The organism is Enterobacter sp. CC120223-11, from assembly GCF_900215375.1.
Taxonomy (GTDB): Bacteria; Pseudomonadota; Gammaproteobacteria; order Enterobacterales; family Enterobacteriaceae; genus Scandinavium.
The window spans coordinates 56,601-168,924 of the sequence record NZ_OBEF01000006.1; the positions used below are offsets into that span (position 1 = coordinate 56,601).

Annotated in this window: 112 protein-coding genes, 1 tRNA gene and 2 pseudogenes; 46 read left to right on the forward strand and 69 right to left on the reverse strand. The window is 56.5% G+C overall.

What is annotated here, in order from left to right; genetic code table 11:
• Positions 1–7: 7 nt before the first annotated feature.
• Entirely contained in the window at positions 8–496 is a 489-nt protein-coding gene (locus tag CRO87_RS08865) for a DoxX family protein (protein WP_097162572.1), read from the reverse strand.
• A gap of 657 nt (positions 497–1,153) precedes the next feature.
• Here CRO87_RS08865 and CRO87_RS08870 point away from each other — a divergent pair.
• Together CRO87_RS08870 and CRO87_RS08875 are read left to right on the forward strand one after the other, a co-directional pair.
• On the forward strand, positions 1,154–2,005 hold the full coding sequence (locus tag CRO87_RS08870) for a winged helix-turn-helix domain-containing protein (protein WP_097162573.1): 852 nt from the start codon (positions 1,154–1,156) through the stop codon (positions 2,003–2,005).
• The gene (locus CRO87_RS08875; RefSeq protein ID WP_097162574.1) at positions 1,971–2,495 is read left to right on the forward strand and encodes a hypothetical protein; all 525 of its coding nucleotides are present in this window, start codon (positions 1,971–1,973) and stop codon (positions 2,493–2,495) included. Before CRO87_RS08870 ends, CRO87_RS08875 begins: the two co-directional genes overlap by 35 nt.
• 18 nt (positions 2,496–2,513) lie before the next feature.
• Here the strand turns inward: CRO87_RS08875 and CRO87_RS08880 are convergent, their stop codons facing one another.
• From CRO87_RS08880 to fliF (CRO87_RS08945), 14 genes are all read right to left on the reverse strand, one after another.
• On the reverse strand, positions 2,514–5,339 hold the full coding sequence (locus CRO87_RS08880; RefSeq protein ID WP_097162575.1) for an autotransporter outer membrane beta-barrel domain-containing protein: 2,826 nt from the start codon (positions 5,337–5,339) through the stop codon (positions 2,514–2,516).
• Positions 5,340–5,422: 83 nt separating this feature from the next.
• Positions 5,423–6,202: a flagellar biosynthetic protein FliR gene (gene fliR / locus CRO87_RS08885; RefSeq protein ID WP_097162576.1), complete on the reverse strand. Its 780-nt coding sequence runs from the start codon at positions 6,200–6,202 to the stop codon at positions 5,423–5,425.
• Entirely contained in the window at positions 6,202–6,471 is a 270-nt protein-coding gene (fliQ, locus tag CRO87_RS08890) for a flagellar biosynthesis protein FliQ (protein WP_097162577.1), read from the reverse strand. The genes fliR (CRO87_RS08885) and fliQ (CRO87_RS08890) overlap by 1 nt, the downstream gene beginning before the upstream one ends.
• Before the next feature lie 10 nt (positions 6,472–6,481).
• Positions 6,482–7,228 (reverse strand): flagellar type III secretion system pore protein FliP, encoded by a 747-nt coding sequence (fliP, locus tag CRO87_RS08895; protein ID WP_097162578.1) that lies wholly within the window; start codon positions 7,226–7,228, stop codon positions 6,482–6,484.
• Positions 7,229–7,230: 2 nt separating this feature from the next.
• Positions 7,231–7,608 carry a flagellar biosynthetic protein FliO gene (fliO, locus tag CRO87_RS08900; RefSeq protein ID WP_097162579.1) on the reverse strand — a complete coding sequence of 126 codons (378 nt, stop codon included), beginning with the start codon at positions 7,606–7,608 and terminating at the stop codon, positions 7,231–7,233.
• Positions 7,608–7,991 (reverse strand): flagellar motor switch protein FliN, encoded by a 384-nt coding sequence (gene fliN, locus CRO87_RS08905; protein ID WP_097162580.1) that lies wholly within the window; start codon positions 7,989–7,991, stop codon positions 7,608–7,610. Before fliN (CRO87_RS08905) ends, fliO begins: the two co-directional genes overlap by 1 nt.
• 7 nt (positions 7,992–7,998) lie before the next feature.
• Complete coding sequence (fliM, locus tag CRO87_RS08910; protein WP_097162581.1) at positions 7,999–8,985, reverse strand: flagellar motor switch protein FliM; 987 nt, start codon at positions 8,983–8,985, stop codon at positions 7,999–8,001.
• Positions 8,986–8,991: 6 nt separating this feature from the next.
• Positions 8,992–9,507 (reverse strand): flagellar basal body-associated FliL family protein, encoded by a 516-nt coding sequence (locus CRO87_RS08915; protein WP_097162582.1) that lies wholly within the window; start codon positions 9,505–9,507, stop codon positions 8,992–8,994.
• A gap of 131 nt (positions 9,508–9,638) precedes the next feature.
• Positions 9,639–10,706: a flagellar hook-length control protein FliK gene (locus CRO87_RS08920; RefSeq protein ID WP_097162583.1), complete on the reverse strand. Its 1,068-nt coding sequence runs from the start codon at positions 10,704–10,706 to the stop codon at positions 9,639–9,641.
• Positions 10,703–11,134: a flagellar export protein FliJ gene (gene fliJ, locus CRO87_RS08925; RefSeq protein ID WP_097162746.1), complete on the reverse strand. Its 432-nt coding sequence runs from the start codon at positions 11,132–11,134 to the stop codon at positions 10,703–10,705. The genes CRO87_RS08920 and fliJ (CRO87_RS08925) overlap by 4 nt, the downstream gene beginning before the upstream one ends.
• A 28-nt stretch (positions 11,135–11,162) precedes the next feature.
• Positions 11,163–12,530 carry a flagellar protein export ATPase FliI gene (fliI, locus tag CRO87_RS08930; protein ID WP_097162584.1) on the reverse strand — a complete coding sequence of 456 codons (1,368 nt, stop codon included), beginning with the start codon at positions 12,528–12,530 and terminating at the stop codon, positions 11,163–11,165.
• Positions 12,527–13,231, reverse strand: a complete 705-nt coding sequence (locus CRO87_RS08935) for a flagellar assembly protein FliH (RefSeq protein ID WP_097162585.1) — start codon at positions 13,229–13,231, stop codon at positions 12,527–12,529. The genes fliI (CRO87_RS08930) and CRO87_RS08935 overlap by 4 nt, the downstream gene beginning before the upstream one ends.
• Positions 13,218–14,204 (reverse strand): flagellar motor switch protein FliG, encoded by a 987-nt coding sequence (gene fliG / locus CRO87_RS08940; protein WP_097162586.1) that lies wholly within the window; start codon positions 14,202–14,204, stop codon positions 13,218–13,220. Before fliG ends, CRO87_RS08935 begins: the two co-directional genes overlap by 14 nt.
• Positions 14,201–15,883 (reverse strand): flagellar basal-body MS-ring/collar protein FliF, encoded by a 1,683-nt coding sequence (fliF, locus tag CRO87_RS08945; protein ID WP_097162587.1) that lies wholly within the window; start codon positions 15,881–15,883, stop codon positions 14,201–14,203. Before fliF (CRO87_RS08945) ends, fliG begins: the two co-directional genes overlap by 4 nt.
• 262 nt (positions 15,884–16,145) lie before the next feature.
• On the opposite strand from fliF (CRO87_RS08945), the gene fliE (CRO87_RS08955) reads away from it, so the two are divergent.
• The 9 genes from fliE (CRO87_RS08955) (at position 16,146) to CRO87_RS08995 (ending at position 23,621) form a co-directional block, all read left to right on the forward strand.
• Positions 16,146–16,469, forward strand: a complete 324-nt coding sequence (gene fliE, locus CRO87_RS08955) for a flagellar hook-basal body complex protein FliE (protein WP_097162589.1) — start codon at positions 16,146–16,148, stop codon at positions 16,467–16,469.
• A 16-nt stretch (positions 16,470–16,485) separates the two neighbouring features.
• Positions 16,486–17,340 (forward strand): CheR family methyltransferase, encoded by an 855-nt coding sequence (locus CRO87_RS08960; RefSeq protein WP_097162590.1) that lies wholly within the window; start codon positions 16,486–16,488, stop codon positions 17,338–17,340.
• Positions 17,337–18,380, forward strand: coding sequence for a chemotaxis response regulator protein-glutamate methylesterase (locus tag CRO87_RS08965; protein WP_097162591.1), 1,044 nt, complete (start codon positions 17,337–17,339; stop codon positions 18,378–18,380). Before CRO87_RS08960 ends, CRO87_RS08965 begins: the two co-directional genes overlap by 4 nt.
• 26 nt (positions 18,381–18,406) lie before the next feature.
• Positions 18,407–18,796 carry a chemotaxis response regulator CheY gene (cheY, locus tag CRO87_RS08970; RefSeq protein WP_097162592.1) on the forward strand — a complete coding sequence of 130 codons (390 nt, stop codon included), beginning with the start codon at positions 18,407–18,409 and terminating at the stop codon, positions 18,794–18,796.
• A 20-nt stretch (positions 18,797–18,816) separates the two neighbouring features.
• A complete protein-coding gene (gene cheZ, locus CRO87_RS08975) occupies positions 18,817–19,440 on the forward strand; it encodes a protein phosphatase CheZ (protein WP_097162747.1) in 624 nt (207 codons plus the stop codon).
• Positions 19,441–19,458: 18 nt separating this feature from the next.
• On the forward strand, positions 19,459–20,604 hold the full coding sequence (gene flhB / locus CRO87_RS08980; RefSeq protein WP_097162593.1) for a flagellar biosynthesis protein FlhB: 1,146 nt from the start codon (positions 19,459–19,461) through the stop codon (positions 20,602–20,604).
• Positions 20,604–22,706: a flagellar biosynthesis protein FlhA gene (gene flhA / locus CRO87_RS08985; protein WP_097162594.1), complete on the forward strand. Its 2,103-nt coding sequence runs from the start codon at positions 20,604–20,606 to the stop codon at positions 22,704–22,706. The genes flhB (CRO87_RS08980) and flhA overlap by 1 nt, the downstream gene beginning before the upstream one ends.
• Entirely contained in the window at positions 22,703–23,131 is a 429-nt protein-coding gene (locus CRO87_RS08990) for a flagellar protein FlhE (protein WP_255252498.1), read from the forward strand. Before flhA ends, CRO87_RS08990 begins: the two co-directional genes overlap by 4 nt.
• A gap of 232 nt (positions 23,132–23,363) precedes the next feature.
• Positions 23,364–23,621 carry a YjhX family toxin gene (locus CRO87_RS08995; protein WP_097162749.1) on the forward strand — a complete coding sequence of 86 codons (258 nt, stop codon included), beginning with the start codon at positions 23,364–23,366 and terminating at the stop codon, positions 23,619–23,621.
• A gap of 41 nt (positions 23,622–23,662) precedes the next feature.
• Here CRO87_RS08995 and CRO87_RS09000 read toward each other — a convergent pair whose 3' ends face one another.
• From CRO87_RS09000 to CRO87_RS09055, 12 genes are all read right to left on the reverse strand, one after another.
• The gene (locus tag CRO87_RS09000; protein ID WP_097162595.1) at positions 23,663–24,298 is read right to left on the reverse strand and encodes a hypothetical protein; all 636 of its coding nucleotides are present in this window, start codon (positions 24,296–24,298) and stop codon (positions 23,663–23,665) included.
• Positions 24,291–25,340 carry a plasmid segregation protein ParM domain-containing protein gene (gene parM, locus CRO87_RS09005; protein WP_097162596.1) on the reverse strand — a complete coding sequence of 350 codons (1,050 nt, stop codon included), beginning with the start codon at positions 25,338–25,340 and terminating at the stop codon, positions 24,291–24,293. The genes CRO87_RS09000 and parM overlap by 8 nt, the downstream gene beginning before the upstream one ends.
• A gap of 26 nt (positions 25,341–25,366) precedes the next feature.
• Positions 25,367–26,170: a C40 family peptidase gene (locus CRO87_RS09010; RefSeq protein ID WP_097162750.1), complete on the reverse strand. Its 804-nt coding sequence runs from the start codon at positions 26,168–26,170 to the stop codon at positions 25,367–25,369.
• Positions 26,171–26,178: 8 nt separating this feature from the next.
• Positions 26,179–27,126 (reverse strand): putative lateral flagellar export/assembly protein LafU, encoded by a 948-nt coding sequence (lafU, locus tag CRO87_RS09015; RefSeq protein WP_097162597.1) that lies wholly within the window; start codon positions 27,124–27,126, stop codon positions 26,179–26,181.
• Positions 27,126–27,989 (reverse strand): flagellar motor stator protein MotA, encoded by an 864-nt coding sequence (gene motA, locus CRO87_RS09020; protein ID WP_097162598.1) that lies wholly within the window; start codon positions 27,987–27,989, stop codon positions 27,126–27,128. The genes lafU and motA overlap by 1 nt, the downstream gene beginning before the upstream one ends.
• Positions 27,990–27,996: 7 nt before the next feature.
• On the reverse strand, positions 27,997–28,692 hold the full coding sequence (locus CRO87_RS09025) for a FliA/WhiG family RNA polymerase sigma factor (RefSeq protein ID WP_097162751.1): 696 nt from the start codon (positions 28,690–28,692) through the stop codon (positions 27,997–27,999).
• Between the two features lie 19 nt (positions 28,693–28,711).
• Positions 28,712–29,182, reverse strand: a complete 471-nt coding sequence (gene fliL / locus CRO87_RS09030; RefSeq protein ID WP_097162599.1) for a flagellar basal body-associated protein FliL — start codon at positions 29,180–29,182, stop codon at positions 28,712–28,714.
• Between the two features lie 13 nt (positions 29,183–29,195).
• Positions 29,196–30,248: a flagellar hook-length control protein FliK gene (locus CRO87_RS09035; protein WP_176504285.1), complete on the reverse strand. Its 1,053-nt coding sequence runs from the start codon at positions 30,246–30,248 to the stop codon at positions 29,196–29,198.
• Positions 30,248–30,553: a hypothetical protein gene (locus CRO87_RS09040; RefSeq protein ID WP_097162600.1), complete on the reverse strand. Its 306-nt coding sequence runs from the start codon at positions 30,551–30,553 to the stop codon at positions 30,248–30,250. The genes CRO87_RS09035 and CRO87_RS09040 overlap by 1 nt, the downstream gene beginning before the upstream one ends.
• On the reverse strand, positions 30,550–30,942 hold the full coding sequence (fliS, locus tag CRO87_RS09045; RefSeq protein WP_097162601.1) for a flagellar export chaperone FliS: 393 nt from the start codon (positions 30,940–30,942) through the stop codon (positions 30,550–30,552). Before fliS ends, CRO87_RS09040 begins: the two co-directional genes overlap by 4 nt.
• Before the next feature lie 15 nt (positions 30,943–30,957).
• On the reverse strand, positions 30,958–32,286 hold the full coding sequence (gene fliD / locus CRO87_RS09050; protein WP_097162602.1) for a flagellar filament capping protein FliD: 1,329 nt from the start codon (positions 32,284–32,286) through the stop codon (positions 30,958–30,960).
• Between the two features lie 220 nt (positions 32,287–32,506).
• Entirely contained in the window at positions 32,507–33,367 is an 861-nt protein-coding gene (locus CRO87_RS09055) for a flagellin (RefSeq protein ID WP_176504286.1), read from the reverse strand.
• A 699-nt stretch (positions 33,368–34,066) separates the two neighbouring features.
• On the opposite strand from CRO87_RS09055, the gene CRO87_RS09060 reads away from it, so the two are divergent.
• Positions 34,067–35,014 (forward strand): transcriptional regulator, encoded by a 948-nt coding sequence (locus CRO87_RS09060; RefSeq protein WP_097162603.1) that lies wholly within the window; start codon positions 34,067–34,069, stop codon positions 35,012–35,014.
• A gap of 4 nt (positions 35,015–35,018) precedes the next feature.
• Positions 35,019–35,459 carry a hypothetical protein gene (locus tag CRO87_RS09065; protein ID WP_255252499.1) on the forward strand — a complete coding sequence of 147 codons (441 nt, stop codon included), beginning with the start codon at positions 35,019–35,021 and terminating at the stop codon, positions 35,457–35,459.
• Between the two features lie 94 nt (positions 35,460–35,553).
• On the opposite strand, the gene CRO87_RS09070 is transcribed toward CRO87_RS09065, so the two are convergent.
• From CRO87_RS09070 to CRO87_RS09125, 12 genes are read right to left on the reverse strand one after another with little or no spacing between them, the layout of a single operon-like run.
• The gene (locus CRO87_RS09070; RefSeq protein WP_097162605.1) at positions 35,554–36,555 is read right to left on the reverse strand and encodes a hypothetical protein; all 1,002 of its coding nucleotides are present in this window, start codon (positions 36,553–36,555) and stop codon (positions 35,554–35,556) included.
• A 5-nt stretch (positions 36,556–36,560) separates the two neighbouring features.
• Positions 36,561–37,475 (reverse strand): flagellar hook-associated protein FlgL, encoded by a 915-nt coding sequence (flgL, locus tag CRO87_RS09075; protein ID WP_097162606.1) that lies wholly within the window; start codon positions 37,473–37,475, stop codon positions 36,561–36,563.
• Between the two features lie 20 nt (positions 37,476–37,495).
• Positions 37,496–38,866, reverse strand: coding sequence for a flagellar hook-associated protein FlgK (flgK, locus tag CRO87_RS09080; protein WP_097162607.1), 1,371 nt, complete (start codon positions 38,864–38,866; stop codon positions 37,496–37,498).
• A gap of 3 nt (positions 38,867–38,869) precedes the next feature.
• Positions 38,870–39,265, reverse strand: coding sequence for a rod-binding protein (locus CRO87_RS09085; RefSeq protein WP_097162608.1), 396 nt, complete (start codon positions 39,263–39,265; stop codon positions 38,870–38,872).
• A gap of 9 nt (positions 39,266–39,274) precedes the next feature.
• Positions 39,275–40,369, reverse strand: a complete 1,095-nt coding sequence (locus CRO87_RS09090) for a flagellar basal body P-ring protein FlgI (protein WP_303622078.1) — start codon at positions 40,367–40,369, stop codon at positions 39,275–39,277.
• 8 nt (positions 40,370–40,377) lie between these two features.
• The gene (gene flgH, locus CRO87_RS09095) at positions 40,378–41,043 is read right to left on the reverse strand and encodes a flagellar basal body L-ring protein FlgH (protein ID WP_097162610.1); all 666 of its coding nucleotides are present in this window, start codon (positions 41,041–41,043) and stop codon (positions 40,378–40,380) included.
• Between the two features lie 27 nt (positions 41,044–41,070).
• Positions 41,071–41,856 (reverse strand): flagellar basal-body rod protein FlgG, encoded by a 786-nt coding sequence (flgG, locus tag CRO87_RS09100; RefSeq protein WP_097162611.1) that lies wholly within the window; start codon positions 41,854–41,856, stop codon positions 41,071–41,073.
• A 17-nt stretch (positions 41,857–41,873) separates the two neighbouring features.
• Positions 41,874–42,605, reverse strand: coding sequence for a flagellar basal body rod protein FlgF (locus CRO87_RS09105; protein WP_097162612.1), 732 nt, complete (start codon positions 42,603–42,605; stop codon positions 41,874–41,876).
• Positions 42,605–43,795 carry a flagellar hook protein FlgE gene (gene flgE, locus CRO87_RS09110; RefSeq protein WP_097162613.1) on the reverse strand — a complete coding sequence of 397 codons (1,191 nt, stop codon included), beginning with the start codon at positions 43,793–43,795 and terminating at the stop codon, positions 42,605–42,607. Before flgE ends, CRO87_RS09105 begins: the two co-directional genes overlap by 1 nt.
• Positions 43,796–43,827: 32 nt before the next feature.
• On the reverse strand, positions 43,828–44,505 hold the full coding sequence (gene flgD, locus CRO87_RS09115; RefSeq protein ID WP_097162614.1) for a flagellar hook assembly protein FlgD: 678 nt from the start codon (positions 44,503–44,505) through the stop codon (positions 43,828–43,830).
• A gap of 2 nt (positions 44,506–44,507) precedes the next feature.
• Positions 44,508–44,933 (reverse strand): flagellar basal body rod protein FlgC, encoded by a 426-nt coding sequence (gene flgC / locus CRO87_RS09120; protein ID WP_097162615.1) that lies wholly within the window; start codon positions 44,931–44,933, stop codon positions 44,508–44,510.
• A 23-nt stretch (positions 44,934–44,956) separates the two neighbouring features.
• The gene (locus CRO87_RS09125) at positions 44,957–45,307 is read right to left on the reverse strand and encodes a flagellar basal body protein (RefSeq protein WP_097162754.1); all 351 of its coding nucleotides are present in this window, start codon (positions 45,305–45,307) and stop codon (positions 44,957–44,959) included.
• A gap of 89 nt (positions 45,308–45,396) precedes the next feature.
• On the opposite strand from CRO87_RS09125, the gene flgA reads away from it, so the two are divergent.
• From flgA to CRO87_RS09150, 5 genes are all read left to right on the forward strand, one after another.
• On the forward strand, positions 45,397–46,179 hold the full coding sequence (gene flgA / locus CRO87_RS09130) for a flagellar basal body P-ring formation chaperone FlgA (RefSeq protein ID WP_097162616.1): 783 nt from the start codon (positions 45,397–45,399) through the stop codon (positions 46,177–46,179).
• 123 nt (positions 46,180–46,302) lie between these two features.
• Complete coding sequence (gene flgM / locus CRO87_RS09135) at positions 46,303–46,575, forward strand: flagellar biosynthesis anti-sigma factor FlgM (protein ID WP_097162617.1); 273 nt, start codon at positions 46,303–46,305, stop codon at positions 46,573–46,575.
• 3 nt (positions 46,576–46,578) lie between these two features.
• Positions 46,579–47,016, forward strand: a complete 438-nt coding sequence (locus CRO87_RS09140) for a flagellar protein FlgN (RefSeq protein ID WP_097162618.1) — start codon at positions 46,579–46,581, stop codon at positions 47,014–47,016.
• 6 nt (positions 47,017–47,022) lie between these two features.
• A complete protein-coding gene (locus tag CRO87_RS09145) occupies positions 47,023–47,790 on the forward strand; it encodes a hypothetical protein (protein WP_097162619.1) in 768 nt (255 codons plus the stop codon).
• A complete protein-coding gene (locus CRO87_RS09150; protein WP_097162620.1) occupies positions 47,790–48,200 on the forward strand; it encodes an adenylyltransferase/cytidyltransferase family protein in 411 nt (136 codons plus the stop codon). Before CRO87_RS09145 ends, CRO87_RS09150 begins: the two co-directional genes overlap by 1 nt.
• Before the next feature lie 30 nt (positions 48,201–48,230).
• Here the strand turns inward: CRO87_RS09150 and CRO87_RS09155 are convergent, their stop codons facing one another.
• From CRO87_RS09155 to CRO87_RS09200, 10 genes are read right to left on the reverse strand one after another with little or no spacing between them, the layout of a single operon-like run.
• Entirely contained in the window at positions 48,231–50,606 is a 2,376-nt protein-coding gene (locus tag CRO87_RS09155; protein WP_176504287.1) for a CDP-glycerol glycerophosphotransferase family protein, read from the reverse strand.
• A 30-nt stretch (positions 50,607–50,636) separates the two neighbouring features.
• A complete protein-coding gene (locus CRO87_RS09160; protein ID WP_255252500.1) occupies positions 50,637–51,578 on the reverse strand; it encodes a hypothetical protein in 942 nt (313 codons plus the stop codon).
• A 15-nt stretch (positions 51,579–51,593) separates the two neighbouring features.
• Complete coding sequence (locus CRO87_RS09165) at positions 51,594–53,030, reverse strand: glycosyltransferase family 2 protein (RefSeq protein WP_255252501.1); 1,437 nt, start codon at positions 53,028–53,030, stop codon at positions 51,594–51,596.
• A 5-nt stretch (positions 53,031–53,035) separates the two neighbouring features.
• The gene (fliJ, locus tag CRO87_RS09170; protein ID WP_097162622.1) at positions 53,036–53,476 is read right to left on the reverse strand and encodes a flagellar export protein FliJ; all 441 of its coding nucleotides are present in this window, start codon (positions 53,474–53,476) and stop codon (positions 53,036–53,038) included.
• A 5-nt stretch (positions 53,477–53,481) separates the two neighbouring features.
• Positions 53,482–54,801, reverse strand: a complete 1,320-nt coding sequence (fliI, locus tag CRO87_RS09175) for a flagellar protein export ATPase FliI (RefSeq protein ID WP_097162623.1) — start codon at positions 54,799–54,801, stop codon at positions 53,482–53,484.
• Entirely contained in the window at positions 54,788–55,546 is a 759-nt protein-coding gene (gene fliH / locus CRO87_RS09180) for a flagellar assembly protein FliH (RefSeq protein ID WP_097162624.1), read from the reverse strand. The genes fliI (CRO87_RS09175) and fliH overlap by 14 nt, the downstream gene beginning before the upstream one ends.
• A gap of 2 nt (positions 55,547–55,548) precedes the next feature.
• Positions 55,549–56,580 (reverse strand): flagellar motor switch protein FliG, encoded by a 1,032-nt coding sequence (locus CRO87_RS09185; protein WP_097162625.1) that lies wholly within the window; start codon positions 56,578–56,580, stop codon positions 55,549–55,551.
• Entirely contained in the window at positions 56,549–58,234 is a 1,686-nt protein-coding gene (gene fliF / locus CRO87_RS09190; RefSeq protein WP_097162626.1) for a flagellar basal-body MS-ring/collar protein FliF, read from the reverse strand. The genes CRO87_RS09185 and fliF (CRO87_RS09190) overlap by 32 nt, the downstream gene beginning before the upstream one ends.
• Positions 58,235–58,244: 10 nt before the next feature.
• Positions 58,245–58,604, reverse strand: a complete 360-nt coding sequence (fliE, locus tag CRO87_RS09195) for a flagellar hook-basal body complex protein FliE (RefSeq protein ID WP_097162627.1) — start codon at positions 58,602–58,604, stop codon at positions 58,245–58,247.
• Positions 58,605–58,624: 20 nt separating this feature from the next.
• A complete protein-coding gene (locus CRO87_RS09200) occupies positions 58,625–59,659 on the reverse strand; it encodes a sigma-54-dependent Fis family transcriptional regulator (RefSeq protein WP_097162628.1) in 1,035 nt (344 codons plus the stop codon).
• A 518-nt stretch (positions 59,660–60,177) separates the two neighbouring features.
• On the opposite strand from CRO87_RS09200, the gene CRO87_RS09205 reads away from it, so the two are divergent.
• From CRO87_RS09205 to CRO87_RS22710, 9 genes are all read left to right on the forward strand, one after another.
• Complete coding sequence (locus CRO87_RS09205; RefSeq protein WP_097162629.1) at positions 60,178–61,062, forward strand: FliM/FliN family flagellar motor switch protein; 885 nt, start codon at positions 60,178–60,180, stop codon at positions 61,060–61,062.
• Complete coding sequence (fliN, locus tag CRO87_RS09210) at positions 61,055–61,453, forward strand: flagellar motor switch protein FliN (protein ID WP_097162630.1); 399 nt, start codon at positions 61,055–61,057, stop codon at positions 61,451–61,453. The genes CRO87_RS09205 and fliN (CRO87_RS09210) overlap by 8 nt, the downstream gene beginning before the upstream one ends.
• On the forward strand, positions 61,450–62,205 hold the full coding sequence (gene fliP, locus CRO87_RS09215) for a flagellar type III secretion system pore protein FliP (protein ID WP_097162631.1): 756 nt from the start codon (positions 61,450–61,452) through the stop codon (positions 62,203–62,205). The genes fliN (CRO87_RS09210) and fliP (CRO87_RS09215) overlap by 4 nt, the downstream gene beginning before the upstream one ends.
• Before the next feature lie 2 nt (positions 62,206–62,207).
• Positions 62,208–62,480: a flagellar biosynthesis protein FliQ gene (gene fliQ / locus CRO87_RS09220; RefSeq protein ID WP_176504288.1), complete on the forward strand. Its 273-nt coding sequence runs from the start codon at positions 62,208–62,210 to the stop codon at positions 62,478–62,480.
• 5 nt (positions 62,481–62,485) lie between these two features.
• On the forward strand, positions 62,486–63,259 hold the full coding sequence (gene fliR / locus CRO87_RS09225) for a flagellar biosynthetic protein FliR (protein WP_097162632.1): 774 nt from the start codon (positions 62,486–62,488) through the stop codon (positions 63,257–63,259).
• On the forward strand, positions 63,259–64,395 hold the full coding sequence (flhB, locus tag CRO87_RS09230) for a flagellar biosynthesis protein FlhB (protein WP_097162633.1): 1,137 nt from the start codon (positions 63,259–63,261) through the stop codon (positions 64,393–64,395). Before fliR (CRO87_RS09225) ends, flhB (CRO87_RS09230) begins: the two co-directional genes overlap by 1 nt.
• Positions 64,382–66,478 (forward strand): flagellar biosynthesis protein FlhA, encoded by a 2,097-nt coding sequence (locus CRO87_RS09235; RefSeq protein WP_097162634.1) that lies wholly within the window; start codon positions 64,382–64,384, stop codon positions 66,476–66,478. Before flhB (CRO87_RS09230) ends, CRO87_RS09235 begins: the two co-directional genes overlap by 14 nt.
• Before the next feature lie 286 nt (positions 66,479–66,764).
• Positions 66,765–67,151, forward strand: coding sequence for a hypothetical protein (locus tag CRO87_RS09240; protein WP_097162635.1), 387 nt, complete (start codon positions 66,765–66,767; stop codon positions 67,149–67,151).
• A 375-nt stretch (positions 67,152–67,526) separates the two neighbouring features.
• The gene (locus tag CRO87_RS22710) at positions 67,527–70,016 is read left to right on the forward strand and encodes a hypothetical protein (RefSeq protein ID WP_217992668.1); all 2,490 of its coding nucleotides are present in this window, start codon (positions 67,527–67,529) and stop codon (positions 70,014–70,016) included.
• 104 nt (positions 70,017–70,120) lie between these two features.
• Here the strand turns inward: CRO87_RS22710 and CRO87_RS09250 are convergent, their stop codons facing one another.
• From CRO87_RS09250 to CRO87_RS22940, 5 genes and pseudogenes are all read right to left on the reverse strand, one after another.
• Positions 70,121–71,074, reverse strand: coding sequence for a lysozyme inhibitor LprI family protein (locus CRO87_RS09250; RefSeq protein WP_255252502.1), 954 nt, complete (start codon positions 71,072–71,074; stop codon positions 70,121–70,123).
• A gap of 352 nt (positions 71,075–71,426) precedes the next feature.
• Positions 71,427–71,762: a cupin domain-containing protein gene (locus tag CRO87_RS09255; RefSeq protein WP_097162638.1), complete on the reverse strand. Its 336-nt coding sequence runs from the start codon at positions 71,760–71,762 to the stop codon at positions 71,427–71,429.
• Positions 71,763–71,831: 69 nt separating this feature from the next.
• A complete protein-coding gene (locus CRO87_RS09260; RefSeq protein ID WP_097162639.1) occupies positions 71,832–72,317 on the reverse strand; it encodes an Hcp family type VI secretion system effector in 486 nt (161 codons plus the stop codon).
• Position 72,318: 1 nt separating this feature from the next.
• Positions 72,319–72,837, reverse strand: coding sequence for a hypothetical protein (locus CRO87_RS09265; RefSeq protein WP_097162640.1), 519 nt, complete (start codon positions 72,835–72,837; stop codon positions 72,319–72,321).
• A pseudogene (locus CRO87_RS22940) lies at positions 72,818–72,976 on the reverse strand (DUF2778 domain-containing protein); the annotation flags it as partial. The pseudogene CRO87_RS22940 and the gene CRO87_RS09265, both read right to left, overlap by 20 nt.
• 670 nt (positions 72,977–73,646) lie before the next feature.
• Here CRO87_RS22940 and CRO87_RS09275 point away from each other — a divergent pair.
• A complete protein-coding gene (locus tag CRO87_RS09275) occupies positions 73,647–74,585 on the forward strand; it encodes a glycosyltransferase (RefSeq protein ID WP_097162642.1) in 939 nt (312 codons plus the stop codon).
• Positions 74,586–74,626: 41 nt separating this feature from the next.
• Here CRO87_RS09275 and CRO87_RS09280 read toward each other — a convergent pair whose 3' ends face one another.
• A complete protein-coding gene (locus tag CRO87_RS09280) occupies positions 74,627–74,947 on the reverse strand; it encodes a helix-turn-helix domain-containing protein (protein WP_097162643.1) in 321 nt (106 codons plus the stop codon).
• Between the two features lie 78 nt (positions 74,948–75,025).
• On the opposite strand from CRO87_RS09280, the pseudogene CRO87_RS09285 reads away from it, so the two are divergent.
• Together CRO87_RS09285 and CRO87_RS09290 are read left to right on the forward strand one after the other, a co-directional pair.
• Positions 75,026–75,763 (forward strand): annotated as a pseudogene (locus CRO87_RS09285) (site-specific integrase); the annotation flags it as partial.
• A gap of 87 nt (positions 75,764–75,850) precedes the next feature.
• Positions 75,851–76,753 (forward strand): abortive phage resistance protein, encoded by a 903-nt coding sequence (locus tag CRO87_RS09290; RefSeq protein ID WP_097162644.1) that lies wholly within the window; start codon positions 75,851–75,853, stop codon positions 76,751–76,753.
• Positions 76,754–77,111: 358 nt separating this feature from the next.
• Here the strand turns inward: CRO87_RS09290 and CRO87_RS09295 are convergent, their stop codons facing one another.
• The 3 genes from CRO87_RS09295 to CRO87_RS09305 all read right to left on the reverse strand — a co-directional run bounded on the left by CRO87_RS09295 (position 77,112) and on the right by CRO87_RS09305 (position 80,071).
• Entirely contained in the window at positions 77,112–78,497 is a 1,386-nt protein-coding gene (locus CRO87_RS09295; protein ID WP_097162645.1) for an HNH endonuclease signature motif containing protein, read from the reverse strand.
• A gap of 61 nt (positions 78,498–78,558) precedes the next feature.
• On the reverse strand, positions 78,559–79,476 hold the full coding sequence (locus tag CRO87_RS09300) for a hypothetical protein (RefSeq protein WP_097162646.1): 918 nt from the start codon (positions 79,474–79,476) through the stop codon (positions 78,559–78,561).
• A gap of 510 nt (positions 79,477–79,986) precedes the next feature.
• A tRNA-Leu gene (locus CRO87_RS09305) sits at positions 79,987–80,071 on the reverse strand.
• Between the two features lie 243 nt (positions 80,072–80,314).
• On the opposite strand from CRO87_RS09305, the gene CRO87_RS09310 reads away from it, so the two are divergent.
• The 3 genes from CRO87_RS09310 to CRO87_RS09320 all read left to right on the forward strand — a co-directional run bounded on the left by CRO87_RS09310 (position 80,315) and on the right by CRO87_RS09320 (position 83,188).
• Positions 80,315–81,328, forward strand: coding sequence for an HNH endonuclease domain-containing protein (locus CRO87_RS09310; protein ID WP_097162647.1), 1,014 nt, complete (start codon positions 80,315–80,317; stop codon positions 81,326–81,328).
• Positions 81,328–81,906: a bifunctional 2-polyprenyl-6-hydroxyphenol methylase/3-demethylubiquinol 3-O-methyltransferase UbiG gene (locus CRO87_RS09315; RefSeq protein ID WP_097162648.1), complete on the forward strand. Its 579-nt coding sequence runs from the start codon at positions 81,328–81,330 to the stop codon at positions 81,904–81,906. The genes CRO87_RS09310 and CRO87_RS09315 overlap by 1 nt, the downstream gene beginning before the upstream one ends.
• Before the next feature lie 262 nt (positions 81,907–82,168).
• Positions 82,169–83,188 carry an NAD(P)-dependent alcohol dehydrogenase gene (locus CRO87_RS09320; protein WP_097162649.1) on the forward strand — a complete coding sequence of 340 codons (1,020 nt, stop codon included), beginning with the start codon at positions 82,169–82,171 and terminating at the stop codon, positions 83,186–83,188.
• 62 nt (positions 83,189–83,250) lie between these two features.
• Here the strand turns inward: CRO87_RS09320 and CRO87_RS09325 are convergent, their stop codons facing one another.
• Positions 83,251–83,703: a YhcH/YjgK/YiaL family protein gene (locus CRO87_RS09325; RefSeq protein ID WP_097162650.1), complete on the reverse strand. Its 453-nt coding sequence runs from the start codon at positions 83,701–83,703 to the stop codon at positions 83,251–83,253.
• 194 nt (positions 83,704–83,897) lie between these two features.
• On the opposite strand from CRO87_RS09325, the gene pyrL reads away from it, so the two are divergent.
• From pyrL to ridA, 4 genes are all read left to right on the forward strand, one after another.
• The gene (pyrL, locus tag CRO87_RS09330) at positions 83,898–84,035 is read left to right on the forward strand and encodes a pyr operon leader peptide (protein WP_097162651.1); all 138 of its coding nucleotides are present in this window, start codon (positions 83,898–83,900) and stop codon (positions 84,033–84,035) included.
• A gap of 2 nt (positions 84,036–84,037) precedes the next feature.
• On the forward strand, positions 84,038–84,973 hold the full coding sequence (gene pyrB, locus CRO87_RS09335) for an aspartate carbamoyltransferase (RefSeq protein ID WP_097162652.1): 936 nt from the start codon (positions 84,038–84,040) through the stop codon (positions 84,971–84,973).
• Positions 84,974–84,984: 11 nt separating this feature from the next.
• A complete protein-coding gene (gene pyrI / locus CRO87_RS09340; protein WP_097162653.1) occupies positions 84,985–85,446 on the forward strand; it encodes an aspartate carbamoyltransferase regulatory subunit in 462 nt (153 codons plus the stop codon).
• 76 nt (positions 85,447–85,522) lie between these two features.
• The gene (gene ridA, locus CRO87_RS09345) at positions 85,523–85,909 is read left to right on the forward strand and encodes a 2-iminobutanoate/2-iminopropanoate deaminase (RefSeq protein ID WP_097162654.1); all 387 of its coding nucleotides are present in this window, start codon (positions 85,523–85,525) and stop codon (positions 85,907–85,909) included.
• 52 nt (positions 85,910–85,961) lie between these two features.
• Here the strand turns inward: ridA and CRO87_RS09350 are convergent, their stop codons facing one another.
• Complete coding sequence (locus CRO87_RS09350) at positions 85,962–87,602, reverse strand: dihydroxyacetone kinase subunit DhaK (protein ID WP_097162655.1); 1,641 nt, start codon at positions 87,600–87,602, stop codon at positions 85,962–85,964.
• Positions 87,603–87,738: 136 nt separating this feature from the next.
• On the opposite strand from CRO87_RS09350, the gene CRO87_RS09355 reads away from it, so the two are divergent.
• Entirely contained in the window at positions 87,739–89,241 is a 1,503-nt protein-coding gene (locus CRO87_RS09355) for a helicase HerA-like C-terminal domain-containing protein (RefSeq protein WP_097162656.1), read from the forward strand.
• Between the two features lie 3 nt (positions 89,242–89,244).
• Here CRO87_RS09355 and CRO87_RS09360 read toward each other — a convergent pair whose 3' ends face one another.
• Entirely contained in the window at positions 89,245–90,018 is a 774-nt protein-coding gene (locus CRO87_RS09360) for a helix-turn-helix transcriptional regulator (RefSeq protein ID WP_097162657.1), read from the reverse strand.
• Between the two features lie 95 nt (positions 90,019–90,113).
• Between CRO87_RS09360 and CRO87_RS09365 the strand changes: the two genes are divergently transcribed.
• Positions 90,114–91,244, forward strand: a complete 1,131-nt coding sequence (locus CRO87_RS09365) for an MFS transporter (RefSeq protein ID WP_097162658.1) — start codon at positions 90,114–90,116, stop codon at positions 91,242–91,244.
• Between the two features lie 85 nt (positions 91,245–91,329).
• On the opposite strand, the gene lptG is transcribed toward CRO87_RS09365, so the two are convergent.
• Positions 91,330–92,412: an LPS export ABC transporter permease LptG gene (gene lptG, locus CRO87_RS09370; protein ID WP_097162659.1), complete on the reverse strand. Its 1,083-nt coding sequence runs from the start codon at positions 92,410–92,412 to the stop codon at positions 91,330–91,332.
• Entirely contained in the window at positions 92,412–93,512 is a 1,101-nt protein-coding gene (gene lptF, locus CRO87_RS09375; RefSeq protein WP_097162660.1) for an LPS export ABC transporter permease LptF, read from the reverse strand. The genes lptG and lptF overlap by 1 nt, the downstream gene beginning before the upstream one ends.
• A 267-nt stretch (positions 93,513–93,779) precedes the next feature.
• Here lptF and pepA point away from each other — a divergent pair, with 267 nt between their 5' ends.
• From pepA to CRO87_RS09400, 4 genes are all read left to right on the forward strand, one after another.
• On the forward strand, positions 93,780–95,291 hold the full coding sequence (gene pepA / locus CRO87_RS09385) for a leucyl aminopeptidase (RefSeq protein ID WP_097162661.1): 1,512 nt from the start codon (positions 93,780–93,782) through the stop codon (positions 95,289–95,291).
• Between the two features lie 190 nt (positions 95,292–95,481).
• Positions 95,482–95,925 carry a DNA polymerase III subunit chi gene (gene holC / locus CRO87_RS09390; protein WP_097162662.1) on the forward strand — a complete coding sequence of 148 codons (444 nt, stop codon included), beginning with the start codon at positions 95,482–95,484 and terminating at the stop codon, positions 95,923–95,925.
• On the forward strand, positions 95,925–98,780 hold the full coding sequence (locus tag CRO87_RS09395) for a valine--tRNA ligase (RefSeq protein ID WP_097162663.1): 2,856 nt from the start codon (positions 95,925–95,927) through the stop codon (positions 98,778–98,780). The genes holC and CRO87_RS09395 overlap by 1 nt, the downstream gene beginning before the upstream one ends.
• A gap of 120 nt (positions 98,781–98,900) precedes the next feature.
• Positions 98,901–99,404 carry a GNAT family N-acetyltransferase gene (locus tag CRO87_RS09400; protein ID WP_097162664.1) on the forward strand — a complete coding sequence of 168 codons (504 nt, stop codon included), beginning with the start codon at positions 98,901–98,903 and terminating at the stop codon, positions 99,402–99,404.
• A gap of 37 nt (positions 99,405–99,441) precedes the next feature.
• Here CRO87_RS09400 and mtgA read toward each other — a convergent pair whose 3' ends face one another.
• The 5 genes from mtgA to mgtL all read right to left on the reverse strand — a co-directional run bounded on the left by mtgA (position 99,442) and on the right by mgtL (position 106,444).
• Complete coding sequence (gene mtgA / locus CRO87_RS09405; RefSeq protein WP_097162665.1) at positions 99,442–100,167, reverse strand: monofunctional biosynthetic peptidoglycan transglycosylase; 726 nt, start codon at positions 100,165–100,167, stop codon at positions 99,442–99,444.
• Positions 100,164–100,817: an isoprenoid biosynthesis glyoxalase ElbB gene (elbB, locus tag CRO87_RS09410; RefSeq protein ID WP_097162666.1), complete on the reverse strand. Its 654-nt coding sequence runs from the start codon at positions 100,815–100,817 to the stop codon at positions 100,164–100,166. The genes mtgA and elbB overlap by 4 nt, the downstream gene beginning before the upstream one ends.
• A 237-nt stretch (positions 100,818–101,054) precedes the next feature.
• The gene (gene arcB, locus CRO87_RS09415) at positions 101,055–103,382 is read right to left on the reverse strand and encodes an aerobic respiration two-component sensor histidine kinase ArcB (protein ID WP_097162667.1); all 2,328 of its coding nucleotides are present in this window, start codon (positions 103,380–103,382) and stop codon (positions 101,055–101,057) included.
• Positions 103,383–103,527: 145 nt separating this feature from the next.
• Positions 103,528–106,236 (reverse strand): magnesium-translocating P-type ATPase, encoded by a 2,709-nt coding sequence (gene mgtA, locus CRO87_RS09420; protein ID WP_097162668.1) that lies wholly within the window; start codon positions 106,234–106,236, stop codon positions 103,528–103,530.
• Positions 106,237–106,390: 154 nt separating this feature from the next.
• A complete protein-coding gene (mgtL, locus tag CRO87_RS22945; protein ID WP_369680099.1) occupies positions 106,391–106,444 on the reverse strand; it encodes a mgtA regulatory leader peptide MgtL in 54 nt (17 codons plus the stop codon).
• A gap of 188 nt (positions 106,445–106,632) precedes the next feature.
• Between mgtL and treR the strand changes: the two genes are divergently transcribed.
• From treR to treC, 3 genes are all read left to right on the forward strand, one after another.
• Positions 106,633–107,580, forward strand: a complete 948-nt coding sequence (treR, locus tag CRO87_RS09425; RefSeq protein WP_097162669.1) for a trehalose operon repressor TreR — start codon at positions 106,633–106,635, stop codon at positions 107,578–107,580.
• 136 nt (positions 107,581–107,716) lie between these two features.
• Complete coding sequence (gene treB / locus CRO87_RS09430; protein ID WP_097162759.1) at positions 107,717–109,135, forward strand: PTS trehalose transporter subunit IIBC; 1,419 nt, start codon at positions 107,717–107,719, stop codon at positions 109,133–109,135.
• Between the two features lie 50 nt (positions 109,136–109,185).
• Entirely contained in the window at positions 109,186–110,841 is a 1,656-nt protein-coding gene (treC, locus tag CRO87_RS09435; RefSeq protein ID WP_097162670.1) for an alpha,alpha-phosphotrehalase, read from the forward strand.
• Between the two features lie 129 nt (positions 110,842–110,970).
• On the opposite strand, the gene celB is transcribed toward treC, so the two are convergent.
• A complete protein-coding gene (gene celB / locus CRO87_RS09440; protein WP_097162671.1) occupies positions 110,971–112,323 on the reverse strand; it encodes a PTS cellobiose transporter subunit IIC in 1,353 nt (450 codons plus the stop codon).
• Position 112,324: the final 1 nt, after the last annotated feature.

Genomic DNA, 112,324 nt, shown 5'->3' on the forward strand with positions numbered 1-112,324 from the left:
CGATACCTCAGTGGACAAAAACGATTTTCCGCGCATTGAGACCACGCTTTATCAGCCAGCCGTCCAGGCTAAAACGAACCCCGCCCTCGATCATGAGCATCAGGCAGATAAGCATATACAGCGGCTCCGGCAGGTAGAGCAGCCAGCTGTACCTGGTGAGCAGATTCTGCCCGCCAGGAATGGTGTGAATGCCTACCGTCAGCAGCGCCACGGTACTGATAATAAACAGCACCAGCGCGCTCAGGCGGGTCAGCAGCCCCAGCGCCATTGTCAGGCCCAGCATGCATTCGCAGGCCGACACGAACACCGCCATTATCGCCGGGAAGGGGATCCCGGCATCGGTCAGCGTTTCCAGCATCAGCATCTGGTTTTCGGGTACAAACAGCTTGTTAAATCCGGAGGCGAAGAAAAACAGCCCCAGCGCAACGCGCGCCAGCATCAGTGGAAAGGTGGTAATAGCCGTGTTGGTTTGAATCAGGCGTTTAAAAGGGAGCATGATCTGTCCTTAGGGTGCAACGTCCGTAGCGTTAAAAGCGTAGCTCTGCGTCGGAAATAACCGCGGGGCATACTTCAGAAAACGTAATTAATCGGCAGAAGTTTGCCTTAAGTATAGTTTTTCCACCCCTCGGTGCAACCTCATGACGCGCATTCCGCGAGATAATAACCATATTTAATAAATGGTTAATTTATTAATTAATATTAATATCGTGAAAGGCCCGCGAATAACCCAACAGGTCGTAACTCCGCAGACCTTCGTTCGAAAATTGCTCGTCAGGTCAGCCAGAGAATGTAAGTGAATACCAACTTTCGCTAAATCCCCGGCACAATAGCCGTTGTCTATAGTTATTACAAAACAACCCTCTACCTTTGACGTAGCTGGCTGCAAACGTGCCATCAGGTGTACAACCCCGGGTGCGGGTGTTAACTTTATTAATCAAGAGAATGTCAGAAGCGCGATGCGGGAAAACCTTTCCCGGTGAATTTAATAACCTTAATAGTACTGTGACACCCCTTTTGCGATGGTTGAAAAAAAACGATGTAAGACATAAAAAGCTGGCTCTTATCCACACCGTTAATAAGGAACGGTTATCACGATTAATAAAATCAACAACAACTCATTATAAAAATTTTTAATCAGAAGAATCAGAAAACTATGCTTAACAACATTGCGATTGGATCGTCGGCCACGCTGGATATGCAAACCCGGACGCTGACCCGACGACAGGACGGCGAGAGCGTGACCCTACCCGCCTCCGCCTGTCTGTGCCTGGAGGCGTTAATCAGGGCGAGAGGAGAAGTCCTCTCTCAGGAACAGCTGATGGACATCGGCTGGCGCAGCGCCGGCGTCGAAGTCACCGAAAATAGCGTGCGGGTGATGATCAATAAGCTGCGCCGGGCGCTCAATACCCTCGACCTTCAGGACAGCGTCACGCTGTTGGCCGTGACCCGCAGCGGTTACCGGCTGATTGTCAGAGAGAGTGAATCCAACGACACGCCACTCTCTACCGCAGCACCTGTCCCCGCGGCTACTCAGCCCGAACAGGTCAGTGTGCCCAAGCCAACTGAGCCACCCACTTCCCGTGAGCCAGAAGCGCCCGTCATCGTGGCACCGGTACAAGAGCGTCGCCGCAAATGGGCCCCACGGGTCATTGCCGCCATCGCCGGAGCCATCGCCGGGCTGGCTGTCGCCATGACCGTTCACACGCTGTATATCGTTCAGCCAGAAGACGTTGAATTCGTGCCCTGGCACGGACCGGGGATCCCGGCAGGCGCAGAGGTCAGAGTGCAAAAAGAGAATCAGAATCAGCAGGCAATGATTGAAGCCACGCTTGAGACATATAAAAAACACGTCCTCGACAAACGCCCCACGGAAAAACCGGCCAAAGTGCTTTACGTCACCATTGGTTCATCGCGCATCAATAAACATCTGGGGCTAATCGCCTGCCAACAACCGTTTCAGGGCTCAAACAATGACTGTGAATCGTTCTATTTTCGCTTTTATTAAGTCGCCGCTGACGCTGTTGTTTATCGGTGGATTTGTGGCAGCTTTTGGGGCGTATGCACTGCGTTCGATATACAGCACGCCACTGAAGTCCCAGTGCGTCGCGCCCATATCCTTTTATGCCATTCAGGATGACAACCATGCGGTACTCACGCGGGGTGTTTACCGGACGTATCGGGCGGGACTTAATGAAGGTCGCGTGACGTTTATCGGTAGCATCGAGCACTTCGGCGGGACGAAGGAGCCTGAGCCGCCGATTCCCGTACAGCGTGAAGTGACTTTTGACGGTAGCTTTAGCGGCAACCTGCTGCATATGGTGGTCACCGGGCAGCATCGTCGCATCGGGGATCAAAGTTCTGACCGGGACGTTAAGGATTTTGTGTTCCCACAGATAGGCCACGGTGATACCAGCAATACGTTCCTCTATCTGCTGGATGGCAAGGTGCTGGCGACAGGAACAGAAACCGTGCCACGCGTCGCCTGTATCAACTGATCGTCGCCGTGAGGGCTATCACCAGTTAACTCGCACCCCGAGCGTACCGGAATAGTCCTCACGGTGCTGACTGTCCATATCGTTGGTGTGACTCACGGCGATATTGAGCCAGGCGTTATGGGCAAGTTTAGCCGTCATCCCGGCTCCGACCTCCAGCGACGTGCTTTCATACTGCGCACCGACTTTATCGCTGCCAATGTTCACCCCGCCCGCGTTCTGGAAATCGTGCCACAGGTTCACTTTCAGATACGGTTCGAAACCGTCGTAATTACCCACCAGACGCGTACCTAACCGCCCGGTGTAGCGCTCGCCGTCATCCCAGCGGATTTGTGCAATCCCATCGTCGATATCGTCCATCGACACGTGCTGACCGATAAACTGCGCCTGCGGCTCCAGCGACCAGCGTTCGCTGAGGGCAAACGGATAACCGGCCTCCAGCGAACCGGTGAACATTCTGCCTTTACTGTCGCCCCCGACGTTGCGGATGGAGTTCAGTGACCCGTCAAGCCAGGTGTACATCGCCACCGCATCCAGATACGCGTTATTGGCCAGCATGTGCGTCCAGTAGCCGCCGACGCTATTGCCGTTCATTTTCAGCTTCCCGGCGCGGCTGCCGTCGAAGCCGAGGATCAGCCCGTTCACATCGCCATCGGCGTAGCTGTAGCTGTAAAACAGTCCGGCGTGGTCACGCTGGCCGTCGTCATACTTATGCGACCACAGATCCTGCCCGACCTGCACGCCGCTCAGGCTGCCGTCAAACGCGGGATGAGCGTCACCTGACCAGCTCTGCTCATGATGCAGCCCCCAGACTCTACCCCAGGTGCCAGGGAAATCGCCGTTCTCCGTCAGGGCTATCTGCGAGCCCTGACGCTCGTGGAAGGTGCTCACCGTTTGCAGTCCCATATTCAGCACCACGGGCACGACAGCGCTGTAGAGCGGCGTTTCCGGGCGATAAATAGGGACAGGAGAATCACCGGGCGAAACCTCAGGCAGCGTCGGGCTGCCCGGCGCGGGCTGCGGCACGGGAATGGTTTCCCCTGGCGTGCCCGGCTGCCCCGGTTCCCCTGGCGTGCCCGGCTGACCTGGTTCACCCGGCGTGCCAGGCTCGCCGGGCGTGCCTGGATCACCCGGCGAACCCGGTTCAGAAGGGGGTGCCGGAGGCGCGATCAGCTCGTTGCGCAGATACCAGTTGTCTTCACTCCCCTGGGTCACCCCTCCGCGGAACAGGACGTATTCATAGGCCCCCGCAGAAACAGAACCGCCGCGCAGAGAGAAGGCCGAAGAGGTCGTGGTGGCGTTGTTGATCGCCGAAACCAGCTCAATACCATTCCCGGTCGTATTCGCCCCTTGGCCGTTGATGTTAGTCAGCTGGATTTGCGTGCTGCCGCTGGCTTCGCCGCCAGAAATAATCAGGCGATCCGTCGGTGAACTGTCGTCGCCGAGTTCGGTTTGCAGTTTCAGGATCGCGTCATTGCCCACGTAATTGCCGTGAATGGTCAGGCTGTCGCTGAGGCTGTCGCCGCCGTTGGTAAGGTCGATGGTGCCGCTATTGTTGACGGTCACCGCCTGTCCGGCGGAATAGGCCGTGATTTCTGAAGCACCAAGTTCACCGCCATAAAGCGTGCTGCTCTCATCAACAGTCAGCGTCCCCGTTTCGCTGTCGCTGTCGCCCAACGTCAACGCGGTATCCAGCGTCAGCGTCGAGCCGTTCTGCAGATTCACCGTTTCCCAGTTGCTGAACCGCGAAGGATTATCCGCCTGCGCGTTATCAAACGTCAGCGTGTCAACGCCCGTGCCACCATCCAGTGACGGCACGGTGGCTATCTGACTGACATCGAGATTGCGCAGCGTGGCGGTGTCGTTGTCCGCAGCCATCTGCACCGCGCCCCGCAGCACGCCGCCGTCTTCCCACAGGAAGGTATCGTTGCCGGTGCTCATCAGAATTTGACCGTTTACCGTGCCGCCACGGATTGTCACGATATCCGTTCCGCCGCTGACGCTGATATTACCGCCAATAGTCCCATCGGTCAGGGTGATGGTGTCATTGCCAAACCCGGTAACCAGGTTCGCAACAATCCGCCCACCGGACATATCAAAAATATTGTTATCAAGCTTCATGTCCACGCGGCCGATGCTGCCGCCGCTCATGCTCGCCACGTCGCCGTCGATAAACGCGCCGGTGATGGTGCCGCCGGTCATGGTAAAGGTGTCGCGGTTATCGCCCTGCGCCAGGCCGTCGATGCGCCCGCCGGTCATCACGAAATCATCAATGCCCGCCCCTTGCGAAATCGTGCCGCTGACGACCCCGCTGTTAATGACCGTCCGATCCGCCCCGCTGCCCTGATCGATATTGCCGTTGATCTGGCCGTTGTTCATGGTGAAAGTATCGTTGCCGGAACCAAAGTTCACCGCCCCGCTCACCGTGCCGCTATTGGTGAACGCATTATTGCCGCTGCCGTTGAACTGCACGGCGGTGCCGGAAGCGTTGGCGATAATGCCGCTGTTGTTGAGCACGCTGGAACCATTGCGAAACAGAATGCCATCGGCAAGTATCCCGGCGTTAGTCACCGTGCTGCCATCGCCCAGCGAAACCGAGGGGCCGCTGGCAACATCGATCCGGCTGCCCGAATTATTGTTGACCGTCACGCCCGTTACGCCGTTGGCGCTAACCACCGCAGTCGTTTGTGGATTGGGGAGAGTATTCGTGCAGGTGACCGTCTGGCCGCTGGCGGGGCTTACATCATCGCAAGCGGCTCTGACAGGCTGAAGGCTCAGCAAGGCCAACGTGAGGCCAGCCGCAACGGGGGTCAAGATCCAGCTTGTGGAAGAGGGAGTTTTCGCCATGTCGCCACCTGCATGTCTTATTCTTTATCATTAAGATTTAGTAGCTAATAGCGAGACAGGCAACAAACGGAGCGGATTGTCCGTTACAGGAAGGCCATCACCAGCGCAGAAATCGCATCAAATCCCGTCGCCATCAGGCGTTCAAAGAACGGGGCCAGCGTTTGTGCGATCAGAAACAGCGCCACCATACCCACGCTGAGGGTCAGCGGAAAGCCCACCACGAAGATAGAGAGCTGCGGCGTCAGGCGATTCAGCAGCCCGAGCGTGAAGTTAATGCACAGCAGCAGCGCGATAATCGGCAATCCGAGCATCAGGCCCTGGCTGAAGATAAGCCCGGCATGGCTGAATACCGCAAGAAAGCCCCCGGCGTGCAGCGGCGCGGCGTTGACCGGCAGCGCCTGAAAGGTATCGGCCAGTACCGACAGCAGCCAGAGATGGCCGTTGAAGGTGAGAAACAGCAGCGTGACCAGCAGGTTCAGAAAGCGGGAGATAACCGGGCTGTTACCGCTGCCGGGATCGAAAAAGGTCGCAAACGAGAGGCCCATCTGCATGCCGATAATCTCACCGGCAAGGCGCACCGCCGCGAAGATAAACTGCAGCGTCAGCCCCATCGCCGCCCCGATAACAACCTGCTTGGCGACTACCCAAAGGCCGGTCCAGGAGTAGAGCCCAATCTGCGCGTCGGGGGTGCTGTCGCCCATCAGCAGAGCAATCATCAGCGCCAGTCCGGCACGCAGGCGGCGGCTCACTGCTTTCTCGCCAAAAATGGGTGCCACATGCAGCAGCGCTGCCACGCGGGCCAGGATGAAAAAGTAGTGGCTGATCAGCCCGTAAAGCTGATCGAGGGGAAGTCCAAATGCCATTAGCCGATGGTGTAAGGCAGAGAGAGAAACAGCGCGCGGGTGTATTCAATGAACATGTTCATCATCCATGGCCCCAGCGCCACCGCCACGCCAACAATCATCAGCACTTTGGGGATAAAGCTCATGGTCATTTCGTTAATCTGGGTCGCCGCCTGAAAAATACTGACGATAAGACCGGTAAACAGCGCCACCAGCAGCAGCGGACCGGAGACCATCAGGCCGATTTTGATGGCCTGCATACCCAGCACCATCACGCTTTCGGGAGTCATCGTCGGTTCCTCAACTGTAGAAACTTTGGGCAAGCGAGCCCATCAGCAGCTGCCAGCCGTCCACCAGCACGAACAGCATTAGTTTGAAAGGCAGCGCAATCGTCGTAGGCGGCACCATCATCATCCCGAGCGCCATCAGAATGCTGGCAACCACCAGGTCGATAATCAGGAACGGAATAAAGATGGTGAAGCCAATCTGGAAGGCGGTTTTCAGCTCGCTGGTGACGAACGCCGGCACCAGGATGCTCAGCGGGACCGCTTCCGGCCCGTCAATCGCATCGGATTTGGCGATTTTGGCAAACATCGCCAGGTCGCTCTCCCGGGTCTGATCCAGCATAAAGCTCTTGAGCGGCTTCACGCCCTCTGTCAGCGCCGTTTCCATGGTGATGGCGTTGTTTTGCAGCGGCAGCCAGGCCTTGTCGTAAATCTGATTAAACACCGGAGACATCACGTAGAAGGTCAAAAACAGCGCCAGCCCGACCACCACCTGATTCGGCGGTGCGGTCGGCGTGCCCAGCGCGTTTCGCAGCAGGCCCAGCACGATGATGATGCGGGTAAAGCCGGTCATCATCAGCAGCGCTGCGGGAATAAAGGTAAAGCCACTCAGCAGAACTAAGGTCTGTACCGGCAGTGACCACCCTTCTTCCCCCATCGGGCGACCAAGAATGATATCGCTGTTGGCCGCAAACGCGCCAACGGCAGGCAGCAGCAGGCCGACGCCCAGCAGCAGGGCTCTGAGTGTATTTCGGGAAATCATGATTAGCGGCTCTGGCGGTGTTTCTTAAGTAAGGTGTCCAGCATCGCCCCAAACGCGGCGGGCGCCGGCTGAGGTTCAGGCATTGGCGTTTCGGGTCTTGCCTGAGTGGCAAGACAGGTTACCTGCGTAGCGGTCACGCCAAGCACCAGCCGCTGTTCCCCCACGTCGACCAGCAGCAGGCGTTCGCGCCCGCCCAGCGATCTGCTGGCCACCACGTTCATGGCACCGTCCGGGTTCGTCAGACGGCGGGCAAAGCCGCTGCGCCGGGCAACCCAGGCCAGCGCCACCATCAGCAGCACGACCAGAGCCAGCGTACCACCCACCGTCATCAGCACGGACTCCTGCGACAGCGGGGCGTTCAGAGAAGCAGCGGCGTTCATTAGCGGCTCAGGCGGTGCATACGCTCAGACGGCGTAATGATATCGGTGATGCGGATGCCAAACTTGTCGGACACCACCACCACTTCACCCTGGGCAATCAGATACCCGTTGATCAGGATATCCAGCGGTTCACCGGCCAGACCGTCCAGCGAGACGACGGACCCCTGGCTCAGGCGCAGCAGCTCTTTGATGGTCATTTTGGTGCGCCCCAGCTCGACGGTCATTTTGACCGGAATGTCGAGGATCAGGCTCATTTCGTCAGACAGGGGAGACATCGCCATCTGATCGGCGGCACCCGCCGCGTGTTGTTCGCTTAGTGCATCGCCCCAGAGGTTATCGATGGACTGATCTTCAGCGCCCGACGAGGTATTCATATCGCTCATGGGGAAATTACTCCTTTGCAAAAGAGGACAGCGCCGGTTGAATCATCTGTTCAACCTTCAGCGCGTATTGATTGTTAACAGAACCGTATTTCGCCTTAAAGACCGGCACGCCGCCGACGCTGGCGTCAATAAACTCCTGCTTGTCGAGGGCGATAACATCCCCCTTCTTCATGCTCATCACGTTGGACAACCGCGTGCTCACGTCGGCAAAACGCGCCACCAGCTCCAGCTCGGTTTCGCGCATCTGGCTTGCCAGCATGCCGCGCCAGTGCGAATCCTCATGACGAGAGTTGTCCATCGGCGGGTTGCTCAGCAGCTCGCGCAGCGGCTCAATGGTGCTGAACGGGATACAGATATTGAATTCCCCGCGGTGCGAACCGATCTCCACCGAAAACGGGGTGGTGACCACCACATCGTTGGGCGACGAGGTGATATTGGTAAACTTCACCTGTATTTCAGAGCGGATGTATTCCGTTTTGATTTTGTAAATGGTGCTCCAGGCGAACTCGTACGCTTCCCGCGCCATACCCAGCATGCGGTGAATGACGCGCTGCTCGGTCGGGGTAAATTCGCGACCGTCCGCTTTGGTCGGGAAGCGACCATCGCCGCCGAACAGGTTTTCTACTGCCATAAACACCAACCCTGGCGAAAACGCCATCAGCGACGTGCCGCGCAGCGGATTCAGATGCAGCAGATTCAGGTTAGTCGGCACCGGAAGGTTACGGGCGAACTCATGGTACGGCTGAATTTTAATGTTGCCAGCGGTGATATCCGGACTGCGGCGCAGCAGGTTAAACAGCCCCATGCGAAACTGGCGGGCAAAGCGTTCGTTGATGATTTCAAGCGAGTGCAGACGCTCGCGGATCACCCGACGCTGGGTATGAGGATCGTAAGGCTTGATCCCCGAGTCAACGCGTGCGCCCTCGTCGCTGCTCTCGCTGTCGGCATTAAGCAGACGATCGATTTCGTCCTGAGATAAAAAGCTGTCAGCCATAAATAATTACCGCAGAATAAATTCGTTAATTAAAATATCCGTCGGGCGGATAGACTGTTGATGCGCCAGCGGTTTACTCAGCTCAGCTTGAATGTTGTCAATCAGCTGGCTCTTGCCGTCATCGGTCGATAAATTTTCAAAGGTTTGCTGTGTCAGCAGCATAAAAAGACGGCTTCGGTATTCCGGCAAATATTTCTCCAGCGTTAATTTTGACGCATTATCCGCAAGGCGAACGGAGAGGCCGACATAAAGCACGCGGTCCGACTCGTTACCGGTCGGCTTAAGGCTGACGGTGAAGGTGTTCATCAGCACATACAGTGGCTCAGCGAGCGGTGCTGGCGCTGCTGCAACAGCAGGAGGAGCGTTCTGAGCTGCCGCCCCCACAACAGGCTGCGCGGTTTTCATTTCCCAGAACATATATCCGGCAAAGCCGCACGCGGCGAGGGCAATAAAGAACATCAGGACGGTCAGAAGCGAGCGCGCCCCTCCGCCAGAGGCGGCTTTTTTATTTTTGTTGCTCATTGGTCTAAAACTCTGTCAATAAAAGAGAGCGACGCTGTGCGCTCTCGTTGAAATATGGCGCGTATTGTAGTCCACTTAATGAGCGAAATAATCAGGGGATGAAATTTCATTCCTGCGGCTTATTCAGCACTTCAGGCAAAAGTGTTAATTCCATAGGCAGCATTTTTTACCGGGGTTAACACCACCGGAACATTTTCTTCTTCCGCGCTGTTATCTTCGCTCTGTGAAGCGGCATGTTGTCCGCCGGAGCCGTGCTCGCCGTTCATCTGCCGATCCGCAAAGGGATTATCGGCGCTGACGTTGGCCTGCCCGAGCTGAATGCCTGAATCCGCCATCGCCGTGCGCAGCTGAGGGATCGCCTGCTCCAGTACCTGGCGCACCAGCGCGTGGTCGCTGACGATATGAATTTTCGCCTGCTCCTGCTGCAGACGCAGGGTGATGTGCAGCGAACCGAGCTCCTCCGGATGCAGGCGGATTTCCGCGTTCTGCACGCCATTACGGCTCATCATCACCACCTGCTGGCTTATGGCCTGCTTCCATTCCGGCGTGTCAAGGGAGTGGGGGATCGTGACAGCAGGCTGTGAGCCGATCGATGCAGGCGAACGCGAGGACGACGGCAGCACCGGGCTGAGATTCACCGGCAGCGTTGCCTCTGCGCCAGGACCGGCATCAGGCTGCATGGCTTCGGCAGGCATGCCCTGCATAGCGGATGCAACGCCTTCGGCGTTTGTCCTCAGCGTCTTCGGTGCCGCTTCCCCTTTCAATGGCTTCACTAAAATCTCGCCGCTTCCTTCCTGGTGGCGAATCCCCTGGGTCTGCGTCAGCGCGCCAGGAGTCAAATCACTCATGCCCGCTGGCTGCCCTTTCCCGGTGATCAGCTGCTGGAGCTGCCATTGGGGGGAAACCGCGCCCTCTTCCGTTGTCAGCGCGGGGAGAACAGCCAGCCCCCCTTTCTTCTCAGACAGGGCTGCCGAAGCGGCATCTTCTCCGACAATCGCCGCCAGGGCTTCGTCAGACGCAGGCAAGGCCGCACTGTTTTCAGGCAGTAATTCTGCCGCAAGGCCGGGGATAAGCAGTCCCATCTCCGCCAGTTTCTCTTCCAGCTCCAGGCTGAACGTTCCGTCCTCTTCGGGCAGCGACTCGCCGTCGGGCAACATTTTTGCGCCGCCCAACAGCAGCTTCGTGATATCAATAGTCATACTCTCTCTCTTCGTTGTCCCGCACGCTGGGCAAACTCATCCATCAGCTTCTGTTCATGACGGCTCTCAATCTGCGCCTGCGCCGTTTCACGACGCACAATCAGCGTTTCGAAGGCATTCAGCCGCTGCTTGTCGGCAATCCATCCGGCTTTGGCCCTGTCCACGGCCTGCTCGCAAACCTCAACGTGGTTTTCGTGCTGCTTCACCACCTGATTGAGCGACAAAATAAACGACTGATGATTGACCAGGTCCGCCACCGACATGCCTTTGCTGAGCATGCCTTCACGCAGCGACTGCTGATATTCATGCTCGTAATGCTGCAGCTGTTCATGCTGAGTCACGGCGCTTTGCAGGGACTGCTGGACGCTACCGAGCTGACGCGTGGTTTCCGTCAGCTTCTCTTCCGCCATATCCCGCAGCAGGGTCATTGGGTTCTTCACCTTCACGCGGCGCTCCTTAGCCGTTGCTCATCGTGGGGAACAGCCCGGAAAGCCCGGAGATGGCCTCTTCATAGCCGCTGCGCTCGTGGATCGCCTGATGCAGGAACGCTTCCAGCGCCGGGTAGTGTTCGATGGCCTGATCCAGTAGCGGATCGCTGCCCTTCACATACGCCCCCACGCTCACCAGGTCACGGTTGCGCTGATATGCGGAAAGCATCTGCTTGAAGCGCTGCACCTTGCGGTACTGCTCGTGTGGGATCAGTTCGGTCATCGCACGGCTGATCGAGGCTTCAATGTCGATAGCCGGATAGTGGCCCGCTTCCGCCAGGCGGCGGGAAAGCACAATGTGGCCGTCGAGGATCGCACGCGCCGAATCGGCGATCGGATCCTGCTGATCGTCGCCTTCGGTCAGTACCGTGTAAAACGCGGTGATCGACCCGCCGCCCGGTAATCCGTTCCCGGCACGCTCCACCAGCGCGGGCAGCCGTGCAAATACAGAAGGCGGATAACCTTTGGTGGCTGGCGGCTCGCCAATCGCCAGCGCGACTTCACGCTGCGCCATCGCATAGCGGGTCAGGGAGTCCATAATCAGCAGCACGTTCAGGCCGCGATCGCGAAAATCTTCCGCAATGCGCGTGGCATAGACGGCGCCCTGCATTCGCAGCACCGGGGAGACGTCTGCTGGCGCGGCAATCACCACCGCGCGCTCCCGTCCCTCCTGGCCGAGGATATTTTCAATAAAGTCTTTAACTTCGCGTCCACGCTCGCCGATAAGCCCCACCACAATCACGTCCGCCGTGGTGTAGCGCGCCATCATGCCAAGCAGCACGCTTTTGCCAACGCCCGAGCCCGCAAACAGGCCCATGCGCTGGCCGCGCCCCACGGTCAGCAGGCCGTTAATGGCCCGCACGCCAACGTCGAGGACGTTTTTAATCGGATCGCGGTGCAGCGGATTAAATGAAGCGGTGAACAGCCCGGCGACGGGTCTGCCAGGTGCCGGACGACCGTCCAGCGGGCGACCTTGCGCATCCAGCACGCGCCCGAGCAGGTGCGGGCCGACGGGAAGCTGTTTGCCCAGCGTGTCGTCGGCGTCCAGGGCGTAAACGCGCGCGCCGGGTAAAATGCCATCGACGTGTTCCAGCGGCATCAGATACAGCGTGTCGGCCTGAAAGCCGACGACTTCGGTTTCGATAGCCACCACGCCATGAGCCGTTTTGCGCTCCACGATGCACAGCGCGCCAATCGGCAGCTTCAGCCCCACGGCTTCCATCACCAGGCCAGTGGCACGGGTCAGTTTGCCGTACTGGCGGAAAGCAGGCATCTCATCCAGCTTGTCTTCCACCCTGTCGATAGCCGACAGCCAGGCCTTAAGACGCTGGCTCATTGTGACAGCTCCTCGCGGGCCAGCTGGCACAGCGCCTGCCAGCGGGTTTCCATGCTGGCGTCAAACTCAACGTCCGGGGTCACGATGCGACAGCCGCCCGCCGCCAGCTCCGCGTCACGATGTAACACCCAGCCGGAGGTTTTCAGCGTGTCGCCAAGTGCCTGTTCAATGCGCGGGAAATCCTGCGGATTGACGTGCAGTTCGATGGTGCCGTGCAGCAGCGCATCTTTCTTCATCAGCTTACGGATTTGCGTCACCAGGGCGTGGTTATCCGCAACGTTCAGCGAGCCGTAAAGCTGCTGTACCGCAGTCAGGGCAAGCTGCACCAGCCGACCGGGGATCAGGCTGTCGAGATTCTCCAGCGCCAGGCTGAACTGTCCGAGCCAGCCTTCGGCCTGCTTGAGCATCGCCTGCTGTTCGCTGCCCGCCTGCGCCAGCCCCTGGGCGAACCCGGCCTCACGACCTTCACGCAGTCCTGCTTCGTAGCCCTGCTGTCGCCCCTCTTCCTGACCGCGCGCCAGCCCCTGGCTGTGCCCTTCGCGTTCCGCCTGCTGGCGTAATCGCGCGAGCTCTGCCTTTAGTTGCGCTTCAGACTGCGCGGAGTCGAGCGTCGGCAGTGCCACCTCCGGCGTCTCATTCAGCAGATTTTCAGGCTGCCAGCTGCGCCACTGGACGGCATCAGCGTCGTTAAACGTAGGCATCTTCGCTGCCTCCAATCAGGATCTCGCCAGACTCGGCCAGACGGCGAACCACGTTGAGAATGGTTTTCTGCTCGGCTTCCACCTGAGAGAGGCGCACCGGCCCACGAGAGGCGAGATCTTCGGTCATCAGATCCGCCTGACGACGAGACATATTGCGGAAGAACTTGTGACGCAGCTCTTCGTTGGCCCCTTTGAGGGCGATGATCAGCGTCTCGCTCTCGACTTCCTGCAGCAGGCGCTGGATGGAGCGGTCTTCCACGTCCACCAGGTTTTCGAACAGGAACATTTCGTCGATGATCTTCTGCGCCAGCTCGCCGTCGAAATCGCGGACGGCTTCGATGGCGGACTCTTCCTGCTGAGATTTCATCAGGTTGAGGATCTCCGCCGCCGGACGCACGCCGCCCATCTTGCTGCGCTTGAGGTTCTGGCCGTGCAGCAGGTTGTTGAGCACTTCCGTCAGCTCCTGCAGCGCTGCTGGCTGTACGCCGCCAAAGGTGGCGATACGCAGCATGATGTCGTTGCGCTCGCGATCCTCGAATTTGCCCAGCACGTCCGCCGCCTGGCTACGCTTCAGGTGAACCAGAATGGTGGCGATGATCTGCGGGTGCTCTTCGCGGATCAGATCAAACACCGACTGCGGCTCCATAAAGTTGAGCGTCTCGATACCGTTGGTGCCCTGGTGGGTATCCAGCAGATCTTCGAGCAGCGAGGAAGCACGCTCTTCGCCGAGCGCCTTCACCAGCACGCTGCGCAGATAGTCGTTGGTATTGAGGCTCAGCGCCGCGTATTCGTTGGAATCGTTTTTAAATTCCTGCAGCACTGCCGCCATCTGGTCATGGGTGAAGCCCGCCATATTGACCATTGAACTACTGATTTGCTTCACCTCATGGGCGTTAAGATGCTTGAACACCTCGGCCGCCAGTTCATCCCCCAGCGTCAGCATGACGATGGCGCTTTTTTCTGCGGCGTTCATGATTTGTGATCCTTATTCATCCACTGGCGAATCACCAGCGCGATAACGCGCGGCTCTTGCTCTGCCAGCTCACGCAGCTGCTGACTGTTAAGTTCGGTATCCACACGCTGCTGGGCGCGTTCACTTGCTTCCTTCTCGGAGGCACGTTTCTTCTCAGCCATCGCTTCTTCGCGGACTTCTTTTTCCATCTCCATCCGACGGATAGCCGTTTCCTGATGGCGCACCCAGGCAGGCTGCACCAGCTTGCGCCACATAACCCAGGCGATAATCGCGATAACCAGATAGCGGGCAATGGACATCAGCAGGGCATAGAAGCTCTCCTGTTTCCAGAACGGCGGGACAGGCTCTTCCACCACCCCGTTAAACGGCGAATTCATGATGTTGACGCTGTCGCCGCGGTTCGCGCTGTAGCCAATCGCTTCTTTCACCAGCGCGTTAATGCGCGTCAGCTCGGCTTCGCTAATCGGCCCGACCTTCGCCTCTTTGCCCTGCGGCAGATGGTTAATCACCACCGCCACCGACAGGCGTTCGATACGCCCCATCGTGGATTTGGTATGAGTCAGCGTTCTGTCGAGCTCAAAGTTGGTGGTGTCGTCATTGCGGTTGTTATAAGGCTGCGCAGTTTCGCGTCCGCTGACGTTGCTGGTCGGACGTTTGTCCGCCGCTGCCCCGTTCGAGTTCAGCGGCTGAGTGAGCGGCGCGGTGGCAGGCGCAGGCGGCTGATTGCTCAGCGCTCCCGGTACGCCGCTTGCGCCACGGCCGTTGCCCTGCTCGCTCAGGCTGGACTGGCGGCTACGGATCGCCATTTTTTGCGGATCGGCATTCGGCTGGTACTGCTCCTGGGTTTGCTCCTGCTGCGTAAAATCGACCTGCGCGGTGACCTGCGCCCGCACATTGCTGTCGCCCACTAACGGCGCAAGAATGCGCTGAATACGCTGCTGATAGTCGCTTTCGATATCGCTGGTGTATTTCAGCTGGGAAGTCTGCAAGCCCTGTAAGCCGCTCTGGGTCAGCAGGTTACCGCGCTGATCGACAATGGTGACATTGTCCGCAGGCAGCCCGGTGACGGCGCTGGAGATCAGGTGAGTGATAGCCAGCACCTGACCTTCATTCAGGCTACGGCCCTGAACAAGGTTGACGGTGACCGAGGCGGTTGGCAGCTTTTGTTCGCGCACGAACATCGAAGGCTTAGGCACGGCAAGGTGAACACGGGCCGTCTGCACGGGGCCCAGGTTCTCGATGGTGCGGGAAAGCTCCCCTTCCAGCGCTCGCTGGTAGTTCACCTGCTCACTGAACTGACTGATGCCGAATTTTTCTTTATCCAGCAGCTCAAAGCCTACGGAGCCCCCCTTCGGCAAGCCCTGCTGGGCCAGCTTCATGCGCGCCTCATGCACCTGGCCTTCCGGTACCATGATCGCGCCGCCGGGCGCGTCGATGCGGTAAGGCACATTGAGTTGCGTCAACTGAGCGACAATCGCTCCGCCGTCTTCATCGCTGATATTGCTGAACAGAACCCGGTAGCCCGGCTCCTTTGCCCAGAACATCAGCGCAATCACTACGGACAGCGCCGCGGCGCCGCAGATAACCAACAGCAGCTTCGGGCTTTCTCGCAGCGATGACAGGGCGGATTTTAATCGCTCTGTCGGATTGTTCGTTAAACCATTTAATGTGGCACTCATGCCGTAATCCTGTAAGAAATTGCATGCGAGGCGCATGCGTGTCGGCTCATATATTGCAGCGAACGGCAATCGACGAATTGAAATTTTGGTGGAATTTTCAGGAGGGTATTATCGTCCGGAGAGCGTTTTTTTTAATCCTGAATAAGCTCAAAGTTATGACGGCTTATTGGATTTTCTGCGCTATTTATCCGCGTGGTAAGCTGTCGGCGTTTAAAAGATGTGCGAAATTCTCGCGTTTTCTTTATTTATCAGGAAGTGAATAATGTCAGCAACTTTAATGCGTGGGGTCCTCGACCAGATTCAGGCCCAGGCGCAGCAGGTCACGTCACAGCCGAACTCCCGGCTTATCGGGGCGGAGAAAGCGCCTGCGTTTTCTGACGTTTTATTTAACAGCATTAGCGAAATAAATAAAACACAGCTTGACGCAAAAAATACCACCCAGCAATGGATGTCGGGCAGCAGTGATATTGGTTTGAATGACGTAATGCTGTCGATGCAGAAATCCTCTATTTCATTTAACTTTGGTGTCCAGGCGCGCAATAAAATGCTCAGCGCTTATCAGGAAATCATGAATACCCCTGTATAAGGCCCATTGTTAATCTATGAGCGAAATTAACTGCGGTTCTGCGCGCTTATTACGGAATTCACCCACGTTAACCGACGGTGAATTACAGCGTATTGGCAAGCTTATTTATCACCGAGCGGGCATCGTGGTGAATGCCCAGAAGCGGGAGATGATTTACAACCGCCTTTCCCGGCGCCTGCGGGTGCTGGGGTTAAGCCGTTTCAGCGACTACGCCGGGATGCTGGAGTCTCATGCAGAGCATCCTGAATGGCAAAATTTTATTAATGCGTTGACGACCAACCTGACCTCCTTTTTCCGCGAGTCATACCACTTTCCGGTGCTTGCGGAACATGCACGTCAGCGGTCAAACGGCTACCGCGTCTGGTGTACTGCGGCTTCGACCGGCGAAGAGCCCTGTTCGATTGCAATGACCCTCGACGAGTGCCTGGGCGCAGCGATTGGCGGGCCGCGGGTCTGGGCTTCGGACATTGATACCGAAGTGCTGACCAAAGCGGAAACCGGAGTATATCGCCTGAGCGACCTGCAGGCGCTGACCCTGGCTCAGAAGCGCCACTACTTTTTACGCGGCACGGGCGACAACAGCGAGCAGGTAAAGGTAAAGCGTGAACTGCTGGCGGGTATCCATTACCAGCAGCTCAATCTGCTGGACGCCAGCTGGGCGGTGCCTGCGCCGTTCGACGCCATATTTTGTCGCAACGTCATGATTTACTTCGATGCGCCGACCCAGCAAAAGCTGCTGGCACGCTTTGCGCGGATGCTGAAGCCCGGTGGCCTGCTGTTTGTTGGCCATTCAGAGCACTTTACCCATCCGCATATTCCGCTGCGCCTGCGTGGACAGTCGGTGTATGAGCTCACGGAGGCCAGCAAGTGAGGCGTATCCGGGTGCTGGCGGTCGATGACTCCGCGCTGATGCGCAACCTGCTCAGCACGATAGTCAGCCAGCAGCCCGATATGGAGATGGTCGGAACCGCCCCGGATCCGATCATCGCCAGGGAGATGATCAAAAAGCTAAATCCGGACGTGCTGACGCTTGATGTCGATATGCCTCGGATGGACGGACTGGAGTTTCTCTCCCGGCTGATGCGCCTGCGCCCAATGCCGGTGGTGATGATCTCTTCGCTGACGACCCGCGGATCGAAGGCCACGCTGGCGGCGCTGGAACAAGGGGCGGTGGATTTTTTACCCAAGCCCGATCATCAGGTCGCAGGGGATCTGGATCGCTGGGCGCAGCTGGTAGTGGAAAAACTTCGCATCGCTGCGAAAGCGAAACCCGGTACCCAGCACGGCGGACAGGCAATACGCCCGCTTCTGTCGGGGAGCCGTGCCGCGCAGGAAAGTCTGATTGCCATAGGCGCGTCAACGGGCGGCACCGAAGCCCTGCGCCGGGTACTGATGCCGCTGCCGGTCGATTGTCCGGGGATTGTCATTGCTCAGCACATGCCGTCCGGCTTTACCCGCTCCTTTGCCCAGCGGATGGATTCACTGTGCCAGATAACCGTGCGCGAAGCCGAAGATGAAGAGCCCATCTCGCCGGGAAGCGCGCTAATCGCCCCTGGCGATCGCCATCTTGAGATTGTGCGTCGGGGAAAAGGCTACGTCGTGCGGCTAAGCGATGCGCCTGCGGTCAATCGCCATCGCCCTTCGGTGGATGTGCTGTTTGATGCCGTGGCACAGCAGGCCGGTCGACACGCCAGCGCAGCCCTGCTGACAGGCATGGGCAGCGATGGCGCCCGCGGCCTGCTGAACCTTCGTCAGGCCGGGGCGTATACGCTGGCGCAAAGTGAAGCCACCTGCGTGGTGTTTGGTATGCCGCGGGAAGCTATCGCGCTTGACGCGGCCTGTGAGGTTGCCGACCTCGATGATATCGGCGCACGGCTGCTGGAAAGCTTCAGCCGCAAAAAACACAAGTAACCGACCAAGCCCCCAGGAGAACCCTCATGTCGGATAAAAATTTACGCTTTCTGGTGGTGGACGACTTCGCCACCATGCGCCGTATCGTACGTAACCTGCTGCAGGACTTAGGCTATAAGCACATTGAAGAAGCAGAAGATGGTCAGGACGCGCTCAACAAGCTGCGAACCAGCGAGTTTGATTTCGTGGTCAGTGACTGGAACATGCCGAATCTCGACGGCCTTGAGCTGCTGAAAACCATCCGCCTCGACCCGGGGATGGCGAAGCTGCCGGTACTGATGGTCACCGCTGAAGCCAAGCGTGAAAACATCATTGCCGCCGCGCAGGCCGGGGCCAACGGCTATATCGTTAAGCCCTTCACCGCAGCGACGCTCGAAGAGAAGCTCGGCAAGATATTTGAAAAGCTGGGGGGTTAGAGATGCCTTCTGACGCCCCAATGCAAACGACCGAAAATACCCGAGATCTGTTTCTGCGCATCGGCCAACTGACCCGCCTGCTGCGTGACAGTATGGCCAACCTGGGCCTGGAACAGGCCATTATGGAAGTGGCCGATGCGTTCCCGAACACCCGCGACCGCCTCAACTACGTGGTCGGCAAAACCTCGCAGGCGGCCGATCGCGCGCTGACCAGCGTCGAGGTTGCCCGCCCGTTGCAGGACAGCATGAGTGAAAGCGCGACCGATCTTAGCCAACGCTGGGATGCCTGGTTTGAGGCGCCGCAGCCGCTGGAAGACGCCCGGGAGCTGGTGACCGCGACCCGTCATTTCCTGCGTGAAGTGCCGGACATGACCCAGCAGACCAACCGCCAGCTCACCGACATCATGATGGCGCAGGATTTCCAGGATTTAACCGGCCAGGTGCTGCAAAGCCTGATGCTGGTGATTGAGACTGTGGAAAAAGAGCTTATCAGCGTGCTGGTGGAAAACATGTGCGACCGCGACAGCAATTCGCAGGAGAGCGAAGCGCAGCTGAAGAACGGACCCCAAATCAATGCGTCAGTCGAAGGCATTGTCGCTTCTCAGGATCAGGTAGATGACCTGCTGGAGTCGCTCGGCTTCTGATGAAGCGGCGCACAGGCTATGTCTGAAACAAGCGACAGCGACAAAACAGAAGACCCCACACCCCACCGAAAACAGAAAGCGCGCGAAGAGGGACAGGTTCCCCGATCGCGTGAACTGACCACGCTTGCGATGCTGCTGGTCGGTTGGGGGTTAATGGTGGCAGGCGGCGGTTACCTTGCCGGAGAGCTGCAGCACCTGTTGCATAACGGCCTCTCCTTCGACCGGCTGCTGGTGCGCGACCCGCATCACATGCTGCATCAGGCTGCCTCGCTGCTGGGTATCGCGTTTATGGCGATTATGCCGTTTGTCGCCGGGTTGTTTATCACCGCGCTGACCGCGCCGTCGCTGATTGGCGGCCTGAACATCAGCGGTAAGGCAATCAAGTTCAGCGGCAAGAAGCTCAACCCCATCAGCGGCATCAAGCGGATGTTCTCCGCACAGATGGTGTCGGAGATGGTGAAGTCGATTCTTAAAGTGCTGCTCGCCGGAATCGGCGGCTCGCTTTTTTTGCTGCTTAACAAAGCGAAGTTTATCGCGCTGGTGTTCGAACCGCTGGGCATGGCGCTCAGCGACATCAGCGGGCTGCTGCTCGGCTGCATGCTGACCATCATTATGGCCCTGATCCCGATGGTGGCGTTTGACGTTATCTATCAGATCTGGAGCAACCTGAAAAAGATGCGCATGAGCCGTCAGGAAGTGAAAGACGAATTTAAGAATCAGGAAGGCGACCCTCAGCTTAAGGGACGCATCCGCCAACTGCAGCGCCAGATGACGCAGAGCCGAATGATGTCCGATGTCCCGACCGCAGACGTGGTGGTGAACAACCCGACCCACTTCTCGGTGGCGCTGAAGTATCAGGAAGGCAGCATGGGCGCACCAATGGTGGTTGCCAAAGGCACCGGGTTGATTGCCCTGCGCATTCGCGAGCTCGCCGAAGAACACCGCGTGCCGATGCTTGAAGCCCCGCCGCTGGCGCGTGCGCTGTATAAACATTGCGAACCTGGTGCCCCGGTTCCCACGGAGCTTTACAGCGCCGTCGCCGAAGTTCTGGCCTGGGTCTATGGCCTGCGCCGCTGGCGCAAAGGGTTTGGTTTACGTCCGCAGCAGCCGAAAGATCTTCCGGTGCCGGACGGGATGGATTTTGCACAAGAGAGTAGAGAGTGATGGCCAATATCGCCACCAAATTACGTTTACCCAACATGAAGGAAACTCAGTGGCAGGTGCTGGCCGGGCCGGTGCTGATCATGACCATCCTTGCGATGATGATCCTGCCGCTGCCGACCTTCGTCCTGGATCTGCTGTTCACGTTTAACATCGTGCTGTCGATCATGATTCTGCTGGTGGCGATGTTCACCCAGAACACCCTCGAGTTCTCGGCGTTTCCGACGGTGCTGCTGTTTTCCACCCTGCTGCGCCTGGCGCTCAACGTGGCTTCTACCCGTGTGATCCTGATGCACGGGCATACCGGTTCGGCGGCGGCAGGTCAGGTGGTCGAAGCGTTTGGCCATTTCCTGGTGGGCGGCAACTTCGCCATCGGGATCATCGTCTTCGTGATCCTCATCATCATCAACTTTATGGTGATTACCAAGGGTGCAGGCCGTATCGCCGAAGTGGGCGCACGCTTCACCCTCGACGGCATGCCGGGCAAGCAGATGGCGATCGACGCCGATCTCAACGCCGGGCTTATCGGCGAGGAGGAAGCCAAACGCCGTCGTAAAGAGGTCACCCAGGAAGCGGACTTCTACGGCTCGATGGACGGTGCCAGTAAGTTCGTGCGCGGCGATGCTATCGCCGGGCTGATGATCATGGCGATCAACATCATTGGTGGCCTGGTCATCGGCGTGATGCAGCATGATATGTCGGCGGGCATGGCGGGTGAAACCTATACCCTGCTGACGATCGGTGACGGCCTGGTGGCGCAGATCCCAGGGCTGGTTATCTCCACCGCCGCAGGCGTGGTAGTGACCCGCGTGGTCAACGACCAGGACGTTGGCGAGCAGATGGTCGGCCAGCTCTTTACTTCTCCGCGCGTAATTGTTCTGTCGGCAGGCGTGATTGGCCTTCTGGGGCTGATCCCCGGCATGCCTAACTTTGTCTTCCTGCTGTTCACCGTCACGCTGCTGGCGATTGCCTGGTGGCTGCGCGGAAAAGAGGCGGAGAAGAAAACGGCAGGCCCGTCTCGCGCAGGCGCAGAAGACCCGGCAATGGCGGAAGCGGAAGCCGCGCAGGTCAACGAAGCCACATGGTCTGACGTCATGATGGAAGACGTGCTGGGGCTGGAGGTGGGCTATCGGCTGATCCCGATGGTCGATCACGAACAGCAGGGCCAGCTGCTGACCCGCGTGCGAGGCATTCGTAAAAAATTCGCCCAGCAGATGGGCTTCCTGCCTCCGGCGGTGCATATCCGCGATAACCTCGATCTGCTGCCGACCCGTTACCGGATCCTGCTGAAAGGGGTAGAGATCGGCAATGGTGAGATCCAGCCGGATCGCTGGATGGCGATAAATCCAGGCTGTGCCGAAGGAGAAGTCCCTGGCACGCCTTGCGCCGAGCCAACGTTTGGCCTGCCCGCGCTGTGGATTGATGAAGTCCATCGCGAGCTCGCGCAGACGCTGGGCTATACCGTGGTGGATCCAAGTTCGGTTGTCGCGACCCATCTTAACCACCTGATCGCCACCCATACCGATGAACTGTTTGGTCGCCAGGAAGCACAGCAGCTGCTGGATCAGCTGACGAAGCAGTCGCCAAAGCTGGTGGAAGATTTAATTCCGGCGGTAATTAGCCTGACGACGTTGCATAAAGTGTTGCAGAACCTGCTCTCTGAGCGGGTGCCTATCCGCGATATGCGCACCATTATTGATACGCTTGCCGAGTTTGCCACCAGCCAGAGCGATGCCGACGAGCTGACCGCGCGCGTGCGGGCACGACTTTCCCGCGCCATCACCCAGCAGTGGTTCCCGGGTGAAGAAGATGTGCAGGTGATCGGGCTCGATCTCTCCCTTGAGCAACTGCTGGTGCAGGCCACCCAGAGCGGGAGCGCCATCGAACCGGGCATTGCCGAGAACCTGATGAAGCAGACCGAGCAGGCGCTGCTGCACCAGGAAGGGCTTGGCGCGCCGCCGGTGCTGCTGGTGAACCCGGCGCTGCGCCTGATGCTGTCGCGCTATCTGCGCCGCCTGTTCCCGCAGATGGCGGTGCTTTCAAGCCAGGAGATCAACACTCAGCGCAACGTCCGCATGACGTGGATGATTGGAGGCAAAGCGTGATCCGCCATGGATTGCTGGCCATTCTGCTCAGCTCGTCCGCTGCGATGGCGGCAGAGGGCTCATGGACCAGCCAGAGCTTTGGCGGCACCCTGAGTCTCGGCCAACAGACGTTGACCAGCCGGGCCATTAAAGTCTCTTCTTCCCTGCCTGCCGGCGCGGTGGCTCAACGCGTGGCGTGGAAAATCAGTACCGACCGCCACACGCCCGTAGGCTTTCAGGCAAAGATTTGCGGCGGCGGACGCTGCCTGCCCCTGCCGGGAATGGCCGGGGAAATCCCCTTGCCCGCGGGTTTTCCGGCGGGAGGACCGTTCCATTTTGAGTACAGGGTGGCGGTACGCGGGCCGCTGCGCCCAGTACTGACGGTGCTCAGCAACCAGCTGACGGTGCACTATGGCTCGCTGCCGTCGCGTCGGGCGAAGGGTTAACCCCTTCACATTTCAGGGGAATAACGCGGGTCTTAACATTTATCTGTGTTATGATTCCGCCGTTATTTCCACTTATCCCAACTCTGAGGCTTGATGCTGGAGAATGTAATCTAAAGATAATCAGTGTTCTGACCTCCCCGGCCAGACTGATTATCGCTGCGCTTAAACCTTACGCACGCATCTAAGGATGACGTGTTCGTTTTTGCACATGTTGATTACAGGCATTTCCAGTATGAATATTTCCAAACCAGAACAACGCACCCTGCACGTCCTCGCTAAGGGCGGCCGCATTATGCACACACGCGACACATCCGGCCGCATTACCCACGTTGAGTGCTATTCCCGCGAAGGGTTGCTCCTCAGCGACTGTACGCTCGCCGTTTTCCGCAAGCTGAGAACCAAGAAGCTGATTAAATCCGTTAACGGCCAGCCGTACCGCATCAACACCACCGGGCTGAACAACGTGCGTGCCCAACTGGATAACCGCTAAAATAAGACGCTGCCCCGCCGTGAAGCGGGGCAAACTTCATCTCAAAAAATCCCTTTCTGGCGCACCTTATTCATTTTCTGCGTCGGCGCATCAACGGCGCTGAGACTGACTTCTTCCGTCTGAGCACTGCGCGGAGATTCCTGCGCACTGGCGCTTCGGCCGCTCACCCGCAGCTGCTGAAGCAGCAAGTGCTGTTGTTCCAGCAGCGTTTTCAGTTCCGCCACTTCACGACGCAGGCTCTCCGTCTCAGGTGCGGCGGCAGACGTCTGCGCATTCTGTGGAGGCAACGCCTCGGTAAACAGCGTGCGCAGTTGTTCGAGCTGCTGCTGGCTGAAGTCCATTGCAGCAGCAGGTGTGTTTTTTGGCGCATCGCCCGGCAGCAAGGCATCGTGCTGGAGCTCGGCGCAGAGGCTTTCGAGGCTGAGCGCTTCACGCCCAAGCGATTCGGCGATGCGGCTGCACAGCTGAGGCTTCAGCAGGTGCAATTGCAGACCCGCCAGGTAGACGTTGCGGTGAAAACGGCGGATCTCCATGTTGGCTTCGGTCACGCCGCTGCCCGCCTGCTGCACTGCATCGTGCCAGGTTTTCAGCTGCATCATCGCCCGCTGATCGGCGCGGGAGGCCTCCGGCGAGAGGTGGAGCGACAGGTTAACCCGTCGCGTCTGCCCGCTACGCATCCTCACCCACCTCAATCATCTGCGGGGGAGCAACCTGCTCCACGCCGGACTCCGCGTGATAGAGGCAAATCTCACGGGAGAGCGCACTCTGCGGGTTGTCGATGGTGACCACGCGGTCGCCCAGCGTCGAGTAAGCCTGCCGCAGTGCAGACTCAATCAGGTGCGCACCGCCGCCGACCACGTACACGCGGTTCGGGTTCTTGGCGAATTTCTTCGCTTCATACGCCACCTGATCGCCCAGCTCCTGAATTTTGGTTTCGATGCGCTCAAGGATCTCATCGATCCGCGACTCATCGTTAATCACGCTTTTTACAAAATCCATGTCGTGACGGCGCTTAATCAGCTCATTCGCCACCAGGTAGCTGGAGTCGCTGTCGGCAGCGGCCAGCAGTTTGCGGGTGGCGTCGGTCACCATCGCCACGCCGATTTCGTTGTTGCCGTAAATGGCCGAAACATCGTCGAATTCGCCGACGATGACGCCCATATCCAGCGTGGTGCCACCGCAGTCAATGACCAGTGATTTAGTGAACTCATTCACGCTGGAGTTGAGCAGATGCGACAGCGCCGCAGGCAGGCTCTCCGGCATCACCTGCACGTCGACGATGCGGAACAATTCGCCTTTGTTCAGGGAGATCTCACGCATCAGGTTGCGGCGCTTGGCTTCAATGCGCTCATCGTTGCGCTGGCAGTCGTCCGGCTTGTAGAACTGGGTAATCGGCAGCGTGACCACGATTTCGACGTCGCACGGCGTAAGACCGGTCTGCAACAGCGCATGGTGTACCGCCAGCAGGTTCAGATCGTCATACTGATAGTCGATATGGGTGGTGGAGAGCGCTTTGTCTGAAGTGGCGTCGTAAGTGTATTTGGTGGTGCCGATGGTGTAGTTGTACACCGCCGTGCCACGCAGCAGCGCCGCGCTTTTCCAGTCTTTGCGAAACGAGTTCGGCGACACCACGGTTTTCAGGGTGCCGTTCTCGATCCAGCTAATTTTGACGTTGGTGGAGCCATCATCAATGGCGAATTTCATACGGGTTACGGTCATGGGAATTACTCAATCTAAGGTATGGGTTACAGCACCGCGTCGTCGGTCAGGATGCGACGGGCGCCGAGATAATGGTCTTGCCAGAAGTTATCGGTCAGCTGGCTGATGCGGATATTCAGGCCCGTGCGCGGCGCTTCAATAAACTGGCCGTCGCCGAGATAGACGCCGACGTGGTCGGCCCCCGGCCGCTCGCTGATATCAAAGAACACCAGGTCGCCGCGCCGCAGTTTTTCCTGGCGCACGGTTTTGAGGTGCTTATCCTGATACATGGCGTTGGCGGTACGCGGCAGTTTGCGGTTGAGAACGTGGTTCCAGGCGTAAAACACCAGGCCGCTACAGTCGAAGCCTTCGCCCGGCGACTGGCCGCCCCAGACGTAAGGCTTGCCGAGCTGCTGCTTCAGGCGAGCGATAACGATGCGCAGCGAGGCCTCCGCTTTCGGCGACAGCTTTTCCTGCCCCAGCTCCTCCGGCGTCGGCATCCACAGCGCGTCCGAGCCTCCGAAGCGGCCCGGCTGCCAACGGGAATGCATCGCCAGCATTTCGCGATTTTTTACACGGTCGAGGCGTTTGCGTTCTGCTGCGCTGCGCTTTTGCTCCGGGGTCAGCGGTACGGTGGCGATGCGCAGGCGCACTTTCGCCATCAGCCGGTCGCGATTTTTCTTTCGCTTCGCCGCCTCAAGACTCTTTTCCCGCGTCAGGGAGGATTTCACCTCCTGCGGGCGGGCCTCGGTGACGCCCGGGAACAGCAGCGCCAGCGTAATAAGAAGAAAAAAAGGTGCCTGAGCTCGTGAGGCGAGGCGTACAGGCACAAAACGGACTGAATTCAACATGGACATCACTACGGAATATTGTGCGTTTCAACCTTCGAGAGGTTGTCGACCAGCGGCTTAAGGACTTTTTCGCCGTGCTGACCGAAGAACTGGTAAAGGGATTCGCTGGCGGAGTGCGTCAGCACCATAATTTCAATGCGGCGATTGGCCGAGCTCAGCGGGTTTTGCGGATCGAGCAGCATCTGATCGGCCATTCCGCTGACCTGCAAAATTTGATTCGGATCGAGGCCATTGCGGGTCAGCACCGTGCGGGCCTGCATTGCACGCTCGCCAGAAAGGTTCCAATTGTTGTACAGTTCCTGGTCGCGGAAGTGGGTCCCATCGGTATGACCGGTGATAATGATTTTGTTATCAATGGTGCTCAGCGCCGGGGCAAACTCACCCAGCAGACGCTTAAAGAACGGCGTCAGGATCGCGCTACTGCGCTGGAACATTTCACGCTTCTGATCGTCGGTGATCAGGATCCGCAGCCCCTGCGGCACAATTTCCAGCTTCAGGTTGGACTGGGCGTCGTAGGCGGAGGTGATCTTCATGATGATCCGCGCCAGGTCCTCTATCTCCCGCTGCGAACGCTTGTTGACGTCTTCCAGACTCTGGGAGTGCTTCACCTGCTGCGTCATGTCCTTCAGCGGATCGGTCGGGCCCTGGCCCGTCACCTTTTTCTTCGACAGCGCATCACCGGTGGTCAGCACCGCCATTTTGCCGCCCGCCTCTTTGCGGGTCACGGGGGTAATCGAGTGACCTTCAAAAATGGATTCGCCGTTGAGCGTCGAGACTATCTCCTTGCGCTCCTCTTCGGTCACCGCCCCCATGATCCACAGCACCATAAACAGCGCCATCATCGCGAGGGTAAAGTCAGCAAACGCCACTTTCCACGCCCCGCCGTGAAAGGCCTCGTGGCCCTTACGCGCGGAGCGTTTGATTATCGTGGTGTGCTCTTTATTGCGGCTGCGCATTACATCTCACCCGTCATCTGGTTCACCCAGCCATCAAGGGTGGCAAACGTCGGTTTGGTGTCCATCGGCAGCATTTTGCGCCCGGCGTCCACCGCCAGCAGCGTCGGTTTGCCCGCCACGTGGTTTACCAGCACGGTACGCACGCACTCCAGCACCGCAATTTTCTTTTTCGTGCGCTGCTCCATGGCGTTCGCTACTGGATCCATAAAGCAATAACAGAAGAATACGCCGAGGAAGGTGCCGACCAGCGCCGCCGCGACCTTCACGCCGATGACGGCGATGGAGCCGTCAATGGACTGCATGGTGATGATGATCCCCAGCACCGCCGCACAGATACCGAAGCCCGGCATCGCCTCTGCGGTACGCTGCAAGGAGCGTGAAGGCTGTAGCAGATTCTCTTCCATCGCCACCAGCTCCTGCTCAAGAATGCCTTCGAGCTCGTGCTCGTTGATCTTGCCCATCGCCATCAGGCGGAAGTTATCGGAGATAAAAGTGATCAGCGGCTTGTCGCCCAGCAGCAGCGGGTACTTCTGGAATAGCGGGCTGTTTTCAGGCAGTTCGATATGTTCATCCAGCACCTTCAGGCCGCCGTCCTGCACCAGCTCGAGCAGTTCATACAGCAGCATCAGCAGCTGACGCTGGTATTCGCTGGTGTGCTCGTCCTTGCGCAGGATGCCGCGAAACTGACGCCCCATTTCCGCAAGGACCGGGCGAGGGTTCGCCAGCACCATGGCACCAATGCCTGCCCCAAGGATGATGACTATCTCACCCGGCTGCCAGAAGGAGGCAAGACGCCCTCCCGACATAATAAAGCCGCCGACAACGCAGGCGAGGATGATAAAAATACCGAAGAATTTCTGCATGACACTTTCACTTATCGAAAAAAGACTGAATTTTCTGCGCGATTTTTTTGTTGAGCTGACAGACGCGGGCCTCGGTTAAATCGAGGACCAACGCAATCTCTTTCAGGCTCATCTCGTGCTGGTAATAGAGCGTCAGAATGAACTGTTCACGCTCGTCAAGGCTTACCAGCGCGCTGCGTAGCGTCCGGCTGACGATCATCTCGTCTTCCAGAGGACGGCTGTCGAGCGCGCCGGTATAGATGTCGTTGCCCAGAAGGTCATCCAGACTCTCAAGGCTTCTGGCACAGTCCAGCAGCAAATACTCCTGGTACTCCTCCGCCGTAATGGAAAGGTGCAGCTTCAGATCCTCAAAGGTCGGCGGGTGCCCGAGCTTGCGGGAGAGCTCGCGAATGGCATCGTTCAGCTTGTGTGTTTTCTGCCGCAGGCGGCGCGGGCGCCAGTCGAGCTGGCGCAGCTCATCCAGCACCGCGCCCCGCACGCGCTGAACGGCAAAAGCACCAAACTGCTCGTCGGGGTGGCCGTAGCGGCGCAGGGACGTCAAAAGCCCCATCAAGGCAATCTGCTCCATGTCCTCTTTGTCCATCACGCTGCTGGCCTGGTAAGCCAGCTGGCGGACAACTTTGTTCACCAGCGGCAGATAAGCCTGCAAATAACGGGCCTCGTCTGCCGGGGTCAGCGCCTCACTGGCGATAAAATCAATCATTTCAATCACAACGCACGAATTACTGGAAAACCATCTTGCTGATGATCACGTCATCAAACGGGACGGGAATGTTCAGGCTGGCAAATTTTTCGACGTAGGCCGCTTTGAGCTTGCTGTGCAGCGTGCCAATGCTCATCTCACGCACGTCGTGGTAATCCATGTCCGACAGCAGGCTGACTGTTGCCCCACGAATGGCCGGGATCATGTCCTTTGCGCTCTGCGTTTTCTGCGGATCTGAGGTCGCAAGGTTGACCTCCAGCAGCAGATAGCGCTCGTTGCTGTCGTTTCCTTTGAGGGTGATCACCACGTTTTTGATCTCAACAAACTCCACTGTGCGGGGCTCAGTTGAGCTGAATAAACCGGACAACGGGCTTTCCCCGCTGGCGGTATCAGCGCGCAGGAAGTGCATTCCGGCGACGGTCATCGCGGCGGCACAGACCGCCGTGATCAGGGCGATCATCACCCCAAAAAGCATTGTTTTTGCGTTCATCGTGTCCTTTCTCTTAAACGGTCAGTAAGACCGGGTCGTGGTCATGGCGCAGCGCATCATGCTCTGCGAAAGACTGGTCATTACCCGCCAGGATGGCGGCTTCCTGTTCCCCGGCGAAGCCCTGGCCTCTGCCCTGCTGCTGGCCCGACTGCGAGGAAACCTGGACGTTAACCTGAATAAAGTTTTGCTCGGTCAGGCTCTGGCGCAGATCGTTACTGGTCTGCTGCAGCGCCCGATAAACCTCAGCGTGGCTGGCATTGATTTGCACCTGCATCCTGCCGTTGTCGACCTGTAGCGAGATGTCGATCTTGCCCATATCCGGCGGATCGAGGCGGATGGTTGCGTGCTGGATCTGATTTTTCACCTGGATCTGCAGGCGATCGCCCAGCGCGCTTTGCAGCTGCTGCGACCAGCGGTTGTCTTCGGTATCGACATGCACGGGCGCATGCTGCATCACGCCAGTTGCTGCGGGCGATGCGCCCACGGACGGCGCCGCAGAAACGGCAGGCATTGCGGGCGCGACGACACCCGCGGTCGTCAGGGTGTTAAACAGCTGCGGCGTGACCGGCTGCATCTCTTTCGGCAACGGCACGGCCGTTTCTCCGCCCGTAGCAGCGTGAACCGGAAGCGCTGGCACAGTGGTCAGCGTCGGCGCGAGGCCGTTCATGGCAGGCATGTTCGGCGTGAGCGACAGCGTTGGGGCCGTATTCATCGACACCGCCAGCGGCTCCGGCTGAGCCCTCACAGGCATCTGGCTGGACATCAGCAACGCTTCCAGTAGCTGCTGCGGCGCGCTCTCTTTCAGCGGCAGCGTTGTCGCCTGCGCGTCGTCCTTTTCGTCATCCTTCTCTTTTATCGCCGTCACCTCAGCGCTGACGTTCGGGCGCGGCAGCGTCTGCCCCTGCTGGGCCAGCAGCGTGGAGATCACGTTGAGGAGCGCATCACTAAACCCCGCGTTGCCAGAAGCTGCTTCGCCGTTACCCTGCGGCTGCGCGCCGATGGCCTCCGCTGACTGTGGCGTACCTGAGGCGGTATTCAGCCCGGCAGAAAGATTCAGTAAATCCATTAGCCGAAATCCTCCGCGTCCATAAAGCCCGCATAGGCGCTTGCACCCTCGCGATTACGACGGGACAGCGCCATCTTCTGCGCCAGCACATCGCTTTCAACCTGCGCGCACTCCCTCACCTGCTGATGAAGGTCGCGAACGGCGCTCAACGCCTGGCGCAGAGGCTCGTCCGGCGTCACAGCGCTCAATGAGGCCAGAAACTTCGCCAGGCGGACGTCCACGCGCTGCACTTCCGCCCAGCGTCCTTCCGCTGCCGCCTGTTTCAGCGCCTCTCCCAGTGCCCGCAGGGTCTTCACCTGACTCATGCCGTCTGACCCATTTTTTCCCAGCCCTGTTGCAGATTGCCGAGGATCGCCTCGACCTCTTCAATCTGCTCCACGGAGAGCTTGTGGCTGGCGTCGTACAGGCGATAGACGCAGTAGTCATAAAGATTGGCGAGGCTCACTGCCAGTTCGCCGCCCTTGTCGAAGTCCAGCGCGCTGGTCAGCGCATTCAGAATGTCGATGCACTTATTGATGCTTGCGGCCTTGCGCTCATAACGGTGAGCGGCGAGGTGGCTTTTGGCCCGCACCAGCTCATCCATCAGCCCGTTGAACAGCATCAGCACCAGCTGATGCGGGTTCGCCGCGGCGGCCTGAATCGCCAGATCGGACTGTTGATACTGGCCGAAGCCTTCCTGTTCATTGCCGTACATAACCGGTGGGGTTCCTTAAACTAAGCCAAACATGCTCATGGTGTTGTTCATCTGCGTCATGACCTGCTGCAGCTGCGTAAACTGCTTGAGATAGCGGTTATACGAGTTGTCATAGCGGGTCTGGATCTTGGCCGTTTTGTCGTCAATATCCTTCTGCTGACGATCGAGGGTATCCTCACGTCCTTTCAGCAGGCCCGAAGTGCTGCTGAGGTACTTATCGAGGGACTTATCCATCGTCTTCAGCAGGCCTTTGTCGCCATTGAAGAAATCCGTCACTGACTGCGGATCGTTTTTCAGCTGCTCGTTGAGCTTGTCGCTGTCGAGGGTCAGCTTGCCGTCTTTGTCGGCGGTGATGCCGAATTTGGTCATATCCTGATCGCCGAAGGTGTTGCGCAGCATGTTGCTCAGCTCACTGCTGAGTGAGGACATGCTGGCATCCCCGGCGAACGCCCCGCGATCTTTACCGTCGCTGCCGCTGGCGGTCAGGCTCTTCAGGGTATCTTTCAGGGTGTTATAGGCATCGATAAACGCCTGAACCTGCTCCTGAGTGCCGGAAGTATCGGTATCCACGGTGATGATCAGCGGCTTGTTCGCCTCGGTGGTGCCGGTCAGCTGAATGCTGACGCCGTCCACCAGGTCACTCAGGGTGTTGGAGCTGCTGGTGAGCTCATTCTGTGAATTACCGAGGGTGAATTTCGCATCCTGGGCGTCGGAAATGTTATCGGTGTTATCAAAAATCGTCTGGTCGCTGGTCAGGCCGGAGGTATCCAGCTGAATGCTGTTCTTTGCCCCGGTCTGATCGCTGCTCAGCATTAACGTCACTTTGCCGTCTGTGCGCACCAGCGAAGCGGTGACGCCCGTTTTTTCGCCGTCGCTGCCCTCCGGAAACGCTGATTTGTTCACCGCATCAGCAAAATCCGACAGGCTCTCCAGGTCGTCCATGTTGATATCAATGGACTTTCCGTCGACGGTGATGGACAGGGTCCCTTTGGCATCCTTGATGCTTTGATCCGTCAGATCGGAATAGCCGGTCTGTTCCGCCGTTGCCAGCTGGGTCACGTTCAGGCTGTAGGTGCCTTTACGCGCCGACGCGCTGGCGGTGATGTTGGCAATCCCTTCCTGGTTCATGGAGGCGATATTTTTCAACACCGTGCTGCTGGAGGAGTTCATTCCGGTGATAGCCGTACGGAAGGTGGTCAGCGCGGTGCGCAGTGACGACAGCCCCGTACGCTGCGCAGCCAGAGTGGACGATTGGCTTTTCAGCGCATTCTGCATAGCCAGAATGTCATACTGGGCCAACTGGGTGGCCATCTGCGTGGGATCAATACTGGAAAAGTCAGACATCGTTAGTTTCTCCTGGCATGCGTGCTATACGTCATATGCATTGGTTATAGCAACGATCATGCCAACTTTTTAGTTGTTTATATTCAGTTAGTTATAGCGAGAAGGGAAAGAGCGATTCCCCGTACTTCCGGCAAGAGGAAGTTTTTAAGGGCAAAAAAAAACACCGCCATACAGCGGTGTTTGTCTTGCGGGCTACATGCTCGAGAGCAACCGGCTGAGATTAGCCCAGCAGGGACATCACCATACCGGACATGCTGTTGGACTGTTTCAGCATGGACATGCTGGTTTGGGCCAGCATCTGGTTGCGGGTCATGCTGGACGCTTCGCTTGCGAAGTCAGCATCACGGATGTTGCCCAGCGCCAGCTCGGTGTTGTCCTTCATGTTCGCCAGGTTAGCCGCGGTGTGACCCAGACGGTTAATGTTGGCACCCAGGCTTGAACGCATGGAGCCGATGCTTTCCAGGCCCGCTTCCAGATCCTTCATCAGACCCTGTGCAGCAGAAGCGGTGAAGCCAGAACCGGTCAGGCCAGACAGCGTGGTCGCGATGGTGCTGATACCGGAAGCGGTGGTCGCCAACGCGCCAGAGAGATCAACGCTCATCTTCTCATCAGCGCTGGAGCCAATCTGGAAGTTCATCTCTTTGGTCAGCTTACCGCCAGAGGTGTTGAACAGTTTTTCACCGCCGTAAGAGGTGTTGCCCATGATGTTGTCCAGCTCTTTCTGCAGCTCGCCCAGCTCAGAACCGATCGCGTCACGGTCTTTTGCGGTGTTAGTGTCGTTCGCTGCCTGCGTGGCGAGGTCTTTCATGCGGTACATGATGTTGCTCACTTCGTCGAAAGCGCCTTCCGCGGTCTGCAGCATTGCAGTCGCGTCAGAGATGTTGCGCTGCGCAACAGCCATACCGTTGCTCTGACCCTGCAGGCGGCTTGCAATCTGCAGGCCCGCTGCATCATCGGCTGCGGAGTTGATACGTTTGCCGGTGCCCAGACGCTCCATTGCAGTGGATAACATGCTGTTGGATTTGTTCAGCGCGTTAATGGACGCCATGGAAGAACCGCTGGTGAAAATAGAAAGTGCCATCTTGTTAATCTCCTTTGCAACCTGTCTGTCAGGTTTCGTGTCGTGTACCAGACTAAAACGACACGCGTTCGACTGAAATTAAATGCCGATTAAAAAAATCTTCAAAATAATTTCCCTTACGATTACCGACGGCATTCAGATTAGTTGTTCTAATCGAAAATAAGATGAACTCTCATGCACCTTATAAATTTGATACGGCCAATAAATAAAAACAATAAGCGACTGTAAAAAACAGAACTTAAACCCCGCATCAACTTTATTTTCATTATCACAAAATCTATAACCACTCCTGGAGAATGGATAAAGACTGGTACAAGCTAATTACATCCACATCATTATCCTTAACATAAAGATAATTTACTTATCGTGCTTAACGTTTGACCAGGAAACCACCAGCAATGTTAATACCACAGCAGGACTTTTGTTCAGCATGGTGTTGCGCGCCGCACTTTTATCGCGTAAAAAGAGCCACGGGAAAAGTTAATTCCTGCGTAACGGTCTCATCAGGAAGATTAATGTCTCCCTGTATTGCTGATAGAAAAGGCAAGAGCCCCCTGCAAGGACCCGGTTTTCCCACCGCAGGCTGCGACAATTCTTAAAAGAATTATAAATGGAATTAACCAACAGGTAACACGTGCTGAATGGGAAATCTATTCTGGCAGTGTTGTTTTGTCTTTACTGGATGGTGATGGCCAATCAATGAATAAGCGCTATGGTTCCGTTAATAACTGGCTAATTGATATCCCTTCAGGATCAATTCTCCATTTAGTCAGTGGAGAGCGTAAGCGCCTGGGTGAATATCAGCTAAAACTTCTGCATATTTTAATGCAGGAAGCCGGGCGTATTTTGACCCGCGAGGAACTCACCAATCTGGTGTGGGAGCGTCGGGTTATTGGCAATAACAGTTTGCCGAATGCTATTCATGCATTACGAACCGCCTTAGAAGATGACGGTAAAACCCAGAAAATAATCAGAACGATTCCCCGCAAAGGGTACCTGCTGGAAGCGGAATACTGCTGCTTCGTCGAGAAAGAGGAAGCTGAAGTTAGCGACCCTGAAGCCGATGACGCAAGCCTGGCTCACGAACCGACAGAAGGCCTGACACCTGAGGCGCAGGACGAACCCGAAGGCATTGAGCCTCAGATTAAAGACGTGGCCCCTGAGCCCACGCCGTCAGATTCTGTTCGGGTGATGAGCCGGGCGCAGCGCTGGGTAACGCTTGCGCTGCTGCTGATGCTCTCCTCATTTCTCAGCATGATCCTCGCCTCAAGGCTGACAATGCATCACCCGGGCAACACGCTGACGGCCGAAGAGATTCAGGCCAACGTCTACAGTCATATCAAGCTCTATGCTATCGACAACGAAGTGAATCCCACCTGGGAAGAGGATCAGCTCTACGGCAAGCTCAAGGGCACGCTCTACACCCTGAACCAGATGATTAAGTCTCAGGGCGTGACCATGGATATCTACTTTTTTAGTGATAACCAGACGCTGAACTACACCTTTTCGCTGCGCAGCCACTGTGATGAAAAGCAGCTGGTGATGACGCTGTATCACTGGCGTATTGATGCGCAGAATCTCAACAACCTGATTTTACGTGAAACCCGGAGGAAGCTCAGTGAAATGGCTACATGCAAAGACAGCTAATCGGTTGATTGCTGTTCTAATTTTGCTGGTCCTGGCCGCAGGCTGGGGTGCGTGGAGCACCTTCAATCCCCCGACGCTGCATGTCAAAACCGACGTGGAAGGCAATTTTCAGCTGGGCTTTTATGACCTGATGTCGCAGCGCAAAGAGATCTACGACTCCAGCATGAAGACGACCAACGGCACGGTGCTGTCGACCATCACCAGCCCGGAAGATAACCGCTTTGTGTTTAAAGGGAAATTCACCCAGACGCTGGCCCAGAACGGCAAGCTCTATTTCTACCTGACGCCGATTTACTACAGCACGCCGCAGAAGGGACTGATGATTGACGGCCTGGTCGATTTGCTGATGCATACCCGTTTCTGGATGGCGCCGATTGAAATCGACTCTAAACCGCTGGTTGTCGGGCAGAGCGGGTCGATTTTTTGTTATCCATTGAAGAAGTAGGCTCTCGCCGCCCTTTACATTATTCGGCTCCCCCTGGACCTCCTTCCTTTGAGGCCAGGGGATTGCAAAGGGGAATCAGGTTATTCCCTGCCCCCTACCCCAGTAAATTTTTCACCGTCCCCGCACGCACATTCGCCTGCGCGCCCAGCGCAGTCGATAACGTTGAAAACTGTTTTCCACTGTTCGCCAGACTCTGCGCCAGCGCCTTCGAGGTCTCCTGCGCCTGTTTCGGGCTGTAAACCGTCGCCATATCATCAATCCTCGACGATACGCTGGCCTGCTGCTGGCGAAGCTGGCTCCGCTGCGCCGTGATATGGTTCAGCGTGTTCTGCATTTTCGGCAGGCTGTCCCACTCGCGGCGCTGCGTGATTTGCAGCATCTCATCGCTGCTGGCGATTTCGGCCTGAGGCGCTAACAGGGTAAAAGCATCCGCCGGGAAGTGTCGCCCTTCGCCACGCACGCTGAACTGCTGGCTGACGCGATCCCAGTTTGATTCAGCCACCTGGAAAGTGAGCTGCCCGTTTGCGGCCTGGCGGGCGTGAATGCCGAGCCGTCCCAGGCCGATATTCAACTGCGTTACCGTCTGTTTCGGCGTGGCTTCATCGGGCAGCGCAATAGCGGCAAGCTGACGCTCTCTGCCCCCGAGAGCAAAGACCAGCGTTTCGCCCCCCGGATTAAGCAGCAGCTTTTCGCTGCCCGGCAGGGTGAAGTTGACGCTGTTACTCTGCTGTACCGAAGAGGTCAGGTGCCGATCCACAGTACCGCCGGAGAGCTGCTGGCGGCGTTCGAGGTGCGTTTTTAACGCAGCGGACTGGCGGCTGGTGTCGCCCTGGCTGAACGCCTGGCGCAGCTGCAGCAGACGGTTTTCGGTCTGTGCCAGATAGTCATCGGCCTGCTGTACGGCGGTAAGCTGCTGGTTAAGCTGCACGTTATAACGCAGCGGACGGCGGGAAAGCAGCGCGGCTTCCGGAAAAGCATTACGCGCCGACGGCGTGGAAACCGCAGCCGGACGCTGAATGGTTTGTGAGGCATCCACCCCACCACGCGCGAACGTAGCGGGAGTGTGAGCCGTGGTAGTTTTTAAACCGACTTGCATAATGATTACAACAGGCTGAACAGGTTGAGCTGGCTAACCATACTGTAAGCCTTGTTGGTTATCTGGATGGACTGGGTATACATCTGCAGGTTGCTGCTGGCTGTTGCCCAGTCGGTATCGGAGAGATCGCGCACCACCTGATCGTTGGCCATGCTGACGCCCTCATGGGCATTTTTCAGCAGTTCAAGGCGATTCTGACGTCCGCCCAGATCGGTATAAAGTGACGCCACGCTGTCGCTACTCTTCTGGACCTGTGCGATCGCATCACTGATTTCATCCTGATAATCAGCGAAGTTCGCGTTCGGATCCTGCATTTTCTCGCTCAGCGCCTTCAGCTTATTCAGCGTCTCCAGATCGTTGCCGGAGCCGGAGAACGATCCAGAAATCTGCGTGGTTTCGCTGATGCTGACGCCGTTCGCCACGTCGGTTTCACGGGTCTTATTGTTGCCGTTGAAGACGTAGTTGCCGTTCTCATCCAGCGTCACAGGACGGGTGTCGGTTTTGGTGCCGGAGAAGAGGTAGCCACCGCTCTCGTTCTTCGCATTCATGATCTCCACCATCGAGTCGATCATCGAAGAAATTTCCGCCCCGTAGCCCGACATATCCTGCTGGCTGTGGGTGCTGTTGTTGGCTGACAGAAGCTTGCTGCTCAGCGCATCAAGCTGATCGTTAAGCGCCGTCACCTGGCTTTCCTGAATGGCCAGCGATCCGCTCAGGCTGGAGATGTTGCTCTGATATTGCTTAATCGCTGACTGCTCGCGGTTGAGCTGCACCATGCGGCTGGCGGCCACCGGATCGTCCGACGGTACGTTCACTCGCTTTAAGGTGGAAAGCTGTTCCATTAGTTTACTGACGCGCGTGCCGTTGATACCCAGTTGGGAGATCATCGCGTTGGAATTATAAAGGCTGCTGATACGCATTGATTCGTTTCTCCGTGGGCTTAGATCATGTTCAGCAGATCGCTGAAGATCTGGTTGCCGGTGGCAATCACTTTCATGTTCGACTGATAGGCCTGCATGTAGGTTTGCAGGTTGATCGCCTCTTCGTCCTGGTTGACGGCACTCAGGTTATCGCGCTGGTTTTGCGCCTGCTCGTACACGGCAGTTGCCGCGTCGGTTTCGGTCTGGCTTTTGCGGCTGGCGATACCGATGGTGGAAACAATCGACGCTGCGCCGTCGTTGAGGCTCATGTTGCCGAGGCCCGGAATGTCGATGGGCTTATCTTTCAGCTCGATAAGGGCCTTCAGATTGCCACCGTTGCCCACCTCAGTCGGATCGTCTGAGAGCGCAATCTCTTCGGGTGTGAGATCGGACACGGTCAGCATGCCTGCCGGGTTGGTCGGATCGAAGACAAACAGCGGCCTGCCCGGATTACCGTTCAGATCGTAGCCCTGACCCAGCTGGTCGTTGAACAGCGTGGCGACGGATTCGGCCATGCCCTGCACCGCATCCTTCATCTGCTTCAGAGTGGTGGTTTCATAGTCGTACAGCGCGCCAAGCTGGCCGCCCGTCGACGGGTTAATCGAATATTCGCTATTGGAAAACTTCAGCGTCAGGGTCGCGTTGCCATTGGCGTCCTGGGCGGTGCTCAGCTGCCCGGCCGTTTTGCCACTCACCAGCGGCTGACCGTTGGTCATTGCCACCGTGAAGTTGCCCGCGCTGTCTTCCGAAACCTTCACGTCCACCATGCCGCTCATCTGCTTCACCAGCTCGTCACGCTGATCGCGAAGCACGCTGGTATTACCGCCAGTGGCCTCCATCTCGGTGATCTGTTTGTTGTAGTCGGCGATACCCGCACTCAGGGTATTTACCTGATCGACAATGGCGTTGCGCTGGGTGCCGACCGACGTCTTCTGGCTGTTGATGAAGTCATTCATGCTGTTGAAGCGCTGGGCAAGCGATCCTGCCTGGCTCAGCAGCTGCTGACGCTGAGCACGGTTACTCGGATCCTTAGTCAGGGCGCTCAGCGCGCCCACAAAATCATCCAGACCGCTGCCAAGGCTGGTTGAATCGGTTCCAATCACCTTCTCCAGGGCGCTGACATACTGGTTGCCCGTCGCGAAGTAGTTGGCTTTGGTGTTGGTCTGCCAGACCTGGCTGGTCAGATACTGATCGGAAATGCGGCGAATCGAATCCACCTGCACGCCGTTGCCGCTGTTCAGGCCCGCCTGCCCCATTGGCCCGATGGCGCTCTGGATTATGCCCTGGCGGCTATAGCCTGGCGTCAGCCAGTTGGCGACGTTCATCGAGGTCACGTTCATGCCGAGCTGCGCGGCCTGCACGCCGCTCCAGGCGATATTGATCATACTCATCGTTTATTTCTCCTTCCCGTGGCGCAGCACTGGCACCACTGGAGTATTCAGGTCCTGAGGATGCTGTTGTAAAGCGACCATTCCGCGGTCTTCCTTAAGCGGGGCTGCGGCCTGCGGCGAAAGCTGGCTGACGATCATCTGCGCGATGCCGGTGCTGCGCTGGGAGGCCAGCTGGCCGGCGAGTTTGTCATCATAAAAATCACGCATCATGCGCTGCTGCTTGCTGTTAAACGGGTTGTCTTCCCCGATAACGTCCGACGCCTTACGCATCTCTTTGAGCATCGAACGCAGGAACAGCGCCTCAAACTGCTCGGAGGCCTGTTCAAGATTCTGCGGCTTCACCTGCCCGGTCACGTCGCCGGGCAGCACCTGGGTCTGGCGGTTAATGGCATCAATCATGGTCACTCCTTAAATCACCACCAGTTCTGCATCCAGCGCACCCGCTTCGTGCAGGGCCTGCAAAATCGCCATGGTGTCGTCGGGTGCAGCGCCAAGGCTGTTGATGGTATTCACGATGCTGCGCAGGCTGGTGCCCGCCGGAATGGTGACCATCTGCCCGCCGCCGCGATTGACGTCGACGTTGCTGTTCGGCGTGACCACAGTGCGGCCCTGGCTGAACGCACCTGGCTGGCTGACGTTCGACGATTCGCTGATGGTCACGGTCAGGTTGCCGTGGGACACCGCAGCCGCACGCACCACCACGCCGTCGCCGATCACCACGGTGCCGGTTCGGGCGTTGAACACCACGCGAGGCGGCTGTTTACCCGCATTGATCTGCACGTCTTCCAGCGTCGACATAAACGCCACGCGCTCGCCTGCGCTCATCGGCGCACGCACTGCCACGTTGGTCGCGCTCTGGGCCGTCGCCGTGCCGATGCCGAAAGCATTGTTCAGCGCCACCGCCACGCTGTTGGCGGTTTTAAAGCTTGGGCGCTTGAGGTTCAGCATCACGACCGGCTCCTGCTGGAAGTCGGTGACCACCTCGCGCTCCACCGAGCCGCCGTTCGGCACCCGGCCAACCGTCGGGGTATTGATGGTGACGCTGGAGCCGCTGTTGCCTTCAGCTCTCACGCCGCCCACCACAACGTTGCCCTGCGCCAGGGCGTAGACTTCGCCATCGGCCCCGCGCAGCTGGGTCATCAGCAAAGTACCGCCGCGCAGGCTTTTGGCATCGCCGATGGAAGAAACCGTAACGTCAATGGACTGCCCGCGTGCGTAGCCCGGCGGTAAGGTCGCGCTGATGGCGACCGCCGCCACGTTCTTCACCTTCGGGTCGATTTTGGTCGGCAGCTGCACGCCGAACTGGCGCAGCATGTTGGTCACCGACTGGCTGGTGAATTTGACCTGGTTTTTATCGCCGGTGCCGTCGAGGCCCACCACCAGGCTGTAGCCAACCAGTTGGTTGCCGCGCACGCCCTGAATATCCACCACGTCGCCGAGGCGCTGCGCCCCGGCACCAAAGCTGCACACCAGCAGCATCAGGAGGAATAATTTACGCATCATGGCCTCCATTAAATTGGGAACAGCGGGTGGTTAAAGAAGCGGGTCAGCCAGCCTGCCGAGTTGGCATCGCTCAGCGCGCCGCGTCCCGCGTAGGAGATACGGGCGTTGGCGATGCGCTGCGAAGAGATGGAGTTATCACGCTCAACGTCTTCGGCACGCACCAGCCCCGTCACCCGCATGTACTCATCACCCTGATTCAGGGTGAGCCACTTCTCGCCGCGGATAGCCAGCACGCCGTTAGGCAGCACTTTGAATACTGCGACGGTGATGGAGCCACGCAGGCTGTTTTGCTGCTGTGAGGTGGCGTTGCCGTTGAAGTTACGGTTGCCGTCTATCGAGCCGGAGAGCTGATCGACTGACGTGCCGAAGGCTTCCGGGATACCGATGGAGACATTGTTCTTCTTGCCGAAGTTGGTTCGCGCCTGCTTGCTGGCCTGGGTGGACTCGTCGAGCTTCACGGTCAGGATATCGCCGACGCGATACGCCCGACGGTCCTGAATCAACGACCAGTTGTAGCCGGGGTTGTATAACCCGCCGCCGCTCACCTGAGTGGGCGGCATCACGATATCGTTCGGTGGCGCATAGGCCGCATCGTCCTTTTTCACCAGCAAGGCCGGGCTTTCACACCCCGCCAGACACAGCGCCAGTAAGCTGATAACTACCTGCTTTTTCATCTCTCTTTCACTTTATTTCACTCGTCGCTACATCGACTGCGTGACAAACTTCAACATGTCGTCGGCGGCGGAAACCATTTTGGCGTTCATTTCGTACGCACGCTGGACGGTGATCATGTCCACCATCTCTTCCACCACCTGGACGTTTGATCCTTCGAGCGACCCCTGCTCAAGCTGACCGAATGCTTCTTCTCCCGGCACCCCTTCCACCGCTTCGCCGCTGGCGGCGGTTTCGCGATAGAGGTTGCCGCCCATCGCTTCCAGTCCGGCCGGATTGACGAAGTTCACCAGCGTCAGCTGACCGAGCTCCACCGGATCGGCTTCGCCCGCCACCGTCGCGGTGATGGTGCCGTCTTTGGCAATCTGCAAATCCTTGGTGTTGGCGGGCAGCTCAATTTGCGGCACCAGCGGCAGGCCCTGAGCGTTGGTCAGCACGCCGTCCGGGTTTTTCTGGAAGTTGCCCGCGCGGGTGTAGGCGATGTCGCCGTCCGGGGTCTCCACCTGGAAGAAGCCCTGGCCGGTGATAGCGACGTCAAGGTTCTGCCCGGTGTTCTGAATGTTGCCGACGGAGAACTCTTTCTGCGTGCCGACAATCTTCACCCCGGTGCCGTACTGAATACCGGTTGGCGCGACGTTGTTCTGATCGAGCTGGCCGCCCGGCGTGCGCTGGTTCTGATAGAACAGATCGGCAAACATCGCCCGATCGCGCTTGAAGCCGGTGGTATTGACGTTGGCCAGGTTGTTGGAGATCGCGGTCATTTTGGCGTCCTGCGCCGCCAGACCGGTTTTACTGATCCATAATGCTGGATTCATGCTCTGCTCTCTCTAAGTCAGGTGCCGCGAATCAGGCGGTTGCCGGCATTTGCCAGGTCTTCCGCCGCCTTCATCATTTTGATTTGCGCTTCAAACTGGCGGTTAAGGGCGATGCTGGAAACCATTTCATCGATCGCCGACACGTTCGCCATTTCGAGGTGCCCCGCAGACAGAGTGACGTCCTCATCACGTGGATTAACCGCCGCGTTAGTCACTAACAAGCCGTCGACGTTTTTACTGAGCTGCGCGGCCGGGATGTTCACCAGCTTGATGCGATCCACGTCCACCGGCGCGGCGATGTTGCCGTCTTCAGGCACGATGGTGACGATACCGTCATCGCCGATGCTGACGGACGAAAACGGCGGCAGCACGATTGGCCCGTTGTCCCCTTCGACGGGCAGCCCGCCAATGGACAGGTCGCCTTCCGGGCTGACGTCAATCTGCCCGTTGCGGGTGTAGACCTCACGGTTACCGCTGGCGAGCGCAATCAGGCCGTTGCCCTTGATGGCGACGTCCAGACTGCGCCCGGTTTCGCGCACCGCACCCGGCGTCATATCAACGCCGCCCGGCACCGCTTCCACCAGGTAGCGCGAGTCGTAGCCTTCGCCACCTACCTGCTGTGAAATAGCGTTGTCCAGATCGCTGCGAAAGCCCTGGGTGTTAACGTTCGCCAGGTTGTTCGAGTGGATCTGCTGCTGCGACAGGCTGCGCGATGCGCCGCTGACGGCAGTAAAAATCAAACGATCCATTACACCGCCTGGAAGAGTGCGTTCATCATGTTGTCGTTGGTGCTGATGACCTTGGTGTTGGCCTGATAGTTACGCTGCGCACTCATCAGCCCGACCAGCTCAGAGGTCATATCCACGTTGGACTGCTCCAGCGCCCCGGCTTTGATGCTGCCGAGCAGGCCCGAGCCCGGAGCCCCGGTCAGCGGCGCCCCGGAGTTGGCGGTCTGTGCCCAGGTGGTGCCGTCTTTGGAGGCCAGACCGTTCGGGTTGGCGAAGTTGGCGAGGATCAGCTGGCCCTGCAGCAGGCGTTCACCGTTGGAGAAGGTGGCGTAGACGCTGCCGTCTTCATCAATGGCCTGGCCGGTACGTTCGCCGGAGGCATAGCCGCTGCCTTTGTTTTTGCTCACGGAGAAATCGGAGCCGTACTGAGTGGTGCCGGTGTAGCTCAGGTCGATGGAGAGATCTTCGGCGCCCGGCACGGAAGCGGTCAGCGTCGTGATGCCGGTCGGGCTTTTCAGTACGCCCTGCTCGGTGAACTCCATCGCCTGGCTGCTGCCCGGAATTTCGGTGTCATCCATGTAGTAGTGAACTTCCCAGCTGTTCTCGCCGGTTTTGACGAAGTACTGGTTCACCGTGTGCTCGCGACCGAGTGAGTCATACACCTGAGTGGTATAGGTGTCATTGAAGCTGGTGCTGTCTTTCGGGTCGAACGGCGTGGTGGCCGGGACCTCCGCGTTGGCGTTGAGGTTGGCGGTGAAGTCGAGGGAGTCGGTCGCCTTCGCCGGGATGGAGCCGCTGGTGATGGTCAGGTTGCCCACGGTGCCCACCTGCAGCTTGCCGCTCGCATCCACCGGGTAACCCTGAAGATACATGCCGAGGTTGTTGATCAGGTTACCGCCCGGATCGGTGCCGAAGTAGCCCGCGCGGGTGTAAGAAGTGGTGCCATCGCCGTCGCGAACCACAAAGAAGCCATTGCCGTTGATGGCGAGATCGAGAGCGTTACCGGTAGCGGTAATGCTGCCGCCTTTCGTGATACTTTCGGTCACACCGGTCATGCCCACGCCCAGCGCCTGAGTGCCCGCATACAGAGAAGCAAACTCCGCGCGGCCAGACTTGAAGCCTACTGTGCCGGAGTTGGCGATGTTGTTCGAAATAGCGTTCAGCTGTTCGGTGATGGCGTTGAGGCCGGAGGTTGCGATACTAAAGCTCATAAAAAAGTCCTGTTAACAATTCCGTGTATGGCTCAGCTGCGCGTCTGCGCCGAGTCACCAAACTGAGTAATTTTGTTGTAAGCCACTTCGCCGATGCCGACGATGTTGAGCTGCGTTGGGCTGCCGTCCAGCGGAATGCGCACATTAGACACGGTGCCACCAATTTCCACAGGCACGGCCTCTTCACCGGTGTCCGTCACCACGCTGAGGGTGTACTTCCCTTCTGGCAGGCCCATCTCTTTCGGATCAATGGTGAAGTCCACCTGGCCAGCTTCCTGGTTCGCCAGCTCAATTTTGTGCTCGGTTCCGCTGGAATCCTTGACGATCACCGTTACCTTGCTGGCCGGATGCTCGAGGGTCAGACGCCCTTCGATTGAGGTTTCACCGTCGCTGTTGATGCTGTCGGTCTGCACCATCACGTGCTGGCCAACCAGGTTGCCGGTGGTCAGAGTTTGCAGGTTGTCCATCAGCACGGAGTTGTTGGCCATCAGCTGTGACATGGTTTCCATTGACTGCACCTGAGTCAGCTGCGCCAGCTGGCTTACGTACTCAGTGCCGTCGGTCGGGTTGAGCGGATCCTGGTTCTGGATCTGCGCCACCAGCAGCTGCATAAACAGGTTGTTCATCCCGGCGGCAGAGCCGTTGCTGGCGATGTTGTTGCTGGATGACGGGTCTTGCTGGCTGCTGCCTGTGGTTCCATCGACGTTCATGCTTACACTTCTCCAAGTCGCAGCAGGCTTTGCTGCATGCTTTTCACACTGTTAAGAACATCCACGTTGGTTTCGAAGCTGCGCGACGCGGACATCATGTCGGCCATCTCTTCCACCACGTTGACGTCCGGGTAATAGACATAACCATCAGTGTTCGCCATCGGGTTATGCGGCTCATAGCGCTGCACTGCATTGCCGCTCTCCACCACGTCCATCACCTGCACGCGGGCGCCGGTCAGGGCGCGGTTGTTCATCAGCTCGTCGTTGCCATACACTGCAGCAAACACCGGACGACGTGCTTTGTAGACGCCGTCTTCGCTGGCCGCAGCGGTTTCTGCATTCGCCATGTTGCTGGCGATGGTGTTAAGCCTGACGGTTTGTGCCGTCATCGCCGACCCGGAAACGCGGTAAATATCGGTAAAAGCCATATTCTGTTGCTACCTGAATGGGGTTACTTACCTTCAATGGCCTGCTTGAGGCCAGTGAACTTCATGTTCAAAAACGCGAGGCTCATCTGGTAGTCCTGCGTGTTTTTGGAAAATTCAGCCTGCTCTACGTTCAGGGCAACGGTGTTGCCGTCTGAAGAGGGCTGATACGGCACGCGATACATCATTTGCGGCGCTGATGAGGTTGAAAAACTCGACTGTGAGCGTTGCATCTCAGCGGCAAAATCAATATCTTTAGCCTGGAAATTGGGGGTATCGACGTTAGCCAGGTTGGCTGAAAGCATCTCTGCTCGGGAAAGTCGAAGTGCTACAGCCTGCGGATGTACTCCTAAAGCCTTGTCAAAAGTGATACTCACAATCTGCTTCCTCTGATGCCAGAAACTGGCGGTCAATATGCTATGCCAACGCTCACTCATAGCAATTATCGTGCCAGGTTTTTAACATCATGATTTATAGAACTTTTATCCAATATCCAACCACCGGAATGAAGGGTTACTTCCGCCTTTCCGACCTCGTTTTCCTCTTGCTGACGCTCGGCGCTTTCTCCGCCTCTGCGCAGGCGCAAAATGCCCGCAAGCAGATCTACGTTGCCGTGCAACTGCACGCCTCAGACATCATCCGCAACGAAGCCAAACGCCGCAGCTGGCCTGACTATCAGGCAAAAATGAACCTGTTTATTCCGGCCGAAGCGGCACAGCTGCCCGCCTGCGGCAAAAGCCTTTCCGTCTCCTTTCCGGGCGGCGACAAAGTGGAGCTCTCCCGCATGCGCCTCGACGTGCGCTGCGACGAAGGCCAGGGCTGGGATATGGCGGTCACCGTCAAACCGGACATCTACCTGCCCGTCGTGGTCGCAAAACAGGGGCTCGAGCGCGGACATGTGATCGCCCCCGACGACATCGCCATCAAAAAGCTCAACATCAGCAACGCTCGCGGCAATTACGTCACCCAGCCTGACGACGTGATGGGACTGACCGTGAAGCGCCGCGTGCGCGAACTCCAGCCAATAGCCCTGAATCAGCTTGATTCGCCTGTCCTGGTGGAACGCGGCCAGCGGGTGATGATGATTGCCGAGCAGGGCGGCGTGCAGGCCCAGACCGTTGGTGAGGCGATGAAAAAGGGGCGCAAAGGCGAAATGATCAAGGTGAAAAATGAGAGCAGCGAGCGTGTCGTCAGCGCCATCGTGGCCGACAGCGGCGTGGTGCGGATGGTGTATGCCTCCGGTCAATAAAAATCCACAAACCGGTTTAAGTCTTCTGCCCTCGCGGTCGCTTTACAGGGATATGGGAGAACGGAAGCCCTTTTTCCGCAGGGACGTCTTCCCGCGCATCCAGAACGAATAAGAGAGAAAGTGATGAAAGTGAGTGCTACACAATACAACCTGAACGCCGCCATCAATAAAGCCAGCAGCACGGAGCAGACCCGCACCGTGGCGCAGGAAGGGCAAACCGTCACACGCAGTGCCGCCATCGATCCGGTCCTGGGCAATGCGCAATCACAGCTTGCTGCCCTGCCGGACGTCGACATGGCCCGCGTGGCCGAAATGAAAGACGCCATCAGCAGCGGCAAAATCGCCATTCATCTCGATTCGCTGACCGATGCGATGCAGAAGTATTTTCAGAGGTAATTCATGAGTAACCCGGCTCAACAGGTCAAAGCCGTCATTCAGGGCCTGGCGGAAGACCGCCAGCGCTATCAGGCGCTGAACATTCTGCTCGGCGAGCAACGCCTGCACATCATCGCCCGTAGCGCAGCCGCGCTCGATGAAGTAAACACGAAAATTATGGCGCTATATCAGCAGCTCACCCACAACAGCCAGCAGCGCTATCGGCTGCTCGACGGGCTCGGCATTCAGGCCAGCAGCTTTGGCATGCAGTCGCTGATTGCCCGCCTGCCCGGCGAAAACAAGCCGAAGGTCGGCGCCCTTTGGCGCGATCTCCAGCAGCAGGCCGCTACCTGCCAGGCCAGCAACGACGCCAACGGCGCGTTAATGCACATGCAGCAGGACATTCTGGTCAATCTGCTGAACATCGGCGAGCCTGAAAACTGGCTATATCAGCAGGCGTAAAGCACGATGGAGCAGCGCGTTTTTCAGTTTCGCCCGCATCTTGCCATTCAGTATCAGATGCAGGCCCCCAAATACGATTGCCGGCATTTGCTGATAGTCATGTCCGGTTTCAACCTTCCCGACCCGACCATTTACGACTTCTCAATGCTGGCCCACTGCCGCTCGGCGATCCTCTGGATCAAAGACGATGTTGACGGCCTGCCCGCCTATTATCTCTGCCGCGATATGTCTTTTGAGTTTGAAGAAGGTGTCAGTACGCTTATCGAGGCCGTCAGGAATAGCGTTAAACCCACCCATGTCTCAATATTAGGCGCATCCAAAGGCGGCACCGCGTCTTTATACTTCGGCATTAAGCACAAGATTAAAAACATCATCACCGCCGTGCCGCAGTTCAGCATTGGCCGCTATGTCGCCACGGGGTACTGGCAGGATGTCGGCAAGGCGATGATGGGGAATGTGAACGAAGAGAATCAGTATTTTTTAGATAATTACCTGCCCTACGCGCTGGACCAGGACCGCTGCCTGGAGCGCAATATCTATCTTTTCACCTCGCCGCAGGATAAGCAGTTTAAAACTGAAGTGGAGCCGAACCTTCATCTGCTGGAGAAGTACAGCGGCTTTAATCTGATTGAAACCTTCTCCCCGTACGTGACCGAGCATACCCGGGTCACGGCCTATAACCTGAACTTAATTCTGGCGCTGATTTATCAGTTTGAAGACGGGATAGCGCCCGCCTGGGGGCATATTCGTAACGGCAGCCAGTGGAGCCAGTAATGCAAAACCGTCAACACCCCCTCACCGTGATAACCTTCGGCACCTTTGATGTCTTCCACATTGGTCATCTCAACGTTCTGGAACGCGCTCGTAAACTGGGTAACAGGCTCATCGTTGGCGTCTCTTCTGATGAACTCAACCAACGGAAAAAAGCCCGCCTGCCGGTTTACCGGGAAAGTGAAAGACTCAAGATAATCGACAGCCTGAAGTGCGTTGATGCGGTTTTTCTGGAAGAGTCACTGGAAAGAAAAGCGGAATATATCCGCCACTTCCAGGCCGATATCCTGGTGATGGGTGACGACTGGAAAGGGAAGTTTGATGAGTTCTCTTCGCTTTGTGAGGTGATTTACCTGCCAAGAACGCCTTCCGTTTCAACCACCACAATCATCGAAGTCGTTAAGGCGATGTAGCCCTTTTCAGGGCCACATCAGCGAGTCACATCAGGCTCTGCGGAACAGCGCGCTCCGCAGGCTGTGCAGAAAAGCATTCTCCTCGGCGGGCTGCGGGTTTTCGATAGCATCGATGATAACGCGGGCGGCGCGCTCCGCAGCCTGACCATCCTGCCAGGCATCGCAGTAGTGATGACGAACGCGCTCCAGCTCGCTCATTTTCGTTTGCCACTCGGCCTCTTTCTCTTCGGATAACCACTGACGAAGCCCGACGATGTCTTCCACCACCGGCAGCAGCGTCCTGATTTTTTGATCCGGGCTGCTGGCGCTGGAGAAGGTTCTCTCCCCTTCCAGCAGCGCTTCCATGTTTTCCCAACTCAGCAGAACTGTTTTTTTGCCCGCATGAATAGCATCGAAAATAAAGCCGCTGTTGTCGGTTAGCACGTAATCAGCGGCATGCAGCAACGCCAGGGTCGAGTCGTGGGAAGTCATACGATGGCGCAGATGGCGGCGGGCCAGCGCCAGAGAATCTTTTTCCTCCGGTCGGCAGAGCGTGCCGTGGTGCAGCTTGGTCACCACGTTGAAATCCTGCTCCAGACGCCCGATGATTTTCGCCCAGTGCCCCAGCGAGCTCAGCTCGCCAAAGGTCGGGGCGTAGAGCAGCGTTTTCTTTGCCGGATCGAGCTTCAGCTTATCGACCGCCTGCGATGAAAAGTCACCGGTATGCCAGGCATCAAAGCGGGGATTCCCCACCGCAATAGCGCTGCCATTAACGTCCAGCGCACGCTGCGTATAGTGGCTGTAGCAGAGAATACGGTGGTAATAGGCGTTCCACCAGGCGTGATTCCACTGTTCTTTCGCGAGGCCATACAGCGTGCGGATATTTATCTCGCTGAGGCCCTGAATCAGCGGCGTGAAGTAGGGGCTGAGCAGGCAGGCATAGCGGACGTTTTGCTTTCTCACCTGCGAAAGCGGTCGCCAGCGCAGCGCCGGGTCGCTCAGCTGCTGCAGCAGCGTCAGCATCTCTTTTACCAGCTCGGCTGAAATTTCATCGCTGATAACCAGTTCGCAGACGACACCCTGCCTGCGCAGGGCGGCGATGATCGGCTTATAAACCTGATAGTGGAAGGCCGTCTCCATATAGAAACCGACCGCGCTGTCTGACGAACCCGGAGCCGTAAAACAGTCTGCAACGCCGTTATCAAACAGCGAAGGCGTGCAGCCCAGCCATTGCCCCTGAGCCGCCAGGAGGGAGAAGACCTGCGCCACGCTGGCATCCTCTCGTGCGAGGAGCGCGCCAGTGAGAACCGAATAATAGCTCGCCCGAACCAGCATCGCGCCAGTTTGCCCGGCCTGCTGAACCTGTACTACGCCGGGCAGCGCTTTGATCTCCCGGCCTTCGGTAATCTGCCCTGACAGCAGCCAGAGGGGAATCTCACACCCCTTAAACACCGAAAAAACCTTCTCCAACTGGGCGCTGTATTTGGCCTGTCCGATGGGCCGCGTGCCCTGGGGAAGGAAGAGAAATTCAGGCCATCCCTCCTCAGTCGCCCGCCGCAGGGCCAGCAGCCACTGCTCCGTCAGAGGTATCTGCGTGGGGATCACGCTTAGCCGCTCCAGACTCAGCCCGAGGTCGTCACAAAAAGCCTGAGCTTCGTCGTCTGCTACCACAGCGGCAACTTTCGCAACCGACGACCAGCCAGCCTCCCGACGCTTCGCACCCCGATGAAGGCTTTGATACCACTGCAAAGAGATCGCGTCCGGCACCCGTTGTTCCAGTGACTCGTCGATAAACTGGCTCCCGGGAGCCATCAAATCGGCGTCCAGCCGCTGCGGATCCCAGATGATGCTCGTCAGCTGTGGATGGGCTGGCAGGCACTGGCACGCGCTGGTCACCGGCAGCGGTGAGCCGGGCTGCCATGAGTCCGGGAAGACCGGCCCGCTGACGGCGCTGTGCTTAAGGCTAAACGCCGACGCAGAGATCTGCCCCGGCAGGCAAGCCAGACGATTCAGGCTTGCGTACCACTGCGGCACGCCGGAGATCACCGCCGAGGTTGCAGCGGCGGAAAACGTCTGCGTCATCCAGAGCTGCACGAAGTCGGCCGGGAAGCTGAGATTATCGCTGAGAAACAGCAGCACATCCCCCTGTGCTTCGGCGGCGAGCAGGTTACGCTTCCCCGCCTCGCTCAGTGCCTGAGGTCTGTGAAGGTAGCGCACGCTTACGGCTGACGCTTCTCCCTGAAGCAACGCGCTGACCATCGCGGCACGATCCTCTGCGCCGCCATCAAGCACGATCAGCTCACGTTTCGCCACGGGCCAGCTCTGGCGGCAGTACTGCCAGATAACCCAGGGCAAAAATTCTGCACGTGACGTCAGCGGGACCAGCACGCTGACAGCGGGAAACTCAGAAGCGTCACAGAGGGTCATGCAAGGGCACTCATTCATGTCAAAGTTCAGTCACAGCAGCGACAGCCCGCACAGCAGGCTGTAATCGGACGTCGTGTTCTGCTCCGCCGTTACCGGATGCTGGAGCTCCCAGGCGCTGAGAGCGCTAATCAGCACCAGCGCGGTTTGCGTCGGCAGAACGCCTTCATCATTCGCGCCCAGCGCGCAGAGCATGCGGATGCGGAAGAATGTGGTCACCAGTTGCAGGTAGGCCTCACCATAGTTGGCGCATGCCACGCCCGGGAACACGTCGTGATAGAGCTTGTAGATCAGGAAATTACGCATGATCTGCAGCTGCTCCGTAAACAGCAGGACCTGAGTGTCGGCAAGCTCCAGCTCCTTCAGGCGCTCCTCAAGACGTGATGTAGGCATAATCGCCAGTTCGCTGAGCTTCAGCATCACGCCCATTTTCTCGGCCATCGGCAGGTTCAGCGCAAGGCGCAGCTGGCCCATCTCCTTCAGCGCCGCGAGGCTGTTCTGCGGAATCGGCGGCAGCTCGCCAAACTGCTGCTCCAGGATGCCCTCTTCCGCCAGCATCGCCAGCTGTTCGCCCATCGCGAGCAGCAGCATCGGGTCGCTTTCGCCCTTATCCAGATACTGTTGGGCCTTGCTCAGCAGCACGCCGATAGCATACAGGCTCACTTCCAGCGGCATCGACGGATGCACGGCCAGGTTGATGCACTGCTGGTTAAGCATTTCATCCCACGGCGACAACATCTGTTCACCCTGAGGCTCCGCGTGGGAAACCTTCAGATTGAAGGCTTCCGGGTCGAGCAGAATGGCTTTGGCTGCGGATTCACAAGCCATCGCAAGGCTCTCGCGCTGCTGGTTTTTCAGCGCGACGTTAACGCGCGGCCAGCCTTCCGGAGCCTGCTGGCAGGCCGGGCATTGACAGGCGTCGGCGTCGAAGCGGACGACGTAATCGGGTTGGTAGTGGTCAATCATTTCCATCATTCTCTCTCCGGGCGCTCAGGCGTCCGTGGTTAAAGGCGGTTTGCGGAAAAACCAGTGGGTACAGTCGAGGGGTTTTCCGCTCTGCGGGTTACGGGCGTGTTGCAGGAAGGCAAAGCTCGGGCTGAAGCCCAGCCACAAATGGCCGAAGCCCATTAGCGCCGCCCACACCCGGTCAAGGGAAGCGTTCCGTTCCAGACCCTGACGGTAGGCGTCCGTCAGGAGGTCGTAGTAGTTTGCGTTCACCGCATAGGCGCAGCCGCAGCCCGCATTGAAGATACGCGCCACGCCTTTGAGCGACTGTGTGAGCGTGAACTGCTCATGGCGCGCGCCGAGCAGCAGCACCTGCCAGTCAATCTGCCCGAGGCCGTTCAGCAGCCGGTTCACCTGGTTGACGGTGTTCTCTTTTTTCACGAACTGCACGTCGGCATCGAGCAGCAGCACACTGGCCCAGCCCTGCGCTTTGGCTTCCTCCAACACTTCGCTATGGGTCAACAGCTCCGTCTGTTCGGGCGTTTCGCCTCTGACTGACAGCACCGGCAGCAGCTGATTTGCCGTCACGCCAAACGCCAGCAGCGCCTGAGCGCGTTCGGCGAGGGTCGCTTCATCAGCGGCAATCAGCGCGATTTTGTCGAACGCCTGCCAGGCCACCTGGGTATTGAGCGGCGCGTGGCTCAGGCGACGGTAGTGCGCCAGCAGGTTGCCGTCAGTCACGAAGTCTTCGAGCCGCAGATCGGTTGGGATCGAGCTGCCCATAATGAAGTCTTTGTCGTAGGTGTTGCTGCTGTGCGAGATACAGAGGATCGCTTTTTTCGGATCGACCTGGAGGACCGGCGTGGTGAAGCCCTTCAGAAAGCCCTGCTCTTCCCCGAGGGTGGCATCGTCTTCATAGCGGTGCTTCGTGAGCAGGTTGCGGTGCAGCCCGAAGGTGCCGTTCAGCGCATGGCGCTTGCCAAACGGATGGGTCAGGTAAATTTTGTCGAGGTGGCTGTACCAGATGTAGATCTGATCGCAGCCGGAGAACCGCGCGTTGTGCTGCTGCATCTGGCTGACCTGATAAGAAATCTTGTCCGCCGGGTAGTAGTCATCGTCGTCAAAGCAGAGGATGTACTCGCCCTTCGCCATCTCATTGAGCAGGTTGCGTTTTTTCCCAAGCGCCAGCCGTGCTTCGCTGTGAACGTAGCGCACGTTGCCGCCCTCGCCCACCAGCATCGCCACCAGGTCGGCATTACTCTGCTCTGAGTCGTCGAGGATAATCAGCTCGCGCTTATCGGCCGGGTAGTCCTGGTACTGCCAGATGTAGAGCAGATAGGGCAAAAATTCGCGGCGGTTCCACGTCGGGCAGACCACGCTGATAAACGGTGTCGGCAACGAACGTGCCGCCTGCTGGCGCTGCATCAGCGAGGACATCAGCCCCTGCTGGCGTGACTGAAAGGTATTTTTCGGTGTGCTCATGGTGATTATCGCGGGCGTAAGATCTGCTGGCGCAGCCAGCACTGGGCGGAAACGGCATCGGTCATTTTTTGCTCGCGACGATCGCGCTCGCGTTGGCGTTCGGCGCGCTTGTCGTCCAGCACCATACCGAGACTCTTTTCGCGCTTCGCCTCGGTCAACAAATGCCCCTGAATCGAGCGGGCCTCAATGTCGGCCAGCGCCTGCTCCTGTTTCTGCCAGTCGATGACCCGCTGGATGTTGCGCTTGTAGCTTGCCTGGTTAAACATCAGCGCGGCGCTGGTGTCAGTCAGCGCCTCCATGCCGTTGGCCAGGTTGCTCAGGGCTGTAATGTTGTTCTCAAAGCGCTGGCACAGCTGCTTTTGCGAGGCCAGCTTCAGGCTGAGATCGTCAACCGCGCGGGTGCGCATCCGGTGCAGCTGTTCGAGGGTAGAGATCAGTTTGCTCATGGCGATTATCCTGCCTGTGCCAGGGTTTGCAGATCGGCCACGGTGCCGCCGAGCAGCGCCGCGTCATGCACTTCCTGCTGTAAAAACTGCGTGATGGCGGGCGCAAGCCGCACCGCTTTGTCGGCCAGCGGATCGGCTCCGGCCACGTAGCCGCCGAGTGGGATCAGCGGCTTAATGCTCTGATATTCGGCGTAAAGCTGCTTCATCGTGCGGGCAGCGAGCTGATGCTCGCGGGCGGTCACCTGGCTCATACAGCGGCTGATGGACTGCCCGATATCAATGGCCGGATAGTGTCCGGCCTCCGCCAGGTGGCGGGAGAGCACAATGTGGCCGTCGAGCACCGCACGGGCGCAGTCGACGATCGGATCCTGCTGATCGTCCCCTTCCGCCAGCACGGTATAAATGGCGGTCATCGATCCCTGACTTTCGCTGTTGCCCGCGCTTTCCACGAGGCGTGGGATCATGCTGAAGGCCGACGGCGGATAGCCTTTGGTGGCCGGAGGCTCGCCCAAAGAGAGCGCAATCTCACGCTGCGCCATCGCGTAACGGGTGAGAGAATCCACCAGCAGCAGGACGTCTTTGCCCTTGTCGCGGTAGTAGCTGGCAATGCTGTGGCACAGCTCCGTCGCCTTGATGCGCATCAGCGGCGATTCGTCCGCAGGCGCGGCGACAATCACCGATTTCGCCTGCCCTTCGGCGCCGAGCGAGTTATCAATAAATTCTTTAACTTCGCGGCCGCGCTCGCCAATCAGGCCCACAACCACCACTTCCGCCTGGGTGTAGCGGGTGATCATGCCGAGCAGCACGCTTTTGCCGACGCCGCTGCCCGCCATCAGCCCGACGCGCTGGCCCTTGCCGATGGTCAGCAGGCCGTTAATGGCGCGTACGCCAACGTCGAGCGGGGCTTCTACGGGCTGGCGACGCAGCGGATGCACCTGCGGCAGCTGTGTAGCAAGAGGCGTGTCACCGCCGAGGCGGCCTTTGTCATCAATCGGCTCACCGAGTCCGTTGACCACGCGCCCGAGCCAGCGGTCGCCAATCATCACGCTTTCATTTTTTACGGCAGGAAAGACGCGTGCCCCGGCAATCAGCCCGGACGGGTGTTTGAACGGCATCAGCATGGTCATATCGCGATCGAAGCCGACCACCTGCGCGTCCATCAGCGAGCCGTCGGCGCTTTCCACCTGGCACATCTGCCCGACCGCCAGCCGACAGCCGACGCACTCAAGCAGAATGCCGTTGACGCGCACCAGCCGCCCGGCCACGCGGGCCAGATCGATCTGCTCGATGGAGCGCAGCGCCTGCTCGAAATCAAGCGAGCTCATGCTGTCCTTCCGGCAGCAGCGTCTCTTTCAGCACGCTGACGCACTGGTCCAGGCGGTGCTGGCAGCCAATGTCCATTTCAGTGGATTCAGTGATGACGCGGCATTCACCGGGCGCCAGTGACGGATCGGCCATCAGCCCCCACTGCTGCGCTTTTTCAGGCTCGGCTTCGCTTATGCGGCGGAACTCTTCGGCGTTAAGCTGCACGCGGATCATTTCCGGCGGCGGCGCGAGGCTGCTCAGCGCCTCTTCCACCAGGGTTAACAGCTGGGTGGGATGGAGCGTCAGCTCACAGCGGATCACCTGCCGGGTGACTTTCTCCACCAGCTGAAGCAACTCTTCACGGCGGCGCTGTTCGTAGCCATCGAGATACGCACGTAATTCATCGGTGATGCGGTCGAAGGGTTCGGCGGCCTCAAGGAACTGCTGACGGGCGAGCTGTTTACCTTCGCTCATTCCCTTACGCATGCCGTCGTCGAAGCCCAGCCGCGCGCCTTCCTGATAACCGTCCTCTTTACCCTCTTCCATGCCCTGGGCGAAGCCCCGGTTTAGCCCTTCCTGATACCCCTCTTTCAGCTGCTGCTGCATCTGCAGCGGGTCGAGGGTATGCAAAGACTCATCGAGCGGCTGCGCATCGCCGGGCTGCCAGCGTTTACGCAGCGGCGGGAACTTGTGCAGGCGGGGCTTCACCACTGCCTGACGGCGAGGCGTCAGCGCATCCAGCGGCAGGCTGCGTTTCTTAAACATGGTTATTCCACCGTCTGCTCAGCGAACAGCTGCACCTGGACCTCGCCCTCTTCCGCCAGCTGACGGACGGTCTGCATGATCTCTTTGCGCACCTGCTCAATGCGGCTGACCGGCAGCGGCCCAAGGCGCGCCGTAGTGCTTTGCAGCAGCGTCACCTGCCGCTTCGGCATGACGTTAAAGATGGCCTGACGCAGCACTGGCTCGGTGCCCTTGAGCGCAATCGCCCACTCTTCGATAGGAATTTCTTCCATCAGGCGTTGCAGGGTCTGCGGCGTCTGGCGGCTGAGGATAAAGAACTCGTACATCTCATCTTTCAGCTCCTCCACGACGCGCTCATCGCGGTCGCGCAGCTGATCCAGCAGCTGCTGCTGGTTGCTCGGAATACGGTTGACGATGTTGGCAGCATGTTTGATGCCCACAACCTTTGAGCCGTGCTCGGAGAGCACCGCCACGCCGCGGTCAATGAGTCGGTCGAGTTCATCAATGACATCGCGGTTGATGTCGTCAAGACGGGCGACACGGTAGATGATTTCATCCTGGCGCTCCTGCGGCAGCACGCTCAGCACATTGGCGGCCACGTCCGGCGGCAGGAAGGCGAGGAACACCGCCTGGAGCTGCAAATGCTCCTGCTCGATCAGCGCCGCCAGCTGCGGGATATCCACCCATTGCAGGCGCGCCATGCGGTAGCGGATTTCATCGCCGTAGATGCCGTTGATCACGCTGCGGGCAATTTCGCCGCCCAGCGCTTTCTCCAGAATATTACGCAGCCAGCTGCGTGACGCGCCGTTGATGCCGCTCTGCTCCCGGTAGTCCGAAAAGAAGTTGTTCATTGCCTGACGGGCCTGATTCACCTTCACACCATGCAGGCGCGCCATGGTTTCGCTCAGCAGGAGCACCTCTTCACGGCTCAGTTTCTGCATAACGCTGGCGGCGGCTTCTTCGCCAACGCTCAGCAGCAGGATAGCCGCCTGCTCAAGGCGGCTGGTGCCCGAACTCGCAGGTTTACTGCTCCGGCTTGCTATTGCTTCGCTCATTACTGTTGATCCATTGTTTCAGCACTTCGGCCACGCGCTCGGTTTCGTTCTGCGCGAGCACCTGGAGATATTCCACCTTGGTTTCCAGACCGGAAGTCAGCGGCGGTAAGTTGTCGTCGTTGGTGAGGGCGGCTTTCGCCAGGCTTGCTTCCAGCGCGTGTTCCGCTTCCAGCTCTTTATCCAGCAGAACGGGCTCAGCCCTTTCGCCATCGCTTTCAATGACTCGCTCACGACGGCCGCCAATGCGCTGCACCAGCGGACGCACGCCAAACAGCAGGGTCAACAGCGCCAGCAGGCCAATGCCGCCGGTCTGCCCCCAGTACTGCATCGCCGGGTCCTGCCACCACAGCAGATCAGGCATTTCGTTGGTCTGCGGGGCAGTAAAGGCCAGCACGTCGAGGGTCAGCGCGTCGCCGCGATCTTTTTCAATGCCCGCCGCGCTCTCCACCAGTCGGGTGATGGAGGCCAGCTGTTCCGGGGTGATTTTTGCCAGCATCGGGGCCTGCTGGTTCAGCGCCACCGCCACGCTCATCTTCTCGAGCTTGTAGCCCGGATGGCGGATATGGCGGATGTCGCGATCGAAGGCATATTTGCGCTGCTCGCTGCTGCGGTTCGACAGCGAACGCGGGTCGCTGGTCGTGGCGGCGGCCTGATTCGTCTGCGCCGCCGCTGCATTGGCGTTATTCGCCGGGGCCGGAGGCTGGTTGACCGGACGGTTGCTGAGCGAGCCCGGAATACCGAAGGCCATTTCGTTGGTGGTGTTTTCCTGGCTGAGCTGCTCATCGCTGACGCGCGGATCTTTGCCGAGGCGCTCCTGCGTTTCTTCCACGCTGCTGAGATCGACGCTCGGGGCCACGCTGATGCGGAAGTTGCCCGCGCCCACCAGCGGCATCAGCAGGTCTGCGATGTTCTTGCGGGTTTCTTCGCGAATGCGCTGGACGACTTCGCTGCCCGCGCGTTTCCCGGCAAAGCTGCCGTCCGCCCCGACCAGTTCGTCAGAGAGTAAATTCCCGGCCTGATCGACCACGCGCACGCTGTTAGCGGTCATGCCCGGCACGCTGCCAGCAACCAGCTGCACAATGGAGGCCACCTGCTGCTCATCGAGCTTGCGGCCATAGCGCAGCTGCACCATGACCGAGGCGCTGCTGTTGGGCTTGTTGGTCATCACAAAGGAGCTGGTTTCGCTTAATCCCAGATGAACGCGGGCGTTTTCGACCGGGTCCAGCGCCATAATGCTTTTCGCCAGCTCCCCTTCCAGGCTGCGCTTGTAGCGCACGTTCTGGATGAACTGACTGCTGCCGAGCATCTCTTCTTTGTCCATCAGCTCGTAGCCGTCCGGCGTGACGGCAGTGATGCCTTTCGCCGCCAGCGCCATGCGGGCCCGGGAGAGATTGCTGTCGGTCACCAGAATCTGGCCATTGTTCGGGTCGATGCGGTAGGGGATATTTTCCGCCCCCAGCACATCCACCACCTGGGCAACCGGGATCTGCTCCTGGGCACCGTACAGCGCAACGTAACCCTGGTTGTGGTTCCACAGGGAAAGCACGATCGCCACCGCCAGCACCACGCCACCGATAGCGGCAAGCAGTGGTGTTTTGCGCAGACCAGCAGGCAGCGCGAGGACAGGAAGGCGTTGTTTGATGTTATTTAGCACGACGGAGACCTTAGAGCGGGATGTTCATCACTTCGTCCAGCGCAGAGGTAAGCTTGTTACGCACCTGCATCATGGCCGAAAAGGCCACGCTGGCTTTCTGACTTTCGATCATTGCACCGGCCAAGTCGTCGCTCTGACCCATATCAATGGCTTTCTGGCGCGCTCCTGCGCTGTGCTGTATGGCGTCCACGTTATCGATGGTGTTGTTGAGCACCTGTGAAAAAGAGACGGGTGACGGTGCGGCAAAGGCCGCGTTCGCCGGGGCGATGGCCTGGCCTGCGTCGAACGAGGCCGCAGCGGCAGTCTGCTGCATTCTGGCGAGCAGCGCCTGCTGGGTCGTCTGGGCGCTTGTGGCGCTGATTTTATCCATGGAGTATTCCTTTCCCGGCGTCAGGAAAAACATTCGAGATCGATGCCTTCATCACGCATGGAGGCGAGACGATAGCGCAGCGCTCGCGGCGTTATGCCAAGAAACGCTGCCGTTTTTGATTTGTTGCCCTTGTGGCGTTTGAGCAAATCGATGATGTACTGGTACTGCGCCAAGCGCCCGTGGAGCTTCACGTCCTGAATGGCCTGGCTTGCGACGCTTTCCTGTTCGCGATAGGCCGGCATGATGCCCGACGGCTGACCGGCGGGTTCGGTGACGCATTCGCTCAGACCGAAATCGGCGGCGCTGATCTCCTCGCCGTTGCAGAGGATCATCCCGCGCTGAATGACGTTTTCCAGCTCACGCACGTTACCCGGCCACTCCCAGGAGAGCAGCGCGCGGCGAGCGTCGTCGCTGAGCTGAACGTTACCCTTGTGGAAAGCCCGGTATTTGGCGATGAAGCGCTGAGTCAGCGGCAGAATGTCCTGACGGCGTTCGCGCAGCGGCGTGATGTGGATCGGCACTACGGAGATGCGGTAAAACAAGTCCTGGCGAAAACGCCCTTCGGCAATCTCAACCTGCAAATCTTTATTGGTGGAGGCGATTAAGCGAATATCCAGAGGAATACGTTTATGGCTGCCGAGGCGCTCGACTTCCTGCTCCTGCAAGACGCGCAATAATTTGGCCTGTAAGGCCAGCGGCATATCCCCGATTTCATCGAGTAATAAAGTGCCGCCGTTTGCCTGCTCAAATTTACCGGCAACACTTGCTACCGCCCCCGTAAAGGCGCCTTTTTCATAGCCGAATAAAATGGCTTCCAGCATACTTTCCGGAATGGCTGCACAGTTCACCCCGACATAAGGGGCATCGTTACCACAGGCATTCTCATGAATGTATTTTGCGACACACTCCTTGCCCGTTCCTGTTTCACCGGTAATCAACACCGCGACATTATATCTGGCGACCCGCCGCGCTAATGACAAAATATTTACGCTGGCAGGCGCGACGGCGACGAATCCGTTATCGTTACCGACTTCACGATCAATAATAATGCTCATAGTGGGATACCAACAAAAAGGACATCAATAAAAGCGAGGGCGCTTTCACGGGCAACATAATTGCAACAATACGGTCACAGGACTATATATAAGGTGATTAACAGGCACGCCCTCTGTATTTTCTATTTATATTAAATAAGAAAAAAATAGGACCTTCCCGTAACCATGAGTGAAGTATACGCAAGCCATAAGAATTGTCTTGTTTTTAATGGGTATTAATGCATTAATCCATAAAATACAATATGTTACAGTAGTTATTAATCAACTAAAATGCTGACAAATAATGAATTAATAACTCATATAACCTTGCAATATATGAAGGGAAAATGTCTAATCCTCAACCTGACAGCGTTAGATGAGTTCTTCTCCTGATAATGTAACCGTGCGCTTTAAACCAAAGCGACGAAAAACCCGAAAACTCAAATGCATCCAGAAAAAATTTCCTCGCCCCCAATTTTCATTGGGCGGTGAGTCAACGTGACTCTGTAATTGGCACTATTTGGTAACCCGGAATAATCATGAATCCTGCTCCACAGCGAATCAGAATCCATCAGCGCGACACGTTGCCGGAACTCGTTAAACTCGAGACCAGCCAACTTGGCCGCCCCTGGCATCGACTGCCAAAGCTAATGAACAACAGCTTTGACATTCTTGACGCGCGCCTGAGCATTTATTTTCTGAAAAAACTGCGGGTCAATGCTGCACTGAAATCAATGACCTTTGCCATCGATCAGCATTATAAAAACCCGCTGATCTTCTCCACCCGCTACGGCAATATGGCATTTGTCATCGACCGAATTTTACTGCTCAATATTCTTCATGATTATTACGGCCTGAGCAAAGACAGCAATCACGTTGAGCCCAATGACGAACTGCCGATCACCAAAACGGAAGAGCGCTTAAAGAATAAACTCGGCCAGGAGCTGACCGGGCTTATCATCAATAAAGAGACCTTTGGCGAAGACCTGGAGATCAAAAATGATTACGCCGCGGTGATTAGCCAGTGGTCATGGTGCGTGACCTTCACCCTTGAAGGGTATGACTTCGGCACCTTTACCATCCTGCTCGATCACCATCATGTTGATCAGATGCTGGCGACGTTGCGCGCCCCGGACAATGGCAAAGACGGTACAGGCAAAAGTACCTCCCTGAGCCCGACGCAGATTGAACGCCTGTTCGACAATCTGCCACTTAAGCTGAACGGACGTCTGGTGAGCCTGAATCTGACGGTGGCCCAGCTTACCGACATCAAGCCCGGCGATATTATCCCGGTGACCATCAACGACCCTTTACCCGTTTTTATCGGCAAAGAACAGATTTTTGACGCCGCTATCGCTGAAGATCGCGGCAGATTGTTCCTGTGCGATACCCACGATAAAACTTCCGAGAAGACCTATGAGTGATGTGCAATACGAACTGGACCAGAACTTCGATCTGGACGATTTAAACCTCGGCGATATGCCCCAGGAAGAGACGGTGGAAGGCAATATCCGTATGGATTTACAGCCGGATACCCGCAACACTGGCATGACCGACCTGCGCAAAATGGCACTGTTTAGCCGCATTCCCGTCACCCTGACGCTGGAAGTGGCCTCCGTCGAGATCTCCCTTGCTGACCTGATGTCGGTGAACAGCGATTCCGTGGTCGAACTCGACAAAATGGCCGGTGAACCGCTGGACATCAAGGTGAACGGCATTCTGTTTGGCAAGGCGGAAGTGGTGGTGCTTAACGACAAGTACGGCCTGCGCATTATCGAGTTCAACGCCAAAGACCTGGGCGAGCTCACAAGATGATACGCCTGCTCTCCCGGCGCGTACTGCCGATCCTGGCGCTACTCGGCCTGACGTTCTCGCCCTCACTGCTGGCGGCCAACGGCGACGTGACGCTGTTCAGTACCGCTGCCACCGCCAGCGGGCAGGATTACAACGTCAAAATTGAAATCCTGATCCTGATGACCCTGCTCGGCCTGCTGCCGATCATGGTGCTGATGATGACCTGCTTCACCCGCTTTATCATCGTACTGGCGATCCTGCGCCAGGCGCTGGGCCTGCAGCAGAGCCCCCCGAACAAAATCCTGACCGGCATTGCTCTGGCGCTGACGCTGCTGGTGATGCGCCCGGTGTGGACGACGATTTACAGCGACGCGGTGGTGCCGTTCCAGAACGATGAGATCACCCTCAAGCAGGCGCTGGCAAAGGCCGAAACGCCGCTGAAAAAATACATGCTGGCGCAGACCAACAATAAAGCGATGGAGCAGATGATGAACATCGCTGGCGTGGAAGGTGACGCGCGCGAGCAGGACCTGACGGTCGTCACGCCTGCCTATCTGCTGAGCGAGCTGAAAACCGCCTTCCAGATTGGCTTTATGATCTACATTCCGTTCCTCGTTATCGACCTGATTGTCGCCAGCGTGCTGATGGCGATGGGGATGATGATGCTCTCCCCGCTTATCGTCTCGCTGCCGTTCAAGCTGATGCTGTTCGTGCTGTGCGACGGCTGGACGCTGATTGTCGGCACGCTCACCTCCAGCGTGCAGGGGCTTTAGCGATGATGAACATGGACACCGCCGGGGACATCATGGCCACCGGCATTCACCTGGTGCTGCTGATCTCCGCCGTTGCTATCGTGCCGAGCCTGATTGTTGGCCTGTGCGTGAGTATTTTCCAGGCCACCACGCAGATTAACGAACAGACCCTGAGCTTCCTGCCACGTCTGGTGGTGACGCTCGGCGTGCTGATTTTCGCCGGGAAGTGGATGCTGACCCAGCTGGTGGACTTCACGGTGCAGATCTTCCACCAGGCGGCGGCGCTGGTCGGTTAATCACGATGGGACTGGATATTCAGGCGCTGCTGACGCCGCTGATGGCCTTGATTTTGCCCTTCTTTCGCATTCTGGCCTTTTTGCAGTTCGCGCCGGTGCTGGACAACCGCGCCTTCTCCCGCCGCATCAAAATCGCCACCGCGCTGGCGCTTTCTGTGATTATCACGCCGATGCTGCCAAACCTGCAGGTGCTGGAAGGCCTGCTCTCGATGCGCTCGATTTTGCTGATCGGCGAACAGCTGCTGTGGGGCTTTCTGTTTGGCATGGCGCTACAGACTGTGTTCGTGGCGTTGCAGACCGCCGGGCATATTCTGTCGATGAACATGGGCCTCGGCATGGCGATGATGAACGACCCGGTGAACGGCAGCTCGACGACCGTTATCGCACAGATTATCTACGTCTTCTGCGCGCTGCTGTTTTTCATCATGGACGGGCATCTGCTGCTGGTGACCATTCTGTTTAAGGGCTTCACTTACTGGCCCATCGGCCAGGCGCTGAACCAGCCGACGCTGATGCTGGTGGCGCAGAGCCTCGGCTGGATTATGGCATCAGCCACGCTTATCGCCCTGCCAACGACCTTCGTGATGCTGATTGTGCAGGGCGGCTTTGGCCTGCTGAACCGCGTGTCGCCGACGCTGAACCTGTTCTCGCTCGGCTTTCCTATCAGCATGCTGTTTGGCCTGCTCTGCATTTCGATGCTGATGACCAATATTCCCGACCACTATCTCAATCTTACCAACGAGATCCTGGCGAAGTTTGACGCCGTGAGGGTGCACTGATGTCGGCGAGCAGCGGCGATAAAAGCGAAAAACCTACCGCGGGCAAACTGCGTAAGGCCCGCGAAAAAGGCGATATTCCCCGCTCGAAAGATCTCACCATGGCGGTGGGACTGGTCGCGTCGTTCTTCACCATTGGCGGCTTTCTGCCTTACTACCGTCAGCTTATCGGCGAGGCCTTTACCGCCGCTGGCGTGATGGCAGGCCAGCTCGACGACCCGACCGTGCTGAACCGCTTTTTGCTGCTCAACGCATGGGTGATTTTGCGCGTGGCGGCCACGCTTATCCCGATCCCGCTGGCCTGTATCGTTGCAAGCCTGGTGCCCGGCGGCTGGATTTTTACCCCGACGAAGCTCAAGCCCGACTTTAAAAAGCTGAGCCCGATTGCGGGGGTGAAGCGCATGTTCTCCTCCAGCCACTACGTCGACGTCGGCAAGATGCTGCTCAAGTGCGGGATCATCCTCGCCGTTTTGTGGGTGATGGTGCACGACGCGATGGGCGGGCTGCTGCATTTGCAGCGACTCTACCTCGGCCAGGCCATTAACCAGGGTTTTGCTATTTTCCGTCACGTTGTCGGCTATTTCGTCGCCGTTATCGTAATTTTTGCCCTGCTTGACGTACCGCTCAGCAAATTCATGTTCACCAAAAAAATGCGCATGACCAAGCAGGAAGTGAAGGAAGAGCACAAGAACAACGACGGCAACCCGCAGATTAAGGGCCGTATTCGCCAGCTCCAGCGGATGATGGCGATGGGGCAAATCACCCGCACAGTGCCAGAAGCGGACGTGATCATCACCAACCCGACCCACTACGCGGTGGCCCTGAAATACGACCCGAACCGTGCCGAAGCGCCCTACATCGTGGCGAAAGGCGTGGACGACGTGGCGCTGTATATCAGGGAAGTGGCGCAGAAACACAAAGTTGAAGTGGTGGAGTTTCCGCCGCTGGCTCGCGCCGTGTATTACACCACCCGCGTCAATCAGCAGATCCCGGCGACGCTGTTTCGCTCCATTGCGCACGTGCTGACCTACGTGATGCAGCTTAAATCGTGGCGCAAAGGTGCCCTCGAACAAAAACCCCGCCTGAACAGGCACATCAACATTCCGCAAGAGGTATTAAACGCCCATGGCGAACAGTAAATTGCACAACGCACTCGGCGTGCTGCGCAAGGGGCAAATCGGCGTGCCGATCCTGCTTTTGTGCGTACTGGCGATGGTTATCCTGCCGTTGTCGCCGCTGATGCTGGATATTCTTTTCACCTTCAACATTGTGCTGGCGGTGATCGTGCTGCTGGTGGCGGTGAACATGCAGCGTCCGCTGGACTTTGCCATCTTCCCGACGCTGCTGCTTATCACCACCCTGATGCGCCTGACGCTGAACGTCGCCTCCACCCGCGTGGTGTTGCTGCATGGTCACGAGGGCGAAGGGGCTGCCGGTAAGGTAATCGAAGCGTTTGGCCAGGTGGTGATCGGCGGTGATTTCGTCGTCGGCTTCGTGGTGTTTATCATCCTGATGATCATCAATTTTGTGGTGGTCACCAAGGGTGCCGAGCGTATTTCTGAAGTTTCCGCCCGCTTTACGCTTGATGCCCTGCCGGGCAAGCAGATGGCGATTGACGCCGACCTCAACGCCGGGCTTATCAACCAGAACCAGGCCCGCACACGGCGTATGGAAGTGGGTAAAGAGGCCGACTTCTACGGCGCAATGGACGGGGCCTCGAAGTTCGTGCGCGGCGACGCCGTTGCCGGGATCATGGTGCTTATCATCAACGTCATCGGCGGGATCTGTATCGGTATTTTCAAATACGATCTCGACGCCAGCCATGCGTTCCGCCAGTACGTTCTGCTGACCATCGGTGATGGCCTGGTCGCGCAGATCCCTTCCCTGCTGCTGGCAACCGCCGCCGCGATCATCGTCACCCGCGTCAGCGAAGGCAACGACGTCAGCGATGAGATTAAAACCCAGCTGCTGTCGAAACCGAAGGTGCTCTACACCGCCGCCTTTGTGATGTTTATTCTTGCCGTGGTGCCGGGGATGCCGCACATCGCCTTCCTGAGCTTTACCGGCCTGCTGCTGTTTGCCGCCTGGCGACAGAGCAAGGTGGTGCAGCCGCCGCAGGAAGAGACGGACATGGAGACGCTGCAGGAAGTGCTGGCGGTGGACAGCACGCCGACCATCTCCTGGGACAACATTCCGCTGGTGGAGCCGATTGGCCTGAACCTCGGCTACAAGCTGGTAGGCCTGGTGGATGAGGCCAAAGGCAGCCCGCTTTCCCAGCGCGTGCGCGGGGTGCGGCAGGTGATATCGGAACACTGCGGCGTGCTGCTGCCGGAGATTCGCATTCGTGAAAACTTCCGCCTGAAGCCTGCGCAGTACGCCATCCATATCAACGGTATTCGCGCCTCACTGGGCGAAGTGCAGGCCGACAAGCTGATGGCGATCCCGGGCACGGAGCTGTACGGCGAGATCGACGGCATTCTGGATACCGATCCGGCCTACGGCATGGCGATCGTGTGGATTGACCCGGATCAGAAAGCGAAAGCGCTGAACCTCGGCTATCAGGTGGTGGACTGCGCGAGCGTGGTGGCGACGCACGTCAATAAAGTGGCGCGCGAGAACCTGCCGGAGCTGTTTAACTATGACGACATCACACACCTGCACGCACGTTTGGCGCAGCAGTCGCCGAAACTTGCCGAAGACCTGGGCGCGGCCCTGAACTTCAGTCAGCTGCTGAAGATTTACCGCCAGCTGCTGTTGGAGCAGGTATCGCTGAAGGACATCGTGACCATTGCCTCCACGCTGCTGGAGAGCGCGACCGTCACCAAAGATCCCATGCTGCTGACCTCAGACGTGCGCTACGCGCTGCGCCGAGCAATCATGCACAACATCAACGGTGACCGGAGGCAGCTGTCGGTTTATACGATGGATAACGGGCTGGAGAACATGCTGCTGGGCGCGCTGAACCAGTCGCAGCAGGCAGGCAAAGTGGCGCTGGACAGCTTCCCGGTGGACCCCAATATTCTGACTCAGCTACAGCAGACCATGCCGATGATTTACGAGCAGATGAAGGCGAAAAACCTGCCGCCGCTGCTGCTGGTGGCCCCGCAACTGCGCCCGGTGATCTCCCGCTATGGGCGGTTGTTTGCCCGTGGATTACACGTGCTTTCGTACAATGAAGTGCCGGACGACGCGGATTTGAACGTGGTGGGGACTCTGGCTTAGGAAGAGACTTTGCCTGGCGGCGCGATGTTTGCCGGGCAGTGCCGGGTGGTGGCTTCGCCTTACCCGGCCTACAAAATAACTAATCTCATAAACTCTCAGGTCGGGTCAGCGAAGCGCCACCGCTTTGACGGCATCCAGCACCTTGCCAACGCCAATATCGATGATACCCTTCACAGCCATGGCTTTCCGTCAGGGCAGCCTCGTTGAGGATGAGCCAGCGTGAGACGAATGGCGAACTGCGGCGGGATGGAAAATAAGGCTTAATTTGACACGCAAGGAACTTATCATGTTGTTATTTAAACGTATCTTTATACTAGTGGGTGCGCTGCTACTGACGTTTCAGAGTATGGCCGCCCAGCAAGGCACTGAAATTCATTTCAACTCATCCTGTGATTTTAAAGAGCTGACGATAGGGATCGAAGGTGAAGACGGCCTTAATCCGGATTACGTCACCCTGAACGTAACGCTACAACCAGAGGCCCGGACTCGCCTGGCGCAGGTTTCACGCAGTCATATGAATCAAAGCCTGGACACTTACATCAATGGCATAAAAATCAATACCGCAACTATCCGTACTGAATTAGACACGGAGAGTGTACGAATTACGGTTGATAAACGGATGGCGAAAAAAATATTCCCGAGTTTATTGGCCACACAATGCCATAAGAAGTGAGGGATAAATTTTGACGGCTGTGCCGCATTAAGCCCGCGTTGAGGTAATCCAGAGTCTTTTCTGCGATGCGGTTTGCCGACGGCTGTGGCCCTCAAGGCATTCCGCACCTGCCACACGGAAAGTTATACCGTCTCACGCTAATGGCGACACCCACCGATACAGAAATTATGAGCCGATGAGCGCCTGTTTTCCCCTCAATGGCGCAGCGTGATACTCCCCCGCACCTTGACTGTGTTTTATGCAGAACCCTCTATTCAATACATCCAGATTCTGAACGCTCATCATCCCTGTTCTTATTTCTCTTCGGTCTTAACTTCCCTACTTTGACAGGAATAAAAGGAAATATTTACAGTTAGTTATACTCAGGAATGGATTATGAAAAGGTGTAACAGAATTACCCTGCTTGCCCTTGCTGTTGCCGCGTCCTTTCAGGTCGCACACGCCGCTGACAAGGATGTATCAAACGCATTACCTTCCCTCTCCAATGTCTCTGGCCAAAGTAAACACGTCGTTGAAACGGGGAGCTTCATCACGCTGCCAGCAATGGCAGGCAATGCACGAAATGTGCAAACACTCTCTGTGCGCTCGGGAGGCCTTTCGACCAACCTACAACAGGCGGAACATTACAGGGATGCCGTGGTTTATACAGGCCAGATGCCTTCACTGACCCGATCCTCAAGCGATCGCGATGACCTCATCATTGTCATGCGAAGCGATAACCGTTTCCTGGCACTGTATCCCGATCTGCACCAGCTGATTTACGGGGATGCCGCAGGCGAGCAGACGCGGGTGACCTTTGGCAAACCGCCTTTTCAGGAGACGGATTACCTGGTGCCAACCCTGAAGGATTTGGCACAGCAGCAGCTCACTCGTGAAGGTGCCAGCACCTACCAGGCTGACAAGGATGCTCAGGGCAATGTGGTCATTGATATTCTGGCTGGATTCTCAAAGGCGGCAGCAAAAACGATTGTCGATCATGAGGCTTTTGCGATTGCACAGGTGACCACCATTAACCAGGCGCTAAAAAACTCGAAGGTTGAAAAAGTGCGGGTAAGGCTGGTTGGCACCCAGATTATCGAACAGGATCATGCTATTACAACGGGAACGCTGTCTGACCTGAAAACGTTGTTCCACGCCGGGATCGAGCAATACAGCCCAGATTTGATTGCCGGTTTTTTTGAGGGTAACAGTAGCGACACGGCGATTGGTTGGGGATATGTCAATGGTCGCTATACCGTCAATGCCCTCTACTCCTCCACCGCCCTACGTCATGAGGTAGGGCACAATGTTGGCGGCGTTCATTGCCCTGACGGCAACGGTGATGGCTATGGGTGGGATAACGGCAAAACGAAAACTATCCAGTGCGGCAATGATATTGGGTATTACTCCAACCCCGACCTGCATGATAATTACGGCTCAGCCATCGGCAAGCAGGGTCAGGCCAATATGGCACGAGTATGGCGTGCTAATGCGGAAGCAATATCCGCCTACAGCCCTGCTGTCGTACCCTTTGAACATGAAGATGCTCATCTGCTCAAACAGCAGGCGGTATCGCTCAGTTCATCGAATGGCTATCTGCAACGCATAGAACTGGACGTGCCTGAAAACACGCGTCGTTTAGTTGTCAGCGCGGTGCCAGGCCCAAATCATGAAGAATCCAGCAAGTTTTCCCTCTATCTCAGCGAAGGGGGTTGGCCGTCACAGAATGACTATGACTATGCCAGCCGTGAACACTGGAATACCTTCCTGGGGGTGGCGACACCGGCAGCAGGAAAATGGCATCTGGCGGTGGCCTCAAAGAATACGGCCATTAAGGACATTGTTATCCGGGTGCAGGCCTTTACTACGGAAGGTGGCGATATTCCGCCTGATGAGTGGCCGACCTCGCTGCAAAACCCGGGTGCAGAAAACGGGAACCTGGACGGCTGGCGCCTTGAGAGCGGACAGTTTCGCGTGGTTTCGGGCCAGGATGGTATTACCCCCTTTAGTGGAAACTATTTCTTTACCGCGCGCAGCAGCGACAGTGCCGCCAATCACGCAGACCATGACCAGATGAGTCAAACCATTGCCCTGGATAGCGCCGCGGTTTCCAAAGGAAAAACCACCGCTGCGTTAAGCTTTATGAGCAATGGCTGGGGTGACGGGGATACGGGAACCGTGAGGCTGATTGCCAAAGATGCAAAAGGAAAAACACTGAAAACGGCTCAAACTCAGACGAAGGGAGAGTACAAACGCTGGCTGAACAATCAGCTTTCCCTTGCGCTGCCTGCGGAGGCCGCCCTGCTGGAGCTTCAGGTTCAGGCGATGAAAAAAGTGGGGGTCACTTCTGATGTTCATTTTGATGATTTTAAATTAGCGCTGAGCGAAGAGGATATTCCCGTCCCGCCGGGGAATCTTCCACCGGTCGCCAAAGCCAGTGCTTCACCTGCCGAGCTTACCGGTGCCGGAACGGTGACCCTGTCCGGAGCAGGGAGCTATGACCCGGATAAAGACGAGCTGAGCTATCAATGGCAGCAGACTGCCGGCCCGACGGTGGCGCTTAAAAATCCAGGCACCATGACGGCCTCAGTGAGTCTGCCGGATGTGAAAAATCAAACCAGCTATCGCTTCAGGCTGACGGTGACCGATACGCACGGGGCGCACAGTAGCCAGGAAACTGACGTTTTACAAAAGGTTAAGCCAGCGGGTGGCGCGCCAGAGTGGAGCAGCACGAAAACCTATGCAGCCGCCTGTGAGAAAGTCTCCTGGCAAGGAAAAGAATGGCTCAATGGCTGGTGGATACAGGGAACGGCCCCGGGTGCAGATGGTCTGTGGGGAGTCTGGCGCCCGGTGGGGGCCAGCAACATGCACGATAAATGTAAGTAAATAGCGAATGCCCGGTGAGAGTTTGCAATGCGTTAAGCGGCTCATCACTGGGCTATCTGTGGTTTCAGCAGTGGTAATTTAACGCGTGCTTAAAACCACCAACCTTAACGATCGAAGAAGCGTAGTCGCCAGCTGATCAGCGTGCGGGGCATGTTGCGGGTGTCATTGCCCTCAGTGCTGAAGTAATGCAGCTGCGGCTTGCCGCTTTTATCCGTATCAATGCGCCCCGCCCAGATGGCTTTGTCGGTGTACATCACGATCGCATTCTGGCTGTTGGCCGCCCCGCGCACCCACATGCCGATCACGCTGGCACCGATGTTGTCGAGATCGTCCTGATAGATAAAGACGTTGGCGGTGTCCACAAAGGACTGATACTCATCGCCAACCAGCTCGCGGAAGCGCTTATCCATCTGTTCATCGCGAAGAATGCCCAGCGTCAGCAGCGTGGCTTTCGGGCGCGGATCGCTTTCTGCACGCAGATATCGTCCATCGATAAACCCGCCGCCCGGCATCGACAGGCGACAGCCCCAGTCGGCATTGCTGAAAATTTGGAGCGCACCGCTGCGGCGCGGGATCAGCAGCAGCTTACAGTTGCTGGTATCGCCAATTCTTTCCACCAAAGCCATGCCGTATATCTTACGGGCTTCGGCGGTGTATTCATCGTGATTAAGGCCCGCCCAAACGCGAATATCGGTATTGACCGACCACTCTGCGCTGCGACTGAGCTGGAGCGTGCCGCCGCTCATGTTCGGCGCGCTCATGTTCCACCAGTTGCCTTCCCACTTAAAGTCCGGCGCGGCGTCCGACAGCAGGCTGATGCCTTCGTAATAAGCGCGTTCAATGCAGGCATCTGAGGTACAGCTGTCGAGTGATTTCTCCCAGGTTTCATACTGCTGATGCACCTTTTGTGAATCACCCTTTACCAGCATCGAGCGATAGATTGTGGTCATTGTGCTGTCGAGCCAGTGCAGGTTGTCATTATTACAGATGGTGTTTTCTACCGGGGTGGCTGCGCGCTGGCAGTTAACCGCCCAGGCGCTGGCCCCATGTAATACCATGAATAACATCATAAAATTCAGCAGGTGACGCAGCATGTTGTCTATTCTTTAGCCAGTGAGGGCGGCTATTCTGGCTAAATTATTCCGCCAATGCAATATAATTCATTCACCCTGGAAATAATTATTCCACGGTGTTAAGTCCTGGTATTAATGTGTCGCAAATACGCGCAGCAAAAGTTAATTGGAAATTAGGCGTAGGGGAATTGTTGTTAGCGATTACATATTAACTACAGATTTATTACAAAAACCGCAAAGTAAGAGGAAAGGTTATTCAGCCCGCAGACGCCAACAAACCGGTGGCAAAAGCACAGGCCGGAAATTGGCCGGCCAGAACAGAATGAACCTGGAAATACTAATCTTGCTGCGAGGGTAAAAAATCTTCGCGGATCGGGGTGAAAAGATCTAACAGCACGCCGGGTTCAACACAGACGCAGCCGTGCATAACGCCGGAACGCTTGTAAAGCGTGTCGCCCGCCCGGACGGTTTGTGTTTCATCGCCGATCGTGAAGCTGAACACACCGGACAGGACGTACGTCAGCTGTTCGTGGGGGTGGCAGTGCATTGGCCCCACGGCTCCGGCCTCAAATGAAACTTCCACGCTCATCAGTGAACCATCGTGTGCAAGCATTCTTCTGGTCACACCTTCACCAACGACTTCCTGAACGGTATCTTTTTTAAATACGAACATGGTTACTCTCCGGGTTGTGACAGGAATGGCGGGTGAACAATTTCGCTGCCAGTGATGAGTTTATATTAGTTACGATCTTACGTTCCAATCATCCGTATACTGGACGTTACCATCCACATAACGCCAGGTGATTTTGTCATACATCAGGGAAACAGATTCCATGTGGTTGATCTGCGAGTTCCCTGCCATTTTAGCGTTTGGCATACCTGGATTAATGCCCGTCACTTTCACACCCTCAATGGTCATAACGAAGTAACACTCTTCCTGTCCTGCGTGGTTAATGCGATACCAGCGAATCTCCGCGCTTTTCAACGTTTGACCAGTGGCAACGGCTTTATATAGATACGGGCTGGAGCTATCAAACTCCTTTTCAATCATCATCGGAGAATGTGAACGCTTGCCAGTGATCTTACCGTTGGCGCTGTCTACCGGAATGTTCAGACCGTGACTAAAGCCAACAATCTCTATGCTCCCCTCACGATCCTGAACATCTACAGCGCCTTTAATGTCTGCACCGCCATCGTCTTTAAGCCACATGTAAGCCGGAATTGGCATTTTACAAACTCCTTTTGGTTGTGATTTTCTTCGTGATAAACCAGTAGCAAACAATCGTTAAGAGCAACTGAAAGCCCACAATCGCCGCCATAGTGAAATTTGAATACGTCTGATCAGGCAATAAAGCCTGATAAGGCAACAAGCGAAACAGCGCCCAAAACAAGAAGGTAAACCCGAAGATTTTAGCTAACCGCCGCAACGTAGAATTACCCCACTCTCTGGGAATATCTGCTGGACTGACTTTGTGTGTCACGACACTGTACGTCGTGATAATGGCACTCGTGACAGGTACGCTAATTAATGTGTTAATCAGGATGCTGAAATAGTCGCCTAACGATTCCCAAACATCTGAATCAGGTTCACCCAAAATGAAGTGGGTAAACTTGTTAGCGCTCTGGAAATCGAAAAGCCCCTTAATAGAATTAACTAATCCATCATACGGAACTATTTTGGCAACCATCAGCATAACTACAACGAATAGCGCTATCTTGATGATTAAGCTAAGGACATGTTTTGCCATTGGCGATCACCTCAATCGTGCCGTATGCCTGTAGTTTCCTCATACAAGGAACATCTATTTTTTGGGTTCTCAATAGTGCATTACGCAACATGGCAAAATCAGAATCGTGTGGAAGGGTGATACAACTTTCTGATAGTACGCTTCATTAATTATAAACTTTCCTTGTAGAGCCATTAGTACCTCTTTAGTTATATAGGTATTGGTTGTGAATCGTACACCTACGCAACCAAATAAAGGAAAAACATCTTCAAGGATATTTCTGATTTTAGGCAACAGAAACCATAAAGCCCGTTGGTGGTAAGACAACGTGCGGAATTTATCCCTCTGGGCAATATTCCCGCCTCATCTCCAGATGTATATTCCAGGTCATGCCATTCCACTAAACACCGCCCCTCCTTCTGGTGGGCAAAGCCCTCGACGACCTGTTACGTCATCACGCCATATTTGATCGGCCCCACCGATCAATTTCGATAAAACGATCTATAAAAACAATTATCTTTCGTGTGCCCAGGCTGGTTATCCTTATCGTTTATTGATCGCAAAAAAGTCTTTAATTACGGTTGGTTATCCAGCCGGGGCTTGCTGCGTCCATTTGCCAGATAATCCAAATCTCGAGGTCATAAAGGCGCAGAAAGATGAAGAGATGTGCACGATGCAATAAAAAAAGAAGCGTCCTTGAGCGGTGGTTCGCCCTCGATAAAGAATTCTGCGACGAGTGCTTATTTGAGAATGACCGGGAAATCAGGGAAAAACGCATTATCCCCAACGGACGACGCACAGATAATCACGAAGAGAAATCGTAGCCCGATATGAAGAATCACATCGACGTCAGCGTCATTATCCCTGCCTTCAACGCCGCGGCTACCCTTGGTTGTCTGGTGAATAAACTTCTCAGCGAAACCCGCGTCTCCATTGAACTTATCGTTGTCGATGACGGTTCCACCGATAACACCGCAGAGGTTGTTCGCCAAATCCAGGATGAGCGGCTGACCCTTATCTCGCAGGCCAATCAGGGCGTTTACGCTGCCCGCAATGCGGCTTTAGCCATCCATCGGGGTGAATGGGTGGTTTTCCTCGATGCCGACGATGATATCGCCGACGGGTTCATTGAAAAGCGATGGCAGGCAGCGACCGCCGCGCAGGCCGACGTGACGATTTTTAACGGCTGGCATTCTGGTGCGGAGCATCGTCGAAAGGCGATTCACCGCAAGCAGCCCTATGGGAAAACGCTGCCGGGACATGCGTGGATCAGACACTGCGTTACCCACCGTGAATGGCCGCATTACCTGTGGCTGCAGATGGTCAGGTCATCTTACATCCGACAGCATTCGCTGCGTTTCCAGGCCGGCAAAAGCCATAAAGACATTCTGTGGACGATTCACCTCGCGGCGTGCAACGGCCGTTTCCGCATCGTGGACGTTAAGGATTATATCTATGTCAGCAACACGGCCTCTATCACGCACCGTCCGGATTACTACGACGTGCGGGCTGTGAGCTATATTGAGGTGATAGCGGAGATCGTCCGGCTGGCAGAACTGGAGCAGAACAAAAAAATAAGGGTGTATTTGTACCGGCACGCGCTGGTTGAGGCCCGACACTTTTTGGGGCTGTATCGTAACCGCGTGCAGGATAAACCTGCCGTGAAAGCCCGCTTTAAAGCGAATGTCTCGTTTGGCAGTTTGTTCAGAGGGATCAGCAGTTTTAGCGATGTGTTTTTCTTTATTAAGGTGGTGGGGAAGCTGTTTTGATGTGCTCTGGAGCCGCCTGCGACCGCGCAGCAACCAAATACCTAATCCAGTGATTTAACCGACTCCACTAAAGCCTTTCTGCCATCAGAACCGATTCGGTTCCACTTAAACAGCAGCAGCGCCAGATCTTCATCGTCGGTATAGAAATAGGCAGGTGGCACGTCCAGGGCTTTCGCGAGTTGATGGACAACGTCGATACTGGCCTGATGGACGCCCTGCTCATAGCGATTGATTCGCGCGCTGGCGACGAACTCGTCTATCCCTGCAAGGATGCCGAGCTTCTTCTGTGATAAGCCCTTTGCCAGACGCGCAAACTTGAGCCGCTCGCAAAAGATCTTCTGATAAGTAGTGGATTCATTCATGGCTACGATAGTCGTAGCTTTTATAGCTTTTCGATACTACGAGAAACGTAGCGAGAAAATCTCAGTTTCCAATAAGCGTTAGATAAACTCAAAACTGAGCGAGCGCTCCAAACTATCCAAAACTATATAAGCGTACTGGCACAGATATGGGATCTGGCACGCAATCGCTATCACGATGCGCCGCAAGATAATCCTTGGCGCGGTCATGCGCTCGAAGCAAAAAACAGCAAGGTCAGCTATGAAGTCTTCGCACCGGGAGAGCTGGCAAAGCTCTATGCCTTGCTTGATGACGAGATGAAGGCGGTAACGGCTATTGGTGCATACAGCGGTATGCGGATCAATGAGATATATACGCTACGTGAAAGCAGCATTAAAACTATCGAGGGTATATTGTGCTTTGAGATCACCGAGGGGAAGACTAAGAGCGCGGCGCGAATCGTCCCTGTACACAGCAAGCTAATCCCCCCCGTGAAATCATTGCTCAAAACCACGTATAATGGCTTTCTGTTCTATCACGCGTCAATTACAGACCGGGCGGATGGGAAGCGCTCAACGTGGCATACGCAGCAATTCACACGGGCAAAGCGTAAGGCTCTTGGCGAGCCTGCCGCGGAGAGAAAAGAGTTTCATTCACTCCGCCATGCATTTGTGCAACAGCTCGACCGCGCTCAAGTGCCAGAGGTTAGAATCGCGCTACTGGTAGGCCATGAGCGCGGAAGTACGGAGAGCTTCAAAACTTACTCGAAAAATGCAGCTTCCCCTATAGAGATCGGTAAGTATGTAGAACTCATCCATCATGAAGGAATAAACATCTAGCTCATGGGTGAGTTTAGCTTGCGAACCTTAGACTGCATGGTTCGATACGGGTAAGATACCTTATCAAAACAATACTAAGGTCTTGATATGGCTACCTCACCAGTTCTTGAACTTCAAGCTCTAGCGTGCGATCCCGGCTCCGACATTTTATCTGTACTCATGAAAGCCAAGATGATTGCAGTGAAGCTCGGCCTAAGCGATTTGACCGAGTGGATTCAGCTCGAACTAAATGGCTATCCCAGTTTTGACACAGTTCCTGAATACAGGAAAGGTCAATCGCAGTTAAAAGCATACAGCCCCCAACATCAAAGCTGGGTTCCACTTGTCGTTAATTTTAATGACGCAGAACTGAATGCAATGGTTTCAACGTTTCACATCACAGAATCTATATCATCCGTTAAAAAGATGAATAACAAAGGAGAAAACCCCTTTCTTCCTTTACCGGATTGGATGGCGGATACGTTATATGCAGGCATCGGTCAAAAAACAGAAATCGTGTGGGTTATTAGTCCGGGAATTTTAGAACATGTAATAACTACCGTCAGGAATAAAATCCTCGACTGGTCTTTAGATTTAGAATCAAAAGGCATTTTAGGAGAAGGATTGCAATTTTCACCAAGAGAAAAAGAGGTAGCACCAATGACTGTTCATAATGTGACCAACATACATGGCAACGTTAACAATGCTGGCGTTATAGGCTCTGGTAACGGGGACATTTCACAAAATAATACTGTCAATGCTGGAGACTTCAACTCGCTTGAAAAGCAGCTCAAGGATTGGGGCGCTAATGATGAGGATATTAAGAACCTTCATCAAGCTATACAAGAATCACCAGCCCCAACTACCCCGGACAATTTCAGTGATAGCCTTGGAAAGTGGGTTGTAAATATGATTGGTAAAGCATACGCTGGCACATTAAACATTGCTGCCTCTGCTGCCCCCTCCCTACTGACTAACGCCATTTGCCACTACTACAACATTCCGGTTTGAGCCATTACGTTACTATTTTAGCGGGGTTTATTACCCCGCGATTATGGATATATAACGCCAACACCAACGTATTGCTTGCGATGGAGATTCAGGAGAGATTTAGCGTTTAAAGAGAAGAGTAACCCTAACCCACAGCCTCACGATCAGAACGCGAAATAGGGTCATAAACGCCACAGAGGAAGGCAAATCGATATACAGCCCGCCCAGCCTTCGGCTGGGAGAGGCGCACGGGGGAAGTTGAAGCCTTAACCGTCGAGGGAGGGGAAAATATAAGCGTGCAATTTTTCAAGCCGGGCATACGTTTTTTTAGAGGGCTGTAATGATTAGTGAAGGTGAACTTTTATTGTGCTTCTGAATCCTATTTACATTCGATTGAAGATGCTTTTTTATTCAAAAACAACTCCCACTTTCTTAGAAGCTTTTCTTTATCTAGATTCACTGAATGATAACCAATTTTTTTTCCCTCAAATATTCTTGAATATATGCAGTCGACATTAAAATGAACAGTAAGTGTTTGAGGATTTATGCCAAGTTCGCCACTATCAAACATCCTATGGCAATCGGAGGTTAGGAGTATGCCATTACTCGTGTCCATGTTGTGTGAAAAACTATAGTCCTCCAGATGGCAAGCTTGAAGAAGTGTTTGTGCTGACTGCCCTGTAACCGCACATTTACCTTTGAAATTCAGTTCCACTCTTCTACGGAAACTTTGCTGATCACTAATTCTTCGTAACTGGATAGTACGTTCGACATTACTTGAAATTAACTTTAAATCTATCCCCTCAAGAGAGGTTGGTTTTTTAACATATTTTTCTTTTTCAGGTAACGCCATTATATTAGCGAGTCGCTTCTGAACACGATAACCAACCGCGATCAAATTATAGAGAAATTCTTCAGATTGCTGCTGATTGCGTGCAACACAGAGGGCCTCAGTTTTGTTTTTCTTCCTCATAACGAGGAGATATGTAAGGGTATTAAAGTAATAACACTCTCCGGGAATAATTCTACTATCATAGTACTGCAATGCTAACTCACGACTTTTAGCTATCTTATAAGCTTGCGAAACAGGCATTGTTCTAATTAAAACACTATACAATTCTTTGTTAAAGTAAAATTCTTTTGTTACTTCCTCCTTGACTGATGCAAAAGGAGATTTAACTTCATGCTTTTCTAAAGAAGTATTTTTATTTTTTGTTGTATCGGCTGGATTTATTTTAGTGTATGTGATACGAGAAAGAATGGCCATTCTCTCCAGTTCAGCTTTGGCTTCGATAGCAATCAATTCCTTGCGTATTCTATCTCGTTCAATAGACTCTTGGTTATAGGGTAAAAACTTGTTTTCTGATGAGGGTGGCACTGATTTATGAGGTGGCTTTGTTCTTTTAAATTGACGGAACTGAGCAGTGTCGACATTTACTTTAGCTAAGGTAACATCGACCTGGTTTTCATTAATCAGAAAGGGTTTTCTAGCAACCTTTCCTTTGATTTTAATTTCATAATTTAAAGACCTCATCATCTCTAAAAGTTCTTGCTTCTTTTCTTTAGAAGTAATAGGGTTATTTACTATTTTGAGGTATTCATCTTTAACTCGAAGTAACTCATTTAATGTCATCGATTGCGCATAGGCTTTTCTTTTTAACTCCTTCGCTTGCTTACTTGAGTTAACAATATTAGAAATAGAGTTTTCAGGCCCGATTTTATCTACAGCCTGCAACAAGGCATCTGCTAGTATATTATTTTTCATTGGTAGTTTGCCCTCCCCTTGACATTCCGCACATTATAAAATAATCAATTAAGAGTATAAGCTAATAATTTTCGCGGACAACCTGGTCATACCGCTCAATAAAAGTTATTATTTTCTCGCCATCATACGTTGCTAACCATTTATCCATAGCACTTTCAAATAACGGTATAAAATCTAAATAATTAAAAAATACTATCCCATCATGCTCTCTTGTGGGTGTACTGACTGGGCCAATACTATAGCTTATACGTCTTTCAACACCCTGTATTACTTTACGGGAGTTGAGGTTTGTCATATGAAGAAGTGAATGCCTTAACTCATAAAGCTCGTTTGATGTTATTTTTAGCGTCGATAGCTCACAATATTTATCAAGCCAAACTGGAAAGGCTTTATTTACATCACCAAATTCTAAAAAAGCCACAGTGTCGATAAATGACATTAACAATTTAATACTTGAAAGATAATGTTTATTATTAAAAAGAAGATGTATCGCTTTGACATGATCATCTACTAACAAATCTTTAATGTAAAAACGCCCATTAACTATGTATTTATCTAAATAGTCAGGCATATCTCTCACTCCCGGTATTGAATTAGAGGGAAAGTCATCTCTTCTTAGTTCTTTATTGACGTCAATATTTCCATCCACCTTTATTTGTCCATTAACAACAGCAGTACATATAACTAATGGATTATCTGTTGCCCTTTTGGCTTGCAGGGCAAGCTCATAAACTAACGTCGCAATTCCTCTTCTAGCTAAAGCCATGTAACGCCCCACAGATAAGGTTTTATTAGTTCCAAGGCACTGTGGACTGACGTCAAAGTATTCACACGAGCATAAGTCAGAATTAATATTCTTTTTCAAGAAAGAAAGTTTCTCATCATCGCTCCCCGATAAATTATGAGTAGCGATTCCTACATGGCTGATAGATTTACCATCGGAGGAGAAGTAAAATAAATTATAGACTTCCTCTAACATGTTTTGTCCTCTTCACCGGTTAACCCGTACGTTGAACCAGCCTTGTGAATTAGAACAATATAAGTCATAAAGCCCCGTTGGGGGTATAGCAACAAGCGGAGCCTATGGCAACTACATCACAGTTATGTCAGTTGGTGAGGCTTATCAGGATGACCATGTACCCAAGGGGAGCGAGGCCGAACCGCTGGCAGAGCTTGCATATGGTCTGCAAGTACCGTGACCACCATAAACCTGTTTATCCCTCGCGACGGCGACAGAACGGGGGCATCGGGCTAAAATGCGCTTCACTAAAAGTTTTTGGGATTGTTTAGAGACGGTGGCTACGTCATAGCTTTCAAGTTGAGTCAGTACGTGTTTGACGCCTGGAACTACACGCCGCTATAAGTTAACATCCCAATTACCACTATCAACCACAGCGGCTTTTTCAAGGGACATAACAGAGCATTTCTTACAGGCAAAATGGACAGATTCTATTGTCTAACTAGCTGTATTGTAAGTAATTTAGTGACTTGGTGCCGAAGGCCGGACTCGAACCGGCACGTATTTCTACGGTTGATTTTGAATCAACTGCGTCTACCGATTTCGCCACTCCGGCACGGAAGGGATACGCTGATAGCGGGTGGCATTATACCCGTTGCATAGCCCTGCGCAAGCCTTGCCCGGCGTAAGCCCTTCTGAACGACGAAAAAATCGTCACCCCTCACACCTTCCCTGCCTTTCTGGAACCGTGCTCGCAAAATGCCGCAACGTGACCGCGGCGGTTTACATTTTTTGTGCGTTGTTATCTGATCCCGTTACTTGTTTCGCTAATCACCATCCGAACCAATCAGGACAACGTATGCGGTTTTATCAGGTCGATCCCGTGCTGGAGAACTACTGGCGCGGCATCATCCTTTTTGGCAAAAATGTCGCATCCTACAAGTTTGCGCTGGCGAGCGCGCTGTATGACCTGAAGCGCGACAGCAGCGATCTGATTCTGCTTGAAGATCTCGCCGTACCGTTCAGCGAGCATCTTTGCCGCCATCTTCAGCATGCGCCAAAGCAAATCACGTCAAAGAATAGCCAGTATCTCGCGGCCTGCGCGCAGTTTAATGCGAATGAAATCACGCCGGATGAACTTCGCGCGATCACAGTACGGCGTGGCTTCAATAATGTGATTGATGCATTTCATATCGTGAACAACGGTGAGATTGAGAAGCGCTTTTTCATCGACGAACGCAAGACGCACAAGGGCATTCGCCTGACCGAGAACTTCCATCATCTGACTGAGCGTCCGCAGTTCCGCAACCTTATTCATGAAACGGATGCCCGCTGGAACCTGGTTGAACAGGCCTGGGCGATGGGGGTTTCACGCAATCTGATTGCCGTGGAATACGGTGAAGACGACCAGCAGCTCTTCAGCATTCACAACGATCGTCGGGTGGCTATCGCCAGCTGTCGGGACAGCCTTAACGGCTATCAGAAAGGGCACTGTTTCTACTGCTATGCGCCCATCAGCCTTGACGCGGGGCATGAAGGCCTCGCCGATGTCGATCATTTCATTCCCTGGATGGCACGTAAGAGCGTGGAAAACATCAACGGCGTCTGGAACCTGGTGCTGGCCTGCAAGGGCTGTAATCGTGGCAAGCAGGGCAAATTTGCCCACGTGCCATCGCTGAATCTATTGAAACGGCTGCACTCCCGGAATGAATACTTTATTAACAGCCACCTGCCGCTGCGTGAAACGCTGATCCGCCAGACTGGAAAAACGGAAGCGCAGAGAAGTGACTTTCTCAACAAGGTCTGGAACACTGCGCAGCAGACGCTCATTCACCAGTGGGAGCCGCAGGCTGCCGGGCCGGATATATTCTGATGACCATCCCGTTTTATCAGCAGAATGCTGAAGACTTTTTTAACGCCACCGTCGGGGTGGATATGGCGTCGCTCTATGCGCCTTTTCTGGAACGGGTTGGGCCGCAAGGGAAAATCCTCGATGCCGGATGCGGTTCAGGGCGCGACAGCAAAGCCTTTAAGGCGCTGGGTTATGACGTGGAAGCGTTCGACGCCACGCCGGAGATGGTCGCCCTTGCGTCAGAGTATGCAGGCATTGCCGCCCGCCAGTTCACGTTTGCCGAACTGGATGAGCGCGAGCGCTACGACGGCATCTGGTGCTGCGCGTCGCTACTGCATGTTGCTGTGGCAGAATTGCCCGATGCCATGCAGCGCCTGGCTGCGGCACTGAAGCACAGAGGAGCCTGGTATGTCTCTTTTAAATACGGGAGCGGAGAGCGCGAAAAAGACGGGCGGCATTTTACTGATCTCAATGAGAAAGCGCTTGAGGCGCTGGTGAGCCAGTTGCCTGATATTGAAGTTGTTGCAATGTGGCAGACGCAGGACAAGCGGCCGGAGAGAAGTGAGACCTGGCTGAATGCGTTGATGCGTAAGCGCTGATTTTCCCTCACCCCAACCCTCTCCCCATAGGACGAGTGAGCTAAAGACAGCTCCGAATTTTCTTCCCCTCAGAGTAACAAGGGGTTAAACATAGTCCCGAATTCTCCCCCTCTCCCTGACCCTCTCCCCAGAGAGAGGGAAAACACTCCACTCACCCGCCACGCACCATCCAACAAATCACAATTTCCCGCCCCGTTCTGCCAAGCGCCGCCCGGTGCCATGCTCTACACTTCCTGTTCAACACCATAGTGAGGGAAGTGCGATGTCCATCATAAAAAGTTACGCCGCGAAGCAGGCGGGGGCAGACCTGGAAGTGTGGGAATATGACGCGGGCGAACTGCTGCCGGAAGACGTTGAAGTTCAGGTGGATTACTGCGGCATTTGCCATTCAGACCTGTCGATGATCGACAACGAATGGGGCATGTCGAGCTATCCGCTGGTTGCAGGGCACGAGATTATCGGTCATGTGGCAGCTCTCGGTTCTGCAGCGCAAAGCAAAGGCCTGAAAGTGGGCCAGCGCGTGGGCGTGGGCTGGACGGCACGTAGCTGCGGGCACTGCGATGCCTGCATCAGCGGCAATCAGATCAACTGCCTGGAAGGCTCGCTGCCCACCATCATGAACCGCGGCGGCTTTGCCGATAAGCTGCGCGCCGACTGGCAGTGGGTCATTCCGCTGCCGGAAAGCATCGACATCGAATCCGCAGGCCCGCTGCTGTGCGGTGGCATTACGGTGTTCAAACCGCTGCTGATTAACAACGTCACCGCCACCAGCCGTGTGGGCGTGATCGGTATCGGCGGTCTGGGGCATATTGCCATCAAGCTGCTGCGTGCCATGGGTGCGGAAGTCACAGCATTCAGCTCCAACCCAGCGAAAGAGAAAGAAGTGCTGGCGATGGGGGCAGACCGCGTGGTCAACAGCCGCGATCCGGAAGCGCTAAAACAGCTTGCCGGGCAGTTCGACCTCATCATCAACACCGTAGCGGTCGATCTCGACTGGCAGCCGTACTTCGAAGCGCTGGCCTACGGCGGCAACTTCCACACCGTCGGCGCGGTGATGAAGCCGTTGCAGGTGCCTGCGTTCACGCTTATCGGCGGCGACCGCAGCATCTCAGGCTCGGCGACGGGTAACCCGGCAGAGCTGCGTAAGCTGATGAAGTTTGCCGGGCGCGCGAAAGTGGCTCCAACAACGGAGCTGTTCCCGATGTCGAAAATCAACGACGCGCTGAAGCACGTGCGTGAAGGCAAGGCACGCTATCGCGTGGTGCTGAAGGCGGATTTTTGATGTGAAAGAGGGCATCGTTTGATGCCCTCTTAATTGTCTTCCAGTAATAAGTGAGCACCTACTCACTCCACCAGCATTTTCACCACGGCCTTGCGCACCTTCGCCGGCTTACCGACTGCGCACAATGGCTTATGCACTTCGCCAGGGTAAAACACCACAAAATCCCCTTCGCTCAGCACCACGGTTTTTTCCTGCACGCCTTCCGGCAAAAACGCGATGTCTTTGTCCGCCAGCCAGTCTGTATCCGGCTTGCCCGCAGGCTGAGTGCTGAAGGTCATTCCTTCCTGCCCTTTCAGGACGATCTGGATATCCAGATACTTCGCGTGATATTCAGCTCGGCGATCAGCAAACGGCTCGGTGCTGTCTTCTGAAATCAGATAAAACAGGCGGTTGCCGTCGATATCGTGCTTGCCCAGCGGCGTGGCGTCCGTAACCTGCGCTTTGATATGCTCAATGGCCTGGCGCAGTTCCAGGGGTAACCAGTCGTACAGATGGTGAATATTTCCGGCGATCATTAAAACCTCCAAATATAAAACAACGTTTCATTTTCACATTTTATACGCCGAATGCCCGTGCCATACCACCGTTTTTTTGTGGATATTTGCCCTGGCGCACCTTTCCGCAGGCAAACGATTTCCTTTCTGTGTATGAACCCCTTGATCGCCACAGCCAACTGCGTATAATGCCAGCCGTTTTGCCGGGAGGAAGCATGGTCAACTGCGTACGACATTCTGTCTTACCGCGTCTGAAAACAGGCGCTGGCCTGCCGTTTTTCTCCCGTTGCATCCCCGAATTCAAGAAGCCCCTTTTTAAGGGGCTTTTTTTTTGCCCAGGCGTCAGGAGATAAACATGGCTAACCCGCTATATCAAAAACATATCATTTCCATAAACGATCTCAGCCGCGAAGACCTTGAACTGGTGCTGGCGACTGCCGCCAAACTGAAGGCGCATCCGCAGCCGGAGCTGCTGAAGCATAAGGTGATCGCCAGCTGCTTCTTTGAAGCCTCCACCCGCACCCGTCTGTCGTTTGAAACCTCGATGCACCGCCTGGGCGCAAGCGTCGTCGGCTTCTCCGACAGCGCCAATACGTCGCTGGGCAAAAAAGGCGAAACCCTGGCGGATACCATTTCCGTTATCAGCACCTACGTCGACGCCATTGTGATGCGCCACCCGCAGGAAGGCGCGGCGCGTCTGGCCACGGAGTTTTCCGGCGGTATTCCGGTACTCAACGCGGGCGATGGGGCGAACCAGCATCCGACGCAGACACTGCTGGATCTGTTCACCATCCAGGAAACCCAGGGTCGTCTGGAAAACCTCAGCATCGCGATGGTCGGCGACCTGAAATATGGCCGCACCGTCCATTCGCTGACCCAGGCGCTGGCGAAATTTAACGGCAACCGCTTTTACTTTATCGCCCCGGAGGCGCTGGCCATGCCGCAGTACATCCTGGATATGCTGGACGAAAAAGGCATTGCCTGGAGCCTGCATGGCACCATCGAAGAGGTGATGGCGGAGGTGGACATTCTGTACATGACCCGCGTGCAGAAGGAGCGTCTGGATCCGTCCGAATATGCCAACGTGAAGGCGCAGTTTGTCCTGCGTGCTGCGGATCTGGAAGGCGCGCGCAGCAATATGAAGGTCCTGCATCCGCTGCCGCGCATTGATGAAATCACCACCGACGTCGATAAAACGCCACACGCCTGGTATTTCCAGCAGGCGGGCAACGGCATCTTCGCGCGCCAGGCTCTGCTGGCGCTGGTTCTGAACAGCGACCTGGCACTGTAAGGAGAAAAACGATGACACACGATAACAAACTTCAGGTTGAAGCCATCAAACGCGGCACGGTGATTGACCATATTCCGGCGCAGGTCGGCTTTAAGCTCCTCACCCTGTTTAAACTGACCGAAACCGATCAGCGCATCACCATCGGCCTGAACCTGCCGTCGGGTGAAATGGGTCGCAAGGATCTGATTAAAATCGAAAATACCTTCCTGACAGACGAACAGGTTAACCAGCTTTCGCTGTATGCCCCGCACGCGACGGTAAACCGCATTGACGAGTATGAAGTGGTGGGTAAATCACGCCCAAGCCTGCCCGAGCGCATCGACGGCGTGCTGGTCTGCCCGAATAGCAACTGCATCAGTCATGCTGAGCCGGTTTACTCCAGTTTTGCAGTGAAAAAGCGCGCCGATGACATCACTCTCAAATGCAAATACTGCGAAAAAGAGTTTTCTCATTATGTGGTACTGGCCAATTAATTGAGGTTGGTAATGGATCCCGGCCTCCCTATAATGGCCGGGAACATCCCATATGTGCTGAAATTCAGGAGATAACATGTCTAAAGTACTCGCGACGGAAAATGCACCAGCCGCTATTGGCCCTTACGTACAGGGCGTCGATCTGGGCAGTATGATCATCACTTCTGGTCAGATCCCGGTTAACCCAAAAACCGGCGAAGTACCGGCCGACGTTGCCGCGCAAGCGCGTCAGTCGCTGGAAAACGTACAGGCGATCGTTGAATCCGCTGGCCTGAAAGTGGGCGATATCGTGAAAACTACCGTGTTCGTGAAAGATCTGAACGATTTCGCAACCGTTAACGCCACTTATGAAGCGTTCTTCACCGAGCACAAAGCGACCTTCCCGGCGCGCTCCTGCGTGGAAGTGGCTCGCCTGCCGAAAGATGTGAAGATTGAAATCGAAGCGATCGCTATTCGTCGCTGATTTCCTCTTCATTCAGCCCTCTTCGCCTGATGGCGAAAGAGGGCATTTTCCTTCAGACCTTTTTCAACGCCGCAAATACCTCTGCCACCGCAACCGCCCCAGGATCGGCCACGCCGTCCAGGTTTTCCTGGTTAACATAAGACGACCGCCCGGCTCCCGCTTTTTGCATTCTCGCCGTACTCTCGGCCCCCGTTTTCGCGGCTTCGATTGCCGCATTCAGATTCTGATCCCGTAGCGCTTCCAGAGCCGGTTGCAGCGCATCGATAAGCGTTCTGTCACCGAGGCCCGCTCCGCCGTAGTGCTTCATCTGTTGCAGACCTTTCAGAAGCGCATCGGGCAATGCGTTGCCTTCGTGCACGGCCTGGCCCGCAGCGGTGAAGAAAATCGACATCAGTACGCCGCTCGACCCGCCCATGACCGTTGCCAGCCTCTCGCCAATAAGCTGCATAAGCTGCGCGCTGTCGTTAAGCGGGAGTTTGCCCGCATTCAGGAGCTGCGCGATATCCCGCGCGCCTTCCGCAAAGGTCGAGCCGGTATCGCCATCGCCCACTTTCGCATCCAGCGCGTTGAGGCGGTTTTCCAGTTCGATTAACGTCTGTGTCGTGCCCAATACCAGCGCTTTCACCTGCTCGTTATCGGATGGCGTGGTGTCGACGCTGTCGTGAATTTTGCCGTGCTTCAGTGTTTTCAGCGGTGCGAACGCCACAGGTTTTTGCCAGCCGATGGTTTCAACTTCGGCCTGCAACGCCTGCTCAAATTCGGGCGTGAGCTTCAGGACAGAAAGCGAGAAACCTTTCATATCCAGCGAGCTGACCAGTGCTGCGGGGCCAATCAGCCAGCCAATCTGATCCTTTAGCGCCGAATGCGCCAGCTCTTTGGTCAGCAACGCCATCTCCAGCGCCGATACGCCGCCGAGATTATTGATGAGCACCGCCACCTTTGCATCGCCCGTTTTGGCTTTCAGGGCCGCCACCAGCTTGTCGATGATGGCTTTACTGTTATGGCTTTCGACCACCGACGCGCCCGGTTCGCCATGAATGCCAAGCCCAAGCTCGATATGCCCCGGCTTGATGCGCCCGGCTTCGTCATCGCTGCCCGGTAGATTACAGCTTTCCATCGCCACGCCGAGGCTGTACACGCTGTCGCACGCCTGCTGCGCAATATGGCGCACCTCGTTAAGCGTTTTTCCCTGTTCGGCGGCGTAGCCCGCAATTTTATGCACCAGCGCGGTACCCGCAATGCCGCGCGGCTGCTTGTTGTCCGGCAACGCGATGTCATCGGCGACTATCACCATCTCTACCTTCAGGCCATAGCGCTTAGCTTTTTCTGCCGCCAGGCCGAAGTTCAGCCGGTCGCCGGTGTAGTTTTTGACGATCAGCAGGCAGCCGCGATCGCCCGTTACTGCCACAATGGCGTTCAGCACCGCATCGACGCTCGGCGAGGCAAACAGGTCGCCGCATACCGCCGCCGTGAGCATCCCTTTGCCGACAAACCCGGCGTGTGCAGGTTCATGACCGGAGCCGCCGCCGGAAATCACCGCCACCCGGCTTTTATCCCAGTCACCGCGGGCAATCACGCGGATGGCCGGGTCAATGTCTAAGCGCACCAGGTTGCCGTGCGGCGCGGATAACACTATGCCTTCTACGGCGTCGTTGACCAGCTGTTTTCGGTCATTAAAGAAAAATCTGGACATTACCTTCCACCCAATTGAAATACCTATGCAAAAGCATAGGTCACCTTGCGTATTACGCCGCAAAGTCAGGAATTGCCTGAGCAAATTTTCCGCCACTTTGGCCTATACTCGACGCAGGATAAACGGAGGAAAACCCATGAGCTCACCGCTGCTGATTGCCCGCACAAAGGACCTACAACTCAATTTACTGCCCGGCATGGCGAACCGCCACGGACTGATTACCGGCGCAACGGGGACCGGGAAGACCGTCACCCTGCAAAAGATGGCCGAATCGTTCTCAGAGATTGGCGTACCGGTCTTTATGGCAGACGTGAAAGGCGATCTGACGGGCGTGGCGAAGGAAGGGCAGGCCTCAGAGAAGCTCATGGAGCGGCTCAGCAAAATCGGCGTCACCGACTGGCAGCCGCACGCAAACCCTGTCGTCGTGTGGGATATTTTCGGTGAGAAAGGCCACCCGGTGCGCGCTACCGTGTCTGACCTCGGCCCGCTGCTGCTCTCGCGCCTTCTCAATCTCAATGAGGTCCAGACTGGCGTGCTGAATATTATCTTCCGCATCGCCGACGATCAGGGCCTGCTGCTGCTCGATTTTAAAGATCTGCGCGCCATTACCCAGTACATCGGAGATAACGCTAAATCGTTCCAGAATCAGTACGGCAATATCAGTCCGGCATCGGTGGGCGCTATCCAGCGCGGTCTGCTAACTCTGGAGCAACAGGGCGCAGAGCACTTCTTCGGTGAACCGATGCTCGACATCAAAGACTGGATGAAAACCGACAGCAGCGGCAAAGGCATCATCAACATTCTCAGCGCTGAAAAGCTTTATCAGATGCCAAAGCTGTATGCGGCGAGCCTGCTGTGGATGCTGTCGGAGCTGTATGAGCAGCTGCCGGAAGCGGGCGACCTTGAGAAGCCAAAGCTGGTGTTCTTCTTCGATGAGGCGCATCTGCTGTTCAGCGACGCGCCGCAGGTGCTGCTGGATAAAATCGAGCAGGTGATCCGCCTTATCCGCTCCAAGGCCGTCGGGGTCTATTTCGTTTCGCAAAACCCTTCTGATATTCCCGATAACGTGCTGGGCCAGCTTGGCAACCGTGTGCAGCATGCCCTGCGAGCGTTCACGCCGAAAGATCAGAAGGCGGTGAAAACTGCTGCGCAGACCATGCGCGCCAATCCGGCATTTGATACTGAAAAAGCCATTCAGGAACTCGGCACAGGCGAAGCACTGGTGTCGTTCCTCGACGAGAAAGGCAGCCCTTCAGTGGTGGAGCGAGCGATGGTGATTGCCCCGAGTTCGCGTATGGGGCCGGTCACAGACGACGAACGCAATGGGCTGATTAATAACTCTCCGCTGTATGGCAAATATGAAGACGCTGTCGACAGGGAGTCGGCGTATGAGAAGTTACAGAATGGCGTTCAGGCCAGTACGAATGTGCAGGATGCACCTCCGACCAAAGGCACCAGCGCAGAGGTCGACGACGGTATTCTGGGCGGTCTGAAAGACATTCTGTTTGGCACCACCGGCCCGCGCGGCGGCAAAAAAGACGGTCTGGTGCAAACGGCAGCGAAAAGCGCCACGCGGCAAATCACCAATCAGATTGTGCGCGGAATGTTGGGTAGTTTGCTCGGCGGGCGTCGACGCTAAGCACTAGCGCCGGGAGTCTATGTAACCACCCGGCGTTTCACCCGTCATGCTTCGGAAAAAATAGATAAAGGCGCTGTCGCTGGCAAAGCCCAGCGCCGAAGCAGCGTCGGTCACTCTGGCACCGGTCGCCAGCAGCTCGACGGCTTTCATCAGCCGCCACTGCTGCCGCCAGGGCTGATAGGCCATTCCCGTCTCACGCTGAAAAATCCTGCTTAGCGTTCTTTCACTCGCCCCGCAGGAGCGCGCCAGTTCCGCTAGCGGCGGCGGCAGCGTGTCCCCTGATAACATTATCAAACGTCTGTCGCGCGGCATATGCAGGCTCATCGGCTCATGCTTTGCCAGCGCCAGCTCCGCCACGCACAATCCCACAAGATGCGCATTTGCCTCCTGCTGCCAGTCCGTTTGCCAGCCGCTGGCGGCGATACGTTCCAGTAATTCCCTTAACAGCGGATTGACGCTCAGGATTGCAGGTTTATCGGGAAGTGAGGTGAAAACCACCTGATCCAGCCAGACAGAGCGATAGGCCACGATACTGCGCATTTCCGCACGATGGCTGATACCGCCCGGTATCCACGCCGCCCGCGTGGGCGGCAGCAGGCACAGCAGCTCGCCGTCGTTCATGGTCAGCCGCACGCAGCCTTCCCGACTGAACAGGATCTGCCCCATTCTGTGGTAGTGCAGCCCGGAATCATGGTCGCCCAACTCAGACTGGATGCCAATCACAGGCTGATGAAGGATGTCCGGATCAAATTCTGTTGTTCCAGAAAGCCACGCCATAATGTCCGATTTCCGATAGTTATTGTCGTTATCGTTATAATGCGAAAAATCACCGCCGCCTACAATGCTGCCTCCTGATTAACTGGAGGTACAGGATGTTGAAGTTATCCCTGCTGGCGCTGGCTGTAGCGCTGCTGATGTTCCCGCAAATTGCGGAAACCCTTTACAGCCCGGTGCTGACCGACATCAGCGAACATTTCCGCGTGACGGCAGAGCAGGCTTCTCTGACCCTCTCGCTCTATTTTATTGGCTTTGCCGCCGGCGTGCTCGTGTGGGGCCGCTTGTGCGATACCCTCGGGCGTCGTCCGGCGCTGCTGCTCGGCCTGGCCGTGTATGCATTGAGCGCCGTGGTCGCGCTGCTGACACATCACTTTACGGTGCTGCTGCTGGCTCGCGTCTGTTCCGCCTTTGGTGCAGCGGCCTGTTCAGTCGTCGTGCAGACCCTGCTTCGCGATAAAGTGAGCGGTGCCGCGCTGACTCGACTGTTCAACATAATCGGCATTGCTCTGGCAATAAGCCCGGCGATTGGCGTGTTCTCCGGCGGGCTTCTGGCAACGCTTTGGGGCTATCAGGGTGTGTTTAGCGCACTGGCGCTGCTGGCGTTTTGCCTACTGCTGTGGACGGGACTGAAGCTTGAGGAAACTCGTCCGACGATGCACAGCCACTCCCCGCTACTGGCGGTGGGCAGCCGAATGATTCAGGATAAAAAAATCCTGCTCGCCACGCTGCTGGTCGCTCTTTGGAACGTGAGCCTGTTCAGCTATTACAGCCTGGCACCGTTTATCTTTGCCACGCTGAAGCTCAGCGCCAGCGCCTTCGGTTTAACCGGATTGGTGCTGGCCGGCGGCTCGCTGCTGGGGGCGCAGATTAACCGTCTGCTGCTCAAAAACAGCGACCGTCAGACGCTTATCCTGCTGCTGGCAGGAGGAGTGAATCTGCTGGGTGGCGTTGGAGTCTGGCTGTGCAGCGCATCGCTGTGGTTCCTGCTGCCGATGCTACTGGTGATGGTCAGCTTCTCGATGGCTATCCCGGTAATCCTGAGCTCAGCGCTCAGCGCCTACGGCGAATGCCGCGGCACAGCGGGTGCGCTCTTCGGGTTAGGGTATTACGCTCTGATTGGAGCAGGTCTGGCGGTATCGGGCATGTTCCAGAATCTGGGAGCTACGTTGGTCATTTGTGCGCTGGTCGCGCTGGTTGCCGCGAGGGCTTACAGAAGGGAGCTGTGATTGATTGCCCGGTGGTGCTAGGCATCCAGGCCACAAAACAACAAAGGCAGCTTTCGGCTGCCTTTTCTCATTTCAACGCTGCGAGCTATGCCTTACGCGTCATTAGCCAGAGGCTTATCAGGAAGAAGCTGCCGCTCGGCAGCAGGGCACCCACTACTGGCGGAATACCGTACACCAGCGTCAGCGGGCCGAAAATCTGATCGAGCACGTAGAACACAAAACCAAAGCTTATCCCGGTCACCACGCGCACGCCCATCGGTACACTGCGCAGCGGGCCGAAGATGAACGACAGCGCCATCAGCATCATCACCGCCACGGAAAGCGGCTGGAACACTTTGCTCCACATATTCAACTGATAACGCCCCGCGTCCTGGCCGCTGGACTTCAGGTATTTCACGTAGTTATGCAGGCCGCTAATAGACAGCGCATCCGGATCCAGCGCCACGACGCCCAGCTTGTCCGGGGTGAGGTTGGTTTTCCAGGTGCCGCTAACGGTCTGTGAACCCGTAACCTGTTTCGGGTCGGTCAGGTTGGATTCATCCACCTGCGACAGCTTCCAGGCCTTCGCGTCTTTATCAAACTTCGCCGACGCCGCATAGCGCACGGACTGCAAACGGCGGCTGTCATTGAAGCTGTAAATGCTGATCCCGCCGAGCTCATCGTCGCCTTTAATGCGTTCGATGAAGATGTAATTGTTGCCGTCTTTCGCCCACATACCTTGCTGAGTTGTGAGCAACGACCCACCATACATGGCTTGCGCACGCAGGTTACGCGCCATCTGCTCACCCTGTGGGGCAACCCATTCGCCGATGGCCATGGTCAGCAGTACCAGCGGAATTGCTGTTTTCATCACCGACATCGCCACCTGCATGCGGGTGAAGCCAGAGGCCTGCATCACCACCAGCTCGCTGCGCTGCGCCAGCATGCCAAGCCCCAGCAGCGCGCCCAGCAGGGCCGCCATCGGGAAGAAGATCTGCACGTCTTTCGGGATGCTGAGCAGGGTGTACATGCCCGCGCCGAGCGCGTCGTAGCTGCCCTGCCCGGCCTTTTTCAGCTGATCGACAAATTTAATGATGCCAGAAAGCGATACCAGCATGAAAAGCGTCATCATGATGGTGGTGAAAATGGTTCTGCCGATGTAGCGGTCAAGAACGCCGAATAGCTGCATTATACCGCTCCTTTCCCGCTAATTCGCGCACGTACGCGACGCATCGGCACCGTATCCCAGAGGTTCAACACCACCGCCAGCGCGAAGTAGAGCACGTTAATAGCCCACATCCACAAAGTCGGGTCGATTTTTCCCTTGCCGCCATTGGATTTAAGCGACGTCTGCACCAGGAAGAACACCAGATACAGCAGCATGGCAGGCAGCATAGACAGCACGCGCCCCTGACGTGGGTTGACCACGCTGAGCGGCACCACCATCAGTGCCATGATAAACACGGTTGCGACCAGCGTCAGGCGCCAGTGCAGCTCGGCGCTAGCCTGTGGTGAATCGGTAATCCACAACGCCTTCATGCCCATCTGTTCGGTATCGTTCGGATCCAGCGCCACCGTCTGGTGGCCGATAATCGCCTGATAATCTTTAAAATCGGTGATGCGGAAGTCACGCAGCATGGCGGTACCCTCGAATCGGGTCCCCTGATTCAGGTTTACTACCTGAGAGCCATCTTTTTGCTGAGAGAGGTGCCCGGAGTCGGCGACGACGACGGACGGACGCGCATTCCCCTTAGTACGGATTTGCGCCATAAAGACGTCGTGGAACTGGCTGCCGCTCACCTTCTCGATAAACAGCACTGAATTGCCATCGGTCGCCTGGGTGAACTGGCCTTGCGCCAGCGCCGCCATGCCCGGGTTAGCTTTGGCTTCTGCCAGCACTTCGTCCTGATGGCGTGAGGACCATGGTCCTGCCCACATGACGTTAACCGCAGCCACAATGGCGGTGAACAGCGCAAGGATCATGGCCGCTTTGATCAGCACGGCTTTACTCAGGCCGCAGGCGTGCATCACCGTGATTTCACTCTCGGTGTAGAGCTTGCCCAGGGTCATCAACAGGCCAAGGAACAGACTGAGGGGCAGAATAAGTTGCGCCATTTCTGGCACCCCGAGCCCCAACAGGGACAGGACGAGGTTCGTTGGGATGTCACCGTCTACCGCTGCGCCAAGGATCCTGACCAATTTCTGACAGAAAAAAATCAGCAGCAGGATAAAGAGGATCGCAAGCTGGCTTTTCAGCGTCTCCCGCACCAGATATCTTATGATTATCACTATAAATACGCCCGTTAAAACCCATCTTATTGCAGGAAAATTGCTTGTTTCATGGCTTAAACGTCATTTATTCTCTTGAGTCGTCGAAAACATCGCTAAGATTAGAAGACTCAGCGGCTTTACGTTTCAGACCCGGTTCTGACGAGCCAACATCGCGATATCGTTAAGATTAACACGAAGTCACCGCAACAGCGGAAATGAGTTACGAAAGCTTGCAATTCTATCCGTAGCCACCGCCGTTGTCTTTAAGATTCAGGAGCGTAGTGCATGGAGTTCAGTGTAAAAAGCGGCAGCCCGGAGAAACAGCGGAGCGCCTGTATCGTTGTTGGCGTCTTTGAACCACGCCGTCTCTCCCCGATCGCCGAACAACTTGATAAAATCAGCGACGGCTATATTAGCGCCCTGCTGCGTCGTGGCGAGCTTGAAGGTAAGCCAGGTCAGACCCTGCTGCTGCATCACGTGCCGAACGTGCTCTCAGAGCGCATTCTGCTGATTGGCTGCGGCAAAGAGCGCGAGCTCGATGAACGTCAGTATAAGCAGGTTATCCAGAAAACGATTAATACGCTGAATGACACCGGTTCGATGGAAGCGGTGTGCTTCCTCACCGAGTTGCACGTCAAAGGCCGCAACAACTACTGGAAAGTGCGCCAGGCGGTTGAGACGGCGAAAGAGACGCTGTACAGCTTCGATCAGCTGAAAACCAACAAAAGTGAGCCGCGTCGCCCGCTGCGTAAAATGGTGTTCAACGTGCCAACCCGCCGCGAATTAACCAGCGGCGAACGCGCGATTCAGCACGGTCTGGCGATTGCCGCCGGTATCAAAGCAGCGAAAGATCTCGGCAACATGCCGCCGAACATTTGTAACGCGGCGTACCTGGCTTCTCAGGCGCGTCAGCTGGCAGATTCTTACAGCAAAAACGTTATCACCCGCGTCATCGGCGAACAGCAGATGAAAGAGCTGGGCATGCACTCCTATCTGGCTGTCGGCAACGGCTCGCAGAACGAGTCCCTGATGTCGGTCATTGAATACAAAGGCAATCCGTCCGAAGATGCCCGCCCAATCGTGCTGGTTGGCAAAGGCCTGACCTTCGACTCCGGCGGTATCTCCATCAAGCCTGCCGAAGGTATGGACGAGATGAAGTACGACATGTGCGGCGCGGCGGCAGTCTACGGCGTGATGCGCATGGTGGCTGAACTGCAGCTGCCGCTGAACGTTGTCGGCATTCTGGCGGGATGTGAAAACATGCCTGGCGGCCGCGCGTATCGCCCGGGCGACGTGCTGACCACCATGTCCGGCCAGACCGTTGAAGTGCTGAACACAGACGCCGAAGGCCGTCTTGTGCTGTGTGACGTGCTGACCTACGTGGAGCGCTTCGAACCTGAAGCCGTTATCGACGTGGCAACGCTGACGGGTGCATGCGTGATTGCCCTGGGCCACCACATCACCGGGCTGATGTCGAACCACAACCCGCTGGCGCATGAGCTGATCGGTGCTTCCGAGCAGGCTGGCGACCGCGCGTGGCGTCTGCCGCTGGGCGATGAGTATCAGGAGCAGTTGGAAACCAACTTTGCGGATATGGCGAACATCGGCGGCCGTCCTGGCGGGGCGATTACCGCTGGCTGCTTCCTGTCGCGCTTTGCCCGCAAGTACAACTGGGCTCACCTGGACATCGCCGGCACCGCATGGCGTTCAGGCAAGGCCAAAGGCGCCACCGGGCGTCCGGTTGCCCTGCTGTCTCAGTTCCTGCTGAACCGCGCCGGTTTTTCTGGTGAAGAGTAACGGCGAAGAGTAACGGGATGGAGTTCCCCTCTCCCCGGCCCTCTCCCGTGGGGAGAGGGAGAAAGAATTTCCCCGCGCGCTTCCGCATTAGTGGAAAAATAGCGCGCTGAACAAGTTCCCTCTCCCTTGGGAGAGGGTTAGGGAGAGGGCCAGCACCCTTTTTGAAATCCACGCAAAGAAGCCCCATATTATGAAGAATGCGACGTTCTACCTGCTCGACAACGACAACACCGAAGACGGCCTGAGCGCCGTGGAGCAGCTGGTGTGTGACCTGGCGGCGGATCGGTGGCGAGCGGGGAAACGCATTCTTATCGCCTGTGAAGATGAGAAGCAGGCCATTCGCCTGGATGAGGCGCTATGGTCGCGGCCGCCGGAGAGCTTTGTGCCGCACAACCTGTCGGGTGAAGGCCCTCGTGGCGGAGCGCCGGTGGAAATCGCCTGGCCGCAAAAGCGCAACAGCAGCCCGCGGGACCTGTTAATCAGCCTGCGCGTGAGCTTTGCAGATTTTGCCACCGCTTTCACAGAAGTGATAGACTTCGTCCCACACGAAGATTCCTTAAAACAACTGGCGCGTGACCGCTACAAAGCGTACCGCATGGCTGGTTTTAACCTGAATACGGCAACCTGGAAATAATGGAAAAGACATACAACCCCCAAGATATCGAACAGCCGCTTTACGAGCACTGGGAAAAGCAGGGCTATTTCAAGCCGAACGGCGATGAAAGCAAAGAGTCCTTCTGCATCATGATCCCGCCGCCGAACGTCACCGGCAGTTTGCATATGGGTCATGCTTTCCAGCAGACCATCATGGACACCATGATCCGCTACCAGCGCATGCAGGGTAAAAACACCCTGTGGCAGGCCGGTACCGACCACGCGGGTATCGCAACCCAGATGGTGGTGGAGCGTAAGATTGCCGCTGAAGAAGGGAAAACCCGCCACGACTACGGTCGCGATGCCTTTATCGACAAAATCTGGCAGTGGAAAGCGGAATCCGGCGGCACCATTACCCGTCAGATGCGCCGTCTCGGCAACTCCGTAGACTGGGAGCGCGAGCGTTTCACCATGGACGAAGGCCTTTCCAATGCCGTGAAAGAAGTCTTTGTCCGCCTGTACAAAGAAGATTTAATCTACCGCGGCAAGCGCCTGGTCAACTGGGACCCGAAACTGCGCACCGCCATTTCTGACCTCGAAGTGGAAAACCGCGAGTCGAAAGGCTCCATGTGGCATATCCGCTACCCGCTGGCAGATGGCGCGAAAACCGCCGACGGTAAAGATTACCTGGTGGTTGCCACCACCCGTCCGGAAACCGTGCTCGGCGATACCGGCGTGGCGGTTAACCCGGAAGATCCACGCTATAAAGATCTGATTGGCAAATTCCTCATTCTGCCGCTGGTAAACCGCCGCATTCCAATCGTGGGTGACGAACACGCCGACATGGAAAAAGGCACCGGCTGCGTGAAAATCACTCCGGCGCACGACTTTAACGACTATGAAGTTGGTAAGCGTCACGCCCTGCCAATGATCAACATCCTGACCTTCGACGGCGATATCCGCGAAAGCGCGCAGGTGTTCGACACCAAAGGCGAAGAGTCCGACGTTTATTCCAGCGACATCCCGGCTGAATTCCAGAAGCTGGAGCGTTTTGCTGCGCGTAAAGCCATCGTTGCCGCCATTGATGCCCTGGGTCTGCTGGAAGAAATCAAACCTCACGATCTGACCGTGCCATACGGCGACCGTGGCGGCGTGGTTATCGAGCCAATGCTGACCGACCAGTGGTACGTGCGTGCCGACGTGCTGGCGAAGCCTGCCGTGGAAGCGGTAGAAAACGGCGATATCCAGTTCGTGCCGAAGCAGTACGAAAACATGTATTTCTCCTGGATGCGCGACATTCAGGACTGGTGCATCTCCCGCCAGCTGTGGTGGGGCCACCGCATCCCGGCGTGGTATGACAACGAAGGCAACGTCTACGTTGGCCGCACCGAAGAAGAAGTCCGCCATGAAAACAACCTGAGCGCAGACGTTGCACTGCGTCAGGACGAAGACGTGCTCGACACCTGGTTCTCCTCTGCGCTGTGGACATTCTCCACCCTCGGCTGGCCGGAAAACACCGACGCCCTGCGTCAGTTCCACCCAACCAGCGTGATGGTTTCCGGCTTCGACATCATCTTCTTCTGGATTGCCCGCATGATCATGATGACCATGCACTTCATCAAAGATGAAGACGGCAAGCCGCAGATCCCGTTCAAGACCATCTACATGACTGGCCTGATTCGCGATGACGAAGGCCAGAAGATGTCCAAATCCAAAGGCAACGTCATTGACCCGCTGGACATGGTCGACGGTATTTCCCTGGCAGACCTGCTGGAGAAACGCACCGGCAACATGATGCAGCCGCAGCTGGCAGAGAAAATCGCCAAGCGCACCGAGAAGCAGTTCCCGGACGGCATCGAGCCGCACGGCACCGACGCCCTGCGCTTCACCCTGGCAGCACTCGCCTCTACCGGTCGCGACATCAACTGGGACATGAAGCGCCTGGAAGGCTACCGCAACTTCTGCAACAAGCTGTGGAACGCCAGCCGCTTCGTGCTGATGAACACCGAAGATCAGGATTGCGGCTTCAACGGCGGCGAAAAAGTGCTGTCGCTGGCGGACCGCTGGATCCTCGCCGAATTCAACCAAACCGTGAAGGCATACCGCGAAGCGCTGGACAACTTCCGCTTCGACATTGCCGCGGGCATTCTGTATGAGTTCACCTGGAACCAGTTCTGCGACTGGTATCTGGAGCTGACCAAGCCTGTGATGACCGGTGGTTCGGAAGCGGAACTGCGCGGCACCCGCAACACGCTGGTCACCGTGCTGGAAGGCCTGCTGCGTCTGGCGCATCCGATCATTCCATTCATCACCGAAACCATCTGGCAGCGCGTGAAGGTTATCTGCGGCAATACCGCTGATACGATCATGCTTCAGCCTTTCCCGGCGTTCGATGCCGCTCAGGTTGATGAGGCTGCGCTGGCCGACACCGAATGGCTGAAGCAGGCGATCATCGCCGTGCGTAACATCCGTGCGGAAATGAACATCGCCCCGGGCAAACCGCTCGAGCTGCTGCTGCGCGGTTGCAGCGCAGACGCCGTGCGTCGCGTGACCGACAACCAGAGCTTCCTGCAGTCCATGGCGCGTCTGGAGAGCATCACCGTTCTGCCAGCCGATGACAAAGGTCCGGTTTCCGTGACCAAAATCATCGACGGCGCAGAGCTGCTGATCCCGATGGCTGGCCTCATCAACAAAGAAGATGAGCTGGCGCGTCTGGCGAAGGAAGTGACGAAGATCGAAGGCGAAATCAGCCGCATCGAAAGCAAGCTGTCAAACGAAGGCTTTGTGGCACGTGCTCCGGAAGCGGTCATCGCTAAAGAGCGTGAAAAGCTCGACGGTTATGCCGAAGCCAAAGCGAAGCTGATTGAACAGCAGGCCGTGATCGCCGCGCTGTAATCCTCTAACCCCTTACGCGACCGCGTAAGGGGTTTCCTCCCTGAAAACGCCTCACTTGCACTCACTTTTCTGTGGTGCTATTAACTGCACTATCTGTCACATTCCGCCACGAGTAATGCTATGAACGTTATGACCCCCGCCGCCATCACGCTGCGCCGGATCGCTGAACAGGATAATTCAGCCGTCGCTCTGGTCATCCGCCAGGTTTCTGCCGAATACGGCCTCACCGCCGACAAAGGCTACACCGTGGCCGACCCGAATCTCGACGAGCTGTTTCAACTCTACAGCCAGCCGGGGCACGCCTATTGGGTCATCGAGCAGGACGGAAAAGTGGTGGGCGGTGGCGGCGTGGCGCCGTTGAAATGTAGCGAGACGGATATCTGCGAGCTGCAAAAAATGTATTTTCTGCCCACGGTGCGCGGCAAAGGCATGGCGAAGAAGCTGGCGCTGATGGCGATGGATCACGCACGCGATCAGGGGTTCACTCGCTGCTATCTGGAAACCACCGCTTTTCTGAAAGAAGCCATCGCGTTATATGAACATTTGGGCTTCGAGCATATCGACGGCCCGCTCGGCTGCACCGGGCACGTGGACTGCGAAGTGCGGATGCTGAAGGTGCTTTGATTGCAACTTGCCTGCGGCGGTGCCGCAGGCATAAGAGTCAGTAAAGTTTATGCTCTCGCATAAAGCCTTCCCCGCCAAGCTGGCGCATTTGACGTAAAATCCAGGCCTGACGGCTGCGCACATAGCCGGACGGCGCATCGGCGCGGAATTTTATCGGATTAGGTAACACGGCGGCTAACAGCGCGGCTTCGGACATCGTGAGCTTGCTGGCTGGCTTGTGGAAATAACGCTGTGAGGCGGCCTCTACACCAAAGACCCCTTCGCCAAATTCAGCAATGTTCAGATACACGGTCAGGATACGCTTTTTGCTCCAGACCGTTTCAATCCCAACGGTCAGTCCGGCTTCCAGCCCCTTACGCAGCCAGCTCCTGCCGTCCCACAAGAACAGATTCTTCGCCGTCTGCTGGGAGAGCGTTGATGCCCCGCGAATGCGGTTTTCATTGCGCTCATTATGCGCCAGCGCTTTTTCTATCGCCGACACATCAAACCCCCAGTGGTCGGGGAATTTCTGATCTTCTGCCGCAATCACCGCCAGCCCCATCCACGGCGTCATCTCATCCATGCTGACCCAGTCGGAATGTGCCAGATAGTGGAAGTTGCCGCTAAGAATGGCCCCCAGCTGACGCTCGACCATCACCGCTGAAAACGGGACCGGCAGCACGCTGAATAACGCAATACCGCCGCCCCAGAAGACGGCAAGCACCACAAGCACCCGCAGAACAATACGTTTCAGCCAGACGGCAGGCGAACGACGAGAACTCATTCGCACAGCACCAGCACGCGAGCAACCAGCTTTTCGATACCCGTCGCGGCCTCAGCGATGTTCTGCGCCAGCATGTAGGCAGGCGTGGTGACCACTTTGTTCTCTTCATCAATGACAATATCATCCACCGGGCAAGGCACATGCTCTGCCCCCATCTCTTCCAGCACTTCGGCGGTGTCGATGTTGGTCCCGATGGTGATGCGCAGCTGGAAATCGAAAATCTTTGGCAGCATGGCCGGGGCTATGCACATAAAACCGAGCGGCTTACCGGCGGCGTGCATCGCCAGCGTCAGCGCTTTCAGCTCAGGATCAACGGAGCACTGGCTTCCCTGAACGGCGAAGTTACTCAGATTTTTCGCCGCGCCAAATCCCCCAGGCACGATCAGCGCGTCCAGTTCGCTCTCGCTCGCTTTTGACAGCGGCTGGATCTCGCCCCGTGCAATACGCGCCGCTTCGATCAGCACATTGCGCTCAGGCGCCATTGATTCGCCTGCTAGATGGTTGATCACATCCGACTGGGCTTTATCCGGCGCGAAACAGACCGCCTGAGCGCCGCTACGGGCAATGGCCAGCAGGGTGATTACTGCTTCATGAATTTCACTGCCGTCATAAACACCGCAGCCGCTCAGTACCACGCCTATTTTTTTCATCCCGCGTATCCTTATTGCAAGCGTATGAAGCTTATCAGTATTTTTGATTTAATCGCCGCGCTTCACACATTTTACTGATTTACGTAACAAGTCATTTAAGTTTTGCTATCTTAATGAGCGTGCAGCCTAAATTCTCAGGCCGCGTCTGTTCAACATAATGAAAACTATTAAGGCGCAGCCACGTTTTCCCTGGTGTTGGCGCAGTATTCGCGCACCCCGGCTAGACCGGGGTCATTTTTATCGGCTGGCCACCCAGGCCTTCAGCGTCGCCACATCCTGCTGCCACTCTGCCTTCATCTCTTCAACCCATTCACCCACGTTATCCCACCACGCAGGGAGATCGGGGGTCTGGATCTGCTGACCCAGTTGCTGAATGTGGCGCAGGCCGATGGAGCCCGCGGCACCTTTAATTTTGTGCCCTTCTTCAACAATGCCCTTCTGATCGCGCGCGGTCAGGTTGGATTCCAGCACCGCCAGGTAGCCTGGCATCATCTTCTCGAAGACCGCCAGACCGTCGGTGATGAGCTTTGGCCCCACCAGTTCGATGTACTGCTGAAGCATGTCGGTATCCAGCACGTTGCTTGATTTACTGCTGTCGCTTGCGGTCACGTGACTCTCCTCGTCGTCAGGGGTATCCCAGAATTTCTGGATCATTGCCGTTAATGCCGGTACAGAGAGCGGCTTGCTCAGTACGTCATCCATACCTGCATCCTGGTACTCTTTTTTGTCTTTCAGCACGTTGGCCGTTAGCGCGACTAAAGGCGGCAGCTCATCGGCGTGATAGCGTTGCTTCAGCTCGCGGGAGATATCCAGCCCTGTCATATCCGGCAGTTGAATATCCAGCAGCACCAGGTCATATTCGCCCGGTGTGAACATCTCCAGGGCCGCCTTGCCGGTCATTGCCACGTCGACGCTGTTACCGAGTTTTTCCAGCACTGAACGCGCCACAATCACGTTGAGTTCAATGTCTTCCACCAGCAGCACATGCAGGGCGGGCAGCGGCATATCGTCTTCGCTGAACGCGTCTTCGACTTCCTCTGCCACCGCCGGAGCATGAACCGTCAGGGTGAAGGTCGATCCGCTTCCCGGAAGGCTTGCGACCGTAATGTCACCGCCCATGCTTTTCGCCAGACGGCGCGACACCGCCAGGCCAATACCGGTGCCGGTGGCCGGTTTTCCACCCTGGCTGTCTTTTACCTGATAATACATGGCAAAGATCTTATCCTGCTCCTCCTGCGGGATCCCAATGCCGGAGTCCTGCACTTCGAAATGCAGTATGTCGCCTTTGTCGTAACGCACCCGCACCGAAACGTTGCCCTGCTGGGTAAATTTCACCGCGTTGCTGATAAGATTCCACAGGATTTGCCGCAGGCGCGTACCGTCGGTGACGACCTTATGCGGCAGCGGCTGCGTCGGATCCATCACGAAACGCAGCCCTTTTTGCTGCGCCTGCAAACCGGACAGGTTCTCAAGATCGGCCAGGAAACTGGTGAAATCAACAGGCTGGTTGTCCAGCTGGACTTTACGACGCTCCATCTTATCCATATCAATGATATCGTTGAAGATATTACCCAACGTTACCGCTGAAACATGGATGGTTTTCAGGTATTTTTCCTGTTCGCTGGTGAGGTCGGTATCCAGCAGAATGCGGCTCAGGCCGACGATGCCGTTCAGCGGTGTGCGCAGTTCGTGGCTGATGGTGGAAATAAACGTGGTTTTATCACGGCTGGCGCGTTCGAGCGCATCCTGGTAGCGCTTACGTTCGGTAATATCACGCCCAAAGCCCATCAGGCCGTGGCGCTTTCCGACGCGGTCGTAGTACGGCACTTTACGAATCTCGAAGCAGGCCTTGCGTCCGTCCGGATAGTCGAGCCACTGTTCATAGGTCAGAGAAACGTTGTGGCGGAAAACTTTCTCATCGGTTTCAATCACTTTCGCCGCGGCTTCCGGGGAATAGACGTCCGCCGGTTTCAGGTTAACCAGCTGTTTTTCACTTTTGCCGGTCAGCAACTCCATGGCGCGGTTACAGCCAGAAAACTCTTTGTCTTCGTTGCGATAAAACACCAGGTCCGGCGAGGCATCCAGGAATGAACGCAGGAAAGAGGATTGCTGTTCGAGCTGGATCTGCGTCTGTTCGCGCTCTTTCATCTCGATTTTCAGCTGCTCCAGCGTACTCTGACGCTCTGCTTCCGCTTTTTCACGGTCGCTGATTTCCTGATTGAGTTGGGCGATGTTGTCCTTCAACTGCACGTTAAGCTTCAGGTCGCGGTCGCGCATCTCCTCAAGCTTATCGACCAGTTTCGACAGGCGCCGACGCGACTCCTCCAGCTGTTCGACGACCACAGAAAGGAAATAAACCGCCCAGGGCGTGATCAGCAGCCCGAAGAAGATGGAGCGGATAACGTCGATACTTTCGACCTGCCCGTGCAGCACCATGGTCACCGCCATCTGTACTACGATGGCCAGCACCACCAGCGCCAGGGCCAGCAGCATTGAGAAGCGTACCAGGCCGAGCTTCATCATCAGATCGACATAGTACTGCGCAAGCATTCGGATTTGCTTCATAGGAATTTCCTTCACCACAACATCGCTCAATAATACCCAATTCTGAGCAACGCGTTGAAGGTTGTGCGAAAAATGCGGCAATGAGTGGCATCAGGCGGGTGAAAACGCCCCTTCCTTGCCAGAAAAGGGGCGTTGCGTCAGACGATTACTGCCAGCCGTAGCGGCGGCTGTAGAACCCTTTCACCAGCTGCGTCAGGGTCATGTAACCGACCAGGATCGCCACCAGCCACGGGAAGTAGGAGAGCGGCAGCGGCGTCAGCGACAGATAGACGGCCAGCGGCGTGAACGGCAGCGCAATCCCAACCGCCATCACCAGCAGCGTCATCACAATCAGCGGCCACGCGGCACGGCTCTGGATGAATGGAATGCGGCGGGTACGGATCATGTGCACAATCAGCGTCTGCGACAGCAGGCCTACCACAAACCAGCCGGACTGGAACAGCGTCTGGTGCTCAGGCGTATTGGCGTGGAACACGAACCACATCAGGCAGAAGGTCAGAATGTCGAAAATCGAACTGATCGGCCCGAAGAACACCATAAAGCGCCCCAAATCTGCCGGGTTCCAGCGCTGCGGCTTCTGGATTTGCTCCTCGTCGACGTTATCGAACGGGATCGCCACCTGGGATACATCGTACAGCAGGTTCTGAATCAGCAAGTGCAGCGGCAACATTGGCAGGAACGGCAGGAAGGCGCTCGCCACCAGCACGCTGAAGACGTTGCCGAAGTTAGAACTCGCGGTCATTTTGATGTATTTCAGCATGTTGGCGAAGGTCCGGCGGCCTTCAATGACCCCTTCCTCCAGCACCATCAGGCTTTTTTCCAGCAGGATGATATCTGCCGCTTCACGGGCAATATCCACCGCGCCATCCACGGAAATACCGATGTCAGCCGCACGCAGTGCCGGGGCGTCGTTGATGCCGTCGCCCATAAAGCCCACCACGTGCCCTTCACGCTTGAGCAGCGTGACAATGCGCTCTTTGTGCATTGGCGTCAGGCGGGCAAACAGCGTGGTGCGTTTTGCCAGCGCCGCCAGCCTGTCGTCACTCATATCGTCGATGTTGCTGCCAATCACCACGTCGCCCACTTCCAGCCCCACTTCGTGGCACACTTTGGCCGCCACCAGCTCGCTGTCACCGGTAAGAATTTTCACGGTGATGCCGCTGGCCTTCAGCGCTTTCAGCGCCGGTGCAGTGGTCTCTTTCGGCGGATCGAGGAAGGCGATGTAGCCTTCGAGGATCAGATCGGATTCATCAATGCGCTGATAGTCACCCTCACGCGCAGGCAGGTATTTGGTCGCCACCGCCACTACGCGCAGACCCTGACGGTTCAGGTTGTCGGTCACGCGGCGGATACGGCGCAGCATGGTCTCATCGAGCGGGACGATTTCGCCGTTGTAGCGCACCTGAGCGGAGACGTTGAGGATTTCCTGCAATGCACCTTTGCAGATCAGCTGATGCACATCGTCCTGTTCGGCCACCACGACAGACATGCGACGGCGTTCGAAATCAAACGGGATCTCGTCGATTTTTTGCCAGCGCTCGGACAGGCTGCGGGCAGACTCCTGCTCCACGCCTTCCAGCACCGCCACGTCGAGCAGGTTTTTCAGCCCGGTCTGGTAGTGGCTGTTCAGCCAGGCACTGTGCAGCACGAGTTCGCTGGTTTTGCCGGAGACATCGGTGTGGTTCTCCAGCACGATTTTGTCCTGCGTCAGGGTGCCGGTTTTGTCGGTGCAGAGGATGTCCATGGCGCCAAAGTTCTGAATGGCGTCGAGGTGTTTCACAATCACCTTCTGCTTCGACAGCTTCACCGCCCCGCGCGCCAGCGTCGAGGTGACGATCATCGGCAGCATTTCTGGCGTCAGGCCGACGGCCACGGAGAGCGCAAACAGCGCCGCTTCCCACCAGTCGCCTTTAGTGTAGCCGTTAATCAGCAGCACCACCGGGGCCATCACCAGCATGAAGCGGATCAGCAGCATGCTGACGCGGCTGATGCCTTTCTGGAACGCATTCGGCTCGCTTTCCTGCTCGCTGACGCGGCCCGCCAGCTGCCCGAACCAGGTGTTGCCGCCGGTCGCAAAGACGATCGCCTGCGCTGAGCCGCTCACTACGTTGGTGCCCATGTAGCAGAGAGTATCGGCTTCCAGCGGGTTGTTTTGCTGCGGTTCACGGCTGCGTGCCACTTTCTCCACCGGCAGTGATTCGCCGGTCAGCGAGGCCTGCGCCACAAACAGATCGCGCGCCTGGAACACGCGCAGATCCGCCGGGATCATGTCGCCCGCAGAAAGCTTAACGATATCGCCCTGCACCAGCTGATCGATTGGGATCTCCAGCCAGCGGCTTTCCCCCCGTTCGTTCACCACGCGCAGTACCGTCGCAGTGTTGCTCACCATCGCCTTCAGCGCATCGGCAGCTTTGGTGGATCGCGCTTCCTGAATGAAGTTCAGCAGCGTGGAGATCATCACCATCAGGCCAATCACGACGGCGGCGAAAACATCTTCTGTGGAGTAGGAAATGACGCCGAGAATGGTCAGCAGAATGTTGAACGGGTTGCGGTAGCAGAGCCACAGATGCACCCACCATGGCGATGGCTTTTGCGCAGGAATGACGTTGCTGCCGTGCTGTTCGCGCGCGTCTTCAACTTCCTGTTCGTTCAGCCCTTCCGGATGGCTGTTGAACGCCCGCCAGATTTCGTTTTCATCCATTGCCGCGACGTTCAGACACTGCTTGCTCAGCGAGTCCGGAATCGGCGCTGCGGCCAGGTTTTTGCCGTCCGGCAGCGGATCGCGGCTGACCAGACGATGTGGCAGATGGCGGCTGAGCTGTGCGATCAGCTGCCGGGTGATATTTTTCAGCATAATAAGCCCCTTCGCGCTCGCCGTCCGGCGATCGCGGGTAACTGTCAGGCACAGCAACGCCGCACCTGATGGTACTTTTTTAGTTAAAACAGGGACATCAGAGAAGTGACGTCACTGCCTCACACGATAACCGGCAAGGCAGCGAAAGACTGGCTTACCGGGAAATGATCATGCTCCATCGATGATGGGATGTGGGATCGGGATCCATACAACCTCCGGTAAGTGAAAGAAACGCTGCGCACTATACGCCTTAAACCTTACAATGCGTAGCGATAATGCGCGTAATTATAGGCGCGAGTAACTAAACGGCACGTATACCAGACTTTACTCATTGAAGCTTCGTTGAGTAGGATTAGGCTCTTTCTTCATATCGCTTCGCTGACACGGGAAAAAAGGATGCAAAACCGGCTGACCATTAAAGATATTGCGCGCTTGAGCGGCGTCGGGAAATCGACGGTTTCCCGCGTGCTGAATAATGAGAGCGGCGTCAGCCAGCGCACCCGTGAACGGGTCGAAGCGGTCATGAACCAGCACGACTTCTCCCCTTCCCGTTCGGCACGTGCCATGCGCGGCCAGAGCGATAAGGTGGTGGCCATCATTATGAGCCGCCTGGATTCGCTGTCGGAAAACCTCGCGGTGCAGACCATGCTCCCGGCGTTCTACGAGCAGGGCTACGACCCGATCATGATGGAAAGCCAGTTCTCGCCGGAAAAGGTGGAGGAGCATCTCGGCATGCTGCGCCGCCGCAATATCGACGGCGTGGTGCTGTTTGGCTTTACGGGTCTCACCCAGTCGATGCTCAAACCGTGGCGCGAAACGCTGGTAATGCTGGCCCGCGATGCCAAAGACATCGCCTCCGTCTGCTACGACGATGAAGGTGCCATCACCCTGCTGATGCAGCGCCTGTATGACAAAGGCCACCGCCATATCAGCTACCTGGGCGTGCCGCACAGCGACGTCACCACCGGCAAACGCCGCCACGACGCGTATCTCGCCTTCTGTAAAAAGCACAAAATCCATCCTGTTGCCGCACTTCCGGGCCTGGCGATGAAGCAGGGCTACGACGCGGTCAGCAGCGTGACTCTGAAAGAAACCACCGCGCTGGTTTGCGCCACCGACACCCTTGCCCTCGGCGCCAGCAAATACCTTCAGGAGCAGCGCGACGACACGCTGCAGCTGGCGAGCGTCGGCAACACACCGCTGATGAAGTTCCTGCACCCGGAAATCGTCACCGTCGATCCTGGCTACGGCGAAGCGGGCCGCCAGGCCGCGCATCAGTTGATCGAACAGATCAACGGCCGCATCGGGCCGCAGCAGCTGATCATTCCTGCTTCCCTCGCCTGACCGCGACGCGGAAAAACCGAATTATTGTGATCCTCGCCCAATTTCGGGAACGTTCCCATTTTCCATTTTAAACGAAACGGATAGGCTTGCAGCCAGTCAATCCACTCCCCTTACCTTAGTGTCATGAGGCTTCATGATGAGCAAAGCAAATCAACAGGACATCGATAAACTGATCGTGCTGGTTGGCGGGCGCGACAACATCGCCACCGTCAGCCACTGCCTGACCCGCCTGCGTTTTGTGCTGAACGATCCGGCGAAGGCCGATCCGAAGGCGATAGAAGATCTGTCGATGGTGAAAGGCTGCTTCACCAACGCCGGACAGTTCCAGGTGGTGATCGGCACCGACGTTGGCGACTGGTACAAACTCCTGCTCGCAACAACCGGACAGGCTTCTGCCGATAAAGAGCAGGCCAAGCTTGCCGCGCGCCAGAATATGAAATGGCACGAGCAGATGATCTCCCACTTCGCAGAGATCTTCTTCCCGCTGCTGCCTGCGTTAATCAGCGGGGGCCTGATCCTCGGCTTCCGTAACGTTATCGGCGACGTGCCGATGAGCGACGGTCAGACGCTGGCGCAGATGTACCCGGGCCTGAAAACCCTGTACGACTTCCTGTGGCTGATTGGCGAAGCCATCTTCTTCTATCTGCCTGTTGGCATTTGCTGGTCGGCGGTGAAAAAGATGGGCGGCACGCCGATTCTTGGCATCGTGCTCGGCGTGACGCTGGTTTCCCCGCAGCTGATGAACGCCTACGAACTTGGCAGCAAAATTCCGGAAGTGTGGAACTTCGGCCTGTTTGCCATTGAGAAAGTCGGCTATCAGGCGCAGGTGATCCCGGCGCTGCTGGCGGGCCTGGCCCTCGGCTTTATTGAAACGCGCATGAAGCGCATCGTGCCGGACTATCTCTACCTGGTGATTGTGCCAGTTTGCTCGCTGATCCTCGCCGTGTTCCTCGCCCACGCCTTTATTGGCCCGTTTGGCCGCTGGATTGGCGACGGCGTGGCCTTTGCGGTGCGCCATCTGATGACCGGCAGCTTCGCGCCGATTGGTGCCGCGCTGTTTGGCTTCCTCTATGCGCCGCTGGTGATTACCGGCGTCCACCAGACCACGCTTGCCATCGACATGCAGATGATTCAGAGCATGGGCGGCACGCCGGTTTGGCCGCTGATCGCGCTGTCTAACATCGCTCAGGCGTCTGCCGTGGTCGGCATCATTATTTGCAGCCGCAAGCACAACGAACGTGAGATTTCCGTTCCGGCGGCCATCTCCGCTTACCTCGGCGTGACCGAACCGGCAATGTACGGCATCAACCTGAAATACCGCTTCCCGATGCTCTGCGCGATGATCGGCTCCGGCCTGGCGGGCCTGCTGTGTGGCCTGAACGGCGTGATGGCGAACGGGATTGGCGTCGGCGGCCTGCCGGGCATCCTCTCCATCCAGCCGAAGTTCTGGGCGGTGTATGCCCTCGCGATGGCGATTGCGGTGATTGTGCCGATTATCCTCACCACCGTGATGTACCAGCGTAAGTTCCGCCAGGGCACGTTACAGATTGTCTGACTCTTTCGGGGCGCACTTGCGCCCCTTCCTCATTTGACCAGGAAAGCCTTATGAACAACCTTCCGCAGTGGTGGCAAAACGGCGTCATCTACCAGATCTATCCCAGGAGTTTTCAGGACACCACCGGCAGCGGCACCGGTGATTTACGCGGCGTTACCCTGCGCCTGGACTACCTGAAAAAACTCGGCATCGACGCCATCTGGCTCACCCCGTTCTACGTTTCGCCGCAGGTGGATAACGGCTACGACGTTGCAAACTACACCGCCATCGACCCGGCCTACGGCACGCTGGAGGATTTCGACGAACTGGTGGCCGAAGCGAAATCACGCGGCATCCGCATCGTGCTGGACATGGTGCTCAACCACACCTCCACACAGCACTCGTGGTTTAAAGAATCGCTGAATCCGCAAAGCCCTTACCGTCAGTTCTACATCTGGCGCGACGGCAAGTCCGGCGAGCTGCCGAACAACTGGCGCTCAAAGTTTGGCGGCAACGCCTGGCAGTGGCACGCCGAAAGCGAGCAGTATTATCTGCATCTGTTCGCCACCGAGCAGGCGGATCTGAACTGGGAAAACCCGCAGGTTCGAGCGGAGCTGAAAAAAGTCTGCGAGTTCTGGGCCGATCGCGGCGTGGACGGCCTGCGCCTCGACGTAGTGAACCTGATTTCTAAAGATCAGACGTTCCCGAGCGACCCGGTCGGTGACGGCCGTGCTTTCTACACCGATGGCCCACGCGTGCATGAGTTCTTACAGGAAATGAGCCGCGACGTGTTCACTCCTCGCGACTTGATGACCGTCGGCGAAATGTCTTCCACCACCCTCGACCATTGCCAGCAGTACGCCTCGCTCGACGGCAAAGAGTTGTCGATGACCTTTAACTTCCATCATCTGAAGGTCGATTACCCCGGCGGCGAGAAGTGGACGCGGGCATTGCCCGATTACGTGGCGCTGAAGGCGCTGTTCAGCCACTGGCAGCAGGGCATGCACAATGTGGCGTGGAACGCGCTGTTCTGGTGTAACCACGATCAGCCACGCATCGTTTCGCGCTTTGGTGATGAAGGTGAGTTCCGCGTTCCGGCGGCAAAAATGCTGGCGATGGTGCTCCACGGCATGCAGGGCACGCCCTATATCTATCAGGGCGAAGAGATTGGCATGACCAACCCGCACTTCTCAGGCATTGCCGAGTACCGCGATGTGGAAAGCCACAATATGTACGCTGAACTGCGTGCTCAGGGCCGCGATGCCGATGAGCTGCTGGCGATCCTCGCCAGCAAATCGCGCGACAATAGCCGCACGCCGATGCAGTGGAGTGCCGATGAAAACGGCGGTTTCACCACCGGCAAGCCGTGGATCAACCTCGCCGACAATGTGGCAGAGATTAATGCCCACGCGGCGCTTAACGATCCAGATTCGGTGTTTTATGCCTATCAGAAACTTATCACCCTGCGCAAAGAAGAGCCGCTGCTGACCTGGGGGAACTATCAGGATCTGCTGCCGGAACATCCGTCGCTGTGGTGCTATCGCCGCGAATGGCAAGGGCAGACGCTGCTGGTGATTGCCAACCTCAGTCGCGATGAACAAGCCTGTGAGCTGGATAAGATGGAAGGCGAGTGGGAAGTGGCGGTAAGCAACTATCCTCAGCCACAAAGCAAACCGGGCGCGGTGACGCTGCGCCCGTTTGAAGCGGTCTGGTGGATGCAGAAGTAATTAACAGGAAGTTCCAATTGCCGGGCGGCACTGCGTTTGCCCGGCCTACGCATACATGACGAAACACAATCATCCCGTAGGCCGGGTAAGGCGTATGCCGCCACCCGGCAATTCTCTTCTCATCAACAATCAGGCGTTTGGCACCCCATCCACCGCCACGGCGCTCTCCTTCTGCTGCGACGCATGCTCCTCTTTCGCCTTCAGACGATCCCAGGCACGGAAAAACGGGTAGTAAATCACCAGCGAAATTCCGAGGTTCACCGCCTGCAGTACCGTGCCGGATACGTGCCCGCCCGTGGCCAGGTAGCCGCTGATAAAAATCGGCGTGGTGAACGGCAGCGCGATGCCCGCAGGCGGGGCAACCAGCCCGGTCGCCATCGCGGTGTAGCTGACAATCACCAGCAGCACCGGCGTCAGGATAAACGGCAGGAAGAAGTAGGGGTTCATCACCAGCGGAATACCGAACACCATCGGCTCGCTGATGTTAAACAGCGCGGCGGGCGCGGCGATTTTGCCGAGCTGCTTCATCTGCGCGCTGCGGCTTCTCAGCACCATGAAAATGACCAGTCCGAGCAACGCCCCGGTGCCGCCCGGTGCAATCCACAAGTCGTAAAACTGCTGGGTGATGATGTGCGGAATCGGCTGGCCGTTCTGGAACGCCGTCAGATTTTCCGCCATGTTCGACAGCCACACCGGTTGAATGAACACCAGCACGATGGCATCGCCGTGCAGGCCGAGCGTCCACAGAATGCCAATCAGAATTACCGAGACGATCATCCCCGGCAGCGTGCCGCCAACGTGGTGCATCGGAATGCCGATAATGGTGGCGATCATGCTGTTAATATCGCCGAACGGGGAGGCTTCCACCACCAGACGCAGCGCCAGCACCACCGCAAGCACGCAAAAACCCGGCACCAGCGCAAGGAACGATTTAGCCACCGCAGGCGGTACGCCGTCCGGCATGCGGATCACCAGATTGCGGCTGGCGACAAAGCGGTAAATCTCGGTCGAAAGCAGCGAAATCACAATCGCCACGAACAGCCCCTGACTGCCGACGAAGTTAATCGGAAGGACGCCTTTCACCACCTCTGCCGCGCCGTGAACTGGCGTGAACAGCGTGTTTTGTGGGATGGTCATAACGAAGGCCACCAGCGACATCGCCCCGGCGGTGAGCGGGTCGAGCGTGCGGTATTTTTCCGCCAGCCGATAGGCAATCCCGAAGCTCGAAATCAGCGCCATAATGTCGTAGGTCGCCTTCACCGGGTAGAGCATCTTGTCCCGCCAGACGTCGCCAAACAGGTGGCTCATCATATCGGCGTAGCCCGGTACCGGCAGGTAGGCAAAAATCAGGAAAAACGAGCCGATCAGCATAAACGGCATGTTGAGGATGATGCCGTCACGGACCGACAGCACGTGCTTCTGCCCGGCGATTTTCAGCGCGACGGGCATGACATAGCGTTCAATGAGCGTTGTTTTTGACATG

Excerpts from the sequence above, each read along its gene's own strand:
- CRO87_RS08865 (WP_097162572.1), bottom strand. The coding sequence starts at position 496 with ATGCTCCCTTTTAAACGCCTGATTCAAACCAACACGGCTATTACCACC.
- CRO87_RS08870 (WP_097162573.1), top strand. The coding sequence starts at position 1,154 with ATGCTTAACAACATTGCGATTGGATCGTCGGCCACGCTGGATATGCAA.
- CRO87_RS08875 (WP_097162574.1), top strand. The coding sequence starts at position 1,971 with ATGACTGTGAATCGTTCTATTTTCGCTTTTATTAAGTCGCCGCTGACG.
- CRO87_RS08880 (WP_097162575.1), bottom strand. The coding sequence starts at position 5,339 with ATGGCGAAAACTCCCTCTTCCACAAGCTGGATCTTGACCCCCGTTGCG.
- fliR (WP_097162576.1), bottom strand. The coding sequence starts at position 6,202 with ATGGCATTTGGACTTCCCCTCGATCAGCTTTACGGGCTGATCAGCCAC.
- fliQ (WP_097162577.1), bottom strand. The coding sequence starts at position 6,471 with ATGACTCCCGAAAGCGTGATGGTGCTGGGTATGCAGGCCATCAAAATC.
- fliP (WP_097162578.1), bottom strand. The coding sequence starts at position 7,228 with ATGATTTCCCGAAATACACTCAGAGCCCTGCTGCTGGGCGTCGGCCTG.
- fliO (WP_097162579.1), bottom strand. The coding sequence starts at position 7,608 with ATGAACGCCGCTGCTTCTCTGAACGCCCCGCTGTCGCAGGAGTCCGTG.
- fliN (WP_097162580.1), bottom strand. The coding sequence starts at position 7,991 with ATGAGCGATATGAATACCTCGTCGGGCGCTGAAGATCAGTCCATCGAT.
- fliM (WP_097162581.1), bottom strand. The coding sequence starts at position 8,985 with ATGGCTGACAGCTTTTTATCTCAGGACGAAATCGATCGTCTGCTTAAT.
- CRO87_RS08915 (WP_097162582.1), bottom strand. The coding sequence starts at position 9,507 with ATGAGCAACAAAAATAAAAAAGCCGCCTCTGGCGGAGGGGCGCGCTCG.
- CRO87_RS08920 (WP_097162583.1), bottom strand. The coding sequence starts at position 10,706 with ATGACTATTGATATCACGAAGCTGCTGTTGGGCGGCGCAAAAATGTTG.
- fliJ (WP_097162746.1), bottom strand. The coding sequence starts at position 11,134 with ATGACCCTGCTGCGGGATATGGCGGAAGAGAAGCTGACGGAAACCACG.
- fliI (WP_097162584.1), bottom strand. The coding sequence starts at position 12,530 with ATGAGCCAGCGTCTTAAGGCCTGGCTGTCGGCTATCGACAGGGTGGAA.
- CRO87_RS08935 (WP_097162585.1), bottom strand. The coding sequence starts at position 13,231 with ATGCCTACGTTTAACGACGCTGATGCCGTCCAGTGGCGCAGCTGGCAG.
- fliG (WP_097162586.1), bottom strand. The coding sequence starts at position 14,204 with ATGAACGCCGCAGAAAAAAGCGCCATCGTCATGCTGACGCTGGGGGAT.
- fliF (WP_097162587.1), bottom strand. The coding sequence starts at position 15,883 with ATGAGTGCCACATTAAATGGTTTAACGAACAATCCGACAGAGCGATTA.
- fliE (WP_097162589.1), top strand. The coding sequence starts at position 16,146 with ATGTCAGCAACTTTAATGCGTGGGGTCCTCGACCAGATTCAGGCCCAG.
- CRO87_RS08960 (WP_097162590.1), top strand. The coding sequence starts at position 16,486 with ATGAGCGAAATTAACTGCGGTTCTGCGCGCTTATTACGGAATTCACCC.
- cheY (WP_097162592.1), top strand. The coding sequence starts at position 18,407 with ATGTCGGATAAAAATTTACGCTTTCTGGTGGTGGACGACTTCGCCACC.
- cheZ (WP_097162747.1), top strand. The coding sequence starts at position 18,817 with ATGCAAACGACCGAAAATACCCGAGATCTGTTTCTGCGCATCGGCCAA.
- flhB (WP_097162593.1), top strand. The coding sequence starts at position 19,459 with ATGTCTGAAACAAGCGACAGCGACAAAACAGAAGACCCCACACCCCAC.
- flhA (WP_097162594.1), top strand. The coding sequence starts at position 20,604 with ATGGCCAATATCGCCACCAAATTACGTTTACCCAACATGAAGGAAACT.
- CRO87_RS08995 (WP_097162749.1), top strand. The coding sequence starts at position 23,364 with ATGAATATTTCCAAACCAGAACAACGCACCCTGCACGTCCTCGCTAAG.
- CRO87_RS09000 (WP_097162595.1), bottom strand. The coding sequence starts at position 24,298 with ATGCGTAGCGGGCAGACGCGACGGGTTAACCTGTCGCTCCACCTCTCG.
- parM (WP_097162596.1), bottom strand. The coding sequence starts at position 25,340 with ATGACCGTAACCCGTATGAAATTCGCCATTGATGATGGCTCCACCAAC.
- CRO87_RS09010 (WP_097162750.1), bottom strand. The coding sequence starts at position 26,170 with ATGTTGAATTCAGTCCGTTTTGTGCCTGTACGCCTCGCCTCACGAGCT.
- lafU (WP_097162597.1), bottom strand. The coding sequence starts at position 27,126 with ATGCGCAGCCGCAATAAAGAGCACACCACGATAATCAAACGCTCCGCG.
- motA (WP_097162598.1), bottom strand. The coding sequence starts at position 27,989 with ATGCAGAAATTCTTCGGTATTTTTATCATCCTCGCCTGCGTTGTCGGC.
- CRO87_RS09025 (WP_097162751.1), bottom strand. The coding sequence starts at position 28,692 with ATGATTGATTTTATCGCCAGTGAGGCGCTGACCCCGGCAGACGAGGCC.
- fliL (WP_097162599.1), bottom strand. The coding sequence starts at position 29,182 with ATGAACGCAAAAACAATGCTTTTTGGGGTGATGATCGCCCTGATCACG.
- CRO87_RS09035 (WP_176504285.1), bottom strand. The coding sequence starts at position 30,248 with ATGGATTTACTGAATCTTTCTGCCGGGCTGAATACCGCCTCAGGTACG.
- CRO87_RS09040 (WP_097162600.1), bottom strand. The coding sequence starts at position 30,553 with ATGAGTCAGGTGAAGACCCTGCGGGCACTGGGAGAGGCGCTGAAACAG.
- fliS (WP_097162601.1), bottom strand. The coding sequence starts at position 30,942 with ATGTACGGCAATGAACAGGAAGGCTTCGGCCAGTATCAACAGTCCGAT.
- fliD (WP_097162602.1), bottom strand. The coding sequence starts at position 32,286 with ATGTCTGACTTTTCCAGTATTGATCCCACGCAGATGGCCACCCAGTTG.
- CRO87_RS09055 (WP_176504286.1), bottom strand. The coding sequence starts at position 33,367 with ATGGCACTTTCTATTTTCACCAGCGGTTCTTCCATGGCGTCCATTAAC.
- CRO87_RS09060 (WP_097162603.1), top strand. The coding sequence starts at position 34,067 with ATGAATAAGCGCTATGGTTCCGTTAATAACTGGCTAATTGATATCCCT.
- CRO87_RS09070 (WP_097162605.1), bottom strand. The coding sequence starts at position 36,555 with ATGCAAGTCGGTTTAAAAACTACCACGGCTCACACTCCCGCTACGTTC.
- flgL (WP_097162606.1), bottom strand. The coding sequence starts at position 37,475 with ATGCGTATCAGCAGCCTTTATAATTCCAACGCGATGATCTCCCAACTG.
- flgK (WP_097162607.1), bottom strand. The coding sequence starts at position 38,866 with ATGAGTATGATCAATATCGCCTGGAGCGGCGTGCAGGCCGCGCAGCTC.
- CRO87_RS09085 (WP_097162608.1), bottom strand. The coding sequence starts at position 39,265 with ATGATTGATGCCATTAACCGCCAGACCCAGGTGCTGCCCGGCGACGTG.
- CRO87_RS09090 (WP_303622078.1), bottom strand. The coding sequence starts at position 40,369 with ATGATGCGTAAATTATTCCTCCTGATGCTGCTGGTGTGCAGCTTTGGT.
- flgH (WP_097162610.1), bottom strand. The coding sequence starts at position 41,043 with ATGAAAAAGCAGGTAGTTATCAGCTTACTGGCGCTGTGTCTGGCGGGG.
- flgG (WP_097162611.1), bottom strand. The coding sequence starts at position 41,856 with ATGAATCCAGCATTATGGATCAGTAAAACCGGTCTGGCGGCGCAGGAC.
- CRO87_RS09105 (WP_097162612.1), bottom strand. The coding sequence starts at position 42,605 with ATGGATCGTTTGATTTTTACTGCCGTCAGCGGCGCATCGCGCAGCCTG.
- flgE (WP_097162613.1), bottom strand. The coding sequence starts at position 43,795 with ATGAGCTTTAGTATCGCAACCTCCGGCCTCAACGCCATCACCGAACAG.
- flgD (WP_097162614.1), bottom strand. The coding sequence starts at position 44,505 with ATGAACGTCGATGGAACCACAGGCAGCAGCCAGCAAGACCCGTCATCC.
- flgC (WP_097162615.1), bottom strand. The coding sequence starts at position 44,933 with ATGGCTTTTACCGATATTTACCGCGTTTCCGGGTCGGCGATGACGGCA.
- flgA (WP_097162616.1), top strand. The coding sequence starts at position 45,397 with ATGATTTATAGAACTTTTATCCAATATCCAACCACCGGAATGAAGGGT.
- flgM (WP_097162617.1), top strand. The coding sequence starts at position 46,303 with ATGAAAGTGAGTGCTACACAATACAACCTGAACGCCGCCATCAATAAA.
- CRO87_RS09140 (WP_097162618.1), top strand. The coding sequence starts at position 46,579 with ATGAGTAACCCGGCTCAACAGGTCAAAGCCGTCATTCAGGGCCTGGCG.
- CRO87_RS09145 (WP_097162619.1), top strand. The coding sequence starts at position 47,023 with ATGGAGCAGCGCGTTTTTCAGTTTCGCCCGCATCTTGCCATTCAGTAT.
- CRO87_RS09150 (WP_097162620.1), top strand. The coding sequence starts at position 47,790 with ATGCAAAACCGTCAACACCCCCTCACCGTGATAACCTTCGGCACCTTT.
- CRO87_RS09155 (WP_176504287.1), bottom strand. The coding sequence starts at position 50,606 with ATGACCCTCTGTGACGCTTCTGAGTTTCCCGCTGTCAGCGTGCTGGTC.
- CRO87_RS09160 (WP_255252500.1), bottom strand. The coding sequence starts at position 51,578 with ATGATGGAAATGATTGACCACTACCAACCCGATTACGTCGTCCGCTTC.
- CRO87_RS09165 (WP_255252501.1), bottom strand. The coding sequence starts at position 53,030 with ATGAGCACACCGAAAAATACCTTTCAGTCACGCCAGCAGGGGCTGATG.
- fliJ (WP_097162622.1), bottom strand. The coding sequence starts at position 53,476 with ATGAGCAAACTGATCTCTACCCTCGAACAGCTGCACCGGATGCGCACC.
- fliI (WP_097162623.1), bottom strand. The coding sequence starts at position 54,801 with ATGAGCTCGCTTGATTTCGAGCAGGCGCTGCGCTCCATCGAGCAGATC.
- fliH (WP_097162624.1), bottom strand. The coding sequence starts at position 55,546 with ATGTTTAAGAAACGCAGCCTGCCGCTGGATGCGCTGACGCCTCGCCGT.
- CRO87_RS09185 (WP_097162625.1), bottom strand. The coding sequence starts at position 56,580 with ATGAGCGAAGCAATAGCAAGCCGGAGCAGTAAACCTGCGAGTTCGGGC.
- fliE (WP_097162627.1), bottom strand. The coding sequence starts at position 58,604 with ATGGATAAAATCAGCGCCACAAGCGCCCAGACGACCCAGCAGGCGCTG.
- CRO87_RS09200 (WP_097162628.1), bottom strand. The coding sequence starts at position 59,659 with ATGAGCATTATTATTGATCGTGAAGTCGGTAACGATAACGGATTCGTC.
- CRO87_RS09205 (WP_097162629.1), top strand. The coding sequence starts at position 60,178 with ATGAATCCTGCTCCACAGCGAATCAGAATCCATCAGCGCGACACGTTG.
- fliN (WP_097162630.1), top strand. The coding sequence starts at position 61,055 with ATGAGTGATGTGCAATACGAACTGGACCAGAACTTCGATCTGGACGAT.
- fliP (WP_097162631.1), top strand. The coding sequence starts at position 61,450 with ATGATACGCCTGCTCTCCCGGCGCGTACTGCCGATCCTGGCGCTACTC.
- fliQ (WP_176504288.1), top strand. The coding sequence starts at position 62,208 with ATGATGAACATGGACACCGCCGGGGACATCATGGCCACCGGCATTCAC.
- fliR (WP_097162632.1), top strand. The coding sequence starts at position 62,486 with ATGGGACTGGATATTCAGGCGCTGCTGACGCCGCTGATGGCCTTGATT.
- flhB (WP_097162633.1), top strand. The coding sequence starts at position 63,259 with ATGTCGGCGAGCAGCGGCGATAAAAGCGAAAAACCTACCGCGGGCAAA.
- CRO87_RS09235 (WP_097162634.1), top strand. The coding sequence starts at position 64,382 with ATGGCGAACAGTAAATTGCACAACGCACTCGGCGTGCTGCGCAAGGGG.
- CRO87_RS09240 (WP_097162635.1), top strand. The coding sequence starts at position 66,765 with ATGTTGTTATTTAAACGTATCTTTATACTAGTGGGTGCGCTGCTACTG.
- CRO87_RS22710 (WP_217992668.1), top strand. The coding sequence starts at position 67,527 with ATGAAAAGGTGTAACAGAATTACCCTGCTTGCCCTTGCTGTTGCCGCG.
- CRO87_RS09250 (WP_255252502.1), bottom strand. The coding sequence starts at position 71,074 with ATGGTATTACATGGGGCCAGCGCCTGGGCGGTTAACTGCCAGCGCGCA.
- CRO87_RS09255 (WP_097162638.1), bottom strand. The coding sequence starts at position 71,762 with ATGTTCGTATTTAAAAAAGATACCGTTCAGGAAGTCGTTGGTGAAGGT.
- CRO87_RS09260 (WP_097162639.1), bottom strand. The coding sequence starts at position 72,317 with ATGCCAATTCCGGCTTACATGTGGCTTAAAGACGATGGCGGTGCAGAC.
- CRO87_RS09265 (WP_097162640.1), bottom strand. The coding sequence starts at position 72,837 with ATGGCAAAACATGTCCTTAGCTTAATCATCAAGATAGCGCTATTCGTT.
- CRO87_RS09275 (WP_097162642.1), top strand. The coding sequence starts at position 73,647 with ATGAAGAATCACATCGACGTCAGCGTCATTATCCCTGCCTTCAACGCC.
- CRO87_RS09280 (WP_097162643.1), bottom strand. The coding sequence starts at position 74,947 with ATGAATGAATCCACTACTTATCAGAAGATCTTTTGCGAGCGGCTCAAG.
- CRO87_RS09290 (WP_097162644.1), top strand. The coding sequence starts at position 75,851 with ATGGCTACCTCACCAGTTCTTGAACTTCAAGCTCTAGCGTGCGATCCC.
- CRO87_RS09295 (WP_097162645.1), bottom strand. The coding sequence starts at position 78,497 with ATGAAAAATAATATACTAGCAGATGCCTTGTTGCAGGCTGTAGATAAA.
- CRO87_RS09300 (WP_097162646.1), bottom strand. The coding sequence starts at position 79,476 with ATGTTAGAGGAAGTCTATAATTTATTTTACTTCTCCTCCGATGGTAAA.
- CRO87_RS09310 (WP_097162647.1), top strand. The coding sequence starts at position 80,315 with ATGCGGTTTTATCAGGTCGATCCCGTGCTGGAGAACTACTGGCGCGGC.
- CRO87_RS09315 (WP_097162648.1), top strand. The coding sequence starts at position 81,328 with ATGACCATCCCGTTTTATCAGCAGAATGCTGAAGACTTTTTTAACGCC.
- CRO87_RS09320 (WP_097162649.1), top strand. The coding sequence starts at position 82,169 with ATGTCCATCATAAAAAGTTACGCCGCGAAGCAGGCGGGGGCAGACCTG.
- CRO87_RS09325 (WP_097162650.1), bottom strand. The coding sequence starts at position 83,703 with ATGATCGCCGGAAATATTCACCATCTGTACGACTGGTTACCCCTGGAA.
- pyrL (WP_097162651.1), top strand. The coding sequence starts at position 83,898 with ATGGTCAACTGCGTACGACATTCTGTCTTACCGCGTCTGAAAACAGGC.
- pyrB (WP_097162652.1), top strand. The coding sequence starts at position 84,038 with ATGGCTAACCCGCTATATCAAAAACATATCATTTCCATAAACGATCTC.
- pyrI (WP_097162653.1), top strand. The coding sequence starts at position 84,985 with ATGACACACGATAACAAACTTCAGGTTGAAGCCATCAAACGCGGCACG.
- ridA (WP_097162654.1), top strand. The coding sequence starts at position 85,523 with ATGTCTAAAGTACTCGCGACGGAAAATGCACCAGCCGCTATTGGCCCT.
- CRO87_RS09350 (WP_097162655.1), bottom strand. The coding sequence starts at position 87,602 with ATGTCCAGATTTTTCTTTAATGACCGAAAACAGCTGGTCAACGACGCC.
- CRO87_RS09355 (WP_097162656.1), top strand. The coding sequence starts at position 87,739 with ATGAGCTCACCGCTGCTGATTGCCCGCACAAAGGACCTACAACTCAAT.
- CRO87_RS09360 (WP_097162657.1), bottom strand. The coding sequence starts at position 90,018 with ATGGCGTGGCTTTCTGGAACAACAGAATTTGATCCGGACATCCTTCAT.
- CRO87_RS09365 (WP_097162658.1), top strand. The coding sequence starts at position 90,114 with ATGTTGAAGTTATCCCTGCTGGCGCTGGCTGTAGCGCTGCTGATGTTC.
- lptG (WP_097162659.1), bottom strand. The coding sequence starts at position 92,412 with ATGCAGCTATTCGGCGTTCTTGACCGCTACATCGGCAGAACCATTTTC.
- pepA (WP_097162661.1), top strand. The coding sequence starts at position 93,780 with ATGGAGTTCAGTGTAAAAAGCGGCAGCCCGGAGAAACAGCGGAGCGCC.
- holC (WP_097162662.1), top strand. The coding sequence starts at position 95,482 with ATGAAGAATGCGACGTTCTACCTGCTCGACAACGACAACACCGAAGAC.
- CRO87_RS09395 (WP_097162663.1), top strand. The coding sequence starts at position 95,925 with ATGGAAAAGACATACAACCCCCAAGATATCGAACAGCCGCTTTACGAG.
- CRO87_RS09400 (WP_097162664.1), top strand. The coding sequence starts at position 98,901 with ATGAACGTTATGACCCCCGCCGCCATCACGCTGCGCCGGATCGCTGAA.
- mtgA (WP_097162665.1), bottom strand. The coding sequence starts at position 100,167 with ATGAGTTCTCGTCGTTCGCCTGCCGTCTGGCTGAAACGTATTGTTCTG.
- elbB (WP_097162666.1), bottom strand. The coding sequence starts at position 100,817 with ATGAAAAAAATAGGCGTGGTACTGAGCGGCTGCGGTGTTTATGACGGC.
- arcB (WP_097162667.1), bottom strand. The coding sequence starts at position 103,382 with ATGAAGCAAATCCGAATGCTTGCGCAGTACTATGTCGATCTGATGATG.
- mgtA (WP_097162668.1), bottom strand. The coding sequence starts at position 106,236 with ATGCTGAAAAATATCACCCGGCAGCTGATCGCACAGCTCAGCCGCCAT.
- treR (WP_097162669.1), top strand. The coding sequence starts at position 106,633 with ATGCAAAACCGGCTGACCATTAAAGATATTGCGCGCTTGAGCGGCGTC.
- treB (WP_097162759.1), top strand. The coding sequence starts at position 107,717 with ATGAGCAAAGCAAATCAACAGGACATCGATAAACTGATCGTGCTGGTT.
- treC (WP_097162670.1), top strand. The coding sequence starts at position 109,186 with ATGAACAACCTTCCGCAGTGGTGGCAAAACGGCGTCATCTACCAGATC.
- celB (WP_097162671.1), bottom strand. The coding sequence starts at position 112,323 with ATGTCAAAAACAACGCTCATTGAACGCTATGTCATGCCCGTCGCGCTG.